The organism is Brevibacillus laterosporus LMG 15441 (assembly GCF_000219535.2).
In the GTDB taxonomy this organism is placed as follows: Bacteria; Bacillota; Bacilli; order Brevibacillales; family Brevibacillaceae; genus Brevibacillus_B; species Brevibacillus_B halotolerans.
The window spans coordinates 3,829,362-3,937,500 of the sequence record NZ_CP007806.1 but is presented as its reverse complement, the minus strand read 5'-3'; the positions used below and the strand labels follow the sequence as shown (position 1 = coordinate 3,937,500).

The 108,139-nt window shown below is 41.6% G+C and carries 114 protein-coding genes, 1 rRNA gene, 1 riboswitch and 1 other annotated feature (2 of these 117 only partly in view); of the genes, 91 read left to right on the top strand and 24 right to left on the bottom strand.

Going from position 1 to position 108,139, the window contains the following annotated elements:
* Together BRLA_RS17325 and BRLA_RS25045 are read left to right on the top strand one after the other, a co-directional pair.
* Positions 1-1,831, top strand: a 23S ribosomal RNA gene (locus BRLA_RS17325) (it extends 1,099 nt beyond the left edge of the window).
* 291 nt (positions 1,832-2,122) lie between these two features.
* Positions 2,123-2,245: a hypothetical protein gene (locus BRLA_RS25045; RefSeq protein WP_003336587.1), complete on the top strand. Its 123-nt coding sequence runs from the start codon at positions 2,123-2,125 to the stop codon at positions 2,243-2,245.
* A gap of 79 nt (positions 2,246-2,324) precedes the next feature.
* Here BRLA_RS25045 and BRLA_RS17320 read toward each other — a convergent pair whose 3' ends face one another.
* Positions 2,325-2,888 (bottom strand): class I SAM-dependent methyltransferase, encoded by a 564-nt coding sequence (locus tag BRLA_RS17320; RefSeq protein WP_003336588.1) that lies wholly within the window; start codon positions 2,886-2,888, stop codon positions 2,325-2,327.
* A 167-nt stretch (positions 2,889-3,055) separates the two neighbouring features.
* Between BRLA_RS17320 and BRLA_RS17315 the strand changes: the two genes are divergently transcribed.
* On the top strand, positions 3,056-3,754 hold the full coding sequence (locus BRLA_RS17315; RefSeq protein ID WP_003336589.1) for a class I SAM-dependent methyltransferase: 699 nt from the start codon (positions 3,056-3,058) through the stop codon (positions 3,752-3,754).
* Between the two features lie 141 nt (positions 3,755-3,895).
* On the opposite strand, the gene BRLA_RS17310 is transcribed toward BRLA_RS17315, so the two are convergent.
* Complete coding sequence (locus BRLA_RS17310) at positions 3,896-4,591, bottom strand: glycosyltransferase family protein (protein WP_003336591.1); 696 nt, start codon at positions 4,589-4,591, stop codon at positions 3,896-3,898.
* A gap of 262 nt (positions 4,592-4,853) precedes the next feature.
* On the opposite strand from BRLA_RS17310, the gene BRLA_RS17305 reads away from it, so the two are divergent.
* The 7 genes from BRLA_RS17305 (at position 4,854) to BRLA_RS17275 (ending at position 11,077) form a co-directional block, all read left to right on the top strand.
* The gene (locus tag BRLA_RS17305; protein WP_003336592.1) at positions 4,854-5,810 is read left to right on the top strand and encodes a glycosyltransferase family 2 protein; all 957 of its coding nucleotides are present in this window, start codon (positions 4,854-4,856) and stop codon (positions 5,808-5,810) included.
* A gap of 160 nt (positions 5,811-5,970) precedes the next feature.
* Positions 5,971-6,705 carry a sugar phosphate nucleotidyltransferase gene (locus tag BRLA_RS17300; protein WP_003336593.1) on the top strand — a complete coding sequence of 245 codons (735 nt, stop codon included), beginning with the start codon at positions 5,971-5,973 and terminating at the stop codon, positions 6,703-6,705.
* Between the two features lie 23 nt (positions 6,706-6,728).
* Complete coding sequence (locus BRLA_RS17295) at positions 6,729-7,184, top strand: dTDP-4-dehydrorhamnose 3,5-epimerase family protein (protein ID WP_003336594.1); 456 nt, start codon at positions 6,729-6,731, stop codon at positions 7,182-7,184.
* Positions 7,185-7,198: 14 nt separating this feature from the next.
* Positions 7,199-8,254 carry a dTDP-glucose 4,6-dehydratase gene (gene rfbB, locus BRLA_RS17290; RefSeq protein WP_003336595.1) on the top strand — a complete coding sequence of 352 codons (1,056 nt, stop codon included), beginning with the start codon at positions 7,199-7,201 and terminating at the stop codon, positions 8,252-8,254.
* Between the two features lie 27 nt (positions 8,255-8,281).
* The gene (gene rfbD / locus BRLA_RS17285; RefSeq protein WP_003336596.1) at positions 8,282-9,148 is read left to right on the top strand and encodes a dTDP-4-dehydrorhamnose reductase; all 867 of its coding nucleotides are present in this window, start codon (positions 8,282-8,284) and stop codon (positions 9,146-9,148) included.
* On the top strand, positions 9,138-9,959 hold the full coding sequence (locus tag BRLA_RS17280; protein WP_003336597.1) for a glycosyltransferase family 2 protein: 822 nt from the start codon (positions 9,138-9,140) through the stop codon (positions 9,957-9,959). The genes rfbD and BRLA_RS17280 overlap by 11 nt, the downstream gene beginning before the upstream one ends.
* 20 nt (positions 9,960-9,979) lie before the next feature.
* The gene (locus BRLA_RS17275; RefSeq protein WP_003336598.1) at positions 9,980-11,077 is read left to right on the top strand and encodes a glycosyltransferase; all 1,098 of its coding nucleotides are present in this window, start codon (positions 9,980-9,982) and stop codon (positions 11,075-11,077) included.
* A 71-nt stretch (positions 11,078-11,148) separates the two neighbouring features.
* On the opposite strand, the gene BRLA_RS17270 is transcribed toward BRLA_RS17275, so the two are convergent.
* A complete protein-coding gene (locus BRLA_RS17270) occupies positions 11,149-11,385 on the bottom strand; it encodes a hypothetical protein (protein ID WP_003336599.1) in 237 nt (78 codons plus the stop codon).
* 207 nt (positions 11,386-11,592) lie between these two features.
* Here BRLA_RS17270 and BRLA_RS17265 point away from each other — a divergent pair, with 207 nt between their 5' ends.
* The 17 genes from BRLA_RS17265 (at position 11,593) to BRLA_RS17190 (ending at position 24,866) form a co-directional block, all read left to right on the top strand.
* Complete coding sequence (locus tag BRLA_RS17265; RefSeq protein ID WP_035319185.1) at positions 11,593-11,808, top strand: hypothetical protein; 216 nt, start codon at positions 11,593-11,595, stop codon at positions 11,806-11,808.
* 149 nt (positions 11,809-11,957) lie between these two features.
* Positions 11,958-12,734 (top strand): HipA family kinase, encoded by a 777-nt coding sequence (locus tag BRLA_RS17260; protein WP_003336601.1) that lies wholly within the window; start codon positions 11,958-11,960, stop codon positions 12,732-12,734.
* A gap of 64 nt (positions 12,735-12,798) precedes the next feature.
* Positions 12,799-13,209 (top strand): phage holin family protein, encoded by a 411-nt coding sequence (locus tag BRLA_RS17255; protein ID WP_003336602.1) that lies wholly within the window; start codon positions 12,799-12,801, stop codon positions 13,207-13,209.
* 179 nt (positions 13,210-13,388) lie between these two features.
* Complete coding sequence (locus BRLA_RS24345; protein WP_003336603.1) at positions 13,389-13,538, top strand: hypothetical protein; 150 nt, start codon at positions 13,389-13,391, stop codon at positions 13,536-13,538.
* Positions 13,539-13,617: 79 nt separating this feature from the next.
* Positions 13,618-13,932 (top strand): YbjQ family protein, encoded by a 315-nt coding sequence (locus tag BRLA_RS17250; RefSeq protein ID WP_003336605.1) that lies wholly within the window; start codon positions 13,618-13,620, stop codon positions 13,930-13,932.
* A 139-nt stretch (positions 13,933-14,071) separates the two neighbouring features.
* Positions 14,072-15,310 carry an MFS transporter gene (locus BRLA_RS17245; protein ID WP_003336606.1) on the top strand — a complete coding sequence of 413 codons (1,239 nt, stop codon included), beginning with the start codon at positions 14,072-14,074 and terminating at the stop codon, positions 15,308-15,310.
* Between the two features lie 113 nt (positions 15,311-15,423).
* A complete protein-coding gene (locus BRLA_RS17240) occupies positions 15,424-16,251 on the top strand; it encodes an amino acid ABC transporter substrate-binding protein (protein ID WP_003336607.1) in 828 nt (275 codons plus the stop codon).
* Positions 16,252-16,266: 15 nt separating this feature from the next.
* A complete protein-coding gene (locus BRLA_RS17235; RefSeq protein WP_003336608.1) occupies positions 16,267-16,947 on the top strand; it encodes an amino acid ABC transporter permease in 681 nt (226 codons plus the stop codon).
* A gap of 15 nt (positions 16,948-16,962) precedes the next feature.
* Positions 16,963-17,706, top strand: a complete 744-nt coding sequence (locus BRLA_RS17230) for an amino acid ABC transporter ATP-binding protein (RefSeq protein ID WP_003336609.1) — start codon at positions 16,963-16,965, stop codon at positions 17,704-17,706.
* Positions 17,707-18,022: 316 nt separating this feature from the next.
* Positions 18,023-19,195, top strand: coding sequence for a WG repeat-containing protein (locus BRLA_RS17225; protein WP_003336610.1), 1,173 nt, complete (start codon positions 18,023-18,025; stop codon positions 19,193-19,195).
* A gap of 137 nt (positions 19,196-19,332) precedes the next feature.
* A complete protein-coding gene (locus BRLA_RS17220) occupies positions 19,333-19,533 on the top strand; it encodes a hypothetical protein (protein WP_003336611.1) in 201 nt (66 codons plus the stop codon).
* Between the two features lie 132 nt (positions 19,534-19,665).
* Positions 19,666-19,932 (top strand): hypothetical protein, encoded by a 267-nt coding sequence (locus tag BRLA_RS17215; RefSeq protein WP_003336612.1) that lies wholly within the window; start codon positions 19,666-19,668, stop codon positions 19,930-19,932.
* 74 nt (positions 19,933-20,006) lie between these two features.
* A riboswitch (Lysine riboswitch) is annotated at positions 20,007-20,191 on the top strand.
* A 135-nt stretch (positions 20,192-20,326) separates the two neighbouring features.
* Positions 20,327-21,037 carry a 2,3,4,5-tetrahydropyridine-2,6-dicarboxylate N-acetyltransferase gene (gene dapD / locus BRLA_RS17210; protein ID WP_003336613.1) on the top strand — a complete coding sequence of 237 codons (711 nt, stop codon included), beginning with the start codon at positions 20,327-20,329 and terminating at the stop codon, positions 21,035-21,037.
* Between the two features lie 74 nt (positions 21,038-21,111).
* Positions 21,112-22,332 carry an aspartate aminotransferase family protein gene (locus tag BRLA_RS17205; protein WP_003336614.1) on the top strand — a complete coding sequence of 407 codons (1,221 nt, stop codon included), beginning with the start codon at positions 21,112-21,114 and terminating at the stop codon, positions 22,330-22,332.
* Entirely contained in the window at positions 22,333-23,475 is a 1,143-nt protein-coding gene (locus tag BRLA_RS17200; protein ID WP_003336615.1) for an N-acetyldiaminopimelate deacetylase, read from the top strand. It abuts the gene before it with no gap.
* Between the two features lie 335 nt (positions 23,476-23,810).
* On the top strand, positions 23,811-24,404 hold the full coding sequence (locus BRLA_RS17195) for a hypothetical protein (RefSeq protein WP_003336617.1): 594 nt from the start codon (positions 23,811-23,813) through the stop codon (positions 24,402-24,404).
* Positions 24,405-24,500: 96 nt separating this feature from the next.
* Entirely contained in the window at positions 24,501-24,866 is a 366-nt protein-coding gene (locus BRLA_RS17190; protein WP_003345537.1) for a DUF4912 domain-containing protein, read from the top strand.
* 48 nt (positions 24,867-24,914) lie between these two features.
* Here the strand turns inward: BRLA_RS17190 and BRLA_RS17185 are convergent, their stop codons facing one another.
* Both BRLA_RS17185 and BRLA_RS17180 read right to left on the bottom strand, forming a co-directional pair.
* Positions 24,915-25,562, bottom strand: a complete 648-nt coding sequence (locus BRLA_RS17185) for a glycoside hydrolase family 73 protein (RefSeq protein ID WP_041752314.1) — start codon at positions 25,560-25,562, stop codon at positions 24,915-24,917.
* Positions 25,563-25,690: 128 nt separating this feature from the next.
* On the bottom strand, positions 25,691-26,119 hold the full coding sequence (locus BRLA_RS17180) for a DUF1885 family protein (protein WP_003336620.1): 429 nt from the start codon (positions 26,117-26,119) through the stop codon (positions 25,691-25,693).
* Between the two features lie 182 nt (positions 26,120-26,301).
* Between BRLA_RS17180 and BRLA_RS17175 the strand changes: the two genes are divergently transcribed.
* The 4 genes from BRLA_RS17175 (at position 26,302) to BRLA_RS17165 (ending at position 29,878) form a co-directional block, all read left to right on the top strand.
* Positions 26,302-26,826: a MarR family winged helix-turn-helix transcriptional regulator gene (locus tag BRLA_RS17175; protein ID WP_003336621.1), complete on the top strand. Its 525-nt coding sequence runs from the start codon at positions 26,302-26,304 to the stop codon at positions 26,824-26,826.
* A 215-nt stretch (positions 26,827-27,041) separates the two neighbouring features.
* The gene (locus BRLA_RS17170) at positions 27,042-27,338 is read left to right on the top strand and encodes a DUF3055 domain-containing protein (RefSeq protein WP_003336622.1); all 297 of its coding nucleotides are present in this window, start codon (positions 27,042-27,044) and stop codon (positions 27,336-27,338) included.
* 294 nt (positions 27,339-27,632) lie between these two features.
* The gene (locus BRLA_RS23410; protein WP_081476759.1) at positions 27,633-27,755 is read left to right on the top strand and encodes a GapA-binding peptide SR1P; all 123 of its coding nucleotides are present in this window, start codon (positions 27,633-27,635) and stop codon (positions 27,753-27,755) included.
* 179 nt (positions 27,756-27,934) lie between these two features.
* Complete coding sequence (locus BRLA_RS17165) at positions 27,935-29,878, top strand: TolB family protein (RefSeq protein ID WP_003336623.1); 1,944 nt, start codon at positions 27,935-27,937, stop codon at positions 29,876-29,878.
* A gap of 82 nt (positions 29,879-29,960) precedes the next feature.
* On the opposite strand, the gene BRLA_RS17160 is transcribed toward BRLA_RS17165, so the two are convergent.
* Both BRLA_RS17160 and BRLA_RS17155 read right to left on the bottom strand, forming a co-directional pair.
* On the bottom strand, positions 29,961-30,488 hold the full coding sequence (locus tag BRLA_RS17160; RefSeq protein ID WP_003336624.1) for a hypothetical protein: 528 nt from the start codon (positions 30,486-30,488) through the stop codon (positions 29,961-29,963).
* A gap of 157 nt (positions 30,489-30,645) precedes the next feature.
* Positions 30,646-32,118, bottom strand: coding sequence for an aminotransferase class I/II-fold pyridoxal phosphate-dependent enzyme (locus BRLA_RS17155; RefSeq protein WP_003336625.1), 1,473 nt, complete (start codon positions 32,116-32,118; stop codon positions 30,646-30,648).
* A gap of 165 nt (positions 32,119-32,283) precedes the next feature.
* Here BRLA_RS17155 and BRLA_RS17150 point away from each other — a divergent pair, with 165 nt between their 5' ends.
* A complete protein-coding gene (locus tag BRLA_RS17150) occupies positions 32,284-33,267 on the top strand; it encodes an NAD(P)H-dependent flavin oxidoreductase (RefSeq protein WP_003336627.1) in 984 nt (327 codons plus the stop codon).
* A gap of 104 nt (positions 33,268-33,371) precedes the next feature.
* Here BRLA_RS17150 and BRLA_RS17145 read toward each other — a convergent pair whose 3' ends face one another.
* Positions 33,372-34,004 carry a YktB family protein gene (locus tag BRLA_RS17145; protein ID WP_003336628.1) on the bottom strand — a complete coding sequence of 211 codons (633 nt, stop codon included), beginning with the start codon at positions 34,002-34,004 and terminating at the stop codon, positions 33,372-33,374.
* 405 nt (positions 34,005-34,409) lie between these two features.
* Between BRLA_RS17145 and BRLA_RS17140 the strand changes: the two genes are divergently transcribed.
* From BRLA_RS17140 to speD, 4 genes are all read left to right on the top strand, one after another.
* Positions 34,410-35,012 carry a hypothetical protein gene (locus BRLA_RS17140; RefSeq protein ID WP_003336629.1) on the top strand — a complete coding sequence of 201 codons (603 nt, stop codon included), beginning with the start codon at positions 34,410-34,412 and terminating at the stop codon, positions 35,010-35,012.
* Between the two features lie 218 nt (positions 35,013-35,230).
* Entirely contained in the window at positions 35,231-35,737 is a 507-nt protein-coding gene (locus tag BRLA_RS17135; protein WP_022584266.1) for a DUF4446 family protein, read from the top strand.
* A gap of 342 nt (positions 35,738-36,079) precedes the next feature.
* The gene (locus BRLA_RS17130; protein WP_003336631.1) at positions 36,080-36,676 is read left to right on the top strand and encodes a hypothetical protein; all 597 of its coding nucleotides are present in this window, start codon (positions 36,080-36,082) and stop codon (positions 36,674-36,676) included.
* A 324-nt stretch (positions 36,677-37,000) separates the two neighbouring features.
* Positions 37,001-37,405, top strand: coding sequence for an adenosylmethionine decarboxylase (speD, locus tag BRLA_RS17125; protein WP_003336632.1), 405 nt, complete (start codon positions 37,001-37,003; stop codon positions 37,403-37,405).
* A gap of 115 nt (positions 37,406-37,520) precedes the next feature.
* Here the strand turns inward: speD and BRLA_RS17120 are convergent, their stop codons facing one another.
* From BRLA_RS17120 to BRLA_RS17110, 3 genes are read right to left on the bottom strand one after another with little or no spacing between them, the layout of a single operon-like run.
* Positions 37,521-38,294 (bottom strand): YhcN/YlaJ family sporulation lipoprotein, encoded by a 774-nt coding sequence (locus BRLA_RS17120; RefSeq protein ID WP_003336633.1) that lies wholly within the window; start codon positions 38,292-38,294, stop codon positions 37,521-37,523.
* A gap of 51 nt (positions 38,295-38,345) precedes the next feature.
* Positions 38,346-38,795 carry a hypothetical protein gene (locus tag BRLA_RS17115; protein ID WP_003336634.1) on the bottom strand — a complete coding sequence of 150 codons (450 nt, stop codon included), beginning with the start codon at positions 38,793-38,795 and terminating at the stop codon, positions 38,346-38,348.
* Between the two features lie 55 nt (positions 38,796-38,850).
* Positions 38,851-40,212 (bottom strand): hypothetical protein, encoded by a 1,362-nt coding sequence (locus BRLA_RS17110; RefSeq protein ID WP_003336635.1) that lies wholly within the window; start codon positions 40,210-40,212, stop codon positions 38,851-38,853.
* A gap of 194 nt (positions 40,213-40,406) precedes the next feature.
* Here BRLA_RS17110 and typA point away from each other — a divergent pair, with 194 nt between their 5' ends.
* From typA to BRLA_RS17090, 4 genes are all read left to right on the top strand, one after another.
* Positions 40,407-42,233, top strand: a complete 1,827-nt coding sequence (gene typA / locus BRLA_RS17105) for a translational GTPase TypA (RefSeq protein ID WP_003336636.1) — start codon at positions 40,407-40,409, stop codon at positions 42,231-42,233.
* A 156-nt stretch (positions 42,234-42,389) separates the two neighbouring features.
* On the top strand, positions 42,390-43,220 hold the full coding sequence (locus BRLA_RS17100; RefSeq protein ID WP_003336637.1) for a deoxyribonuclease IV: 831 nt from the start codon (positions 42,390-42,392) through the stop codon (positions 43,218-43,220).
* A 21-nt stretch (positions 43,221-43,241) separates the two neighbouring features.
* The gene (locus BRLA_RS17095; RefSeq protein ID WP_003336638.1) at positions 43,242-43,580 is read left to right on the top strand and encodes a YlaH-like family protein; all 339 of its coding nucleotides are present in this window, start codon (positions 43,242-43,244) and stop codon (positions 43,578-43,580) included.
* Positions 43,577-43,849 (top strand): hypothetical protein, encoded by a 273-nt coding sequence (locus BRLA_RS17090; protein WP_003336639.1) that lies wholly within the window; start codon positions 43,577-43,579, stop codon positions 43,847-43,849. Before BRLA_RS17095 ends, BRLA_RS17090 begins: the two co-directional genes overlap by 4 nt.
* A gap of 132 nt (positions 43,850-43,981) precedes the next feature.
* Here the strand turns inward: BRLA_RS17090 and BRLA_RS24340 are convergent, their stop codons facing one another.
* Complete coding sequence (locus BRLA_RS24340) at positions 43,982-44,155, bottom strand: hypothetical protein (protein ID WP_003336640.1); 174 nt, start codon at positions 44,153-44,155, stop codon at positions 43,982-43,984.
* 130 nt (positions 44,156-44,285) lie between these two features.
* On the opposite strand from BRLA_RS24340, the gene BRLA_RS17080 reads away from it, so the two are divergent.
* A complete protein-coding gene (locus BRLA_RS17080; RefSeq protein ID WP_003336641.1) occupies positions 44,286-45,746 on the top strand; it encodes a hypothetical protein in 1,461 nt (486 codons plus the stop codon).
* A 69-nt stretch (positions 45,747-45,815) separates the two neighbouring features.
* On the opposite strand, the gene BRLA_RS17075 is transcribed toward BRLA_RS17080, so the two are convergent.
* Positions 45,816-46,154, bottom strand: coding sequence for a DUF5665 domain-containing protein (locus BRLA_RS17075; protein ID WP_003336642.1), 339 nt, complete (start codon positions 46,152-46,154; stop codon positions 45,816-45,818).
* A 118-nt stretch (positions 46,155-46,272) separates the two neighbouring features.
* On the opposite strand from BRLA_RS17075, the gene BRLA_RS17070 reads away from it, so the two are divergent.
* Positions 46,273-46,737, top strand: a complete 465-nt coding sequence (locus tag BRLA_RS17070) for a pyridoxamine 5'-phosphate oxidase family protein (RefSeq protein WP_003336643.1) — start codon at positions 46,273-46,275, stop codon at positions 46,735-46,737.
* A 214-nt stretch (positions 46,738-46,951) separates the two neighbouring features.
* Here BRLA_RS17070 and BRLA_RS17065 read toward each other — a convergent pair whose 3' ends face one another.
* From BRLA_RS17065 to BRLA_RS17050, 4 genes are all read right to left on the bottom strand, one after another.
* Entirely contained in the window at positions 46,952-48,220 is a 1,269-nt protein-coding gene (locus tag BRLA_RS17065) for a helix-turn-helix domain-containing protein (RefSeq protein WP_003336644.1), read from the bottom strand.
* Positions 48,221-48,475: 255 nt separating this feature from the next.
* Positions 48,476-49,732: a tetratricopeptide repeat protein gene (locus BRLA_RS17060; protein WP_022584274.1), complete on the bottom strand. Its 1,257-nt coding sequence runs from the start codon at positions 49,730-49,732 to the stop codon at positions 48,476-48,478.
* Positions 49,733-50,034: 302 nt separating this feature from the next.
* Complete coding sequence (locus BRLA_RS17055) at positions 50,035-51,078, bottom strand: aldo/keto reductase (RefSeq protein ID WP_003336646.1); 1,044 nt, start codon at positions 51,076-51,078, stop codon at positions 50,035-50,037.
* Positions 51,079-51,281: 203 nt separating this feature from the next.
* Entirely contained in the window at positions 51,282-51,950 is a 669-nt protein-coding gene (locus tag BRLA_RS17050) for a YhcN/YlaJ family sporulation lipoprotein (RefSeq protein ID WP_003336647.1), read from the bottom strand.
* Positions 51,951-52,216: 266 nt separating this feature from the next.
* Between BRLA_RS17050 and BRLA_RS17045 the strand changes: the two genes are divergently transcribed.
* The 3 genes from BRLA_RS17045 (at position 52,217) to BRLA_RS17035 (ending at position 55,115) form a co-directional block, all read left to right on the top strand.
* Positions 52,217-53,551 (top strand): PhoH family protein, encoded by a 1,335-nt coding sequence (locus tag BRLA_RS17045; protein ID WP_003336649.1) that lies wholly within the window; start codon positions 52,217-52,219, stop codon positions 53,549-53,551.
* 434 nt (positions 53,552-53,985) lie between these two features.
* Entirely contained in the window at positions 53,986-54,423 is a 438-nt protein-coding gene (locus BRLA_RS17040) for a hypothetical protein (RefSeq protein ID WP_003336651.1), read from the top strand.
* Between the two features lie 116 nt (positions 54,424-54,539).
* Entirely contained in the window at positions 54,540-55,115 is a 576-nt protein-coding gene (locus BRLA_RS17035; RefSeq protein ID WP_003336653.1) for a hypothetical protein, read from the top strand.
* Between the two features lie 73 nt (positions 55,116-55,188).
* On the opposite strand, the gene BRLA_RS17030 is transcribed toward BRLA_RS17035, so the two are convergent.
* A complete protein-coding gene (locus BRLA_RS17030) occupies positions 55,189-55,692 on the bottom strand; it encodes a hypothetical protein (RefSeq protein WP_003336654.1) in 504 nt (167 codons plus the stop codon).
* Between the two features lie 94 nt (positions 55,693-55,786).
* Between BRLA_RS17030 and BRLA_RS17025 the strand changes: the two genes are divergently transcribed.
* Complete coding sequence (locus tag BRLA_RS17025) at positions 55,787-56,422, top strand: MBL fold metallo-hydrolase (protein ID WP_003336655.1); 636 nt, start codon at positions 55,787-55,789, stop codon at positions 56,420-56,422.
* Between the two features lie 84 nt (positions 56,423-56,506).
* On the opposite strand, the gene BRLA_RS17020 is transcribed toward BRLA_RS17025, so the two are convergent.
* Positions 56,507-57,484, bottom strand: a complete 978-nt coding sequence (locus BRLA_RS17020) for a coiled-coil domain-containing protein (protein ID WP_022584277.1) — start codon at positions 57,482-57,484, stop codon at positions 56,507-56,509.
* 97 nt (positions 57,485-57,581) lie between these two features.
* A complete protein-coding gene (locus BRLA_RS17015) occupies positions 57,582-58,685 on the bottom strand; it encodes a hypothetical protein (protein ID WP_003336658.1) in 1,104 nt (367 codons plus the stop codon).
* A gap of 126 nt (positions 58,686-58,811) precedes the next feature.
* Here BRLA_RS17015 and BRLA_RS17010 point away from each other — a divergent pair, with 126 nt between their 5' ends.
* Positions 58,812-60,011, top strand: a complete 1,200-nt coding sequence (locus tag BRLA_RS17010; protein ID WP_003336659.1) for a class I SAM-dependent methyltransferase — start codon at positions 58,812-58,814, stop codon at positions 60,009-60,011.
* Positions 60,012-60,091: 80 nt separating this feature from the next.
* Here the strand turns inward: BRLA_RS17010 and BRLA_RS17005 are convergent, their stop codons facing one another.
* Both BRLA_RS17005 and BRLA_RS17000 read right to left on the bottom strand, forming a co-directional pair.
* Entirely contained in the window at positions 60,092-60,364 is a 273-nt protein-coding gene (locus BRLA_RS17005) for a DUF2626 family protein (protein ID WP_022584280.1), read from the bottom strand.
* A 94-nt stretch (positions 60,365-60,458) separates the two neighbouring features.
* Complete coding sequence (locus BRLA_RS17000; protein ID WP_003336661.1) at positions 60,459-61,166, bottom strand: helix-turn-helix transcriptional regulator; 708 nt, start codon at positions 61,164-61,166, stop codon at positions 60,459-60,461.
* 230 nt (positions 61,167-61,396) lie between these two features.
* On the opposite strand from BRLA_RS17000, the gene BRLA_RS16995 reads away from it, so the two are divergent.
* The 3 genes from BRLA_RS16995 (at position 61,397) to BRLA_RS16985 (ending at position 63,744) form a co-directional block, all read left to right on the top strand.
* The gene (locus BRLA_RS16995; RefSeq protein WP_003336663.1) at positions 61,397-61,777 is read left to right on the top strand and encodes a Spx/MgsR family RNA polymerase-binding regulatory protein; all 381 of its coding nucleotides are present in this window, start codon (positions 61,397-61,399) and stop codon (positions 61,775-61,777) included.
* Between the two features lie 191 nt (positions 61,778-61,968).
* The gene (locus BRLA_RS16990) at positions 61,969-62,841 is read left to right on the top strand and encodes an enoyl-CoA hydratase/isomerase family protein (RefSeq protein ID WP_003336665.1); all 873 of its coding nucleotides are present in this window, start codon (positions 61,969-61,971) and stop codon (positions 62,839-62,841) included.
* 141 nt (positions 62,842-62,982) lie between these two features.
* Positions 62,983-63,744 (top strand): RsfA family transcriptional regulator, encoded by a 762-nt coding sequence (locus BRLA_RS16985; RefSeq protein ID WP_003336666.1) that lies wholly within the window; start codon positions 62,983-62,985, stop codon positions 63,742-63,744.
* Positions 63,745-63,859: 115 nt separating this feature from the next.
* Here BRLA_RS16985 and BRLA_RS16980 read toward each other — a convergent pair whose 3' ends face one another.
* Complete coding sequence (locus BRLA_RS16980; protein WP_003336667.1) at positions 63,860-64,327, bottom strand: N-acetyltransferase; 468 nt, start codon at positions 64,325-64,327, stop codon at positions 63,860-63,862.
* Positions 64,328-64,531: 204 nt separating this feature from the next.
* Between BRLA_RS16980 and BRLA_RS16975 the strand changes: the two genes are divergently transcribed.
* Genes BRLA_RS16975 through BRLA_RS16955 form a run of 5 tightly spaced genes read left to right on the top strand, consistent with a single transcriptional unit; the run spans position 64,532 to position 69,375 of the window.
* Complete coding sequence (locus BRLA_RS16975) at positions 64,532-65,878, top strand: acetyl-CoA carboxylase biotin carboxylase subunit (protein WP_003336668.1); 1,347 nt, start codon at positions 64,532-64,534, stop codon at positions 65,876-65,878.
* A gap of 5 nt (positions 65,879-65,883) precedes the next feature.
* Complete coding sequence (locus tag BRLA_RS16970; RefSeq protein ID WP_003336669.1) at positions 65,884-66,096, top strand: acetyl-CoA carboxylase biotin carboxyl carrier protein subunit; 213 nt, start codon at positions 65,884-65,886, stop codon at positions 66,094-66,096.
* A 50-nt stretch (positions 66,097-66,146) separates the two neighbouring features.
* Complete coding sequence (locus BRLA_RS16965) at positions 66,147-67,031, top strand: hydroxymethylglutaryl-CoA lyase (RefSeq protein WP_003336670.1); 885 nt, start codon at positions 66,147-66,149, stop codon at positions 67,029-67,031.
* Between the two features lie 13 nt (positions 67,032-67,044).
* Complete coding sequence (locus tag BRLA_RS16960) at positions 67,045-67,818, top strand: enoyl-CoA hydratase-related protein (protein ID WP_003336671.1); 774 nt, start codon at positions 67,045-67,047, stop codon at positions 67,816-67,818.
* Positions 67,819-67,833: 15 nt separating this feature from the next.
* Positions 67,834-69,375: an acyl-CoA carboxylase subunit beta gene (locus BRLA_RS16955; protein ID WP_003336672.1), complete on the top strand. Its 1,542-nt coding sequence runs from the start codon at positions 67,834-67,836 to the stop codon at positions 69,373-69,375.
* Between the two features lie 58 nt (positions 69,376-69,433).
* On the opposite strand, the gene BRLA_RS16950 is transcribed toward BRLA_RS16955, so the two are convergent.
* Positions 69,434-70,156 carry a TIGR00266 family protein gene (locus BRLA_RS16950; RefSeq protein WP_003336673.1) on the bottom strand — a complete coding sequence of 241 codons (723 nt, stop codon included), beginning with the start codon at positions 70,154-70,156 and terminating at the stop codon, positions 69,434-69,436.
* A gap of 147 nt (positions 70,157-70,303) precedes the next feature.
* Between BRLA_RS16950 and BRLA_RS16945 the strand changes: the two genes are divergently transcribed.
* The 36 genes from BRLA_RS16945 to ileS form a co-directional block, all read left to right on the top strand.
* Positions 70,304-71,245, top strand: a complete 942-nt coding sequence (locus BRLA_RS16945) for a ketopantoate reductase family protein (RefSeq protein ID WP_003336674.1) — start codon at positions 70,304-70,306, stop codon at positions 71,243-71,245.
* Between the two features lie 5 nt (positions 71,246-71,250).
* Entirely contained in the window at positions 71,251-71,661 is a 411-nt protein-coding gene (locus BRLA_RS16940; protein WP_003336675.1) for a DUF3397 family protein, read from the top strand.
* Positions 71,662-71,679: 18 nt separating this feature from the next.
* On the top strand, positions 71,680-72,237 hold the full coding sequence (locus tag BRLA_RS16935) for a helix-turn-helix domain-containing protein (RefSeq protein WP_003336677.1): 558 nt from the start codon (positions 71,680-71,682) through the stop codon (positions 72,235-72,237).
* A 118-nt stretch (positions 72,238-72,355) separates the two neighbouring features.
* The gene (gene bshC / locus BRLA_RS16930; protein ID WP_003336678.1) at positions 72,356-73,981 is read left to right on the top strand and encodes a bacillithiol biosynthesis cysteine-adding enzyme BshC; all 1,626 of its coding nucleotides are present in this window, start codon (positions 72,356-72,358) and stop codon (positions 73,979-73,981) included.
* Between the two features lie 150 nt (positions 73,982-74,131).
* Positions 74,132-74,383 carry a hypothetical protein gene (locus BRLA_RS16925; protein ID WP_003336679.1) on the top strand — a complete coding sequence of 84 codons (252 nt, stop codon included), beginning with the start codon at positions 74,132-74,134 and terminating at the stop codon, positions 74,381-74,383.
* A gap of 89 nt (positions 74,384-74,472) precedes the next feature.
* Positions 74,473-75,558 carry a YheC/YheD family endospore coat-associated protein gene (locus BRLA_RS16920; RefSeq protein WP_003336680.1) on the top strand — a complete coding sequence of 362 codons (1,086 nt, stop codon included), beginning with the start codon at positions 74,473-74,475 and terminating at the stop codon, positions 75,556-75,558.
* Positions 75,559-75,691: 133 nt separating this feature from the next.
* Complete coding sequence (locus BRLA_RS16915) at positions 75,692-76,951, top strand: adenosylhomocysteinase (protein WP_003336681.1); 1,260 nt, start codon at positions 75,692-75,694, stop codon at positions 76,949-76,951.
* 149 nt (positions 76,952-77,100) lie between these two features.
* Entirely contained in the window at positions 77,101-77,532 is a 432-nt protein-coding gene (mraZ, locus tag BRLA_RS16910; RefSeq protein ID WP_003336683.1) for a division/cell wall cluster transcriptional repressor MraZ, read from the top strand.
* Positions 77,533-77,551: 19 nt separating this feature from the next.
* A complete protein-coding gene (gene rsmH / locus BRLA_RS16905; protein ID WP_003336684.1) occupies positions 77,552-78,484 on the top strand; it encodes a 16S rRNA (cytosine(1402)-N(4))-methyltransferase RsmH in 933 nt (310 codons plus the stop codon).
* A 62-nt stretch (positions 78,485-78,546) separates the two neighbouring features.
* Positions 78,547-78,975, top strand: coding sequence for a cell division protein FtsL (gene ftsL / locus BRLA_RS16900; RefSeq protein ID WP_003336685.1), 429 nt, complete (start codon positions 78,547-78,549; stop codon positions 78,973-78,975).
* Between the two features lie 62 nt (positions 78,976-79,037).
* Positions 79,038-81,281, top strand: coding sequence for a PASTA domain-containing penicillin-binding protein (locus BRLA_RS16895; protein WP_003336686.1), 2,244 nt, complete (start codon positions 79,038-79,040; stop codon positions 81,279-81,281).
* Positions 81,282-81,352: 71 nt separating this feature from the next.
* Positions 81,353-83,275 (top strand): stage V sporulation protein D, encoded by a 1,923-nt coding sequence (locus tag BRLA_RS16890; protein WP_003336687.1) that lies wholly within the window; start codon positions 81,353-81,355, stop codon positions 83,273-83,275.
* A gap of 117 nt (positions 83,276-83,392) precedes the next feature.
* Complete coding sequence (locus tag BRLA_RS16885; RefSeq protein WP_003336689.1) at positions 83,393-84,871, top strand: UDP-N-acetylmuramoyl-L-alanyl-D-glutamate--2,6-diaminopimelate ligase; 1,479 nt, start codon at positions 83,393-83,395, stop codon at positions 84,869-84,871.
* A 47-nt stretch (positions 84,872-84,918) separates the two neighbouring features.
* Positions 84,919-85,884, top strand: a complete 966-nt coding sequence (mraY, locus tag BRLA_RS16880; RefSeq protein ID WP_003336690.1) for a phospho-N-acetylmuramoyl-pentapeptide-transferase — start codon at positions 84,919-84,921, stop codon at positions 85,882-85,884.
* 1 nt (position 85,885) lies between these two features.
* The gene (gene murD, locus BRLA_RS16875) at positions 85,886-87,259 is read left to right on the top strand and encodes a UDP-N-acetylmuramoyl-L-alanine--D-glutamate ligase (RefSeq protein WP_003336691.1); all 1,374 of its coding nucleotides are present in this window, start codon (positions 85,886-85,888) and stop codon (positions 87,257-87,259) included.
* 67 nt (positions 87,260-87,326) lie between these two features.
* A complete protein-coding gene (gene spoVE / locus BRLA_RS16870) occupies positions 87,327-88,418 on the top strand; it encodes a stage V sporulation protein E (protein WP_003336692.1) in 1,092 nt (363 codons plus the stop codon).
* 30 nt (positions 88,419-88,448) lie between these two features.
* Complete coding sequence (gene murG, locus BRLA_RS16865) at positions 88,449-89,549, top strand: undecaprenyldiphospho-muramoylpentapeptide beta-N-acetylglucosaminyltransferase (RefSeq protein WP_003336693.1); 1,101 nt, start codon at positions 88,449-88,451, stop codon at positions 89,547-89,549.
* A gap of 99 nt (positions 89,550-89,648) precedes the next feature.
* A complete protein-coding gene (gene murB / locus BRLA_RS16860) occupies positions 89,649-90,554 on the top strand; it encodes a UDP-N-acetylmuramate dehydrogenase (protein ID WP_003336694.1) in 906 nt (301 codons plus the stop codon).
* A gap of 15 nt (positions 90,555-90,569) precedes the next feature.
* Complete coding sequence (gene murA, locus BRLA_RS16855; protein WP_003336695.1) at positions 90,570-91,826, top strand: UDP-N-acetylglucosamine 1-carboxyvinyltransferase; 1,257 nt, start codon at positions 90,570-90,572, stop codon at positions 91,824-91,826.
* 90 nt (positions 91,827-91,916) lie between these two features.
* Positions 91,917-93,074 carry a cell division protein FtsQ/DivIB gene (locus tag BRLA_RS16850; protein WP_003336696.1) on the top strand — a complete coding sequence of 386 codons (1,158 nt, stop codon included), beginning with the start codon at positions 91,917-91,919 and terminating at the stop codon, positions 93,072-93,074.
* A gap of 82 nt (positions 93,075-93,156) precedes the next feature.
* On the top strand, positions 93,157-93,870 hold the full coding sequence (locus BRLA_RS16845; RefSeq protein ID WP_003336697.1) for a DUF881 domain-containing protein: 714 nt from the start codon (positions 93,157-93,159) through the stop codon (positions 93,868-93,870).
* An 11-nt stretch (positions 93,871-93,881) separates the two neighbouring features.
* Positions 93,882-94,622: a DUF881 domain-containing protein gene (locus BRLA_RS16840; RefSeq protein WP_003336698.1), complete on the top strand. Its 741-nt coding sequence runs from the start codon at positions 93,882-93,884 to the stop codon at positions 94,620-94,622.
* 2 nt (positions 94,623-94,624) lie between these two features.
* The gene (locus tag BRLA_RS16835) at positions 94,625-94,975 is read left to right on the top strand and encodes a small basic family protein (protein ID WP_003336699.1); all 351 of its coding nucleotides are present in this window, start codon (positions 94,625-94,627) and stop codon (positions 94,973-94,975) included.
* Positions 94,976-95,144: 169 nt separating this feature from the next.
* Entirely contained in the window at positions 95,145-96,404 is a 1,260-nt protein-coding gene (gene ftsA, locus BRLA_RS16830) for a cell division protein FtsA (protein ID WP_003336700.1), read from the top strand.
* 117 nt (positions 96,405-96,521) lie between these two features.
* Entirely contained in the window at positions 96,522-97,670 is a 1,149-nt protein-coding gene (gene ftsZ, locus BRLA_RS16825) for a cell division protein FtsZ (protein WP_003336701.1), read from the top strand.
* Between the two features lie 469 nt (positions 97,671-98,139).
* Positions 98,140-99,156: a sigma-E processing peptidase SpoIIGA gene (spoIIGA, locus tag BRLA_RS16820; RefSeq protein ID WP_003336702.1), complete on the top strand. Its 1,017-nt coding sequence runs from the start codon at positions 98,140-98,142 to the stop codon at positions 99,154-99,156.
* Position 99,157: 1 nt separating this feature from the next.
* On the top strand, positions 99,158-99,880 hold the full coding sequence (sigE, locus tag BRLA_RS16815) for an RNA polymerase sporulation sigma factor SigE (RefSeq protein WP_003336703.1): 723 nt from the start codon (positions 99,158-99,160) through the stop codon (positions 99,878-99,880).
* Between the two features lie 192 nt (positions 99,881-100,072).
* On the top strand, positions 100,073-100,852 hold the full coding sequence (gene sigG / locus BRLA_RS16810) for an RNA polymerase sporulation sigma factor SigG (RefSeq protein WP_003336705.1): 780 nt from the start codon (positions 100,073-100,075) through the stop codon (positions 100,850-100,852).
* A gap of 206 nt (positions 100,853-101,058) precedes the next feature.
* Complete coding sequence (locus BRLA_RS16805; protein WP_003336706.1) at positions 101,059-101,337, top strand: YlmC/YmxH family sporulation protein; 279 nt, start codon at positions 101,059-101,061, stop codon at positions 101,335-101,337.
* Between the two features lie 113 nt (positions 101,338-101,450).
* Positions 101,451-102,281 (top strand): peptidoglycan editing factor PgeF, encoded by an 831-nt coding sequence (gene pgeF, locus BRLA_RS16800; protein ID WP_003336707.1) that lies wholly within the window; start codon positions 101,451-101,453, stop codon positions 102,279-102,281.
* Positions 102,278-102,982 carry a YggS family pyridoxal phosphate-dependent enzyme gene (locus tag BRLA_RS16795; RefSeq protein ID WP_003336708.1) on the top strand — a complete coding sequence of 235 codons (705 nt, stop codon included), beginning with the start codon at positions 102,278-102,280 and terminating at the stop codon, positions 102,980-102,982. The genes pgeF and BRLA_RS16795 overlap by 4 nt, the downstream gene beginning before the upstream one ends.
* Before the next feature lie 39 nt (positions 102,983-103,021).
* The gene (locus BRLA_RS16790) at positions 103,022-103,450 is read left to right on the top strand and encodes a cell division protein SepF (RefSeq protein ID WP_003336709.1); all 429 of its coding nucleotides are present in this window, start codon (positions 103,022-103,024) and stop codon (positions 103,448-103,450) included.
* Positions 103,451-103,475: 25 nt separating this feature from the next.
* Positions 103,476-103,739, top strand: a complete 264-nt coding sequence (locus BRLA_RS16785) for a YggT family protein (RefSeq protein WP_003342671.1) — start codon at positions 103,476-103,478, stop codon at positions 103,737-103,739.
* A 16-nt stretch (positions 103,740-103,755) separates the two neighbouring features.
* Positions 103,756-104,529: a YlmH family RNA-binding protein gene (locus BRLA_RS16780; protein WP_003336711.1), complete on the top strand. Its 774-nt coding sequence runs from the start codon at positions 103,756-103,758 to the stop codon at positions 104,527-104,529.
* A gap of 104 nt (positions 104,530-104,633) precedes the next feature.
* Positions 104,634-105,116 carry a DivIVA domain-containing protein gene (locus BRLA_RS16775; RefSeq protein ID WP_003336713.1) on the top strand — a complete coding sequence of 161 codons (483 nt, stop codon included), beginning with the start codon at positions 104,634-104,636 and terminating at the stop codon, positions 105,114-105,116.
* Positions 105,117-105,198: 82 nt separating this feature from the next.
* Positions 105,199-105,449, top strand: a binding site (T-box leader).
* Between the two features lie 117 nt (positions 105,450-105,566).
* Positions 105,567-108,139, top strand: partial view of an isoleucine--tRNA ligase gene (gene ileS / locus BRLA_RS16770; RefSeq protein WP_187349327.1) — the 5' portion only. Its footprint extends 208 nt past the window's final position; only the first 2,573 of its 2,781 coding nucleotides appear in the window; its start codon is at positions 105,567-105,569; its stop codon lies beyond the right edge, outside the window.

The window sequence follows — 108,139 nt, the reverse complement described above, 5'->3', positions numbered from 1 at the left end:
AGGATGTTGGCTTAGAAGCAGCCACCATTTAAAGAGTGCGTAATAGCTCACTGGTCGAGTGACTCTGCGCGGAAAATGTAACGGGGCTAAACATACCGCCGAAGCTATGGCAGTCCTTATGGACTGGGTAGGGGAGCGTTCCAAGCAGCAGTGAAGCCGTATCGTGAGGAGCGGTGGAGCGCTTGGAAGTGAGAATGCCGGTGTAAGTAGCGAAAAGACAAGTGAGAATCTTGTCCACCGAAAGCCTAAGGTTTCCTGGGGAAGGCTCGTCCTCCCAGGGTTAGTCGGGACCTAAGCTGAGGCCGAAAGGCGTAGGCGATGGACAACTGGTTGATATTCCAGTACCACCTCTGTTCCGCTTGAGCAATGGCGTGACGCAGGAGGATAGGGTGAGCGGCCTATTGGATGGCCGTCTAAGCAGTAAGTGTGGTGTGTAGGCAAATCCGCACACCAATAAGCACAAGCTGTGATGGCGAGGGAAATATAAGTACCGAAGTCCCTGATTTCACACTGCCAAGAAAAGCGTCTAGCGAGGAACAAGGTGCCCGTACCGCAAACCGACACAGGTAGGCGAGGAGAGAATCCTAAGGTGCGCGGGATAACTCTTGCTAAGGAACTCGGCAAAATGGCCCCGTAACTTCGGGAGAAGGGGCGCCTCGGTAGGGTTTATAGCCCGAGGAGGCCGCAGTGAAAAGGCCCAAGCGACTGTTTAGCAAAAACACAGGTCTCTGCGAAGCCGCAAGGCGAAGTATAGGGGCTGACGCCTGCCCGGTGCTGGAAGGTTAAGGGGATGAGTTAGCGCAAGCGAAGCTTTGAACCGAAGCCCCAGTAAACGGCGGCCGTAACTATAACGGTCCTAAGGTAGCGAAATTCCTTGTCGGGTAAGTTCCGACCCGCACGAAAGGCGTAACGACTTGGGCGCTGTCTCGGCAAGAGACCCGGTGAAATCATAATACCTGTGAAGATGCAGGTTACCCGCGACAAGACGGAAAGACCCCATGGAGCTTTACTGTAGCCTGGTATTGAAACTTTGTGCATCATGTACAGAATAGGTGGGAAGCTGTGAAGCGAGGGCGCCAGCCTTCGTGGAGCTGTCGTTGGGATACCACCCTTGATGTACGGAGTTTCTAACTTGCCGCCCTTATCGGGTGGAAGGACCATGCCAGGTGGGCAGTTTGACTGGGGCGGTCGCCTCCTAAAGAGTAACGGAGGCGCCCAAAGGTTCCCTCAGAATGGTCGGAAATCATTCGTAGAGTGTAAAGGCACAAGGGAGCTTGACTGCGAGACCTACAAGTCGAGCAGGGACGAAAGTCGGGCTTAGTGATCCGGTGGTTCCGCATGGAAGGGCCATCGCTCAACGGATAAAAGCTACCCTGGGGATAACAGGCTTATCTCCCCCAAGAGTCCACATCGACGGGGAGGTTTGGCACCTCGATGTCGGCTCATCGCATCCTGGGGCTGAAGTAGGTCCCAAGGGTTGGGCTGTTCGCCCATTAAAGCGGTACGCGAGCTGGGTTCAGAACGTCGTGAGACAGTTCGGTCCCTATCTGTCGCGGGCGTAGGAAGTTTGAGGAGAGCTGTCCTTAGTACGAGAGGACCGGGATGGACGCACCTCTGGTGCACCAGTTGTCACGCCAGTGGCACAGCTGGGTAGCTATGTGCGGACGGGATAAGCGCTGAAAGCATCTAAGCGTGAAGCCCCCTTCAAGATGAGACTTCCCATAGCGCAAGCTAGTAAGACCCCTTATAGACGATGAGGTTGATAGGTTCGGTGTGGAAGTGCAGTAATGCATGGAGCTGACGAATACTAATCGGTCGAGGACTTATCCACATTGCCTTTATGCTGACTTTCATTATCTAGTTTTCAAAGAATAAAGCTAAACGTTCTTTCTTGATTAGGAAAGGACGTTTTTTATTTGTATGAGATTCATATTTCCTTAGATAAAAAGACACCAAATGATAATAAAGGTATTTAGAAAATCTAACAAGATACAAAAGTAGCAATGAAACAAATAAATCAAATACTTATTACATTCATGTGAAAATTAGAACAACCGAGTTGTTATTCTCAGAAAATTGGGTAAAGTGAATAGGAGAAAGCAATAAAAAAGGAGGGAACTTTATGACGAGAAAAATAGTGGTAATGGAACGTCCGAAAAAGAAAGAAGAGCAAATTGCCTGGCAAAAGCAAGTAATTCGTGAGGAATTGCTCAAGGAACTAACTTTACGAAAGAAAAATAATTAAATCAATATATTAAAATGCGCCTGTTCAATTAGGAACAAGCGCATTTTTGCATATTTAATCAAAAGGCATATACATACAGTTACGTTATATCAGAGGTTCGTTTCCAATGACTAAGTTTTTCTAGTAAACGCTCCTTTATATCACCAGCTAGGGGTCCTTTTACACCTATTCCTACTATAGTATGAGGAAATTCGGGGTTCCCCAACGATTCCACTATGACGGTCTCAAAAGCTTGTAGTAAGCTCTTGAATCCTTCTGGTGTAAATCTCCAATAGTCGGAAGGATAATCATGAATTGGAAAATCAAGAACAGAACTGATAACGCAGACACCATTAGGTTTTAAAATACGATAACATTCTTCTATGGCCTTACGCGGATACTCCACATGCTCAAATGTATCTAAGCTAAGTACTGATCCTGCTGTTTCATCAGGTAAATCTATGTTATGCAAATTCAAAATTTGATCTACACCAGGGCCTTCTCTCATATCGCATCCAATATAGGTGCGACCGGGGAAAAAGGGACGAAGATCTGCAAAAATTTCTTGAGAAGGGACTTGAAAGGAACCAAACTCATAGATGGGATCTAGGAGAGGGAGCTCCTCTGAGCATAGCCGGACAAAATGCTTTATGCAAAAACGCATGTATAAACCTCCTTGAAAAGCTTATTTACTCTTTATCTATATGAAGAAAAGATAGGAGAGTGTCAGTTCTATAAAAAATTCGAAGGTGTAAAAATGCTTACTTCATATTAATTATTTTTCATCAAATGGCATCTGAAGAATATTCTGTTGAGAGGAGGGATGGAATAATGAATCGTTTTTGGGAAAAAATTATTAGACCTATACTACTAAAGGAACAGCCAAAAAATATTGTAGAAATTGGTGCAGATTACGGATTCAATACCATACGAATATTGGAATATTGCAAATGGCTTAATGCAAAAGTGTATGTTGTAGATCCACTACCTAAGTTTGATGTAAATGCTTTTCAAAATGCGTTTGGTAAACATTTAGAAGTGATTCGTTTACTTAGTCACGATGCATTACCCCAGATTTCCGAATATGACGTGGTACTCATTGACGGTGATCATAATTGGTATACAGTCTATTTTGAATTAAAAGCAATTGAGGAACGTTCCAAAAAAACAGGTAAATTTCCACTCGTTTTCTTCCATGATGTAGATTGGCCATACGGTCGTCGTGATATGTATTATAATCCACAGCAGATCCCTGCCGAATATTTGAAGCCATATGCATTAAAAGGGATGATTCCGGGACAGTCCGAATTAGCGGAAGAAGGAGGAATAAATCACAATTTATACAATGCAGCATATGAAAATGGCCCGAAAAATGGGGTACTTACAGCAATTGAGGATTTTTTACGGGATAGTAGTCTGAACTTATCCTTCCAAAAGGTAACGAGTGAAAACGGACTTGGTGTAATGTATGAAAATGATCCTGAAAGAGATACGTATATCCGTTATGTGATTGCTTCTTCCGGTATGTAAGACTTATGTATATAAACATCAAAAAAAGAACCCTGAGATGGGTTCTTTTTTGTAGATTACATGATTAAAAATGTTTTTTATTCCATAAGTAAAGGGTGATCTGACCGAAAAAGAGGGGTATAATCATGCTTTATGTTTTTCTTAATTTGTAGAGGAAGGGGAATTAAAGTCCTTCCAATCCTCAAAGGAATAATGGTCGAGAAAAATAGATTTTGTTTTATTGTATTCCTCAAAATTAATGTCGTCGAAACAGTAATGGAGGATCCAACTTTCTTCTTGATGAGGGATGACGACCTTATATCCTGCTTTACGAAAAGCTATTGATTGAGACACATCGTAAAAATGGAAGTTGTTTATCTTCTCATCCCAATCTATATCATATTGAGTTACCATCATAACTCCATCAATACTAGTGACTTCTTGAAAAGGATAGGGAACATTTCCAAAGTTGTGGTGACCAAAGGAGTTAATATAAGCCATTATCTTTCCAAAAGGCCTACTGCCTTCCCACCAGACCCCTGAGGGAGGGAGATCGTTAGTACCTGCTACTCCAAACATTCCAACTTCTTTATCCATGAAAACCTTGAGGCAATCAACTAAAAACCTAGTGTTCATAATGTAAGTATCCTGATGTAAATAAATTTTATATTTAGCTTTACTTTGTCGCATTGCCCTGTTATAGCCTTCCGTCATGCTAACTGCATCATAAATCGAAATAATTTCCACTGAGAATCCAGGGGGAACCCATAGTTGACTAATGTGATTTAAACATTCTTTATAGAGGACTTCGTCGTTCACGCAACTAATAAACGCGAAAGAAAGCTGTCTATTCTCCATTGCGTATTTCTCCTTTTTTAACGGAAAAGCGTGTTTTTCCGATTAATAGCTAACTACTTCCCGAATGATACGAAGCTGATAGGTATTGCGTTTTTAAGCAAGGGTATACCTTCTCTTACCATATTCCACTTAAAGAAAAATCGACACTAGAGAATTTTCTTCCCTTCTCCTATTCTTTTTCTTCCACCTGACAAAGAACCGTCTCTGCCCAATTTCATACATTAGTAAAGGTGGTAAACGTTTAGAAAAGGAGGGAAAGCTTGTGACAAAAGATGATTCTAAGGAGCTCCCAAAGGTAAGTATTCTGATTCCTACTTATAATAGACCACATTATTTCGAACTAGCATTGCAAAGTGCCTTAGCTCAGAATTATTCTAATTTGGAAATTATCGTAGGGGATGACAGCACGAACGATGAAACCGAGCAACTAATAAAACCTTATTTGGAGAAGCATCCACAGCTTATCTATTCCAAAAATCCGCAAAATTTGGGGCAATTTGAAAATGACCTAAAGCTACTGGACCTGGCAAGTGGGGAATATATCAATTTTTTGATGGATGATGATCTATTTCACCCAGAGAAAATTAGTAGGATGATGGTTTATTTTCAAATGGATCATCAAGAAGAGATCGCTTTGGTCACTTCTAAACGGGCAATTATCAATGAGACTGGTGCCATTCAACCTGATATCGCAGAAACCCAAACAGATTTCTTACAGGATACAATTTTAGATGGTGATCAATTAATTAATATGTTACTTGGTTTACAGTGGGGGAATTTCATTGGAGAGCCGACAACGGTATTATTTCGAAAAAAATATTTAACAGAACCGTTTGGAACCTTATTAGATAGAAAATATACGTGCACAGTGGATATGGCCTCTTGGATCGTATTGCTACGAAATGGAAAAGGAGTTTATATGACGGATACATTAAGCTATTTCCGCATGCATCCTGCTCAACAAGTCAAGCAACATGATATCATCATTGGCGGCTCTATTGATTTGGTACATCTGGTCTTACAGGTAGCACCATTGCTTGGATATTTACAGGAAAAAGATACACTGATCAAGGCCTATGTTAATACACTTCGATTTATTCATGGCGCACTCTATGTTACTGATCCGGATCGGGAGTCAGATGATACGTTAGAATTACGTGCTTACCAAGAAAAAATCACTGCTCATTTATTTGAAGCTACGAAGAGTGGGCCCCAATGAAATCTTTGATGGTGTAGCTTTCGTGATAGGGCTAAAGTGGGAATTCTTTATTTCGAGAGCGGTTATTATCTGTAAGCATACAATAACATATCGTGCAGTTATGTTGAGCGGTGCTATACATGATTGACCTGAACGTCAAACGATGTAGGGAGGCCGATACATGAAAGGAATTATTTTAGCCGGCGGAACAGGTTCTAGATTGTATCCCTTAACAAAGGTTACCAATAAACACTTGTTACCGATTGGAAAATATCCAATGATTTATCACCCCATTCATAAGCTAAAACAGGCGGACATTCATGAGGTATTAATTGTCACGAGCCGTGAGCATATGGGAGATGTAGTAAATTTGTTGGGAAGCGGAGTAGATTTTAATATGCAATTCACGTATAAGGTACAGGATGAACCCAAGGGAATTGCACAAGCATTAGGAATGGCGGAGGATTTTGCACATAGAGAGCTGATTACGGTTATCTTAGGTGATAATGTATTTTCTGATAATATTTCCAACTATGTGAAGAGGTTTAAAGAACGTGGGTACGGAGCCAATATTCTGATAAAGCAGGTAGTTGATCCTGAGCGCTATGGTGTACCAAAGTTGGATGATGGAAAAATTGTTTCCATCACAGAAAAACCGTCCCACCCAGACAGCCAATTTGCTGTAACAGGTATATATATGTACGATTGGAGGGTATTTGACATTATTAAAACCCTACAGCCTTCTGCCCGTGGAGAATTAGAAATTACTGATGTAAATAATGCGTATATTGAGCGAAATGAGATGACATATGATGTACTTCAGGGATGGTGGACAGATGCAGGAACCCACCATTCGATTTTACACGCAAACCAATTAGCCGCCACCTTAGAGCTGGATAAGTTAGAAGGTGAATAGATAGGCTGAGGAGGAGATAAAGCGTGATTGAAGGCGTGAAAGTCAAAAAGCTAATTAAGTTTGCGGATGATCGTGGGTATTTTATGGAGGTATGGCGTGATGACGACTTGATGTTGGAAAAATTCGGTCAATTATCAGCCTCCTTGACATATCCAGGTGTGATTAAAGCGTTCCATTATCATAAAAAGCAGGATGATATCTGGTTCTTCCCCGCCGGCAATGCTCAGGTCGTTTTGCATGACCTAAGAGACGAATCGCCGACTAAAGGAAAAACCGACGTGTATTATATGGGTGAGAATCATTTAATCTCTTTGTTCATCCCGCGAGGAGTAGCACATGGATATCGGGTATTAGGGCAACAGCCAGCCGTCATTACTTATTTAACCAACAATTCTTATGATCCCAAAGATCCAGATGAATATCGAATTGCCTATGATGATAAAACCATTAATTTTAATTGGGACACGGTATTTAAATAAGGAGGAAGTCATTTATGAAAGTATTGGTGACAGGTGGAGCGGGATTTATTGGGAGTAATTTCATTCATTATCTCCTGCATCAATACCCCCATTATAAAATCATTAACTTGGATTATCTCACATATGCCGGTAATTTAGAGAATTTACAGGATATTGAGGAACATCCTCATTATCGGTTCGTGAGAGGCTCTATTTATGACAAGAAATTAGTCGAAAAGCTTCTGTCAGGAGAAAAAGCTTTATATTCTGATGATGAGACTCCAATTGATATTATTATTAATTTCGCAGCAGAATCGCATGTTGATCGAAGTATTTCAGACCCAAGCTACTTTGTAAAAACAAATATTACCGGTACGCAGGTGCTTCTAGAATTTGCTAAACGATATAAAATCAAACAGTTTCTTCAAGTATCTACCGACGAAGTGTATGGTTCATTAGACGAGACTGGATTGTTTACTGAAGATTCTCCGCTTGCCCCCAATAGCCCATACTCCGCCTCCAAAGCAGCAGCTGATTTATTAGTCCGTTCCTATCATCAAACCTATGATATGTATACAAATATCACACGGTGTTCTAACAATTATGGACCGTATCAATTTCCAGAAAAATTAATACCACTCGCTATTACCAATGCAATTGCATATGAAAACATTCCTGTTTATGGCGATGGACTACATGTTCGCGATTGGTTACATGTAGAGGACCATTGCCGAGCTATTGATCTTGTTATGCATAGTGGCAAGCCCGGCGAAGTATATAATATTGGCGGCAATAATGAATGGACGAATCTGAGTTTGCTTCAAACATTGCTCCGTGAGTTACATCGTGAAGAGAATTTGCTTCAGTTTAGCAAGGATCGTCCGAAGCACGATCGCCGCTATGCTATTGATTCCACCAAAATTCGAACAGAATTAGGCTGGGAGCCGATTCATACTTTTGAAGAAGGTCTTGCTAATACGATTCGCTGGTATCAGCAAAATGAACAATGGTGGAAGCGAGCTAAATCAGGAGCTTTTCGCGAATATTATAAGCAACAATATGGTCATATCATTCAAGACCATACCCATTAGCGTAGGAGAAAAAAGGGAGGGAGCAGTGTGAAAGTGCTGGTCACTGGGGCACAGGGGCAACTAGGTCAAGATTTGGTTGCATGCTCACAGGACATGGATCATGTAAAGGGATACAGTCGACAGGAATTAGATATTACACAATTGGATCAGGTAAGAGCGCAGGTGCAGGCTTATCAGCCTGATGTTATTATTCATGCTGCAGCCTATACCAATGTGGATCAGGCTGAGAGCGAACCTGACCAGGCCTATGCAGTGAATGCGTGGGGCACTCGTAATGTAGCCCTTGCTGCGCAAGAGATAGGTGCCAAAATGGTGTACATTAGCTCAGACTATGTATTTTCTGGCAAGGGAAGTGAGCCTTATGTTGAATTTGACCGTCCTGATCCGCAAAGTGTCTATGGAAAAAGTAAGCTAGCCGGGGAAGAATTGACCAGATGCTTATGCCACAAGCATTTTATTGTTCGAACTTCCTGGGTATTTGGTAAAAGCGGTCATAACTTTGTGAAGACAATGATACAGCTTGGACAAAAACAGACAGAAGTCTCAGTTGTCACTGATCAAATTGGCTCCCCTACCTATACTGTTGATCTGGCACTATTTTTAATGCAGCTAGCTAAAAGCGAGTGTTACGGTATCTACCATGCTTCCAATCAAGGGAGTTGCTCGTGGTATGAATTTGCAGAGGCGATATTTGCCGAATTTCAGCAAAAAGTAAAGGTTGTCCCCATAACAACGCAGGATTTTCCGCGTCCTGCCCCCCGACCCGTCTATTCAGTGATGGATCATATGGCTATTCGTTTACAGGATTTTCAACTTCTTCGGCATTGGCGTGATGCATTGCATGCGTACCGCCTAGATTGTATGGCTATAAAGGAGGAGAGCTATGACTCCTAACCTCTCGATTGTAATGTTGACACGTAATGGCTTACCTATTACGAAAATGTGTGTGGAAAGTATTCAAAAGCATACAAAAGATTATGAGCTAATCTGTATTGATAATGGCTCGACTGATGGGACGGTTGCCTACCTGAATTCTCTTCCTCATGCAGTCGTTATCTCTAATGGTGAAAATCGTGGTTTTGCAGCAGGCAATAATCAAGGATTTCGAGAAGCACGGGGCGAGTATATTGTCATGCTAAATAATGATACATTGGTCACTCCACAGTGGAGCGAATTACTTATAAATTGGTTAAATAAAAATTCGTCAGTAGGTATGGTTGGACCCCGTTCCAATAATGTATCTCCTGGACAGCAAATTAGCACAGAAGAAACCGTAGAGCTTGCTACAGTTGATTCGTTTGCAATTGATTGGACCAAACGTTATGCCAATCAAGGCTTCTATAGTCGAAAGCTGGTAGGCCATTGCATATTATTTAGACGGAGTCTGCTTGAGCACATTGGCGGATTGGATGAACGCTTTCATCCAGCCAACTATGAGGATGATGATTTTTGTCTACGCGCTCGTCTGTTTGGGAAAAATCTATGGGTTGCCAATGATGTATTTATTTATCACTTTGGCCATGCTTCCTTTTTAGTAAATAAAGTGAAGTACCGAGACTATTCCTGGGAGAACGCAAGGCGGTTTATAGAAAAATGGCAACTTCCTATGAGCATACATCAGCTAGAGACACAGGGATATAATCCAAACCTTATCGTGGGACGGGTGGGTACATTTGATCCGCAAAAGCATGTCGAGCCCTTGTAATTGAGAGTGGGGGGTGAAGTATGGCTACGATCAGCCTATGTATGATTGTAAAAAATGAAGAAAAATCAATCGCCCGTTGTCTTCGTTCTGTCAAGGGAGCAGTTGATGAAATTATTATTGTGGATACCGGTTCCACTGACAAAACGATTAAGGAAGCGAAGGCGTTTACCAAAAAGATTTTTCACTTCAAATGGGTGAATGACTTTTCTAAAGCACGTAATTTTTCATTTCAGCAAGCTACCATGGATTACATTATGTGGATGGACGCAGATGATGTACTGGAGGAAATTGATCGGAAAAAACTACAGCTCTATAAGCATAAAATTGACCCGAGTATTGATGTAATCATCATGCCTTATCATACTAGTAAAGATGAATTTGGCAATATCATTCTTCCTTATTCTCGTGAAAGAATGATAAAGCGAACCCATAAGCATTCCTGGATAGGCATGGTTCATGAGTATATTCAGTATTCCTATGCTAAGTGTTTTGAAGTTGATATTGCCGTTACCCATCGTCCACGTGAGCAAAAATTTCATAACAGAAATTTGCAATTATACGAAAGTGCGATAGCAGATGGGATTTTATTATCCCCGAGGGACAAATATTATTATGCCAATGAATTAAAGGATCATGAAAGATATGAAGAGGCTATCGAGATTTATAAGAAGTTTGTGAATAAAGAATTACCACCTGTAGAGGAACCGGGGATGCTACTCGAGCAGCTATGCTTCTGTTATGAGAGACTACAGCTTCCAGAAGAAGAAATCAAGTATGCATTAAAAAGTTTGGAATATGGCTTGCCACGAGCTGAGGCATGCTGTCGGCTGGGATATTATTTCTTACAAAAAAATGAACCGAAGAGGGCGCTTTTTTGGTATGATCTCGCTACTACAATATCCAAACCTAAATCGTGGGGATTCCGGAAAGAAGCATGCTGGACCTGGCTCCCACATTTGCAACTATGTGTTTGCTATGATCGCTTAGAACAGTTTGAGAAGGCATACAAACATAATGAATTGGCACGAGCATACCGACCAACAGATCCAATTATTCTGAGCAATCGTAACTACCTAACCAATCGTCTGGAAGAATTGGGGATTCCCATTCCTTCATAAACAGAAAGAGTGGAAAAACAGCGCTTCTCGTAATAAAGAGAAAAGCGCTGTTTTTTTGCAGGAAAAAATCATTATTCCTCGCTATCATCCTCGTGTTGATGCTTCCCTTGATGGGGATTAACATCCATATGTCTTAAAGTTGACTTCACCTTATCCGTTTGTGACTGGTAGTCGGTGATAACTTCTGTTAGAACGGCTACGGATTCCTTTAAGGTAGGCTCATTGCTAATATGGTCAATGGCTCTATGAATATGAATCATTTTATTTTCTGTTTCTCGCAAGAATTCCACTAATTCCATGCCATTCATTTTTTTCACCTCATCATTCTGATTCGGTTAAGACCGTTTCTTTATCATAAGTGTGTGTTACTGAGCTTTTTTGTATGCATCATGAGGTAAAGAGAAAATCAGGTGCTTTAGGAGAGGTTATAAATTGGTCATATCTACTGTTTCTATCGTCCAAGCAATGCTTATCTTTTACTCATATTCTAAAGTATCACAGTAGGAGGTGTTTTTATGAGTAAAAAACATTGTAAGTGTAGACAGCGTCATCATCGTCATCCTCATCATCATGAAAGTCATTCTGATCTTCCTTGGGAAAACTCTACTAGTTCAGTATGGACGAATCATGAGAAGCCCCGTAAAAAATGTCGTCATCGCCATGTAACAGTGATTTTAAATCCAGGCGAAACCCTAGTGGTTCATGCCAGACATAAAGGTTTTAAGAAGTAAATTTTGTGTACGTAACAAGGGGCCATTGGCTGTAGCCGATGGCTTTTTGTTTCCACAATCGGATGATCAATCAATTATGCTTTCGTAAAAGAATAAGCCGTGCCAAACCTTACAGCAGGAAAATAATAATAAATAGAGGAGTCATGGCTATGAGAAAGCCAGGGATAAGCTGGGTACCTGTTCAAAAATATAACCGCCCTTTAGGCCCTGTTTGGCAGGTTAGAAAAGGAAGGGAAGGAAACCGACAAATTGGTTTTTTTAAATATATGAATAGAAGTACGGCAAAAAGGCTTGGTCCTGTTTTAGCTATGGAGTTACTTTCCTATCGACTTGCTCGCAAGCTAGGCATCTCAGTAGCAAAAATCGAAGTGGTCACAATTCAAGGGAAAAGGGGCATAGTGTCTCATAAAAAAAGAAAAGGCCGTCTTTATAGCTGGGAGGAGTTCTATCGGCGAAAAGGGCCAAGGGCTATCAACGAATTGCAATCCCCAGAAAGACTGATAGAGCTATTCGTCTTTGATATTTGGATTGTCAATGTAGATCGCCATAATGAGAACATCATAATATTCCCTACTCAGAAAGCATATGACTTTTATGCTATTGATCATAGTATGTCTCTGTTGGGAACCTTTACTTTTCGCAAAATTCCATGGTATTCCAAGCAGTGGGAACATGTTGCCCTCTATAATCATCACTACTTGCGGGGTCTTACCCACTATATCCAAGAATACAGTCAAGTAAAGCCGTTTATTCAAAAGATTCAACGACTATCACCTGTGCTTATAAAACAAACAGTAAGACGGATTCCAGGTTCTTTATTAAGTCTGACGCAAAAACAGCAGGCTGAACGTGTTCTATTGAATCGACAAAAAAACCTACATTACTTGGTGGAACGCTGGTTATTGGAATATAAGGGAAAAATATAGCATAAGAAAAGAAAGGTACCTCGGTTTATACCTAGCCAACAGGCAGGAGGAGGTAGCTAAAAATATGATGTACTCGGGGGAAGACAGCTCTCATCTCGTTTGGACTGGGGCCGTAATTGCCATTTTCACCTATTTAGTGGGTGGCATAGATAAGCTGTTTACGGCATTTTGCATTTTTATCGTTGTCGATTATATAACGGGTGTACTCGCTGCGTGGTATACCAGGTCGCTTAGTAGCCAGGAAGGGTTTCGAGGAATAGCTAAAAAGGTTGGTATGTTTGCTTTTATCATTATAGCCAACCAATTGGATTTAATTAGTGGAAGTAATCAAGGTTTTTTACGAGATACAATCATTTTATTTATGATTGGGAATGAAGGGATTTCTATTATCGAAAACTGTCATCGGCTGGGTCTGCCTGTGCCCGATTTTTTATTGCGAGCGTTGGAAAGCGTAAAAAAGCTCAAAAAGAAATGATTATCTTTTGGTTTCAGCGATCAAAGGTACTTTGTCCATGCACAAAGTACCTTGCCTCGTTCATACATAAGAGAAAGAGCTTTACGATAAAATATTTTATTACGTGTGTTTTACAAAAAGAGACAGTTTTTTTAAGGAAGAGAGCGTATAATACAGCGTACTGGGAGGAGGAGTGACAGATGAAATTTACTTGCATTCATTGCTGCAGTATTTTTTATGATCAACAAAGGTGCCCGATATGTGGTAGCTCAGATGTAAAACCCATTATTGTAGAGGTTCAAAATGCTACAGAAACCATTGTGATTCCAGCTAAAAGAGATTGTTTATAAAAACAAATTTGAAACCTCCAGCCACTACGAAACGTAATACTTGTTAAGACAAGATATCTAACAGCTTAAGGAGGACAACATGCTAATAACCACAACACATACTGTTCAGGGTAGAGATGTCGAGGAGTATCTTGATATTGTAACGGGCGAAGCAATTATGGCTGCTAACATTGTTCGAGATTTCATGGCAGGGGTCCGAGACATTATAGGCGGACGAAGCGGTGCCTATGAAAATAAGCTAGCAGAAGGAAGAGCGATTGCCATTAACGAGATGAAGGATAAGGCTGCTCAAATAGGTGCGAATGCAGTTATCGGTATTCATTTAGATTTTGAAACGATCGGTAACGGTATGCTGATGGTTGTTGCTTCTGGAACGGCTGTTCGGATTCGGTAATTTTTATTGTTAAATCGTATTGGAAGAAAGGCCACTCTTTGCGACCGTGAAGAGGGCTTTTTTATTTATGAAATAAAATTGAAGAAAATCAGCCATTGCAAAACAAGCTCAGATCACTACAATTAAGTTAATATACAACATGTACATAACGGAGCTGGTTACCATTCAACCTATTCACAAGAACAAGTCATTTCTGTTATTAATGTCAGGAGAAATTGTTGCTGGAATTACCATGTGGGTCTGTCTGTTGCTAAATCTACAGTTTATGTCACAGATCATGAAAACCAATTTGGGAACAGGCCTGTTACTCATGACAGGGATGCTTGCTAGCATTCTATTTTTACCAACTGTAGGGAAAATGATTGATCTGTATGATAAGCAAAAGATTTTGATTGCTTCCTCCTGTTTGAGGTGTTTGGCCCCTATTTTTATGTATTTGGCCATTAGTTACACCTCCATTGGCTGGCTAGTTGCTTCGTTAATTGTGAATCAAGTAGCTGGTTCCATGTATTTGCCAACCGTACGGGCAGGCTTGCCGGCATTGGTTGGGGAGGCTAATCTCCTCTCTGCAAATACACTGTATATGAACATTGCTACCATGGCTAGAATTGCGGGCACAGCCGTCGGGGGGCTACTGTTAACAGTGTTTACGATGCAGGCGGTTACTATGGGAGCGGTTATCGGCTTTCTCATACTAGTAATTATTGTGCTATTTGTGCGAATTCCGAAGTCACACCATAAACGTAAGCAAACAGAAAAATTGAAATTTATAGAAGTTTTCGAAATAATGAAAAAAGAGCCATCGGTAACCGTTGGGCTGATTAGCACTGGGGTAGTGACACTCTTCTTAGGCGGATTTAATTTATTGGTTTTAGCCTTTGGAAAACTTCAAGATTCTTCGACGATTATGGGATATATCTATGCGATAGAAGGAGCAAGTGTACTTCTTGCAGGGGTTTTTGTACAAAAATTGGTAAGTCAAGTAAACTTAGTAAGAGTATCCTCCTTACTTGTAGTTGTTATCGGAATTGCAGAATGGGGCATGTCATTTAGTACAAGTCCGGTGATGGTGCTACTTTCATTTGGATTGCTCGGTTTTACTCTAGGCTTTATTTTTCCGATGGTAACTACCGTGTTTCAAAAAAGGCTGCCCGAAATGGTCCAGGGACGATTTTTTAGTTTTAAAGAAATCGTGGACCGGATTATTATTCAGGTCGCTATGCTTCTTACATCAGCAAGCCTGGATTTTATTGGGGTTTCCCCCTTTCTTATCCTAATGAGTATTTTCACGGTATGTACGGGGCTACTTACATACCTATACGGAAAAAGACAAAACCTAGTGGTAACACATCTTGGATCACAGAATGAATCAAAATAATGATAAATACATTTCATGCAAAAATTTGCTTTACTCATTATTGACAAGTCGTTAAAATGTTACTATGATTTTCAAAGGGGTAAAATCCGATAAGATAACTGGGGGTTTAACAAATGAAGAAAGCTTGGTACTCTACTGCACTTGTTTCTATTTTAGCGCTCTCTCTATTTGTAGCTGGTTGTGGGTCATCTAATCAGGGGGCCACAGGCGGGCAAGGAGGAAACACAACAGCGAAAAACTCCTTGGAAGCGATCAAAACGGCTGGGAAGATTCGCATTGGTACAGAAGGCACTTACGCACCCTTCACCTACCATGATTCTACAGGACAGCTAACAGGCTTTGATGTGGAAATCGCTCGTGAGGTTGCAAAACGTCTCGGGGTAGAACCTGAATTCATTGAAAGCAAATGGGATGGCATGATTGCAGGACTGGAAGCAAATCGCTTTGAAATGGTTGTAAATGAGGTGGGCATACGACCAGATCGGAAAGAAAAATTTGATTTCTCCGACCCATACATCGTGTCAAAAGCGGTGTTAATTGTTAATGAGGATAATAATGAAATCAAGACTTTTGCAGATTTAAAAGGAAAAAAATCAGCGCAAACTCTCACAAGTAATTTAACAGACCTAGCACGAGAGAATGGGGCTGAAATTGTACAATCGGAAGGGTTTAATCAGGCTATTGAGCTTTTATTGTCCAAGCGAGTAGATGCAACTGTTAACGATGGTCTATCTTTCCTCGACTTTAAGAAACAAAAGCCTGATGTGAAAATAAAAATTGCAGCCGAGCATCCTAACGCTACTGAAAATGGAATGATGTTTGCAAAAGGCAAACATCCTGAACTGATTGAAGCAGTAAATAAAGCGTTAAAAGAGATGAAGGCTGATGGTACTTATTTGAAAATATCCGAGAAATATTTTGGTGCAGACGTCTCCAAATAATACAGATAGGACTGAATGGAAGTGGAACAATCTGATCGTATTATCGGTATTATCGTGGATTCATTTTTCCCGCTGTTAAAGGCGGGAATTTTGTTCACGATACCTCTTACACTAGTTTCTTTTATCATTGGATTAATACTTGCCTTTTTTACTGCGATTGCTCGTTTATCAACGAATAAATTGTTGTATGGAATTTCCAGCTTTTATGTATGGGTTATCAGAGGTACTCCATTATTAGTGCAATTATTCATTATTTTCTATGGCCTACCAAAGCTAGGTGTTACGATTGATCCATTTCCGGCTGCCATTATTGGTTTTTCTTTGAGTGTAGGAGCGTATAACTCCGAAGTGATTCGTGCAGCTATTCAATCAGTGCCTAAGGGGCAGTGGGAAGCGGCTTATACAATTGGGATGACCAAAAATCAGGCAAGACGCCGAATTATTCTTCCTCAAGCTCTACGTGTGGCGATACCTCCGCTTGGTAATTCGTTTATTAGTCTAGTGAAGGATACCTCTCTAGCCGCTACTATTACAGTGACAGAGATGTTTCAGATATCGCAACAGATTACTGCGATGACATACGAACCCTTGGTGCTCTATTGTGAGGTCGCGGTTATCTATCTGTTTTTCAGTACGATATTATCAGCATTGCAAAGCCGTGTGGAACATCGTCTGGAACGCCGTATGGCTAGGTAGGAGGAGAGAAGCATCATGATTGAGATAAAAGGACTTCATAAAAGCTTTCAACAAATTGATGTTTTAAAGGATATATCTGTAACGATTAAAAAAGGGGAGGCAGTCGTTATCATAGGCCCCTCAGGCTCTGGAAAGACTACATTGCTTAGATGCATGAATCTTTTGGAAATACCTACGTTGGGAAGCATGAAAATAGGAGATCAACGTCTTGACTTTACACCTGCTACCAAAATGAAGGAAAAGGATTTGCTTCCTATTCGTAAGCAATCAGGTATGGTTTTTCAAAGCTATAATCTTTTCCCGCATATGACAGCCCTAGAGAATGTCATGGAAGGACAAGTTATTGTAAAAAAACGTTCGAAGGAAGAAGCCAAGGCGAGAGCGGAGGAAATGCTTACAAAAGTGGGTCTTGCTGATCGAATGAACATGTATCCCCATCAGCTATCTGGAGGACAACAGCAGCGAGTAGGTATTGCCCGTGCGATGGCACTAGATCCAGCAGTGCTACTGTTTGATGAACCAACCTCTGCACTAGACCCGGAATTAGTTGGTGAGGTATTGAAGGTGATGAAACAGCTAGCAGAAGAAGGAATGACAATGGTGATTGTTACCCATGAAATGAATTTCGCGCGAGATGTAGCCGATCGTATCCTCTTTATGGATGGCGGTGTCATTTTGGAACAGGGGACTCCTGAGGAAGTCTTTGAGCATTCAAAAAACGAACGAACGCAACAATTTTTACGGCGCATACAAGCATAACGATTGAGCACTGGAGCTATTCCAGTGTTTTTTTTTACCAAGATCGAGCTTTAATTTAAATAGTAGGGGTAGGGTTACTGTATATAAGGCAAGATGTAAGAGAAATTGGTAAAAAAAAGATGAAAACGTTTTGGCATCTAAGTACGTCTAATAAATAAGTAAACAGGAAAGCCTAAAAGACGAGCACAAAAGTCCGAGACAGCTTTTTATAGGTAGCACTTATTTTTATGGAAAGAATACATAGCAAGTAGCTTAGTAAATTGACATGTCTCTTCTTCAATAACGATATGAAATTCGAGGAAGCAGGTGGAGAGTAATGAACATCTCAAAATGGACAAAAACAGGTATTGTAGCAGTTCTTTGTCTACCATTCATACATGCAGCAGGTTCACATCATTTTTTGCAGGCGGCAGAGAAACCGGTATATGTAGCTCAGGTGTCCGAGGAGACTAAAGGCGCTGGTCAACAAGGCACACAAACAACCAAATCCGCCGGTACGGAAGAATCTGTTTCAGTCGAGGATAAACAAGAAGTTCGCCTATATTCTATACAGGATCAAGATAAGCATGGCTTTATTGATGCAACGGGAAAGGTAGTCATTGCTCCCCAATTTGAAGTGGTTGGTGAGTTTCATGAAGGGCTTGCCGTTGCTAAGAAGGATGGGAAATACGGGTTTATCAACCAGCATGGCTCTTTTGTAATCCCACCTCAGTATGAGGAAGCCGATTCGTTCTCAGAAGGAGTAGCTGCTGTTAAAGCAGGGGATCGCTTTGGTTTTATCAATAAAGAAAATAAGATGGTGATCCCAGCCAAGTTCCAATTTGCTCGTAGCTTTCAAAATGGTCTAGCTGCTATAGGTGAAAATCATAAATATGGTTTTATCAATAAGAGTGGACAAATCGTGATTCAACCAGAATATGAGATTGTCTGGGGCTTTCAAGAAGGTACCACTGTAGCCTATAAGGATGGAAAAGCAGGTTATCTTGATCAAACAGGAAAGGTCATCATTCCTTTTACTTATCAAATTGCGAATCCATTTCAAGAAGGGCTGGCCCTAGTCTACGCGGGTGAGGAGAAGGGATATAGTCTCATCAACAAGCAGGGTCAGGAGGTAGTGAAACCAGAGGGTTTTGAGCCTGGGAGCTTTTCAGAAGGAGTAGCCGATGTGATGGTTGCTGTGGATGGGGATTTTAAAGCCAGCTATATTAACAAAAAAGGTGAGTTTTTACTTCCACCTACTTATGAACGTACATTGCCTTTTTCCGAGGGACTTGCTTCTGTTAAGGTGAATGGCAAATATGGATTTATCAACAAGCAAGGAAAAATGGTAATTAAGCCTCAGTTTGAATCGGGCGGTGTATTTCATAACGGTTTGGCTTATGTGGTAACACATGACGAACAAGGATATAGCTTTTGTTATGTCAATAAACAAGGTGAAATCATTTGGAAAAGCTCTGTGATGAAGGAGTTTCCAGGGGATTTGGATTAATTGTGCCGAAGCTCTCGCGTGGTAGCGAGAGCTTTTTTTGTGAAATAAAATATGTCTAAAATGTGTCTAAAGTCATTTGAATGTTCTGTTAAATAAAGTATAATATTGGTAATGATTTGGAAAGGGGATATAAAACCATGGAAATCGGCATTGCTATGTATCCGATCATAGGGGTCTTAGTCTTCTCTTTCATCTTGTTCTACTACTTGTATAAAGGAATTATGAAGGATACAACAAAGCACGATGAGGAGCATGTATGGGTTGATTACGATACGAGCTTTATGAGGGAGACTCCTCACTCACAGCAGAAAAAGGCAAAAAGTAAGCAGAATATGTAAACACAAAATGGTTGGAGCACTCCTCTTAAGGGGTGCTTTTTTACTTATGTAATTTTTAAATTTCCTGAATTGTATGTTATAACTAAATGGAAAGGCTTTGAAGCTGTCAATTTTTTTAAAAGGAGAGCGTCCATGCGTAAACCATATCTTATTGGCCTTGTGTTATTAGCTGTTTGGTTTGTCTGGCTCCTCTATGGATTAAACTTTTACCGAGGAGAACAATTTAGCACTTTATTTTTATTAGTTGCTTTTGGTACAGGCGTTTTTCCCATCTATTTTAGCTTCGTTCATTTATTAATTGGTGAACGATCTAAGCAATGGATCAGTTGGGTTGGGATTGTAGCTACGGCTTTTGTGATCGTACCCGTTTCGATTTTTCTTTTATACCGATTTGCTTAAAAAATCCATTTGTACAAAGCGGTTGTCAGGTAAGGGTTTATCTGATAAAGTGAAGTGAAAATTATATAGGAATAATCCAAAATAGAGGTGCGCAGCGGATGAGTCATCCTGTTTGCTTTACATCGCCGGGACGATGAGGACAGGATAAAAGGTCAATGCGCCGAAGTCGTTGCTGACCGGCAATCTACGGCTGGGGTGTACGTGAATAACGTACGTCTTGTCATGAAAGGTGCGCCTTTCGTGGAGCGCTATTTATGAGTTGCCAAGGTAGAACCAGCAATGAGTAGGCGAATCCACTCGTTGCTTTTTTGCTTATCAAGGGGTTATTCTTTTTTCAAAACAGTAATTTTGCAATAGCGATTACATAAACCAAATTGGTAGGAGGAAACACTCGATGAACATGATGAATGCCCACGAAATTATCAGCTTTATTCAAAAGAGCGAGAAGAAGACGCCTGTGAAGGTTCATGTAAAGGGAAATTTAGAAGGAATTGATTTTGGTCAAAATACAAAAACCTTTATTACAGGCAATGTAGGTGTATTGTTTGGCGAATGGAAGGACGTACAGCCTGTGCTTGAAGCCAATAAGGACAGCATTGAGGACTATGTGGTAGAGAGCGATCGTCGCAATTCTGCGATCCCGATGCTAGATACAAAAGAAATTCAAGCGCGTATTGAGCCAGGTGCTATCATTCGTGATCAAGTACACATTGGAAATAATGCAGTAATTATGATGGGTGCAGTAATTAATATCGGTGCTTCTATCGGAGAAGGTACTATGATCGATATGGGCGTTATTATTGGCGGACGCGGTACGGTTGGTAATAATTGCCACATTGGAGCAGGAGCTGTCATAGCGGGTGTTATCGAGCCGCCTTCTGCCACACCTGTAATTATTGAGGATGATGTATTGGTTGGAGCAAATGCTGTTATTTTAGAGGGTGTGCGGATTGGTAAAGGCTCAGTGGTTGCTGCGGGAGCTGTTGTAACACAGGATGTTCCTGCAAACGTAGTAGTGGCTGGGACACCGGCAAGAATCCTAAAAGAAATTGATGCAAAAACCAAATCCAAAACAGAGATTATGCAAGAACTGCGTCAGCTATAAGTGTGTAAAAAACTGTAAGATATATATCATATCAGCTAGTCATTGATTGTGCTGAATAAAAGGGGCGTCTTCCCATGACGGATTGGCTACAAAAAGATGAAACCTATTTGATGTCCACCTACAAACGATTGACGATTGCAATTGAAAAGGGAGAGGGCAATTATTTACTTGATACAGAGGGAAAAGCTTATCTTGATTTGTTTACTGGTCTGGCTGTCTCTGTTCTGGGCCACTCTCATCCCAAAATTGTAGAAGCTCTTGTAGAACAGGGAGAGAAATTCTTGCACATCTCCAACATTTTTTTGAACAAGCCAGCCATCACATTGGCAGAGCAGTTAGTTACGCATACGATTCCGGGAAAAGTTTTTTTTAGTAACTCAGGAGCTGAAGCAACAGAAGCCGCGATCAAGCTTGTGCATAAATGGGCCAAAATGACCGGAAGAGAGAATGCTGGGATTGTTGTGCTAAAAAATAGCTTCCACGGTAGGACGCTTGGAGCTGTCAAGCTTACAAGACAAGCTCATGTTTATCAGGATTACCCGTTGCCGGCATTTCCTGTTTATGAGGTAGCTCCTGGTGATATAGAAGGATTGCAAGAGATTATTACGACGTACTCACCTGTTTGCTTATTAATGGAGCCAGTTCTCGGATCGGGTGGAGTTATTCCGCTTTCGGAGAGCTTTTTGCAAACAGCTTTTGCTCTGTGTAAAGAACATGACGTGCTATTTGCTATGGATGAAATTCAAACAGGTATGGGGCGAACTGGTAAACTGTTTGCTTACCAGCATACGACTGTGGAACCTGATCTTATCTTATTTGCCAAAGGTGTCGGCGGTGGATTACCGCTAGGTGGGGTGATCGCTGGAGAAAAACTGGCGAATCTTTTCAAACCGGGGGACCATGGGACAACATTTGCCCCCTCCCCTTTAAGTGCAGCGTTGGGCAATGCGGTTATGGAAGCTCTGCTGGTAGATGGATTGCTTGAAGAGGGGAAAAAGCAAGCAGAGTATTTATGGGCTCGTATAGCTCATTTAGTTGATGAATATCCACAGCTTCTATCTGATATTCGAGGCAAAGGCATGATGCTCGGCATTCAGACGAAGCTAGCTCCAGAAGAGGTTAGCCATATCCAACAAGGGATGCTAGAGGCCGGCTTTTTAATTGATGTTACGCAGAAAACGATTATTCGACTATTGCCTCCGCTCACCCTAACCAGTGAGGAGATCGACCGCTTTATGGTGTGTTTCCGCGACGTGTTAGAGCAGGCGGCCCGCGTGAAGGGAGAGGTTATGTAAATGACATCCCCTTTTGTAGCTATTCGCCGTGAGTTGCACAAGATCCCGGAGCCTGGTTTTGCGGAGTTTAAAACGCAGCAGTTTTTGCTTTCATTTATTGCCCAGTTACCTCAGGAGCATCTTGAGGTAACAACTTGGAAAACAGGTGTGCTAGTTAAAGTGAACGGGACATCTCCGAAGCGAATGCTAGCTTGGCGTGCTGACATGGATGGACTGCCGATTGAAGAGGAGACCAGCTATGATTTTCATTCCCAGCATCAGGGCTATATGCATGCATGCGGACATGATCTACACATGGCTATAGGGCTTGGCATCCTAAGTGAGTTTGCCAAAAGTCCTGCTGAAGACGATTTATTGTTTGTTTTTCAACCAGCAGAAGAGGGGCCAGGCGGTGCGGAACCAATGCTAGCCAGCCCTGAATTTCGTTGCTATCAGCCCGATGCTATCTTTGCTCTGCATATCGCACCAGAATATCCAGTCGGAACCATTGCAATGAAAGAAGGAGTTTTCTTTGCCAACACTTCAGAATTATTTATTGAGGTGAAGGGAAAGGGTGGGCATGCAGCTTATCCGCATCTCGCCAATGATATGGTAGTTGTAGCGGCACAGCTTGTGACCCAATTACAGACGATTGTTGCTCGAAATGTAAATCCGTTAGATGCTGGAGTAATTACGGTAGGTAAAATCGAAGGCGGTACAAAGCAAAATATTATCGCCGAGGTAGCTCGACTAGAAGGAACGATTCGCACGCTGTCTCAGGATTCGATGCGTAAGATTAAACAGCGGATTGAAGCGATCGTCCAAGGGATAGAAACAGGCTTCGATTGTGAAGCAACAATTGATTATGGTGCCATGTACTGTCAGGTGTATAATGATCCAGAGCTGTCCAAACGATTTATGAGCTGGTTGGATCGACAGGATGATGTTACATTGGTTCGGTGCACCGAAGCGATGACCGGTGAAGATTTCGGATACTTTTTGGCTGAAATCCCTGGCTTTTTATTTTGGCTCGGTGTAGACACTCCTTATGGCTTGCACCATGCTAAGCTAGAACCAAACGAACAAGCTATCGAACATGCAATCGAAATTATCACCCGTTTCTTTCGCCAATATGAAAATGCAATGTCAAATGAAAACAACTAAAAAGCAACCAAAGACGGCCTGTGGGTCGTCTTTTTGCTATATGTACAAATATCCGATTGGTTATCCACAATCTAATCTAAGTCATCAATGAGAAAAGGAAGCTTTGCTATCAGAATTAGCTTCAAATCACTATTATCCACTTGTGCATAAAATTTGAGAACATACTGTGGATACTGTGGATGAAGGTAAAAAAGTTCTTTTTTAACCACAACTATTTAAGAAATAATGCGTCTAAGATATAAAGAAAACAAAAAGGAACATATATCCTTTTGATCTGAAAGCATACAAGTATAAGCTTCGGCTTTCTATATATTATGATTGATGGAGGAATTGTGATGAAAAAGAAATGGATAGCAGGACTTGCAACTGTCATTGTTGCAGCTACAGCTACAACTGCATGGGGAGATACCAGCATACGTACATATTTCAATGGAGAGCGCAATACTAAAATAGAGGTTACGGCTTCAACACTTGATATGACGCAAGAATTGATTACTAGCCTTGGTGGCTTTGCTACTTATGATAGAGAGACAGGTAAACTGTTCATCGATAAGCCGAATGTCAATATTATGGTACTTGAAGGAGTTCAGCAAAACAAAAATAATGATATTGTGCTGACTAATCCCGTAACAGGATTTCTGGAAAAAAACATTCCGCGTAACTTTGGCGTATATGTAGAGGTAGATAATATCATTGATGCTAAGGATATGAGCGTCAAAGTCAACATTATCGGTCCGGATGGCAATGTGGTGGATAGCAGCAAGGAGAAATCCTACTCTGTACGCGATGGAGGATTCTTCTTCTCCCAACCCTTTGTTTCCACAAAGTTAAAAAAGAACGGTACGTATAAAGTACAGCTAACAATGAAAAAAGAAAAGGATGCAAACATGATCGTTGTGGGAGAGAATTCCTTTACAGTAGGGAGATAAAATGCTCTTCCACCGTTTTCAAAATTAGCTACCTGATGATATAATGATTAGAAGTAATTACTATTATGTAATGTAAGAAAGGAAAGATGAAAGCGAATGAAGACAAAAGCCACGCGGTCATCAACAGATACAGACGGCCCGAGTATACGTATTGCCTGGAAAGACCCCCAATCGATTTTAGCCTCTTGGCTTGTGACGGAGGAATACCAGCAAGAGATTGAGCAAGAATTTTCCATTCCATTCCATGAGCTGCCGCTAGTTCTGCGTCTGTATGATGTAACGTACCGGACTGAAATTAAAAATGACGGGCTAGACAGCTATACAGATTATGACATCAACTATCGAGCAAGCAATTGGATTCTCTACGGAGTAATGGAAGGGTGTAAATATTGTGTCGATCTCGGCATACGTATGGTAGACGGAAGATTCTATTCGCTAACCAGATCTGAAATACTTTCGTAGCACCTATAGGAAAGACAGGACCCGATCAGGGAACCTGTCTTTTGTTTTTCATTGCGTTTCTTTACCTTCACGACATTTGTCATACACACGCAGCGCCACTGCTAGTACAGCCCAGACAGGCATAGGCTTATCTAAGTCATGCAACCATTCGGGAGACGTGATGATTCCTTCTTCTAGGGCACGCTTACCTATTTCTAGCTTCCAAGCAGCTACAAAATTCTCAGAGGGGGACTTTTTTTGATCATACTGGATTAAATTATAGGTTTTGATTATATTTTGTAGCTTTTCCGCATAGTCTGGGTCGGTAGCATATCCGGCTTGTTCTAACTGTTGGGCTGCTTGATAAGGAGTAGTTGCTTGAATAACGGATTGATAGCGAGGACGTAATAAGAGCTGTGAGTGGTCTTCAATGGATTCAAGAAAGCTATGATAGGCTTTGAATTCTTGTGTTTTTGTAACCCAGGAGCCTTGAAGATATTCTTTGGTTTCTACATGAACAGAGCCTGAGGGACCTACTCCTTTTATTCCAAAAAGATTATAGGATGTCCGACCTGTAGCAGTGTCCTTTGGAATAAAGTTACCAAATCCAGATTCCAAAATGGCTTGAGCAATGGTTATAGAGGCGTAAATATTATACTTTTCAAAGGCGATCTGAGCCGGTGTACGTACAAGCGAAATGAAATCAGAGCGTTCTATAAAAAAGCACCTCCTTATAACCGGATGGTGGAGTCAAAGAAGGTACTTATAGTGAGATAAGCACCTTCACTCTGTATCATATTGGAAGGGTGCCATTTTGCTTGGACATTTGTTTGAAAAATCCGAATTTAAGGCTTGCGTGGCTGAAAATATTGAATTCTGCCGTTGAATAGGTGAAGCTCTCCTTTTACCTCGCGGGCTAAATAACGACAGTATTCGTTGCCTTTACTTTTATCATTCTGAGTAGCTGTGTCGGGAATACTAACCTGAATGAATGCCCGCTCCTGATTGTCTTTTAGACGTGTGCCTACGCCAATGATCACATATTTATAAAGATTCTGATCTTTGCCCTTTAAAATGAAAAATGTGTCTTTTCCTTCCGCAGGTTCTTCGATATGATAGGGAAAGGAGGCATCTGTATAGTTCCAATCCAATTGTTGTCCTGTTTTACTGGTTTTCTTTCGGTATTTTTGTAAAAATGTTTTGACATCTTCAAGAGTAACCGTGGAGGCGATGGAACCATCTACTAGGTATACATAGGCGGATTGCATATTCACGAATCAGTTCACTCCCATATCAAAAATACGAATTTTCTTCCACATTTAGTGTAGCATTACAGTTTAGGCTTCTGCAAGCGGACACAAAATACGGAAAGCAATTGATTATATTTTCTGAAAATAGTACAATGATGAAAATTTATACTTGTAGAGAGACAAAAATCAGTTGGGGGAATGGGAAAATGAAGGATACAGCGGTACGACAGGTGCATGAAGCGTTAAATACATTACGAGCAATCAATGTTGTAAACAAAGACGATTGGGAAAGAGCTGCCAAGGCAGCGAATTTGGATTCATCCGTACAATTAAATATTTTGTGGATCATTTGCTGCTACGAAGGAGTACGTGTTACGCAGATTGCTGATTGGACGTTTTGGCATCCCTCATCTATTGTCATTCATATAAAAAAGCTGATGGAAAAACAATTAGTAAGCATTGAAAAATCCGATATTGATGGAAGGGTTGTTCATGTTTATCCTACAAGCGCAGGTCGTGAGGTTATTGAAAAAAGTAGGAAAAATACGCCCAGTCTATTCCGTTTGACTGAGGCTTTAGAAAAATTAAAGGAACGATACTCCGTTGTAGTAGTAGAACTGTTTTTTGAGTGCATGTTATTCCTTGCTCAAACCTTGCACGGTGCAGATAAGGTGAGATGGATTCAGGAAGGTGAAGAGCGCTTTCCTGAGAATCAAAGCTCTGCCGGATGAATATCTTCTGTAATAAGTACGGGATATAAAGATAAAAGTTTCAAATTATGTAAAAAAGGTTACATTTGAAAGTGCAGTTTTTTTACATGTAAGAAATGGGCTTGATCGAAAGGAATTTTTTTATCTTTTTCTCATATTCTAATTAAGCCATCATAGGGCTTATGACTAGTCTGGATGAAGAGATAAAAAATCATACAAGATGGGAGGGTATCGCGATGGAAGCCATGGAATTGTTGTATGACGTGAACGAAGATGCCAAGGTTCGCTTTCTGGGCTATACAACCGACACGACACGTTATGATTTTGGAATCGTGTATACACATCGTTTTTTCGGGAAACCATTGGTGGTATGTATGCAGACAGGGCAATCAACGTTACTAAGTTCAGAAGACACAATAAATCCTAAGCATTTGCAACAAATCTTTAAATTGACTTGTCTTACCCAAGCAAAAGAGCTCTCTCAATTCTTTCGTGATAACTTACCGTCCATGCCTTTTCAGGATCAATACTAGCCTAGATACAGTTAATAACTGGCAATATGACAGCCCCCTTCATTCTGTGAAGGGGGCTGTTTCTTTAGATGAATAAGATAGCTTTATCATGATTGTGATATACTAATTCGAGGTTCAAAAGTTATTTGGATTGAGTTTATAAAGAAATCGGCTGATAAAAGTTGTGTTCATTAGCCTATTGACAGTTAAAGTATGTCGTATTAAGATTAATGTAACACATTTATAGAACTAATGTGACATATTAATTTGATTCACTTTATTTTGTGAGTACACTTATTTCATAGGGGGCTTATCATGACGACAATCGTTTGTCAGAAATGCGGAGACATCATTGAACATTTAGAATCACCTCAGGTGAAAACGCTTTATGGTTTATGTGACTGCCCGTGCCATCAGCATGATAACGAACATGAATAGATTTTGAAGATGTATTTTCGAATATATCAATTTCTTTGATTATTTAGCACACTCTTTATGAGTGTGTTTTTTGCTTTTTCATTCCCTCTTTCAAAGATTTTTATTTACTTCTCCATTTAATTGATAAATAATAAGAAGGATAGAGATAATGGAAATATTTTGTCGAGAGGAGTTACAGTATGAGGAAGAAGAGCTTTCAGCGATGGATAGCTGTTTTTGCCATGGCGACGACATTAATTAGTAGTGTGAACCCCGTTTTCGCAGCTAATTATGATGAAGAAAAAATTTCAGTAAATGGCGATACGACAGCCACTGCCTATGGCATGGACTTTGATGGGGATTATGCAGTTTGGGTAGAGGAATCTGGTAAGAATTATTCCGTTGTGCTTTATGATGTAGATGACGAAAGTATAGCGAAGAAAATTTCTAGCAATAGTTCTAAGAAAGTAGCTCCACGTATTGAAGGAAACACGGTAGTGTGGGCTCAAGAAGAGAAAAATGGCTATGAATTATATGCGTACGATCTGAAAAAGAATAAAGAACGCGTTCTTACAAACCAGCATGCAAGAGTAACTGATCCTGAAGAGATTGCCTTTAAGGACGGTGTTGTAGCCTGGAAAGACAAGCGCGATGGTGGAACGAATATTTATGCACTTGAAGTAAGAAATGACAAGGAATATCGCATATCTACAGGCGGAAAAGCAAGCCATCCTTCCATTTATGACGACCAAATTGTTTGGCAGGATGAGCGTAATGGAAGAGCCGAATTGTATCAAAATAAAGTAGGTTCTTCTAAAGAATTTAAAACGTACTGGGGAAAAGCTAAAACTGCAAAACCGATCATTTCTGATGATGACATTGTTTACTTGAACGAAGCAAGCGGTAATATCGAAAAAACACAAGTAGAGAGTAGTAAAAGCAAGGTGCTCACTCATGAAAAAGGAGACGAAGAGCTGTTTGATTTTAACGGACGTTATCTGGTATATGGATCAGGTAGCACATTGTATTATTTAGATACAAACAAAGATGATTTGGTTAAAATCAACAATGATTTCAATCGTAAATTGCCTCCTGTGATGAGTGGACGTTACGTGCTTTATGCTACTGGTAAAACGAATAATTTGACATTGAAATTGTTTGATACGAAAAAAGAGAAGAGCCAAACGCTGGGTAAGGACGAAAACATAAAAAATATGGCTTCGCCGGCAGCTAGCAAAAACTATGTGGCTTTCGTGAAGGAAGGCAAAAGAGAGTCTCGCGTAATGCTGTATAATGTAAAAGATCGCAAAACGATTACGATCTCTCCAGAAAAACACGAAGCTGAGCATCCAGTGGTAAGTGATTCTTATGTCGTTTACTACGATAATGATGATCGGGCGTTGGTGTCTTACGATATCGAAACGGGAGAATCAACCAAAATTACGACGAAGAAAACTGACGTAGTAGAAGGATTGTATGCTATTTATAAAGACCATCTTGTTTGGGTGAGCGGTGGAAAGCGTTCGAATACTGTTAACCTAACGAATTTGAAAAAGAATAAAACTTCTGAGCTTCATGACTCCAAACTTGGCGTTCGCAGTGTAGCTATCAATAATCAGGCTGTGGCGTTGATTGATGGAGAGGACGATCGTTACCAAGACATTGTCATTTACGATTATGTAGATGGCGGCCGCATTATGAAAGAAGAAGCGGAAAGTGCTAAAGGAATCGGGCTTGGCGACAAATTTGCAGCTTGGTCTGCTTACAATAGCGATACAAAGAGCAAGGACATTTTCGTATATTCCTTTAAACTGAATCGTACGGATCTTCTTTATGAAGAAGAAGGCGATCAAGAGAATCCAATCGTTTCAAATAATATCATTTTCTATGAGACTGAAGTAGAAAAAGGCGGAGACGCAGTAGATAAATATGTCATGTATGACAGGGATAAACACCGTTTTAGAGCTCCATTTGGCAGTGACGCTGATCCATCTGAGATCGCAATTGGCGGTAATCGTTTAGTATGGTTGGATGACCGTGATGATGAGGAAGGTCTCTATACATCTGTACTTGGTTCCAGTGATGACGACGATGACGATGATGATTACGATGATGATTATGATTATTTTTACGGCAAAGATTAAGATGAAACTCAAAAAGGCTGGTAGGATATGATATCCTATCAGCCTTTTTATCTATCTAGTAAGCAAATTGCTATCCTTGAAACTAAAACATTTTACCGAAAAAGTATAGAAAGAAAATGCCGAATCCATCTAACAGGGTTAGCCACAGCAAAAGAGATAGCGGCGGAGAAAAATGCTGCGTTTTCATTTCGCCAATATAATGATCGGCCATTAAGATGTTGGAGAAGAGGACGAGTAAGATATTGGGAGTCACCATCAGTAAACTTGGAAAATGCAATCCTTTTGCAATTAGGTTAACTAACGAGGCAGCAATCAGTACAGTAACCCCATATACGACAGTCTCTAAACTAATCTGGATTAGCCAACGCAGACTGATTTTTTTATAGCCTATCAGGTAGGTGGTTCCAAATAAAAGAATCCAACTACAACTAGCGGATATGATGACCCAGTACGCACCGAGATCAAATGACCAATGTTCAAAGTGTAAACTGAGACTAGCTCCATATAAGGCAGAGCCGCCTATAGCAAGGATAAGATATCCAATCCATAACAGGTAGGAATAGGGATTCGTGGTGGTGGATGTGGATGTGGTAGTAGTGTTCAATGTCATTTCTCCTTTTCTCAGGCGACGTAGGGCGTATCTTATGTATGATCTATCTATTTACTATACGTCATAGAGTCTAGAAAAGTTTCGAAGTTTATTAGATGATTGTCAAAAAAGCCCTCTCCTTGTCAATAGTAGCAAGGAGAGGACTTCATTTTATTTGTTATTCATGTATGGCCGCTTGGCGTTTTACAACCTTGATGGTTTGAATGGTTTCATCCTCAGGACCTTGAACAGGTAAACCTACACGGAGGTTTTCTTTGATGTAATGAATGTTATCTGCTGTAATAACCTCGCCTGGGAATAAAATTGGAATTCCAGGAGGATACACCATGATAAATTCCGTAATAATACGGCCTTCCGCGTGTTCCAGAGGTACAATTTCCGTTTCTGCATAAAAAGCATCACGAGGAGATAGAGAGATAACTGGAATTTCAGGAAGTGAAATTTCAATTAAATCACTTGGCTGTGCATGAGCAAATTCAACAGCTAAATGCTGTAGGGCAGCCACTAGTGTACCGATCGTTTCTTCTGTATCCCCAGCGGTTACAAAGCAAAGAATGTTATAGAGGTCACTCATCTCAACCTCAATATTATATTTTTCGCGCAACCAATTCTCGACTTCCCAACCAGTAATACCGAGACTGCGCACATGAATGAGCAATTTAGTCGGGTCCATTGCGTATTCGGCTGGCATACCGAGTATTTCCTTTCCTACACAACGTAGTCGAGGAATTTTGTTAATCGCATCTCTAGCAGTGTTAGCTAGACGAATGGAGTTTTCGATCATTTGCTTTCCATGTATAGCCAAGTGCTGTCTAGCCATATCTAGAGAAGCCAGTAGAATGTAAGAAGTAGAAGTGGTTGTTAGCATGCTCAGAATGGTTTTCACTCTGTCAACGTCTACAAGCCCTTCTCTTACGTTTAAAATTGAGCTTTGGGTAAGAGAGCCACCCAGCTTGTGAACGCTGGTAGCAGCCATATCTGCGCCTGCCTGCATGGCAGATAATGGCATATCATCATGAAAATGTATATGGACGCCATGAGCTTCGTCTACCAAAACAGGGATGTTATACTCATGGGCTATTTCTACGATTTGTTGTAAATCTCCTGCGATGCCAAAGTAAGTTGGATTGATGACTAATAGAGCAGCCGCATCAGGGTGTACAGTTAGTGCTTTTCGCACCGCTTTTGGCGTAATACCATGAGCAATTCCTAGCTGTTCATCCATGATTGGATGGATAAAGACTGGAATGGCACCAGCAAAAATAATGGCAGCCGTTACAGATTTATGCACATTTCGGGGCAAAATAATTTTGTCCCCAGGATTGCAAGTCGCCATGATCATGGCCATGATCGCACCGCTTGTCCCTTGTACAGAGAAAAAGGTATGATCCGCACCAAAGGCTTCTGCAGCCAAATCCTGTGCCTCTTTGATCATTGCTTTAGGATGGTGCAAGTCATCTAGTGGGGCGATATTGATTAAATCAATCGATAACGCGTTCTCTCCAATGAATTCTCGGAACGTAGGATTCATTCCCGTTCCTTTTTTGTGGCCTGGGATATGAAATTGAATGGGATTCCTCTCTTTATGTGCCACCAATCCGCTAAATAAGGGGGTTTCATCCTGTTTCATTATCGTATCGCCTCACTTTATTTTATAATTGTTTGAAAAACAACAAAATTGAGTATAGCAAATTAAGGGGGGAAAGCAAGTATTTTTTTTGCTTAATCCCTGTAGTGGCAGGATTTATCCCTTTATAAGCAGAAAGTTTAAGAATAAAGAAAGGAGGGATTTGGAATGAACACCAGAATTACCTCATTACTTAATATAGTATCTCCCATTGTACAAGGAGGATTAGCACATCTGGCGTATGCCGAATTAGCAGCCGCAGTTTCTGAGGCAGGAGGATTAGGGCAGATAACAGCTATGTCACTTCCTTCGCCAGACGCTTTGCGGACTGAGATTCAAAAGGTGCGCTCGTTAACAGCAAAGCCTGTTGGCGTTAACTTTGCTATTGGTCAACATGATCGGCCATTTGAAGAAATGTTGGATGTGGCTATAGAAGAAGGGATTGCCGTTATCAGTATTACGGGAGGAAACCCTGAGCCGTTAATTCGCCGAACGGATGGACATGATATGAAACGCTTGGTGCTTGTGTCAACGGTCAGACAGGCACAAAAAGCGGAAGCCGCTGGGGCTGACGCGGTGATGGCAGTTGGTCAGGAGGGAGGAGGACATTTAGGACGGGATGATATTGGAACGCTAGTACTTGTTCCGCGTGTTGTTGATTCGGTCAGTATTCCTGTACTTGCAAGTGGTGGGATTGGTGATGGGCGTGGATTTTTGGCAGCGCTTGCATTAGGAGCGGAGGGTGTGGAGATGGGGACTAGGTTTATAGCTACAAAGGAGTGTCTCCACGCACATGCTGCCTACAAGCAGGCACTTATTCAGGCGACAGAGCATGATACCACTGTTATTAAACGTTCTTTAGGTACTCCAGCGCGTGTGATAAATACAAAAGGCTCTGCGTATATTTCTGAACTAGAAAAACAAGGCGTAGGATATGAGGGCTTGCAAGAATATATTAGTGGTCGAAACAATCTTCGTTTTATTTACGAGGGGGATGCAGAGCACGGGTTTGGTTGGGCAGGGCAAGTGGTCGGCTTAATCCAGGATGTTCCTAGTGTTCAGGAATTGTTCGATCGAATAATGGGGGATGTCAATGCATTTCAAGCAAATATGCAAAAAATATTTCAAGGGAAGCAACAGCGATGTTGTTAATTTTTTATTAAAAAGAAGAACAGGTTCTTTACAATAACATGAAAAAGGACCTGTTCTTTTGCATATAGATAGTAGAAAGCATCTTGAATTCCTAGCAAACGCTTCTATTCATGGCGATTTAACATGTACAAACGAGTAAGGACTTGGAATGTTTCCTCTAGGCGAGCTATTAGCAAGTCACCATCTCTTAGAATAGGGTCATCCTTATTAATTGTGATCCCACAAAGAATTTCAGCTTTTTTTACCGTCTGTAGGCGCTGAATAAGCTGTAATAGTCCTTCCTCACCTAACTCATTTTGTGAAGTGCTATGTGGTTGCATATGATCCGGTGACCAATGAAAGTGTCCTGGCACAAGGGACATGATTTTTTTCAAATGCTTTTCCATGTTATGCCCGATTTCCTGTTTAAACGGAGACTCATAAATAAGGGCATACCAAACAAACAGATGAGTGCCCCACAATCCAATTTGGAAATGAGGATGTTTTTTGTATCCGCGCTTGTCATTTGCCCAAGCTACCCATGTATCCTTAGGTGGATTAACTGTACGCCGCGCATGCTTAGCGACATGATAAAACATTTCATCTCCTAGTGCTAGTCCAAGATGAGGAGCAAAATGTTCTCCCAGAAAGGTTAATTTAGGCCGAATTCGATCTTTGATTCCTTCCATTCTTTCGTCTAATCCTTCAATGGAAAATACCTCAAAATCCTCAGAATGAAAGCCAGAAAAAGTAGTCATATGTAAAACTCCTTTCAATTGAGTGCACGATGTGTTCTACGTATTTTCAAATGCCTCTTTCCTTTCTCACAAAACAAAAAGGGCGTAAGAGCCGTGAAGAAAGCGAATTTCTCTCCATATGATATCATACCACACCGATAAGCAGACTATAGGGGACCTTCCCGAAATGTAACTAGTTTGGTTTCTTGAACGAAAAACGGGGTAAGTAAGAAATAAAACAGCATTCCCATTCGTATCCAATAGAAAGGAAATAAATTCCACCTCTCACTGGTTTTTCTTGAAAAAGACAAAAATACGTGAATGGGAGTGTAACAAAAATAGCTAAACAGTAATAGAATATACAACCCATTCCCAAGGGCTTATTTATAATCTGATTATTCAGTATATTTTTGGGGGATGAAGTGTATGAAAAAAACCTATAACGAGTTAGAGTACAGCAATATCATTGTCTGGTTTGACCGAACTACCTTCCTTTCATTATTGGATACGCTTCATCAGAATGGATTATCTGTCAGAGTTAAAGAAGCAACTCATTCAATTCGAATGGATATTACAGCAGCCAGTGGTGGACATCAGCTCGTTTTAGTTAAAAGCGGAGAACGTTACAAGCTGGAGGAATATCATTATGCTGTTCGGGACATCAGGTTAGCGATGATCTTGTATCAATTTATTGAACAGGCAAAAGGGCATGCAGTGGTCAAAATCATTAACGAGCACCAAATCCTAGTGAAGAACATCAGATACGGTGAAGCTGTACGAATTGTTAAGATTAAAGGAGCTGAGAAAAAAGTGATCTATGAAAAAGCATGTAATGTGACCATGGACCAAGTGATTGCTGCCCTGAAAAGAAGAGATGCCGAAGAAAGAATTCCTGTATTACGTCTAGAGCTTGACTATGAATTAGCAACCCTATACGATGCCATGCAAAACAGAAATAAGGAACAGATGCGACGCTCAAAGGCACAATTACGATTGCTGCGTAAGGAAATGTTATTACTGGAAGTATAGCTGAAATCATGATGGAATGGGCAGGGTGAGAATGAACCTTCAAGACACGGCGTTTAGATGAAAAACGGCTTCTTCGTTAGGAAGAGAGGCCGTTTTTCTTGTTATGGAGCATAAAATGTGTAACTTTTTTACTGGAAACCGTTTCAAGCAATTGATCTCTTAATGGCTTGGCGGTAAAATGGGGTAATATGAAGTTGGTCGAGAAAGGAAGTATTTCTATGCAGCAAGTTTTACTGGCGATTCAGTCACCGTATGTTCTTCTGGGATTATGCGGATTTACAGTGCTGAGCCTCGTGTATATTATCGTGTTACATACTAAAATCAATCGTTTACGAAAAAGAATGAATCGCTTCTTTGTTCGAGGCGAGGGGGACAACCTCGAAGAAATGGTAAATCGCTTGCTTGTAGATATGGATGCATGGGAAGGAAAGCTCAGTGATCAGCAATTTGTAGTGAATCGATTGTCCCAAAAAATGGCGACACAAGCGGGGAGTGTTGCGGTGCATCGGTACAATGCCTTTGGAGAAATGGGAAGTGATTTAAGTTTTTCCTTGGCATTTTTGGATGAACAACAAAACGGGGTAGTGATTACCAGTATTTATGGTCGAGAAGAATCACGGACGTATGCGAAGCCGATTGAAAAAGGAACTTCTGTTTACCATTTATCAGAAGAAGAGCTGATGGTAATTAAAAAAGCGATGACTTCTTCCGTGTCCGTTCTATAAAATTGTATAAATCTGCGAGATAGTGATAATATAGGAGGTTTTTCCATGAAAACGTCTGTAAACTCTCTAAATCGCTGTTTTCTTTAGAATCCTGTATTTATTAGGCAGGATTTTTATTTTTGTTTTGTGTATAATAAAGAATAGAGAAGTGTACAAAGATAAAAGTAGGTGATCCGCCTTCATTACCCATTTTGAGTTTAAACTCACGGGGCGGCAAGGTCAGGTTCTACAGCGATCTTTTGTGGATACTTAGCTCCCTTTTCCGCATTACCAGTCAACCAACCAGATACACATACGTAGCCGATTGGTATTTAGGAAAAACAATGAATTGGGGAGATTTGTATGGCACAGCGTTTAGCTACAAATTACGCAAACGCCTTTTTTACAATGACAGAGCAGGAATTAAATCAATTTGTTCAACTCTTTGCAAAGGAAAGAGTTCTCTTAATGGAACAGATATTTGAAAATGGGGATCGTGACATCGTCATTGTGGATGGTAGTTCCGAAATACATCTTGCCTTCCAGAGATTTGAAAACCACTTTATTTGCGACAGTTCCTATACAATCAAAGATATCAGTCTTGCCAACGTGATGCGAAAAGCGATGAAAGCCTTCAGGGGTCACGCTGTTGTGCACAGAATTTACGAAAACTTCACGATTATTTATCATTATGACGAAGGTTCAGTGACAAAGATTGAAGAAGTAAATGACACCGAAGAATCCATCATCTTTGAGCAGGACGGCGCAAACTACGCTAAGGAATTGCAACATCTATATGCACAAACGTCTAGTGAACAAGAAATTACCAAGTTGCGCGAAGAGACGGATCGTCTCCTTGATCTTCGTAATTGGGTAGGGATACACAAGCCAGACACGGTTTCCGTAATTGATCAAAAGTTATCTGCTGTTTCACATCGTTTGTTTGTACTAGAAGCATAAAAGTAAATCAAAAAAAGGGCACTGCTGGTGCCCATTTTTTGTATAAAAATGATCGCTGCTATTGCCTTATAGGCTTCGTTCGTTCAGGTTTTTTGATATTTGTTTGAGATTATTTGTGAAAAAATTTGGTATTTCCAGAAATTTATTTTTAAAAAAGTATTGTATTTTTCTCAAAACCATGATAATTTAAATCTCGTTGGAAAAACTAGATAGGAACCAGGATTCACTTCAAAGGGTGGACCAAAGACCCGCCCCCGTTAGTGAATGACGCAGGTCCTAGCGATGTTTCATTATCACACATGCTAGGAAGGGGGAACCGGAAGAATGGAATATTCTACTTTCGGAAGACACGTTGCCATTGACACATGGGGAGTACAATTTGATTTACTAAATGATGCAGATTTCTTGAAAAAACAAATGGTAGAAGCAGCAGAAGCATGCGGTGCGACTGTTCTAAGTGTACAGTCTAAACAATTTGCACCTCAAGGAGCAACTGTATTGGTTCTTTTGTCGGAAAGCCATCTTTCCATCCACACCTACCCAGAGCGCGGATTTGCCGCTTTGGATTGCTACACATGCGGGGAGACAGTGGATCCGCAGGTTGCCATTGATTACATGGTTTCTGTATTAAAACCGGAGAAAGTCTTTGCTAAAAAACTAATTCGTGGTTTAGGTGAATTAGAAGTTGTGGAACCAGAAATGAAGCTTTCCGCAACAACTAACGCATAAGACAACCCATTATCGAACACAAACAAGCAGAGGCGTCTAGCTAGGAGCAGACGTCTCATTTTTTATTTACACAAAAACAGGGTAGACGAACAACGTCACCCTGTTTTTGTCTTCATTACCGGAATGGAGCAGTTACAGTACGTCCAAGATCAGTTACAAGCGTTCCAAAATCTCTACCAACATTACTGAGACTGCCTGTTACTGTGTTTGGTCCACTCATCATATTAGAGTGGGACGAGTATGAGCGATAGCTGTTATCGATGCTTTTTACACGAGGTATCATCTTGGAGTCGGATGTAACATAAACCCGATGATAAGGAGCTGCTTTAACAACAGCATGATTTACCTCGCGTTCAATGGTCTTGCGGTTTTTATGATCCTTCAATTCAATACCAACAACAGCTTCATTTCCATGGACAACGGTGGTAGCCGATTGAACGCCCTTAACCTTCTTAGCAGATGCTGTAATACGATCAGCAAGCTCACGGTTATGAACATGATGGGAAGACGTTAGGGAATGGGACCCATTGTTTGCGTAGCCACGCATACGTGTGTCTGCAGATTGGTAAAAGCCCGTATACGGATAAGTTGCTCTACCGAATCCATTAAAGCCATAGTTATTGACACCATAATTATTAATACCATAACCACTCGTGCCATAACCATTCATGCCGTAACCACTCGTACCATAACCACCATAACCACTCATGCCGTAACCACTTGTACCATAACCATTCATGCCATAACCATTGTAGTTACCAGTACCTAACGTTCCATAGCCACTCGTTCTGTAAGATTGGGTTTGAGCCCCTTGTTTTGGAGCAGTTCCGCAAGCAGTAACCGCTGTTAACAGTAGAAGACATGAAGCTGTATACAGGATTTTTTTCATGTTTATTGGCCACCTCCATTAGGTAGTGTTAGCAGAAGGCGACCGAATTACTTAGGAAGTGCACTCCAAGGAAAGAGCAGGAAAGGCCAGTCCAGGTACATCCCAAAGGGCTTTATCAACAGAAGTTAGATTTTTGGATGAAATTAGTCTAGGACACGAAACTGGCAGTAGCAAGGCGGTTTGCAGAACTGGCTTACCATAACAAAACAGAGTAGCTTGTGGACAAAAAAGCTGGTCTTTCTGCAATGGATGGTAATCATCAGGATGCTCTAATGTAGGGATAAACAACACTTCTGGCTGGCTCAGTAACCAAGGTCGAAAGCTTACTCGGTTATTTGTTTGTGCTACTAAACCAAGTGCTGTCTCCTGTTTTTCTTCCAAATAAAAGCGAAAAGCAGCTAAGCCTTTGGAAGAATCGGCTAAAGTAGCCAGTAGCTTTTCTTGGAAAGCATTGATTACATCAGTAGCAATTTCTTCATGAAAAAGTAGAGAGCTATTCAAATAAAAGCCTCCTTTACAGAATTTTTAAACAAATGTAACGGAAAATCCACTTCATTTACGACCAAAAAACGATAAGATGAGTAGGTGAAACATGTACTTTTTTATTTAGCTCAATTAACAGATAGGCAGGAGCTGTTACACAAAATGTAGTGGAATGTGGCTCGGTTACTGTACGATTCGCTCCCCATCCGCAAATAATGGAAGAAAAAATCTTGCTGATTCGACCATGAATCCAGCCCGTATGCATCTGCTTAAAACTGGTAGGATGACAGCAGTCTCGGACTAATAAAAAATAACAGTCCATTTGTTCGCTGTGATATAGATGCTGATAACCGCTCAATATAAGGGGAGGGACTTTTTCATCCATGTGAAGAAGTGGCGGCGAAGGAATTTCGTCCTCTGATAACAGCGTTGGTAAGGAATAAAGGAAATGGGCCCCTGTTAAGTCCTCTGGCTCGTCCAGATCAACGGCAGATTCCTCTAATATGGAGATAGAGGGGTATAAGGTCCCGATGGAATGAAATGGTTGATAATCCTTATGGCCTTCCAATGAAGCAAGTTGTAATCGTGATGCCGTGTGTAATAATTGTCGTCTATGAGAAGGCTGCTGCAAGTAGAGTCGCAAAAGACCTGCAAAAATTTCGGTATCAACCCAGAAAAGCTGGGGGACATTTAATTGGGATGGGGCTACTCTTTTCTGTTGATCTCTATGATTGATCTGAGTAATGGAGAGCCGATTTGCCAGTTGGGTATACAAATTTGTTATAAGCGAGTTCATAGTAGGGTGCCATTGATCAAAAAAGGTGGCACCATCTTGATATTGCATGAATCTAGCTTGAGGTCTTACTTGAGATGTAGCTTGTAGTGTCACTCGCCAAAATTGCGACTCATAAAAGCAACCGTCACTGCGACAGAGCCAATGCTTCTCTTGTTGTATTTTTATTTTAGACTGCAACGTGTTCGGTATTTTTTCTTGGAAAAATCGTTTATGCTCTAAGCCCATTTTACTGATTAGGAAATGCCAATCATGAAATTCACCTAACGTCTCTAAAGTAGTTGGGGGCGGGAGATGTTTTTCATGTTCGCAAAACCTTTGGAAGATTTTCCATCTATTCTCATATAAGGCAAGGTTATTACGCGCTTGATGAAAGGCGGCAATTGCAGCGGATTCGGTTAGGTGAAAGATGGTGGCTTGTCCCATCTCTTTTTTTGTTGACCAGAGCGTTACGCGTAAAATACTATGCATGCAGGATTGTTGAAAGTCAGCAAGTCCATTGGTCCAGGAGAAGGTCTGAGACTGACATTCGGTGATGTGAATAGTCAGCAGTAAGCCAAATTGATCAGCAAGCCGTAATAATCTTGAACAAATGGATGATAAGGTAGGCGGTCGGACAAATGGATCGGTGGCATGGGGCATATCAATTCCTCCTTCCGTACTATAGAGCCATTTCGTTCAGTGTAACATGTGCGGCAGTCAAGATATGGCAAAGCATGACGGAGGAAATAGCGAAAGTTCTCGACAAGAATCGGGTATTTCTCCACATTTTATAGATTGTAAAATAAGCCTATTACCTGTTATTATGGAGTGTATGCAAACACGAGGAGGAACTTATGAAACGCCTTGATATTCGTAATATCGCAATTATTGCCCACGTTGACCACGGGAAAACGACACTGGTTGACAAACTTCTAATTCAGTCCGGTACATTCCGTAGCAACCAACATGTGGCTGAACGTATGATGGATTCCAACGATCTAGAACGTGAACGTGGAATTACAATCCTAGCGAAAACCACATCTGTAAAATATATGGATTACACCATTAACATCCTGGACACGCCTGGTCACGCCGATTTCGGTGGAGAAGTAGAGCGTATCATGAGCATGGTAGATGGTGTTTTGTTGATTGTTGATGCTTTTGAAGGTTGCATGCCGCAAACTCGTTTCGTTTTACGTAAAGCATTAGAAGCAAATGTGACGCCGATCGTTGTTGTGAACAAGATCGACCGTGATAACGCTCGTCCACAAGAAGTAATCAATGAAGTCTATGATCTATTTATTGATCTAGATGCTACAGAAGAGCAATTGGACTTCCCAATCGTATATGCTTCTGGTATTAAAGGAATTGCTGGTAAAGAGCCAGATAGCTTATCAGAAGACTTAAAACCATTATTTGATACAATTATTGAAGGCATTCCAGCTCCTGAAGCAAATGAAGAGGAGCCGCTACAATTCCAAGTAACGATGCTTGATTATAACGACTTCCTAGGTCGTATTGGTATTGGTCGCGTTTATCGTGGCGTTATCAATCTAAATGACCAAGTATCCGTAGTAAAACGTGACGGCAGCATTAAGAAAATGCGTGTACAGAAGCTATTTGGTTTCCAAGGTCTGAACCGTGTGGAACAAAAAACAGCTCGTGCAGGTGATATTATTGCTGTTGCTGGTTTAGAGGATATTAACGTAGGGGAAACGGTTTGCAACGCTGATAAGCCAGATCCATTGCCATTATTGAAAATTGATGAGCCTACGCTGCAAATGACTTTCTTGGTTAACAACAGTCCATTTGCCGGTAAAGAAGGAAAGCACGTTACCTCTCGTAAACTACGCGATCGCTTAATGGCTGAGCTTGAAACAGATGTATCCTTGCGTGTTGAAGAATCTGATTCAGCAGATGCATTCATTGTTTCTGGACGCGGTGAGTTGCACTTGTCTATCTTGGTTGAAAACATGCGTCGTGAAGGCTACGAGCTAGGAGTTTCCAAACCAGAAGTAATCATCCGTGAAATTGATGGTGTGAAAATGGAACCAACTGAGCGCCTTATCATTGATGTGCCAGAAGAGCACACGGGTCCTGTAATGGAAACATTGGGAGCTCGTAAAGCTGAAATGGTGAACATGATTAACAATGGTTTTGGACAAGTTCGTTTGGAATTCCTAATTCCTTCTCGTGGATTGATCGGTTATCGTACCGAGTTCATGACCATTACACGTGGTTACGGTATCCTGAATCACTCCTTTGATAGCTATCGCCCGGTTGTACCTGGTATCGTAGGTGGCCGCCGTGCAGGTGTATTGATTTCAAATGATACGGGTACTGCAAGCACATATGGCTTAATGTCAGTAGAAGATCGTGGCGTCATGTTTATCCACCCAGGTACTGATGTATATGAGGGTATGATTGTTGGAGAACATAGCCGTGATAATGACTTGACTGTTAATGTCATCAAGGAAAAGCACGCTACCAACGTTCGTTCTGCTAACAAGGATGAAACAGTTAAAATGAAAACTCCGCGTATCTTATCGTTGGAAGAAGCACTTGAGTACTTAAACGATGACGAACTGTGTGAAGTAACACCTCAATCCGTTCGTCTACGTAAAAAATACTTGAATAAGTCAGATCGTGAACGTTATAACAAAACAAGACGCTTTGATTAAAAAATTCGTCTTGCTAGCGTACAAATAAATGAGGGAAATCAGCCGTTTTGGAAGCACTCCAAGGCGGCTTTTCTTTTGACTAGGCAAGCAAAGATTGCTACAGTAGACATGTTAGACATAAAGCTCATAGACAAGAAAACCACGAGGTGAAATAGATTGAAAATTGGATGTCATATTAGTGTAGCAAAAGGATTAGAAAAGGCTGCTATGCAAGCCGTTCATCTGGGAGCAGAATCCTTTCAGGTGTTCACGAAGAACCCACGGGGACTTAAACCTAAAAAAATTGACCACAAAGATGCAAACAAAGGCGTAGAAATTATGACCAAGCATGGCATTACGCTGGTGTGCCATACGCCTTATATTACCAATCTCTCAACACCGAAAGAGGATTTACAGGAAGTAACCATTCGCTCCATCGCTGAGGATTTGCACATTGCCGAAGCGTATGGTGCGGTTGGCGCTGTAGTTCATTGCGGTAAGCATGTGGGAGAAGGCGAGGAATACGGTACCAAGCGCATGGTTGAAACCCTTGATTTAATTCTTGAGCAATACAATGGCCCCGTGAAGCTTTTACTGGAAAATACGGCTGGACAAGGTACTGAGCTTGGTTTAACCATTCGGGCATTAGTTGCCATTCGCGAAGCAACTAAATATCCAGAGAAAATTGGATATTGCTTTGATACATGTCATGCTTTTGCTGCAGGACAATGGGATGAAGAATCCTTTGATAAATTATTGGAGGACATGGAGCAGACCGGGTATTTGGATCATCTAGTTTGCATCCATTTTAATGATAGTAAAGTTCCGTATGGTAGTCGAAAAGACAGACACGAAAAGATTGGGAAAGGTGAAATTGGTAGCGATGCATTAGCAAAATTCTTGCGCTCTGAAAAATTGCAGCATTTGCCTGTTGTTCTTGAAACACCAGTCGATGATGAACAGGAATACGCAGAGGAAATGGTTTACATTCGTGACCTAAAAGGATAAGAATAAAAGGAGAGGTAGAGAATGGAGTTATTAGAGCTAGCGTCCATTTATGACCCTGCAAATCCCGAGGTATTAACATGGTATGATCATTTTTTTATGTGGGCTGATTTACAACGTTATTGGATCATTTTTGTGTATTTATTACTTGTTTATTATCTGGGGTTTGCGGAAAGGATACGCATGCCTATACTAAAAACGGCTCTATTGATTATCCTACTCTTGCTCGGTTCTGTTATTTTTGCCATCCTAGATACACAACTACCGGTGCGTGGTGGATTATTTGTAGCTATTATTATTCTGACCATTGTCAAATTACGTACGAGTACCAAGCGTACTCGTGATACAGAGGCGAAATCATGAGACTAGCCGATGCTTTGTTTAACTGGCTGCAAATTCGAGTCGTCGTGGATTTTCGAAATAACGATCGTTCTGCAAGCGATACAGAGGCTTTTTTTCAGCAGATTTTGCGTGAGGATCATAAGGTAGATCAACTTCAGGTCCAAATGGAAGAAGCTAGATATCTTGTGACGTATACAATTGATAACGAGCTGCATGAAATGTCTTTTGATCGTGAAGCTGTAGACGCTTTGTTGACTGCAATTGAGAATGAACCTACATATGCAGAGTAAGGGAAGTCATTCCTTGCAAGTCTTTTAAAAAATGCAAAACGATCATGGTAAAGGAATAAGGTTAAAAGCTCTGCCAGCTTAACAGCGGCAGAGCTTTTGTTTGTTGAATGCCTCTCGTCTTGAGTAATACAATCAATCGCGTAATGCATTAATCGTACCTAATACGATATGGGCTAGTCCAAAACCTGCTACACCCCAGGCATAAGGGTTCGTATAACCATTATCGTTATATTTTGTTTTTACGAAGCTAAGTCCAGCAGCAGTTACAATTGTACCAAGCAGGATTGGAACGATTCCCTTTGGCATCGAAATCACCTCCGAGCTTAGTATGACACACTAATTATTCTCCACTCCTGTAAGTTTTGGCTTACTTTGCGCAACCTTTTCTGACCAAGAACCGTCTAGGGAACAGATCATTTGCAAAGGGGCAGGTTTCATGAATAAAAAAGTAATGACTTTATCGGTAGGAGTTGTGTCCGCTGGCGTACTTTTTGCTGTCGTTCCGATGATGGCTAACGCTGACAACGAAATGAAGTTATCTAACACAGCTACCTCAGCTACAAAAACAACGGCTTCCACAGATAAAGAGACGCCTTTATTATCCAGCCATGCAAAAAATATGACGCCAGCAGGCCAAGTAAGGGAAAATTATTTATATAACATAGAGAATCTAGAAAAGGAAAATAAGCTGTTTTTGCAGATGCTCCTACAAGATTATAAGGATCGTCTATATGTTGTCGTAAAAGACCCAAATATGAACTTTGAGAAAAAGCTCAAGGATGTTATTGAAGAGTATGGAGATGAGTGGCAAAGTATTTTCAAAGAAGATTTTGACCATATTTATCTGTCTGTACGGGCGTTAGAGAAAGGGTTTGATTCCTACTCGGAAGAAACAACAAACGGTATAACGACAGTCGCTGGCAAGGTGGAATCAGGTATAACGAGGGTGGTTATCACTTCTGAAAAAGGAAATAAAGTAGAAGTGCTTCAATTCTCTTCAAAGCAGACGTTTCGTGTAAGCATGCCGCAAGCATCTGCAGGGGAATTGCTAACACTACAGGCTTATCAGCAGAATAAATTAGTAGAAAGTGCTAAATTACGAATTAAAGAAGCACCTGTACGTACCGAAAATGCATTGATTTATTCTCTGGCAAAATATAATTCACAAAAGAACGAGATCTCCTTCCAAGGGAAAGTAAAGAGCTCCGCTGATCAAGTCAAAATTACGTATAACGGAATAACTAAAGAAATCCCGATCAAACAATTCTGGAGCTATGTAGGTTCCTTCTCATGGCAATTGCCAGTAACAGGTGATACAATCCCATCTTCTGCTAGTGTGGAGGTCTTTTCTAAGGGGAGGCTCATTGATCGTCAAACCATTCAGGTCATAAATATCTGGAAGGGTGTTGATGGAGTCTGGGATATGTTTAAACAATGGCAGGGGGATGCCTTTTTCGATAAAAAAGATAAGATGCTTCGTTTAAAGGGGAAATGGGATGAGCTAAGGGAAAAATTAGAGAAATTACCGAAACAGGCCTTAGATTCAATGAAAGTAGTAGTAACCTTCCCGGATGGCAAGAAGCATGAACAAAAAATAGAAGCTATCATTGAACAGGGGAATCGTGATGAGTATGTGTTAAAATTCCCGTTCAAGGGTTCTAATCATCAGATTACAGCAGTTCATGTTGCTTTTTATCATGGGGATAACTTGTTGTATGAGCAAGACGTAGAGGTTAAAAACTATGCGAAGGTAAAGTCAACTGATACCCCTCAATATGATAAAGAACAGCAAAAAGAACAAAAAAAGCAAGAGAAAGAGCAAAAAAAGAAAGAAAAGGAGCAGGAAAAACGAAAGGGCTTGAAAGAAAAGTGGGAAAGTCATTGGCGAGACAAATAAAGTAGAGCAAAATGGATAGAAAAAGTCAGGACACGGCTATGTCCTGGCTTTTTGACGTAGTTGAAACCTTTATGGACGATAAGATTGTACATACGCAATAATTTCCCTTATGAAATCTCCAATAATAGGAATGGACAAAAACTTTGATAAAAGAGAACCTAAAAACGCTAGAACAATGGCCGTACCAATGGTTAGTCCTAATCCTCTAGCTAAGCCTGCGACAAAATTCGTCCAGATTAAACGTCGCGGGGTCGTATAATTAATAATGATATCAATCAATCGAATTTCTTCCAAAAACAGACCTACTTTGTGCAGAGTAACATTCAATTGGCGAACCTGTTGCAATTCCTCTATTGCCTTTTCTAATTCTTGCACGAGACGATCGGGGGAAGCGGGTGGAGTGCTCATAAATCTCTCCTCCTTATGTTTGTGATAAGAATGGTATCTTTTTAATATGTCATCATTGCTAGAGCACGTAAGCCCATGTACAATAAACAATATGTAATGAAAAGAGGAGGATGATGATATGGCAGAAACAGTAGCACAATCATTATCTGAAGAATTGTTTGAATATCTACAACATGAACGTTATGTAACAGTAGGAAGCATTGATTACGAGACAAAGGCCCCAGTTTTAAGTGCGATATCTTGGGTAGTGGCATTAGATAATCATACGATTCGAATTGCTCTGGATAGTCGTTCTCGGATTCTTACAAATGTAAGTCAGGACCCAAAAGTAGTACTTAATTTAATTGGCTGTGGTTCTACTTATGCGATTAATGGAATCGCTAAGATTATAGCAGACAAAATGGAAGGCGTTCCGCTTAAATTAGGCATGCTAGAAGTCAAAATTGAAAGCGTACGAGATATTATGTTTTATGGTTCTCGTATCAGTGTAGAGCCACAATATGAAAAGACCTATGATCAAAATGCAGCGGCCAAGCTAGATCAACAGGTAATGACAGCTCTTCGAACATTAGCTATTACTTAGCATAAGCGAAAAGATTCGGGCTCATGCAAGCTTTTAAAAAAACAATAATAATTGTTTACAAAAAAGAAAGATGGCTATCCCATCTTTCTTTTTGTTTTATATACATAAAAAATATCACGTAGGCAATAAAAAAGGCTAACTAGTCATATAAGCTGGATAGTTATCCCTCTGTCCATTACTTCATACGCAGAAAAAAGACTTTTATCAGGAAACATTAAGCTTCTGCTGTAAAAGTAATAGAACGCTCATACATTTTAGCTGCTTGCTCAAAGCGCTGATTCTTTAAATGGATGTGACCCAATAATTGGTAGGTTTTAATTAAAAACGCTTGCATATTCTTGATTGTAAAATAACCTCTTGCATTTTCTAGATGGACGAGAGCTTCATCATCTTCTCCCTGCATCAACATTACTTCAGCTAAGATAAATTGTGCTTCAGCCAGCATTTTTTCATTATCAGAAGAAATCACGGATTGACAAAGGGCTTTTGCTTCGTCTAAACATTTTTGTAAACGATATACATCAGCTAGAGCGATACGTGTAAAATTCAGAAGCTCGTCTTCAAGTTGATTCGATAAGAATTTCTGAGCTTGTTTCAGACAGGTTTCTGCTTTATCGTACACCATTGTTTCTTTGTACATAAGCCCTAGGTTCAATTGTACTTCCGCTAAACGAACCGGATTGTTGGCGATTTCAAAAATAGATAGGGCTTGTCTATAGAAGGATTCTGCTTCTTGATATTGTTGAATTTGATGATAACAATTTCCTAGCGATAAATAAAGATCGCCGCTCTTATATAAGATCCCATAATTTTTGTTTAATTCCTTTGCTTGCTGTAAGTGCTCAATTGCTGAATAAAATTCACCTAGTTTACTATGCATACTTCCTACATGCAACAAAACAGAAATACGCAATAGACCACTAATTTCATATCGATTTAATAATTGAAGAGCTTCGTTCAACAGATGAACGGCTTTTTCCGGTTGATCGTGCTCACAATAGAAGTGACCGAGGGAGTCTAGAGCGCGAATCAGGACAGTAGGGTTATCTGAGTCTTGGGTGAGAACAATACTATTGCTATAGTGATCTTCTGCTTGTTCCAAGCGACCGTCCACTTCAGCTATCTTTCCTTTTGCCCAGAGATACACACCCTCTTCAGATTGTGGAATAACAGCACCTTGAAGCTTTAACAACCACTTACGGGCAATTTCCCACTCCTGTTCATCAATACGATTAATAATGTGGCGTAAGGAATTTTGAATTTCGACAAGCGTGAAAGAAGGGTTTTCGGTTTCAGTCCATAGTTCTTTAATTTCGGTATGTAGTCGTTTTGCCAATTGTTCCAAAATTTCAGGCGAAGGAATAACCTGACCTTTTTCGATTTGACTGACATAGCTGCGATTACAAATGCCTTCTGCCAAATCTCCTTGTGTCATCTTTAGCCTTTTGCGGAATTCGCGCAGTCTTTTTCCTACTTGCGTCATATAGCAAACACCCTTGTTATTAATTTTGATTGTTTCGTGAATATTATCATTATACAACTTATTATACAAAATGTAACAATTAAATTTAGGTTGTGAAAGAAAAAGACAGTATCAAAATTAAAGTTTTAGTCTAAGTAAGCAGTCTTTTTTTATTAGCAAATATAAACAAACACGAAAAAGAGGCGATATAAAGCCTCTTTTTCGTGTTTGTTAAAAGTATATTGATATAATAAATTCATTATAGTGCTCATCCGTTTAATTGTGCAGCAAAGATAAACGAGCAATTTTTTCGGGTTGTTGGGAATGTGTACTAATTCTAAGAAGCACCTCATAGGAACGTACCACATACTGAGTAGATCGTTCAGCCGTAAAATATTGCATAGCTTGTTCTAAATGATAGAGTGCTTGCTCATAATGCTCACAATCGGTCAAAATATTAGCATAATTCAGGTTGATCTCTGCTAATAAATGTGAGTTATTGCAATTGTGAATGATGCTTTCGCAGAGCCCTTTTGCGCGTTGGTAGTAACCCATATCCCGATATAGATGAGCTAGCTCGTTTGTAGCGTTGTTAAACCAATGCTTTTGGTCTAATTTTTGTAAAATATCAATAGCTTTTAACAAGTACTCTTCGGATTTTTCATAGCATTTCGTTACCCGATACAAGATGCCTAAGTTATTGTAGGTATTAGCAATTAACTTTTCATCTGGTATGAGCTTTAGTACATCCAGGGCGAGAAGGTTATATTTTTCAGCCTGCTCATGCTGGTGTAGATGCAGATGACAAATAGCTAAGCCCATGTAAATAGAGGTACTCTTGTACATGGTTCCATACGCATCATTCAATTGGACTGCTTGGTTTAGTAGCTCGATGGCTGAATAGTACTCTTCTAAACTTCCATGCATTTTAGCAGACGTATATAGAAGGGAAATGCGTAATAAACCACCAATCTCAAAACGATTCACCAATTGTAATGCTTCGCTTAAGAATGGTATCGCTTTTTTCGCCTGACGAGTCATTCCATAGTAATCTCCTAGGGATTGAAGACTACGCACTAAGGAAACAGGATCATCTACGTCGCGAGCAAGAGAGATGCTTTCGAGCAATAGCTCCTCTACTTCCTCAAACCGCTGATCATGTAAGGCTAATTCTGCTTTGGCCCATAAATAAATGCATTGATCCTCCGTTCGTAGCTGCTGACCTTTTAATTTAAAGATCCACTTGCGCGAAATCTCAATATCATTTGCTTCTAAGCGGTTCACAACATGCCGCAATGCATTTTGAATTTCTACCTCAGAAAATCCAATAGGCGATTCCGATTCAGTCCACAGTTCTTTTAAATCGGTTTGTAAACGCTTAGCCAATTGATCAAGAATTTCAGGTGATGGTATAACATTTCCCTTTTCGATTTGACTAACATAACTACGGTTGCAAATACCAACAGACAATTCTTCTTGAGTCATACGTAGGTTTTTACGGAAGTAACGTAAACGCTTACCAACATGTGTCACAAATATATCCACCTTTTCCCGTTTTTATTTTTTATTATACATAGAAATTACTAAATTGACATATTTTTCTTACTATTATAAGATATATTTGTAAGCAAAATTGCAAAAGGTCAATGGGGGTGCATTTTTATGAAGAAGCTCGGATCCGACGCTTGGGGCTAATTGCTTATTTTTTATTGTTAATTTTACCGCCATTTTATTGATCCTCTCGATCTAATAAAAAGTTCCTCACTACTAGTGAGGAACTTTTTTTCAGTCTGTGTAAAGCATACGGTTTTCAAGTCAATTACCCAAGGAGCCAATTATGCTTCATGCAAAATAGGTGTTGGTTTCGTTTGAGTATTAGACATATGCTGTTTCAGACGTTCGTTGTACCCATTTATCCAGAGTGCATCAATCATTTCAAATTGTTCTTTTGTAAGTGGCGCTACTTCAGAAGCTAGTGCAAATTCTTTCAACGTTGCATCGCTAGTAATGTTAGGAAGAACGCTTACTACACTTGGTCTAAATAAAGAGAACTGGATTGCTAATTGCCCAATGGTTCTATCTTTGCCATCAAATAGGCCTTTTTGTTTCATTTCCTGTACAACCTCAACACCAGCTTGCATCCAAGCTGTAGGGCGATGACTACGATGATCGCTCTTATCAAAGTGTTTATCAGGGTCATAGCTACCATCCAATAAACCGGAAGCGTGAGGTACGCGAACGATCAGCGCACGCTTTTCTTGTTCAGCAATTGGGAATAGATTGCGTGCAGGGTCTTGCTCTACAATGTTGTTGATAATTTGAATGGCAGCATAGCCTGGACGCTTCAAGGCAGCGATGGATTCATCCTCCCAACCGATATCAGGGCCCATTGCTGCTCCGTAATGGCGGATTTTTCCTTCTTCTTTCAAACGCTCCAATGTTTCATGAATCTCGTCACTTAGTACGGATTCCATACGTGGATTGTGTAGTTGATAGAAGTCGATATAATCAGTACCTAGTCGTTTTAAGCTTTGCTCACAAGCATAGCGAATATTTTCTTTAGACCAGTTTTGCGGCAATTCAGAATGCCCTTTTCGTTCACCAGGAATATTATAAATGTCATAGCCAAATTTCGTAGCAATGACAACCTTGTCGCGAATATCACCAAGTGCATCTTTTAGGATGGTTTCTCCTAAACCATTTCCATATACGTCGCCTGTATCAAAAAAAGTTACCCCATATTCATCATAAGAAGAGCGAAGCAAGCGTTTTCCCATTTCTACATCAGAAACGCCCCACCATTTAGTTGCTACAGACCATACGCCGAAACCTACTTCAGAGACAGAAAGATCTGTGCCGGGAAGAGTTCTGTATTTCATAGATAATCTCTCCTTCTTAATAATAAGAATAATAATCAACTATGCCTTATCTTACCATGATTGTTTTACGCTTTGAAAGTTCTTATATACTTACATGTGACTGAATGGTGTCAAGTACTGTCAATCTGACAAAAAGCAGGAAGCAACAAAACAACCTATCCAAAGCCAGTGTTCTAGGGCAGGGATAGGTTGTAGGGTATGCTTTATTGATTCATATAGGGCTGGCCTGGCTTTTGCTTAGTTTCTTTTCCAGGTCGCTTCATATTATTAGCTCCGGGCTTCAGTGATCTGGTACCTGGCTGTTGTCCATTTTGATATGGTTCTTTCTTCCTTTTAACATTACTTGGGAATTGAGGAATAATACGTCCCGTGATATCTGCCATTTCTTCGAGAATGCCTGCTACAGGTCGGCCACTCTTCATATCAGCTTGTACTTCTACTAACCGTTGACGCAAATCCGCATCAGCAGTTACTAAGGCAGTAGCACCCTGCGGATCTTCCTTGAGGGCCTCGGCTACAGAATATTTAATAACCCCTACTTCGGGCCGATCTAGCTTTTCGTCTACATCGATAGCTACAATGGCATATTTACCTAATACAACGGCTGTAGAATTTTTAACGTTTTTTACTCTGTTTGCCAGTTTAACCAAGCGATCGGCTGTAGCTTGCGGAGATTGATCATAGTGAGGGGTAGGCTGTGTTTGTTCTACCCGCTGTGTTTTTGGTTTAGCTGGATGACTGCCTTGCTGGGAACCTGCTGCATTTTGAACGCCTTTAGGGGTTCCTGCTCCTTGTGTCTGCGGTTTTTGATTATGGGTTTGGCAAGCTGTAAGTACTAAGCAACAAGCTAGGGTATAGATAAGTCGTCTCATGTTTTGTCCAATCCTTTCCACGGGAACTTACTTTCGAGTAGGTATGCCACTAGTGTTTGCTCCCTATTGCTTTTTATACGAACGGACAAGGAGTTCGTCTATCTTTTATTCTTGCTACATAGATATGGACTATCAGATAACTTTTACAGCTCTTCCTGTAGGTCAGGTTACCCTAAAAAAAGCGAAGAAAGAAAGGAAATCCAGCAAACAAGATGACAAATTGTGCATAAAATATGGAAGATGGGTAAGGGGAGGCGAATCATGATTTGAAAAAAATCTATGTAATTGATACCAACGTACTCCTGCAAGATCCAATGGCGATCTACTCCTTTCACAACAACGATATCGTCATTCCGGCAGTCGTATTAGAAGAGGTGGATTCAAAAAAACGGTATATGGATGAAATTGGTCGCAACTCTCGGCATGTATCCCGGCTCTTAGACCGATTGCGACTCAGTGGTCATTTGCATCAGGGGATACAATTGGATACGGGGGCTACTCTACGGGTGGAATTAAATCATTCTACGATGGGAAACATGCAGAAACAATTCCATGAGATGACGAATGACAATCGCATCCTAGCAGTTGCACTTAATCTACAAGAGGAAGAACGGACCACTGGCCAAGGACGTCCTGTCATTTTGGTTAGCAAGGATGCTTTAATGAGAGTTAAAGCAGATGCATTAGGGTTAACCGCGGAGGACTTTTTATCGGATCGAGTGGTTCGGGAGTATTCAAGCATTTATCTTGGCTATCTAAACCGAACGGTCCCCTCAGATGTAATTAAGTTGTTTTACAACACGCGCCGTCTTAGTCTGGAGACAGTCTTCCCTTATGAAGACTTCTATCCCCATCAATTCCTGATTTTAAAGGACGAATGTAATCCATCTATTTCTGCTATTGGTAAAATTGATGGAGAAGCGAGATATTATGAGCCTCTTGTCTCCAATGATGATTCCATTTGGGGTGTGAAGGCCCGTAATGCTCAACAAAAAATGGCTATTGAATTATTATTGCGAGATGATGTTCCTTTAGTAACCATGACAGGGAAAGCGGGAACGGGCAAAACCCTGATTGCACTTGCCGCGGGTTTGTTGCAAATTGAGGATTTACAAAAGTATAAAAAATTGCTGATTGCAAGACCGATTGTGCCGATGGGAAAAGATATTGGGTACCTTCCCGGTGAAAAAGAAGAGAAGCTTCGTCCTTGGATGCAGCCAATCTACGATAATCTGGAGTATCTATTTAACACAAAGAAATCTGGTGACCTAGAAAAAATTTTAGATGGGATGGGAAGCATTCAGGTGGAGGCTCTGACTTATATCAGGGGGAGGTCTATTCCGGGGCAATATATTATTATTGATGAAGCGCAGAATTTGACAAAGCATGAGGTCAAAACCATCTTAACCCGAGTAGGAGAGGGCTCTAAAATTATCTTAATGGGCGATCCAGAGCAAATTGACCACCCTTATTTGGATGAAAGTAATAACGGGCTTACCTATGTGGTTGAAATGTTTAAGGATCAAAAGCTAGCGGGTCATATTAAGCTAGAAAAAGGGGAGCGCAGCGTGTTAGCTCAATTAGCTGCTGATATTCTCTAAGGTGTATTGTCAATGTAAAAGAATGTATAAGATCAGGGTGTCTTAGGTAAAATATATTTGTTGAGGTTGTTGGTAACGAATGTGTGGGATCACTCCAGAGAAATCAGGCGACATTTCATTAGCCTTTGCTAGTGAAGTGCCTATTTTAATTAGGAGGCGAAGGGTCGTACGCAAAAATCGTTATTACCCCAAATGAAATGGCTGATCATTTTTCTTTAGTAATCGCTTTCTTAAAAGGTGGATGAACGAAAGAAGAGTGACGATTGCCTAAGCATGTAAAAACAACCCGACCAAAGGCCGTCTCTTTAAAGAGGCGGCTTTTGTAATTCCTGTTAGGTTATGTAATAGCGGGAAAAATGGGCTAATATAACAAAATATTGTGGACATGCCCATCTTTCTTTGCACATACATATGTATCAAGGAGGGACTTTACCATGGTGACATTAGATTCAACCATTTCCTTTTTGATCTATATAACGGCCGTTTCCAGTGCTGCCGCTGGGGTAACAGAGATAGCCAAAAGCGCTATTCCTTTTCTTACGTATGATTATGTACCAGAAAATGATAGCTGTGAGGCACATTGTAAGGCTTGTAAAAAACAACAGCTAAAAAAGCTATTTAATCTCGTATTCTCTGTTGTAGCGGCAGGCTGTATCTTTGCTGAATTAGGTTTAGATCCCGCACAAATCCTTATGGGAGCAGATACAGCCTATGTAGCTGATGCTTGGGGAGCCCGTATTTGGACATGGGGAATTGTGGCTGTGTTTGGTTCGCCATTCTTTCATGCCATCTTAAAAATCCTGCAAGGATACCAGCAGACTGTTAGCAACCATTTACCTCCTAAGCCAAAGCAGAAAATTAGTGGGAAGTAACGAAATCAAATTATGTAAAAACTTGCGAACTTGATTCGCCCTAGGGTAAGATATCGATATTGCTTTGATTATACGTAACAACATACGATGAATGCCAAGGTAGGGGAACATAAAAGATGAGAAATTGGAAAATGATTGTGGGAAGTGCTGTACTTGCATCTGTTGTAGCGTTGACAGGCTGTCAGCCTACGGGGACCACATCTTTAGCTCCTACAGAAAACACAACCCTCGCTCCTGCATTCGATCCCGAAAATGCCAAGGAGTTTGGGATTCGCGGAGCACATGTTGGAGAAGGAATTAAAGAAGTCATGGATGCCTTGAAGCCGGAAAAATATGAATTTATGGATATGATTAGCCGAGAATCGCTAACGGTTGAACAGTTAGCAAAAGGTGAAGGAAATATTACTACGGGCATTTTATTTGCAGATCAGGCCCAGATATTGGTAACAGTCCAAAAAGGAGTAGTAACCAGTATCATGGTCGGTGGCATACCACAGGAGCAAAGTGATAAATTTAAAACCAACAGAGGATTGTCAATGTATGACAGTATAGACAAGGTTAAGCAGAGCTATGGAGAAGTAGCTGGGGACAAGGAGCTTACGTATAAAGGGAGTAAATATCAGGTGACATTTAGTCTAAATAACGGTAAGGTCATTGGCTATCGCTTCGATATGATGGCTCAGAATAGCTGATTTTACCCAAAAGAAGCATCTCCTATTGGCGGAGATGCTTTTTATTTTTCTTTTGTGTCTGGTTCATTCGAATTTATGCAGAAGGAATGCCTGGATGCCAATCCAGTATAACCTTATAACGGCTAGCTAGTTGATCTAGTAGCTCCTTGTGATTAGTGTCAACAATATAGATGGTTTGATCCTTCGCGGTAAAGGAAACCAGAATATACTGCTCCATTTGTTCATATGCTTCCTGATGATCAAGAGTAAGAGGATTGTCTGAAAACCGAAAAAAGCTCACGAGATTAGCATAGACATATTGACGGTCATGTAAACTGATAAAACCATAATCGCTCAGCCTCGGGCATGTCACACCCTCTGGAAGCAACCACATGGAGAAACATTCGGTTTCCGCCTGATATTTGGCAGCGATCTGCAATAATTGCTGCTGGTCGTCTTCGGTGGACACGATCATTAATTTTTTATCCCGATCGATTACTTTTACCTGTTCGCCAATCTTATGTACGAATTGTGCATAAAATCCAGGGAGCTTTCCTTTGGGCATTTCTATTTCCACAACATATACAAGAGGTACCATTGTTTTGCCTCCTATCTCTCTGATACTATAATACTGTAGCAATTATTGCCATTGTATGTAAAGACAACGGCTAAGGCAAGGGAAGGAGTTTTTTATGAACATAGAAGTGCGTTCTGTTGAATTGGGACCGTTTGAGACAAATGCTTATATGATTAAAAATGTGGAGACTGGGGAGACGATTGTGGTTGACCCAGGTATGAATCCTGGACCCTTATTGCAAGCAATGAAGTCGGAGAAGGTAGTGGCTATTCTACTAACTCATGCTCATTTAGATCATATTGGTGGACTGACAGAGCTTCGAGAGCAAACGAAAGCGCCTGTCTACATTCATTCAATCGAGCAGAGCTGGCTGACTGATCCTGAATTAAATGGTTCACAACGCTTTGGATTTACACCAATTATCTGTGAACCTGCTGAATACATGGTAGAAGAAGGGCAAGAGCTTCAACTAGCAGGTCTGTCAATTCAAGTGTTACACACACCTGGACATTCTCCGGGAAGTGCCACTTATGTAATCGGTCAGCATTGTTTTAGTGGAGATGTTTTATTTGCTAACTCAATCGGACGCTCCGATTTAAGAGGTGGAGATTACAATACATTGATTCGAAGCATCCAAGATAAGCTCTTTGAATTGCCTGACGAGACAATTGTCTATCCGGGGCATGGGCCACTGACTACAATTGATCGGGAAAAAACATTTAATCCGTATGTTTCTGGTTCGCTTGGATAAACTGTTCTATTTCAAAAAGCAAAAAGCTAGCAAGGATATTGGTTCCTGTGCTAGCTTTTTTACTTGTATGAAAATTGAATTCTTCTACAAGATATTGAATTTCACTTTAATTTGAAGCTTGTGTTCATCCAAAGTGGCTTCTTGAACGTGAATGTTTGGGTTGATTAACGCAGGATAAAAGCTGAGGTTGTATTCCTTTGCCATTTCCTCTGCTGTGCTATCTGGAAGCTCATAACCATCAAACATTAGTTTGTTAATATGAAACCTTAATTCTGTGGGCGAGACCACTTCGTAAGAACCTATAATTTTCAAATTCACCTGATTGTAGTTACCTACTACTTCCAGCTGGTTATGGTCAAACGAAAAGTACGCATGCTGGAAGATCGGATCTTTTGAAAGCAAGAACTTATTAAATTCCTCTTCTGTAATCGTTAGCTTGTGAGTGAACAAGCCTTCGGACTGAATATGATCCGGAGTAATCAATTGAGGAAGATCCTGCATCACTCTAGCCAGAACGCCAAAAAAGTCTTGGAACACAGGTAAACCGCGCGAACGCCAATCCTTAATTAGATTTTCCATTAATGCTTCTACAGAAGAGGAATCAGGCAATTTTTGCAGATTCTCTTCCTTCAACAGTTTAATGGCAATCATATCAGCGAGACGTTTTTCGTACATCTGCCGTAATTCTCTAATCTTTTTTAGTTGACTTTGCTTTTGTAAAGACAAGTCATTGGCGCGAGCTAGCTCTAGTTGAAAACTCTCCAGTTTTTTCATGTCACTGGTAAAAATGATTTCCAAAAGCCGTGCGCTTGTCAGCACCTGATTAAAATCGTCTGCACTAAACAGCAGGGTTAACAAATCATTCCGTTTCCCCATGTAATAGGCTCTAGCCACTTTTCCAGCATGTTTGCGTTTGGATGAGATCGTAAGTTCTTGCTTCTTTGCTTCTAGTTCAAGCTCTGCCAAATCCCGATTGAGTTTGCTCTCATCCAGCTTTAAAAGCTGAAGATTACGTTCTAACTCCAGTTGGGTTAGATGCTGCTGCAAAATCGTTTTCTCCAAAGGGAGGGCTTCCTCCGCTGTAGCTAAAGACGGAGGAAGAGCCAATAAGAAACAAAGGAAAAATAGGATTCTTTTAGACATAGGCTTTTGTCAATAATTAAAAGGAGCCTTGTTGTAATTGAGATAGTGTAATAACTTCATCAGACTTAGGAAGTGTAAGTTCCCATTTAGGAGCTACATTGTAGTTAGAAGTCTTTTGTTCAAAGCTAAGCGAAATACCAATTGTGCCAGATTCAGGTTTTTCTTTATCAGAAACCTTTACATCCCAATCTACTAATTGATATGGAATATTATTGTCTTTATCAACTACTACATAAGTATTTGCTTTTTGGATGTTAAAGTTTGATTTGATCAAATCTTTGTTTTTGTCGATTTCGGCAGAAACTTCTTTCAAGCCTTTTTTCATTTCCTCAAGTTGAGTGGAATCTTGTGCTAAGATATCTTTATAAGCAGGTGTTTCAGACATCACTTTAACCACTTCAGGAATCACATTATCTACTGTTGTTTTTAAGAAAGGAATCAAATTATCATTAGTCAATTTCATGTTGATAATACGATCAGCTTTTACATCAGCAGGTAGATTCGCAATTTCTTCTTTTTTAGCCTCTACAAAATAATCAGGACCATAGTGTTTAAACATAGAATCAACGATTTTAACAGTTGCTTCTTTTTGTTTTTTCATTGCTTCAGGTGAGAAATCAGGTACGCTTGCTGGTTGGCCTTGAGCTTCAGCCATTTGTTTCATTTCTTTATAATCAAGTTCAATGTATTTGCCTTCTAATTTTTCCATACCAGGAATAAATCCAAGAGCAGGAACCTTAATCCACATTTTATCTTGATTCATAATCATTGGTACTGAGAAAGTGGTGTTAACACCTTGCATATTTACTTTTGCATCAAGGATAAGTTCTGTTTGGAAAGGCTCTACAGATTGGTTTCCACGATAGGAAAGCTCAGAATTTTTTAATACATCTAGAACCATTTTCGCCTGTGGATCTTTTTGTAGCTGCTCTTCTGTTGCATCTACTTTGAATTTCAAGGAGCCACTAAAGCTGTAAGAGTTCAAAGAAAGTTGTTTCTTGTAAGCTTCTTGTGCTACATCTTTTCCAGACTGCTGTTTAGCCCCACAGCCAGCGAGAAGAAGGGCAAACATAGCAAAGATGGCAAGGAAGATTGGTAGCTTGGACTTAAACGTTTTCATGATAAACCTCCTAAATTTTTGCATAATACCTATACCATTATAGACGTTCTTTCTTCATTTGTATGTAAAAAAAAACGTTGTCATATTTTTAACAAATTTATTTGTCGTTGAAGGAGATGTAAAAGCATGACATCAGAACTAAGAAGATATCTATGCAAAGAAATGAAAAATCAGAAGAATAAAATGATTCGATTTGTTGAATTCATGGCTATTTGTTTATATCATCAAGATTTTGGCTATTACATGAAACAGGGAAATAAGGTGGGGAAAAAAGGGGACTTTTATACTAGTTCTCAAGTGAGTAACATTTTTGGCGAGACATTATCTGATTCTATTCTCCTGTTTTTTAAGGATAATGAAATGATGAACCCTGTGTTAATGGAAGTAGGGGGAGGAACAGGAGGCCTGATGGAACAGATTTTGACCAGAATCAGAGAGGTAGATGCCAAATTATATGCGAGACTACGAGTAATTATGGTGGAAATAAGTCCGTATCATGCTGACTTACAAAAAGAAAGGTTACAGGATTTTTCACTTCCAAAAATCTGGTACAAAACAGTAGAGGAAGCGGCCAGAAACGAGCGATTTCAGGGTGTCATTTTCTCTAACGAATATTTTGATGCCTTTCCTGTCCACTTATTGGAAAGGGTATGTGGGAAATGGCGTGAGATCGGCATTGGCTTCGATCAAAAACGGGAAACAATCACCCAGCAAGCTAGCTTTTCCACAGCATCAGAAAGGAAGCAACTAGCAGATTCAGATGAAGCTCAAGCTGTTATTTTTCATGAAGGATATATGTCTGAAATATCTCCGGAAATAACGGCTATCATCAATAAGCTTCCAACAGGATTACCAGATGGGATGCGCATAGAGGTACAGGCAGGAGTAAAAGAGGTGATGATCGCCTTGAGTAGCATGCTAGAACGCGGACGAGTAATCAGTATTGACTATGGGGATTTAACAGAGGATTTGTATCATCCTAGTCGAAAAAATGGAACTCTTGCTTGCTATTATCAGCATCAGATGAATGAAGATTATTTAGAGCGGCTAGGAGAACAGGATATAACCGCACATGTTAATTTTAGCAGATTAATCGAGTGTGGGGCTGAGGTAGGGCTTTTGACTAAATCGTTTACACGCCAAGATCAGTTTTTACTTGCAAATGGTATTTTAGACAAGGCTCAGGCACATCAGGACACTGATCCGTTTACCAGTGTAGCAATGAAGCGTAATCGAGCCATCCAGCAGTTGATTTTACCCAGTGGATTGGGTGGATTATTCCGAGTGCTGGTACAAGAGAAGCTGATGGATGGAGAAAGAGAATAAATGCAGGTAAGACTGGAAACAAACAAAAGAGCGAATACCTAAATGGAGTTCGCTCTTTGTCGTGTTTACCATAACTACTTTTACATTAATAAGTGCAGGAATGAATGTTCTCCTCCTGCTGTTGCTGGTGGCATTCCGTAGAACGTGTAATACGTAAAGCCTACAAATGAAACAAACATAAAACAGAAGAAAAGATTCAAATAGGTTCTTTCTGTGAGACGCATATAACCAAGGGCCAGGAAAATGGCAGTCAATCCGAAGAACAACAATGACATTGGGAATAAATTAGCCCAGAAGGCCATAATAGCAATCATTAGTGTCCAGAAGCTAAGTACGCGAAACATACGATCCATATGTATCCCTCCTTTGGCAGAACTTTTTGAAAAGATTGTCGTTTTCATTATATAGGACATGTCAAGCAGTGTAAACGGTTTAGGTTTGACAGAATTATGTCAGGTGCTCTTGTAGATTAGCGATGACATAATTGCATGACTCGCATCCGCCAATCATTGATGTTTCAGGTATTAGCTCAATATTGCCAAAGTAAGCTTGGAAAATACCCTCTAGCATAGCGTGATGCATTTTGCAGATGTTTGCCGGATGTTTTTTTGCAATTTCTGAAAAGGTACAGTTGAATACGCGGAAACGTACTTGATGATCATCAGTTACCTCAAACTGAGGACGCAAACCCTGTGCCAAAGCAATTCGGTAAATACAATCCAATTTGTCTTCTAGCGTACGTGAAGGAGTCAGTTTGTTTTTGTCCTGCGCGCGTTTAGCCGCTTCTAGACCCAAGCGTTTTCCCATCGTAACTAAAGCTTCCTGTCCTGCTACTCCCAAGGAAAGGAGCGATTCAATAGCAATGTCTGCCAAAAGCTGATAGTCTCTTGGAGGAAATTGCAGGCTAACAACCTCATCTGAAATAGAGTAAAGTCGACTAGGTCTCCCGCCCTTTCCGCTTTTGTCCAGTTGAGATTGGAGTAATTGAACGTCTTCCAATTTAGTCAAATGCAGACGGGCTACGTTAGGGTGAATGGAAAACTGTTCCGCCACTTCATGAACTGTTACAGGTTTGCTTGCATCGGTTACATATTGATAGATAGAAAAACGTGTGGGGTCTGCGAGGGCGCTGGTTAATTTTTGCGCCTTTTCCATTAAAAATCCCCCCTTTCAAAAACATTCGTCTTATAGTGTAGCCCATTTCTAGTGAATTGTTAAGCTTCTGTTATATATCTTTGATTTGTAAATAATTTTTATTAAGATTTTATATTAAATACTATTGACATAGTGTTTAATGAAGGACTAGAATCTACTATAGAAAGTAAAGTGACTTTATCAATACATGTAGATTACCATTAGACCTTTATTATATGGAGGAATGCAATATGGCAACAGCTATGAAAGATGCAAATCTCGGTACGTTGACTTTTTTTACATATCCGAGCTGCACATCCTGTCGTAAAGCGAAAGCGTGGTTGGCTGAAAACGGAGTGAATTACGAAGAACGTCACCTGTTCAAAAACCCACCAAGCGTGCGCGAGCTTTTGGAAATAGCTAAGATGACGTCAAGCGGTCTGGATGAATTGTTATCAACTCGCAGTCAGAAATTCAAAGATTTAGACATGGATATTAACGATATGACCGTATCTGAACTATTAGAAATGTTGAGTGAAGATCCTGCCTTATTGAAGCGTCCTATTTTAACAGATGGTGAACATCTAATTGTTGGCTACAATCAATCAGCTATGAAAGAATTTTTTCTATAAAAGGAATTGAGTAACGAATTGGATTTACCGCTATTTTATCATTTATCAAAAGAATGTCCACATTGTAACAGGCCTTGAACTGCTTTCCAGCACATTTGCAAGCAAGCCTTTACGAGTGGACATTTTTTTGTTGTATATGAAAATAAATTGCTTAGACGTTGCTTCTTATCCTTGCTAGCGGGTAACAACATATGAATTTGTTAAAAAAATCATTGATTCTACCTAAATATGAAGGGGAAACGGGTTTTCGCAACAAGCTTGTCCATACTACAATGGAAGCAGTTGCGAAGGGAGTGTTTGTCATGTACCAAAACATCTTAGTACATAAACAGAATGGTATCGCTGAGATTATCTGCAATCGCCCACATGTACGTAATGCTTTAAGCCTAGAGATGATGGAGGAATTGCAGGATGCTCTTACGAGTTGTGAAACAGATGATTCTATAAAAGTGATTCTGTTTACTGGAGAAGGCAGTGCATTTGTATCTGGCGGTGATTTACGTCAGTTTGGAGCTGTTAAGGGAGAAGATTCCCTGCCTTTATTACAGAAAGCGGAACAATTATTGACCAGAATAGATTTATTTCGAAAGCCAACCATTGCGATGGTAAATGGTCCAGCTATCGGTGGCGGAGCTGAATTTGCCTGCGCTTGCCATTTTCGTTTCATGAGTGAGCTGGCTGTTTTTCGCTTTGTGCAAATTACGATGCATATTTCTACGGGCTTTGGGGGTGGTAGTCGTCTTTTTGCGAAAATGCCAGAATCTATTGCGTTGCGTTTGCTGCTAACAGGAGAGAAGCTGGGGCCTGAGGAAGCTTTGCAAATAGGATTAGTGGAAGGCGTATATCAGGCGGACGAACTAAGAGAGAAGACATTGGAATTCGCCGCGGCGATTGCTAAGCAGCCCTTGAAGAGTATTTCAGCTTATATGAACATGCTAACTTGGAAGAAGAAAGGCGCGTCATTACAAGAATCGATTCAAATGGAGCTTGAACAATGTGCGACGTTATGGGGCAACGAAAAACATCTTCAGTATATAAGTTCATTCTTTCGTAAAGGCGAATAGCTAGGTTAAGTAGATTTACTCCCGTTTAAAGAACGGTCAGCTTGGGGATACTTTTTTCTAGTAATTGTTATTCTACAAGAGTAGGGAAAAGCATAGAATGAACTACATCGTTCTTATCAGTTAACGGGAGGGACTTTATATATGGTAGCTTCAAGACAAGATGCTTGGACGGAAGATGATGATCTGGTACTCGCAGAGGTAACGCTTCGCCATATACGCGAGGGTGGTACCCAGTTGGCAGCTTTTGAAGAGGTAGGTCAGCGGCTAGGGCGGACCTCCGCCGCCTGCGGGTTTCGTTGGAATAGCACTGTACGCAAGCAGTATGATGCTGCGATCTCTATTGCGAAGGCGCAGCGTCAGCAAATGAAAAAGCTGGGACGAATCCAGCCTGAAATTCGTTTGGATAACAAGATTTCAAGTGAACCCATAGAAAGTAGTGTACCTGAGTCTCGTGAAAAGCAAAAAAGTGAGCCGGTGATGGATTCAATTATTTCTCAACAGTTGCATCATCATGAAAGCATTGCACAAGCTCAGGAAAGCAAGCCATCTGTGGCAATGCCTATACCTACATTCACCCATGCTATAGAAACGTCCAGAGTAATAGGCGAGGAACAGCAGGTGGAATCAGCTATTAGGCTGTTGCAGGGGTATAAAGATGTTGTACGCAGATGTAAGCAATTCGAACGAGAATTAGAACAGCGTGAGCGAGAAATAAAAGATTTAAAAGAGCAAAATGTGCAGCTAAGAAAAAATTTAGAGGATCATATTGGGGTAAACAACGATTATAAAGCGTTGCTGCAAATTATGGATCGTGCAAGACGATTGGCCTTTTTAAAAGAAGAGGAAAGCTCTAAGCCAGTCTTTAAAATGGATTCAAATGGCAATCTAGAACGGATTGAATAATCGCGAAAAGGTAGTAGATGAGCGGTCCTTACGTGGATCGCTCTTTTCGTACAATACAAAAAAGCTGACACCAAAATGCGTCAGCTTGCTTCCAGGTAGTTTATCAATAAAAAAGTTAGTCTTGCAAACCTACCGTAGTTGGTAACCAAACGTAGGGATTCTCTCCTCTATCTCGAACCGGATTATATTTCACAGGGAAGAACCCCATTTTTGTCCAGAATTGATCTGCTCTACAGCGGGAATTTGTTTTTATCGGCAAACAAAAGCTCTTGGCATGGTTAACTAATGCAGTCCCATAATTTTTGTTGCGATATTCAGGTAATACCTCTAGCTTCCATAGTTCATAATAATCTTGTTTTGGTTGAAAATAACGATCATACTTGGCATCAATTTTGTATAGACTCATCCGGGCAACTAAACGATCTTCATGATAAATCCCGTAGAAGGGAGATTCAGAGTCGTTTTCGATAATATTGGCTTGCAAATCTTCTTTCATGGATAGCTCTTCAAGTCCAAACTCACGGAATTTTTGGAACTCTTCCAATGTTTTGTAATTAATGTGCAAGCGTACTACTTCATACATTGATATGGCCCCCTTTCAAAAATTACGTCTGCTTTTTTATTATACACTTGATTTCCCAGAAATGCTCAATTTGAATACTGATAAGTGTGCTTTGGTGAAATATTTGGTTTTATGAAAAAATTTTAGCTGACATCTAGAACAATTGACAAATTAGTGGCAATATAAAGAAGAGGCTAACTTTTTAGTGAAAAGGAGGGGGAGGTCGTGAACAAAATTTGTATTGCCAATCGGGGGGAAATTGCAAGGCGAATCATTCGTACCCTCAAACAGATGGGAATAGCAACCGTAGCTGTATATTCAGATGCTGATCAAGATGCTTTATTCGTCAAAGAAGCGGATGAAGCCATTCGGATTGGACCACCGCCAGTACCACAGAGCTATTTGAATATGGAGGCTGTAATCAAGGCCGCTAAGGAAGCAGGTGCGGATGCTATCCATCCTGGCTATGGATTACTCTCTGAAAATAGTGAGTTTGCAAAGCGATGTGAACAGGAGGGCTTGCTCTTTATTGGGCCATCTCCGTCTGTTATCGAGCAAATGGGAGATAAGGTAAACGCCAGGCAGCTCATGCGTAGAGCGGGGGTGCCTGTTGTTCCCGGGATTGAAGATCATCTGGAAACCGCAGAGGATGCTGTGCGATTAGCGGCATCCATTGGATATCCGCTTATGCTCAAAGCAAGCGCTGGAGGCGGAGGTATAGGCATGCAGGTGTGCCACAGCGATGATGAAATGCGTCAGGCATTCCTTTCCGCTAAAGGAAGAGCAAAAGCTTACTTTGGAAATGATACGATGTTTTTGGAACGTTATATCGAGCAACCGCATCACATTGAAGTACAAATCCTAGCAGATCAGCAGGGAACAACATTACATTTGCTGGAGCGTGAATGCTCTATTCAACGACGGCATCAGAAGGTTGTGGAAGAAAGTCCGTCCCCATTTTTAGATGAAAAAACGCGAGCTAGCGTGTGTGCTATGGCCATAACAGCAGCCGAGGCGGTTGGATATACTGGTGCGGGGACTGTTGAGTTTATTATGGATGGGGAGCGCAATTTTTACTTTCTAGAAATGAACACTCGTTTGCAAGTGGAGCATCCCGTAACAGAAGAAATGATCGGGATTGACTTAGTTGAATGGCAAATCCGCATTGCACGGGGTGAAGCGTTATCCTTTACTCAGGATGAGGTCAAGGCAAAACGACATGCCATAGAATTGCGAGTTTATGCTGAAGATCCTGCTACCTTTTTTCCATCACCAGGTACGATAACGGCTTATGAAATACCGCAGATGGAAAGCGTTCGCATTGATGATGCAGTGCAGGCTGGTACGATCGTGACGCCGTTTTATGATCCGATGATCGCTAAGCTGATTGTATCAGGGGAGACACGAGAACAAGCAGTTTTACTAGCGCAGAAGGCGGTTGAGAGCTATAAAATTGAAGGGGTAAAGAGCAACCTGCCTTTTTTACAGGATGTTTTAGCACAACCAGCTTTCCAAAAGGGGTGCTACGACACCCAATTTATCCAACAAATGAGAGAACCTAAAGGAGTGTAACTACGATGAAACAAGTAACTGCAAGTATGGCGGGGACTGTTATTCAATTATTGGCCCAAGCAGGAGCAGAGGTAAGTGCGGGAGCAGATGTTGTTATGCTCGAATCCATGAAAATGGAAGTGCCTATCCAAACGGAGTCTGCCGGGAAAGTAGCGTCGGTTAAGGTCAATGTAGGAGACTTTGTTAATGAGGGAGACGTCCTTTTGGAGCTAGAATAATTTTTTTGCAAACAAACTGAGCGATCGTTCGGTTGAGGAGTTGAGTTCATATGCAGATTACGGTGTATGAAGTAGGACCGAGAGACGGATTACAAAATGAAGAAGCGCTCATCAGTACTGCACATAAAATCGAGCTGATTACAAAGCTGACTCAAGCGGGAATTCGCCATATCGAAGCTACCTCGCTTGTGCATCCAAAATGGATTCCGCAATTGTCTGATGCTACCGAGGTGATTGCTGGTGTCCCCCGATTCGATGATGTTCACTATAGTGTGCTGACTCCCAATCTCAAGGGGCTACAGCGAATCGCTGCGAATCAGGTGGATGAAGTAGCAATCTTCATGTCCGCAAGTGAAGCCCACAATCTCAAGAATATTAATAAAACACGAGCGGATACCTATCCTGTCTTAGCGGAGGTGGCGCAAGAGGCACAGCGGATGGGACTACGCGTCCGCGGCTATATTTCAACAGTGTTTGGATGTCCTTATGACGGGGAGGTTTCTTTGACAGAAAGTATGCGAGTCGTGGAAAGGCTTCTTGCTATGGGAGTGTATCAGCTATCCATCGGAGATACGATTGGTGTTGCAACACCGCGTCAGGTGCAGGAGGTATTTGCAGCTTTTGAAAAAGAGTGGGGAGCTACTTGGTTTGCTGGTCACTTTCACGATACACGGGGAACGGGTCTGGCTAATGTAGTAGCGGCCCTGCACCATGGAATTAGTACATTTGATAGCTCAATAGGTGGCTTAGGGGGATGTCCCTATGCTCCCGGAGCCGCAGGCAATATTTCCACAGAAGATGTTGTGTACTTATTGCATGGAATGGGTTATGAGACGGGGATTCAATTAGATAAGCTGGTAGAAGCCGGTCAATTTATTCAAAGAATAGTAGGTAGAGAATTACCATCCAAAGTCTTAAAGACGGCAGCAGGATGATGAGGAGGGGCGTATGACTATTCAGCTTGAAAAACAAGGTCAGGTGGGGATCCTTACCATTCAACGTCCAGAGGTGTACAATTGCTTAAATCTGGTGACGTTAGAACGATTGCAGCGTCTACTGCTGGAAGTATCGACGGATACGGATATACGCGTTGTAATCATCACGGGTGCTGGGGATAAAGCATTTTGCTCAGGAGCTGATCTGAAAGAGCGCAAAACGATGCAGCAATCCCAGGTTCAGCAGTATATTCGTACGATTCGTGACGTATTTACCCAAGTTGAACGTTTATCCGTACCTGTAATTGCGGCCATTAATGGAATTGCGTTTGGGGGCGGCTTAGAGCTTGCTCTTGCTTGCGATCTGCGGGTTATGAGCGAGACAGCGCAAACAGGCTTAACGGAAACATCTTTAGGCATTATTCCAGGAGCCGGGGGGACACAGAGACTACCAAGGCTGATTGGAAAAGGAAGGGCGAAGGAATTAATTTTGACAGCACGACGCATCGGGGCCAAGGAAGCACTAGAAATTGGCTTGGTTAATCAAATTGTTCCAGCAAATCAGGTGCTTGAGGCTTCCCTTTCTTTAGCTCAACAAATCGCGTTAAACGCGCCACTCGCCCTCGCTCAGGCTAAATGGGCGATTGATTATGGCATGGAGGTGGATATGGCCACAGGATTAGCTCTAGAGAGCAATGCTTACCAAATCCTTGTGCCAACGAAGGACCGCCTTGAAGGACTTGCAGCTTTTGCAGAAAAACGCAAACCCGTATATCGAGGGGAATAAGGAGGGGAATAAAGAATGAGCCAATCAATCGAAGAGCTATTGCGGCAACGGATGGAGCAAATAAAACAAGGCGGGGATCAAAAATATCATGACAAGCAAAAGGAACAGGGTAAGCTGTTTGTGCGTGATCGTCTGAATTTATTGTTTGATGAAGGGGAATATACGCTGGAGGATGGCTTGTTTGCGAACTATAAGGCAGGCAATCTACCTGCGGATGGAGTCGTTACCGCCATTGGTAAAGTAAACGGACAAACCGTATGCGTTATGGCTAACGATTCCACAGTGAAAGCAGGATCATGGGGCTTTAGAACAGTAGAAAAGATTATTCGTATTCAAGAGACAGCAGAAAAGCTGTGTGTGCCATTGCTATATTTGGTGGATTCCGCGGGAGCACGAATTACAGACCAGCTGGAAATGTTCCCAGGTCGTCGTGGAGCAGGGCGAATTTTTTATAATCAGGTAAAATTATCTGGAAAAATCCCGCAAGTATGCATTTTATTTGGTCCCTCTGCCGCAGGCGGGGCCTATATCCCAGCCTTTTGTGATATTGTGATTATGGTGGAAAACAATGCAAGTATGTACTTAGGGTCTCCGCGGATGGCAGAGATGGTTATTGGTCAAAAAGTTTCGCTAGAAGAATTAGGTGGGGCACGAATGCATTGTAGCGTAAGTGGCTGTGGTGATGTTCTGGCTGCTAACGAACAAGAAGCCATTGCATCAGCCCGCCGTTACCTGAGCTTTTTCCCGTCCCATTATCAAGAGCTACCACCGGCGGTACAAGCAAAATCTCCAGTGGAGACGGCAAAGGATATCAATGCACTCATACCGGAAAATCAGAATGCACCCTTTAACATGTATGATTTAATTGATACCTTAGTAGATGATGGATCGTTTTTTGAAATAAAGAAGTTATTTGCACAAGAGCTGATCACCGGTTTAGCCCATCTTAATGGCAAACCAGTAGGCATTATTGCCAATCAACCGCGTGTCAAAGGTGGCGTTTTATTTGTCGATTCAGCAGATAAAGCGGCTCGCTTTGTGACCCTGTGCGATGCATTCCATATACCTCTTCTGTTCCTTGCAGATGTGCCAGGCTTTATGATCGGAACAGCGGTTGAGCGGGCTGGCATTATTCGTCATGGAGCTAAAATGATTTCGGCAATGGCAGAAGCTACTGTACCTAAGATATCCGTAATTGTAAGAAAAGCATACGGGGCAGGTCTATATGCAATGGCTAGCTCTGCATTTGAACCGGATGCGACCCTCGCATTACCTCATGCTCAAATTGCGGTGATGGGGCCAGAGGCGGCTGTGAATGCCGTATATAGCAATAAGATTCAAGCAATGGATGATCCACAGGAGCGACAGGCGTTTATTATGGAAAAGCGTCAAGAATATCAAGAAGATATTGACATTTACTTGCTTGCTTCAGAATTGATTGTGGATGCCATTATTGAACCATCTCAGCTAAGAAATGAGTTAATCTGGCGGTTTGATGCTTACCAAAGTAAACAGCAAACCTTTACCAATCGTAAACATCCGGTTTATCCAGTGTAAAAAAAGGGACTCCGTGGTAAGGAGTCCCTTTCTAGCGTTGGTTATATAACGACGGGAGTTAATCCTTAAATAAATCTCCAATTCCGTTAATCATCCCGCCGTTACCGGACTTTCCCATGTTAGCTGCAATTTTACCTGCCAATCCGGCGATAGTCATAGTTTGTAGCCAAATTTTACCTGGGCCACGCAAGGTTGTTAAAAATAAACCTTCTCCGCCAAAAATGATATTTTTAATGCCTTTTACACGTTCGATACTCATATCTACAGAGGATTCGTAGGCTGCAACATGGGCTGTGTCCACCTTTATGACTTCCCCATGCTGTAGATTCATCTCAGCTACTTCACCGTCTATCTCTAAAAAGACCATTCCGCGACCGCTTAGACGCTGCATGATGAAGCCTTCGCCACCAAAAAAGCCTGTGCCTAATTTCTTTTGAAAATGAATGGAGACATCAATGTTTTCTGTTCCTACCAAAAAGGCATGCTTTTGGGCGATAATCTCGTTTCCAGGATGAATGGTTACGGGAATTATTTTGCCGGGAGCTGCAGGTGCAAAGGCAATCATTCCTGGCGTATGTAAGGCTTCAAAAAATGTGAATGTTAATGATTCTCCAGAGAAGGCGCGTCCAAGAGATTTGAGCATGCCACCCTTAAAGCTGGTGTCCATTTTTATATTTTCGCTCATCCAAATCATAGAACCCGATTCAGTAAACAATCGCTCACCGGGTTGCAGGTTGAATTGGAGAGCCTGCATGGTAGAACCCATAATATGATATTCCATACGTTACCCACCTTTAGTTGATTTCAACGGGATTATAAGGTAGTTTTCAGAAACATTCCACAAAAATTTTATGGAAGGCATTTTCCGTCCCGCGAATATTTGTTATGCTGATGATGTCTAACTTCTTTGATAAAGGTTGGGAGTATTATGAATATCGCAATCATTGGTGGCGGGTCTGTAGGATTATTGTTGGCTGCCAGATTGTGTCTAGCAGGTTCACAGGTGCAGGTAATCACACGTACGCGACAGCAAGCGGATGAACTAACAAAGCACGGTCTACTATTGCACTCTTTACAAGGCGAACAGAAACGAATTCACATACAAGCCGTCTCGATGGAGGGTGACCTTCCGAAAGCTGATCTCTATGTGTTAGCGGTCAAACAGACAAGTCTTACTGAAGTATTGCCTGTTTTACGTAAAATTGATCCAAGTGCACGCGTCCTTGCTGTGCAAAACGGTATGGGTCACGACGATCATCTGAAGGAGGTGCTAGCTCTTAACCAGATTTATTTTGGTGTTCATACGGAAGGGGCTCGACGACACTCTTACACGGAGGTAGAGCATACGGGTAAGGGGACGTGGCAGGTAGGTTCAATAATTGGACAAGAACAAAAGGCTCTTCCCTTAGATCCAGTAATCGAAGCATTCCTGTCTGTGGGAGAGATAGCTGGGCTTGCCATCAAGTATGTTTCTGACATTTATGGGGTGATGTGGCGAAAATTAATGGCGAATGCTGTTATTAATCCACTCACAACTCTATTTGAAATTCCGAACGGTGCGTTGCTCGAATCTACAGAGACGATGGTTCTTATGAAAAGGCTATTCGTAGAGGCAAAAGAAGTCGCATCCTTACACGGGCAAAAAATTGACGAATCAAGTTGGCAGGAAATTGTACAAATTTGCCGAAATACATCCAGAAATTATTCTTCGATGCTACAGGACCTGCTGAACTGTCGTCCATTGGAGATTGAAGCAATCAATGGCTATATTGTAAAGCAAGGAAGAGAGCTTCAAATAGCAACACCACACCAGGAGGCAGTATACAAAGCTACTCTCCTCAAAGCAGGCTTGATGGCCCAAAGGGGATAAGTCCATTGCTCTTTCTCTTTAAAAATTTTTGGGGCGTATTAACAATTTTTCCTTTCGTAGCTTTCATAATCACGTTCTTCACAGTATTTTTTTGGAAAAAACAGCAAAAAAAAGCTTTTGCTTGGTCTGTGAATATTACGAATATTTTTTTAGTTGTTTCGGTCGCTCAGATCTATAAAGGGTTATGGCCTGAAGCGGTTTCTGCTTGGATACTAATTCTATTGTTTCTTCTTGGCTTGGCAGGAATGCTGTTCTATCTACAAATGAAGGTGCGCGGAAGGGTGTCGTGGAAGAAAATAGGTTCTGCTACCTGGCGAATCTCCTTTATTTTGTTCATGTTTACCTATTTCTGTCTTTTTTCAACCGGCATCTATAAAACGATGCAGGCCGCGCATGTTGGTTTGTCTATCATGTAACGAAGGTTGGTGCATAGGATGACGTTACCCATAGAGCTAATTGGAAACAAAATTAGGGCTGTTCGTAAGGAAAAAGGATATACCTTGGAAGTTATGGCCTCAAAAACTGGTTTAAGCAAAGGCTTATTAAGTCAAGTAGAAAGAGGAATCTCTCAACCATCTTTGGAATCTTTATGGCGTATTACGAAAGCGCTTGAAGCGCCGCTCATTCACTTTTTTGAGGATGTGGAGCAAAGTCATATTCACGTGGTACGTAAGGATAAGCGCAGACTTATGGTGTTTCCTGATTCCACTGGTACGTATTCGTTGTTATCAGGAGGCGGTGCTTCTAAGCTCGCTGTCATGGAGGTGCGGCTACAGCCTGGAGAGCAGGCGAAGGATGTCTTTGTCTCTCATGAGGGAGAAGAGTGTCTAGTCGTAATCGAAGGTCAGTTGCAGGTCAAATTGACAGAGGATGAGTATCAATTAGAAACAGGTGACAGCATCTATTTTGACAAGGCACAATTGCATACGGTTGCAAACGTGAGTGATGCGCTTACCGTTGCTATTTGGTCTGTCTCTTCGCCTCGGTTTTAAAAATGGATGATAAAAAATAAACTTGCAGGACACTTCACGGGAGGGGTCCTGTTTTTCGTGCTTGCTCGCCGTGTTATAATTTATAATAACAATTTGAAAGGGCGAAAGTAGGAGACGAATGAAAACTACAAAATGTTATGTACCAACAACAAATTCATTTCAAAACGATTTTCTAAAGGAAAGCCCCAAAGCTCTCTCCTTTTTTACATATGCTCCCTATGATCCTCAATCGTATGTTACTCGTATGCAGTATGTGTCTAAAAAACGCTATCCGCATCGCAATCTCTTGGCAGATGCTCTTTATGCCTATAACAAGGAAATTGGAAATCATGAGGTAGCTTTGCAAATGATAGAGAAGCTTCGTGAACCCAATTCCTTAGTCGTGGTAGCAGGACAACAAGCGGGGCTGCTTACTGGGCCTCTTTATACCATTTATAAAGCAATTGATGTGATTCAATTAGCGAAGCAGACGTCAGCGCAATTAGGGGTATCAGTGATCCCGGTGTTCTGGATTGCTGGAGAAGACCATGATTGGGAAGAAATCAATCATTTTTACCAACTGACGCAGAAGAAGGAGCTTCGCAAAGTAAAAGTAAAGGCAAAACATATCAAGAAGCACTCCGCTACAGATATGAGAGTGGAACAAGCAGATATGCTGCGAGTCATTGAGGATTTCTTTGCAGAAGAGGCTGAGACAGACTATAGCGAGACAATCCGATGTTGGTTAGAAGAGACCGCGCAACGCTCGCATACCTTAGTGGACTGGTTTGTGCAATTGATGGCGAGGCTGTTTGGTGCACATGGATTGGTATTCATCGAATCCTCCTTACCTACTGTCCGTCAGCTTGAGCAGCCTGTTTTTGAACAAATCATTCGAGAGAATAAGGAATTGAATGAGACATTGCTACAAGCGCAGGCAGACCTGAAAGAGTACGGATATCCTGAACAGCTGGACATTTCACCACAGCAGGCGAATTTCTTTTTCTATGAACAAAAGGAGCGCTTGTTAATGGAGCGGGTCGAAGGAGGTTTTCAGAGCAAGGATGGAGGCAAGGTTTATACACAAGCAGAATTGCTGGCTATTTTACACGTCTCCCCAGAACGCTTTAGCGCCAATGTAGTGACACGTCCCTTGATGCAGGAGCATTTACTGCCGACCTTGGCTTTTGTCGGGGGACCTGGGGAAGTGGCCTACTGGGCATACTTTAAAAAATACTTTGCTGCTTTTGGCTATGAGCTACCGATTGTCTTGAGACGAACTTCGATCACGTTGATGGAGGGGGCTCTAGAGAAAATCAGAGAACAAAAGCAGATTAGCTATGAGACGCTACTGAGTGGATTTGCGGATTGGAAAGAGAAGTGGCTACAATCACTGGATGATCACGGGTTTGCTCAGCGCTTTGAGCAGAAGAAACAAGAACTTGAAATGCGCTATCGTGAGCTGCTACAAGATGTAATCGCATATGATAAGGGTTTAGCTCAATTGGCACAAAAAAATGTAGAACGACTGGTGCAGGATGTTACTTTTATGCAAAACCGCACGGAAGAAGCCGTTCTTCGAAAACATCAAGTGGAAGTGGAGCGGGTTGTGCGTCTGGAGCAATCTATCGTACCGCTGGATAGCTGGCAGGAGCGGGTATATCCTATTTTTACGTACCTGAATCGTTTTGGCCCAGATTTAGTGGATCGATTGCTGAATACGGACTTCGAGCGTGATGGCTCCCATCAAGTTGTCTATATATAAATATGATCTATGAAATAGAAAAAAACAGCGTTCTAGCAAATAGAGCGCTGTTTTTGTTATAAAAAAGGATATCCTAGATTCTGCGCTTGCAAACAAGGTAGGCTGTGTTGTAGAATCACCCCAAATCTATCGCTTGTCCGGGAGGTAAGTATGAAAATAGTATTGCATCAAATTTCAAATAAAGTAGGATTGCGTGAAACCCAATTAGCAGAGGCGATTCATAATGGAGATGTCACAGGTGAAGTCCCTGAACAAAACCCATATTCAAAACTAGCCTGGGTTGATCTGTTATCGTTACAGAATTATATGGAGTGGTTATACGAGCAAGATAAGATAACGGAGCAGAAATTTTTAAAAGGCGTTCGTCATATTGAACGAATGAAGCAGAAGCTATTAAAGTGACCTCCAAACGAAATGGATAGGCTGTGCGAACCTATCGTATATTACATCATACACTGCCAATATAACCTGCAAAAGAGGTGTAACTGACAGTGCAGAAGAAACGAATCGGAATTTTAACGTATAGAAATGGTAAACGCTTTGGCGAACCGTTATTTTTTCGTCATTTGCTAACAGAGGGAGAAAAGCTTGGGGCGACTGTGTTTTTGTTTTCCCCAAATGATGTATTTGAATCAAAACGCCAAATTAGAGGATTCATTCCTGGGCCTGATAAGACATGGAAAAGTAAAATGTTTGATTGGCCTGATATCGTAATCGATCGCTATCGATATTATCCGAAACCTCAGCATAAGGACTACCTTGCTTTCCGCAAGCGTCCGTTGTTTACCTATGCCAATAGTCGGTTTAGTTCCAAATGGAATGTATATCAGGTGTTAAATCAACAGCCATCTATGCAGCCATGGTTACCGGAGACGTTTGCCTATGATAGGGAAGTATTGAGCAATATGCTGCAAAAGTACCCGCTGCTTTATGTAAAGCCAGCTCAGGGAACGGCGGGTCGCAGTATCCTGCGTATCAAAAAGACCTCTTCGGGTTATGATCTATTGGGAAGAGGGCTACATTTAAATAAGGTGAGTCACAAGGTAAAGACTCGGGCTGAACTTCATCAGTATGTAAAGGAATGGGTAAAAACGGAGAGACTGGGCGAAGAGATTTTTCTTATTCAACAAGGCCTGCAGCTTGACTTGATACCAGATCGAACCGTTGACACACGCATTCTTATTCAAAAGACGGGATCGGGAGAGTGGGAAGTAACAGGTCTTGGTATGCGCATAGGCGGAGTCAAGAGCTCTACCTCAAATCTACATGGAGGAGGGCTAGCAAAAGATGCGCGAAAAGTGCTTACAGACTGTTTTGGTGAATCTGCGGCAACCAAAATTATACGTAATTGTTACTCGCTCGCTCATCAAACAGCAAAAGCGGTGGAATCCTACTATGGACGCATGATTGAATTGGGATTAGATGTAGGAATTGACGTATCAGGTCGACCTTATTTAATCGAAATTAATCCGAAGCCTGGACGCGACATTTTTCGAAAATTGAAACGTAACAAGGTCTATCAAAAGGCAGTCATGCGTCCTATTCAATATGCACTGTATTTACTAAAACAACAATAAATTTCCGAGCCTGGATCATACAGTATGGTGAACTGCACAAAAATTCAGCATAAAAGGGTGATGTAATTCCTACCTATGTGGTATGATATAAAAGAAGACGGGTTCACATTTACAGAAGGAGGGTTTTTAGCAAATGACAATGGTTCAAGAAAGCATCGTAAAAGACATCGCCCTAGCACCTAACGGCCATTTAAAGATTGATTGGGTAAAGGAACATATGCCGGTGTTAAACCGAATTAGAGAACGCTTCGAACAGGAAAAACCATTCGCTGGTAAAAAAGTAGCAATCTCCCTTCATTTGGAAGCAAAAACAGCTTATCTGGCAAAAGTGATTCAAGCAGGTGGTGCTGAAGTTACGATTACCGGATCTAATCCTTTGTCAACACAAGATGATGTATGTGCCGCTTTGGTGGAAGATGGTATTCGCGTATTTGCTAAATACAATCCATCCGAAGAAGAGTATAAAGAACTTCTCATTAAAACGCTGGAAACTCGTCCTGATTTTCTAATTGACGACGGTGGGGACCTTGTAACACTTTTACATGGAGAGCGCCGTGATCTATTAGAGAATGTAAAAGGTGGAGCGGAAGAAACCACTACTGGTATTCTACGCTTGCGTGCTCTTGAAAAAGAAGAGAAGCTTGAATTCCCGATGGTAGCTGTTAACGATGCCTATTGCAAGTATCTGTTTGACAATCGTTATGGTACAGGTCAATCCGTATTTGACGGAATCAACCGTACAACAAACCTAGTTGTTGCTGGTAAAACTGTAGTGGTTGCGGGCTATGGCTGGTGCGGTAAGGGCGTAGCTATGCGCGCAAAAGGTTTGGGTGCAAAGGTTATCGTGACAGAAATTGACGCAATTAAAGCTGTAGAAGCATACATGGACGGCTTTGAAGTAATGTCCATGGATGAGGCAGCTAAGCTTGGTGATTACTTCGTTACAGTAACGGGTAATCGCGACATTATCCGCAAAGCTCACTTTGAAAGCATGAAGGATGGAGCTATTTTATCTAATGCTGGCCACTTTGATGTCGAAGTAAATAAAGTAGAGCTGAACGATATATCGACAAGCAAACGTGTTGTTCGTAAAGATATCGAAGAATTTGTCCTGCAAGATGGTCGTAAAATCTATCTGTTAGCGGAAGGTCGTCTTGTGAACCTAGCTGCAGGTGATGGACATCCTGCTGAAATTATGGATATGACCTTTGCTTTGCAGGCAGTAGGACTTGAGTATGTTAGCAAGAACTATGAGGCAATCGGTAAAAAGGTATTAAACGTACCATATGAGCTAGATGAAACAGTGGCTCGCTATAAATTGGAAGCGCTTGGAAAGAATATCGACAAATTGACGCCAGAGCAAAAAGAATACTTAGAAAGCTGGGTCGAATAGGTAAGAAATTCGCTGGGATATGGCATCAAAAAATGAAGAAAAAAACCTGCTGACAAACGGCAGGTTTTTTTTCTATAATAAGGAGAGGCAAGAAGTGGGGAAAAGTGGGGGAGAGTGGTATCTCTCGGAAGGAAAGTGGGGAAGTTGGAATGTTCATGGGTGAGTATCAGCATAACATCGATGACAAGAACCGTCTGACAATCCCGGTTAAATTCCGTGATATGCTGGGCTCGTCCTTTGTTGTAACCCGCGGCCTTGATCGTTGTTTATTCGTCTACCCGATGGAAGAGTGGAAGGCGTTAACAGAAAAACTTAAATCTCTGCCATTTACCAAAGCTGACGCTCGGGCGTTTACCCGTTTTTTCTTTTCTGGTGCTACTGAATGTGAGTGGGACAAGCAGGGAAGGGTAAACATACCACCTCATTTGCGAGAACACGGCCGTTTACAGAAAGAATGTGTTATTATTGGCGTGCAGAATCGCATGGAAATTTGGGGCAAGACAGAATGGGATGCGTATTCTTTGGAACAAGAGCAATCTTTTGGCGAGATTGCTGAAAAGCTCGTTGATTTTAATTTGTAGACTCGGGAGTGACGTTATTTTGTTTCACCATGTAACCGTACTATTACAGGAAGCCGTAGAAGGATTACATATTCGTCCTGATGGAATATATGTGGATTGCACCTTAGGTGGAGCAGGACACAGTACTTTAATTGCTTCAAAGCTAGGTGATCAGGGTAGATTAATTGCCATTGATCAAGATGATGTAGCACTTGCAAACGCCAAGGAAAAACTACAGGCGTATCAAGATAAAGTGACTTTGGTGAAAAGTAACTTCCGCTATCTCAAGGATGTTGTGCAAGATTTAGGTCTTGATGGCGTAGATGGCGTTTTGTTTGATCTAGGTGTATCTTCTCCTCAGTTAGATGTAGAAGAACGTGGGTTTAGCTACAATGGTGACGCCCCGCTGGATATGCGCATGGATCAGCAAGCCGACCTATCTGCTTATGACATCGTAAATGAGTGGGAGGAAGCTGCGCTATCCAAAATCATTTTTGAGTATGGCGAAGAGAAGTTTGCCCGGAAGATTGCCCGGCAAATCATCCTGCATCGTGAAAAAGCGCCGATTGAAACAACAGGACAGCTGGTAGAGATTATTAAGGAAGCTATTCCAGCTCCAGCTCGGCGTACAGGACCTCATCCGGCGAAGAGAACCTTTCAAGCCATTCGCATTGCCGTAAACGATGAATTACATGTGTTTAAGACGGCGGTTTCAGATGCTATTGACATTTTGCGTCCGGGTGGCAGAGTGAGTGTTATTACTTTCCATTCCTTAGAGGATCGGATTTGTAAGCATGCTTATTTAGAAAAAGCGCAAGGCTGTACATGCCCGCCTGGGTTCCCGCAATGTGTATGCGGTAATGAACCGATTGTTAAGATTATCACCAGAAAGCCATTGCTACCGTCTGAAGAGGAGCTTGCGGATAACCCACGTGCCAGATCGGCTAAATTGCGTATTGCTGAGAAGAAATAACACATTAGTATAAATGAACACCGAAGAAGGAAGCCAGTTATACTTAGTAGGGGGGGACTAAGTTGAGTTATTATTCCCGTGGGAATTTGGCATATGAAGTAAATAGACGTTCTCCATCTCCGAAAAAGATGAAGCGTACTGTTAAAATCAGACCCGGGGTACCCACAAGTGAAAAGTTGATGTATTTGTTGCTCATCTTTGCTTTAGTCATTGCTACAAGCATTATAGGCTTCCGTTATAATCAGATTTCGCAAAATAACTATCAGATTCAGGTATTGACAAGAGAGATCGCCAAAATCAAGGGCGAGAATGAATCGATGCAGTTAAAAGTGGATGAAATGAGCAATCCCAAGCGTATTAGTATTGAGGCGGAAAAAATGGGAATGGTCCTTGATATGAAATCAGTCCGCAATATGGGTGGCATTTCTATGGAAGAAAGTAAGGATAACAAAAAAGACGAAAAAACCAAACAAACCGAAAAAGTCCAATAATGTTACTCGCGCAATAAGGAGTAGCATTTTCTTTTTTGTCAGAGAGGAAGAGGGAGAGGCTCGTGACAACAAAAAAGCGAATGAACAAGCGAATTTTACTTGTGGGAATGGGAGTTTTTCTTGGTTTTATGCTTTTGACACTACGCCTGTGGTGGGTACAGGTGGTAAACGCTAGCTGGATTATGGATCAAGGTAAGGGGCAGTGGAATCGTGACATGACCTTAAATCCGAAACGCGGGAGCATTCTAGATCGAAATGGGGAAGTTCTTGCTTTTGAAGGACGGGCCTATCTAGTGGAAGCCCAGGTGCGTCCTAAGAAATTGGCAAATGGTCAAAACGACACGGATGATTATGTAAAGGACCCCATGATGACGGCGATGAAATTAGCTACCGTGATAAATGAACCGCAGTCCAAAATTTTGGAACGTCTCACTAAGAATCCGAATGCAATATGGGTTAATTTAGGGCCTGAAGCCTCCAAAATAAGCTTGGAACAAAAGGACAAAATCTTAGCTATGCAATACCCTCTTGATGAAAAGGGGGTTAAATCCAAGCAAAATCAATTACCCGGGATCAAAATCTCAGAAACCACCAAGCGCTTCTACCCAAAGGGGAAATTCGCCGCTCATGTCTTAGGGTTTCTCAATGCTGAAGGAATACCTGTAATGGGGATTGAACGACAATTTAAGAATGAATTAAAGGGTGAAGAAGGCACTCTAAAGATGGTGAAGGATGCGCTAGGCTATCCACTGCCAGATGGGCAAACAGAATTTAAAGCTGCAAAAGATGGTCAAAATATCAAGCTTACCCTTGATGATCAGATACAAACATACGTAGAAGAGGCATTAGATAAAACAGATGCGGCATTTCACCCAAAAGGGATGTCAGTAATTGTATCTGATCCGAATACGGGCGAAATCCTTGCGATGGCCAATCGTCCGCAGCATGACCCTAACAATTACCGTTCTATCGTCAATTATATGAATTTCGGTGTGAGCTATACGTTTGAGCCAGGTTCAACCTTTAAGATTATTACGCTCGCAGCTTCTATTCAAGAGGGTGTGTTTAATTCTAATTGGTCCTTTACATCAGGACATTATAAGGCATGGAAGACTGGAGCGGCTATCTATGATCATAATCGAATTGGATGGGGCACGATTACCTATTTAAATGGTGTGCAACGTTCCAGTAACGTATTATTTGCTATGCTAGGTAACGAAAAGCTGGGACAAGCTAAGCTTGAGCATTATTTTAAAGCCTTTGGTTTTGGGAAAAAGACAAACATTCAGTTACCTGCGGAAGAAGTAGGGAACTTAACTAACGTTGAAAAGTTTAATAAATTTTCACCGCGTGACTTGGCTGTTACTCCGATTGGACAAGGGGTAACGGTAACACCGATCCAGCAGGTCATGTCTGTGGCCGCTATTGCAAATGGTGGTAAATTAATGCAGCCACTCATTGTAAAAGAGCGTATCGATCCACGGACGGGTCAGGTAATCGAGCGGTATCAGCCTAAAGAGGTTGGACGTCCGATCTCAGAGGCAACGGCACGTGAAACGCGTAAGATTTTGCAAACGGTCGTTGATGGCGATATAAAATCAGGAGCGACTGGGCGTAACTTTAAATTGCAGAATTTTAGCGTGGCTGGGAAAACCGGTACAGCACAGAAGTATAACGAACGAGGAAAAATCATTGATAATAAATATATCTTCTCCTTTATTGGATTCGCTCCCGTGGAGAATCCAAGACTGGTTGTTTATATTGTAGTCGATGATCCAGGGGGCGGGGCATCCTATTCAACGGCTAGTAGGGATGTAGTTGCGCCGATGTTCCAAGCGATTATGGAGAAAAGCTTGCAATACTTGCAGGAGAAGCCAGATCGAAGTGCCTTGGCTGCTCAAGCTACTGTGGTAGAGGAAAAACGGCTACAAGAATCCACTGTACCTCAACTTACAGGCATCCCGTTAAAAGAAGCGAAGGAACGGGCGAAGCAGGCTGGTTTTAAGGTAGAAGTGGTTGGCGAGGGAACCAATGTGATTAATCAAATTCCGGCTCCGTATGAAAAAGTAGGCAGTACCACGACCATACTGCTTGCCTCCGATGGCAAAGCCTCAATGAAAATGCCTGATTTTAAGGGGAAATCGTTGCGGGAAGTACTAGAGTATGGCAATTTGCTAAATATTGCAGTAAGCGCTACTGGTAGCGGATATGTAGTGGAACAAAACGTAGAAGCGGGTACAATCCTGACAGGAAAAGAGACGATTCAAGTGAAGCTGTCTCCTACATATGTGTCTGTAGACAAGTAGTTCTAACACTCCTCTTTGGCGAATAGGGTAGGAAAAGACAAACCTTATTGGCAGGGAGGAGTGTTTGCTGTATGCGGGTTTCCAATGTTACCGTGCGTCGGCGCATATTCATCGCACTCGTGGTGGGAATATTCTTGTTTATGGCGATGGTTTCTCGGCTTGGCTACATCCAATTAGTGCAGGGTCAATGGTTGCAGGATGAAGCTAATGACCTATGGAGCCGCAATGTCAAATTTGAAGCAAAACGCGGTAACATCAAAGACCGACATGGTGAGGATTTGGTGAAAAATACAACGGTTCCCTCCGTGATGGCCATACCGGCACAAATAAAAAATCCTGAAGAGACAGCTAAGAAGCTCGCGATTATTTTAGGGCAGTCAGAACAAAAGATACTTACGGAAATAAGCAAACGTTCCCAAATGATTGTACGAGTTCCAGGTGGACGAAAAATAACACAGGAAAAAGCGAAGGAAATACAAGCTCTTGCCCTGCCAGGAGTAAAAGTAGCAGACGATTCAAAGCGTTTCTACCCAAATGGCTCGTTCTTAGCGCAGGTGCTTGGTTTTACTGGAATTGATAATCAAGGTCTAACTGGATTGGAAAAGATGTATGATAAAATATTAACGGGTACGCCAGGGCATGTATCCTTTCCTGCAGATGCGGGTGGGCGGGCTATGCCGGGACACGCGGAGAAGTATGTGTCACCAGTTAATGGCATGGATATGTACCTAACCATTGATAAACAAATTCAGACCTTTATTGAGCGTGAACTAGATCAGGCGATGGTTGCTTATCAGCCAGATGATATTCTGTCGATAGCGATGAATCCAAAAACTGGAGAGATTCTCGGAATGGCTAGCAGACCTACCTATAATCCAGATCGTTATTTAGAGTTTGCACCAGATATTTATAATCGTAATTTACCGATCTGGAAAACATACGAACCAGGTTCTACATTTAAAATCGTTACATTAGCAGCATCCTTAAATGAAAAAGTTGTTGATTTGAAAGAAAGCTTTTTTGATCCAGGTCATATAAATGTAGCTGGGACATTCTTGCGTTGCTGGAAGAGGCAAGGGCATGGTTCAGAAACGATGCTAGAAGTAGTAGAGAACTCCTGTAACCCCGGGTTTGTGGCAATGGGGCAACGTCTTGGTAAAGAAAGGTTGTTTGAATATATCAAAAATTTTGGTTTCGGAAAGAAAACCGGCGTTGATTTAATTGGAGAGTCAAATGGAATCTTGTTTAAATTAAGCCGTGTTGGGCCGGTTGAATTAGGCACGACATCGTTTGGGCAGGGGGTATCAGTAACACCGATTCAGCAGATGGCAGCCGTCTCAGCGGCAATCAACGGCGGTAAGCTAATGAAGCCCTACATTGCCAAAGAGTGGAGGGACAGTGTAACGCACGATATTGTCGCTCGTACAGTACCCTCTCAGGTACGTCAGGTTATTTCCGAGGAAACATCTAAACAGGTGCGTAGCGCATTAGAAAGCGTTGTTTCTCGCGGAACCGGGCATAATGCCTATATTGAAGGCTATCGGGTTGGTGGAAAAACGGGTACTGCCCAAAAATCCGTCAATGGACGTTATGCAGCGAATGAATATATTGTATCATTTATTGGATTTGCTCCTGCAGATGACCCGCAGATTATCGTATACGTAGCTGTTGATAATCCAAAAGCACAAGCATTTGGAGGTACGATCGCAGCCCCTGTTGTCAAAAATGTGTTAGAATCCAGTCTGCCTTACCTTAATATAGAAAAACGCCCTAGCGATATTGAGCGAGAAATTGCTTACGGAGATAAAAAGTATGTAGAGGTGCCTAATTTAATCGGAATGGCCATCAATGAAATTGCAAATTCATACTATACAATGCCATTAGAAGTTTCTGGAAAGGGAACTCATGTGATTAAACAGTCTCCGAAACCAGGAATAAAGGTGGAGGAAGGCTCAAAAATTCGCGTCTACCTTGGTGACAAAACGGCCAATTAGCTATACAATAGATGTTCGTAGAGGGAGATAGCTTTTTATCTCCCCTTCTTATCGCATTTCTACTTTTGAAAAGAAACATCTTTTGTCTATACTAGTTGGAGATTGGGGTGCCATTGTATGTTGTTAAGGGAGTTACTTGCTCCTTTGCTAGTCAGTCACATTAAGGGTGATGACCAGGTTGTTATCACAGGCATAACGGCTGACTCGCGTAATGTTAAGCCCGGGGACTTATTCATCTGTCTGTCTGGTTTTACTGTAGACGGTCATGAATTTGCAGCCCAAGCGGTGGAAAAGGGAGCAATCGCCATTATAGCTGAGCATGAAATCGAGGTGGACAAAACAGTTGTCATCGTACCAGATTCAAGGCGGGCAATGGCATTCTTAGCGGATCGGTTTTTTGGCTCTCCGTCACAGAAGCTAAAACTGATCGGCGTTACAGGAACCAATGGAAAGACGACGACGACACATTTGATTGATAGAATTTTAACCGACCAACAGAAAAAGACGGGCTTGATTGGAACGATCCACATGCGTATTGGAGATCAAATTGAAAAGGTGAAAAATACGACACCAGATATGATTGATCTACAGTCTAGTTTCCGCCGAATGTTGGATATTCATACGGATTATGCCATTATGGAGGTTTCCTCACACGCTCTTGATATGGGACGTGTACATGGCTGTGATTATCATACAGCGATTTTTACGAACATGACGCAGGATCATTTAGATTATCATAAGACATTTGACAACTATCGTCAGGCAAAATCACTGTTATTTGCTCAATTAGGAAATAGCTATGATCAACAATCGCTCAAAACAGCGATTTTAAATGCAGATGATGAGGTATCGAAGTATTTTGCTCATGTAACACCAGCTCGTGTGCTTACATATGGAATCGATCAGCCAGCGGATGTGAGAGCTGTATCTATCCGTGTTACATCTGCTGGAACTAGCTTTACCGTGCAAAGTTTTGCTGGAGTGGCAACAGTAAATATGAAATTAATGGGCAAGTTTAATGTATATAATGCATTAGCAGCCATTGCAGCTACCCTTGTTGAAGGAGTTCCGCTGGCGGCTATTATTAAAAGCTTAGAGGGGATTCCAGGGGTAGACGGGCGTTTTGAACCTGTGTCGCTTGGACAGGATTATGCTGTAATCGTTGACTATTCCCATACGCCGGACAGCTTAGAAAATGCACTGGTAACAGCTAAGGAATTCGTAACAGGGCAACTCATCTGTGTGGCGGGCTGTGGTGGAAATCGAGATCGTACGAAACGTCCAATTATGGCTCAGATCGCAACGAAGTACGCTGATTATAGCGTCTTAACCTCAGATAACCCTCGTTTTGAGGAGCCAGAAGCCATCTTGGCTGATATGGTAGGTGGTATCCAGAACGTCGATCAGAAACGCTTCACGACAATTGTGAATCGACGTGAAGCCATTTTCCACGCTATTTCGCAGGCAAAACCGGGGGACTGTGTCCTCATAGCAGGAAAAGGGCATGAAACCTATCAAGAAAGTAAAGGTGAGATCTTTCCGTTTGATGATCGGGAAGTAGCAAAGGAAGCTATCCATGAACAGAAAAGAAAGTAACAACCATGACTACTCATTAGCTACTATGCAAGAAAGGAGGTAGGGGCATGCCATTTGATAATGTCTTATTTATAACAATCATTGCAGCCTTTCTCATTGCTGTTTTAATTGGTCCGCTGTTTATTCCTATGCTTCGCCGATTAAAGTTTGGTCAAAGCATTCGTGAAGAAGGCCCCCAATCTCACCAGAAAAAAGCGGGAACACCTACTATGGGGGGAACCATCATTGCTATGGCTCTCCTATTAACCGTGTTAAAATTTTCGAAGTGGAACACGGAGTTGTTGTTTTTGATTATTGTTACCTTTGGATACGGACTTATTGGTTTTCTTGATGACTTTATTAAAATTAAAAGAAAACATAATTTGGGTTTAACTGCGAAGCAAAAGTTCTTAGGCCAAATCCTGTTAGCGATTGGTGCTTACTATTTGCTATTGCAGATGAACCATCCAACAACGCTGACCATTCCAGGAACATCGTTAGGAATTGATCTAGGGCTGTTCTATTTCCCTTTCCTTGTTTTTTTACTGGTGGGAAGTACAAACGCCGTTAATCTTACAGATGGCTTGGATGGCTTGTTGGCAGGAACAAGTGCCATTGCTTTTGGAGCATATGCGATTATTGCTTGGAATGCATCGAATATGGATACGGCTATCTTCAGTGCAGCGGTTGTTGGCTCTGTTCTAGGCTTTCTCGTGTTTAATGCTCATCCGGCACGGGTATTTATGGGTGACACTGGCTCGCTTGCCCTAGGGGGGGCGCTGGCCGGGATAGCGATCATGACCAAAACAGAGTTGCTGCTGGCGATTATCGGAATTGTTTTTGTCATTGAAACACTATCCGTTATTATTCAAGTTATATCTTTTAAAACTCGCGGAAAACGCGTTTTCCGTATGAGTCCCTTACACCATCATTTTGAGCTAACTGGCTGGTCTGAATGGCGTGTGGTGGTAACATTTTGGCTTGTAGGCATTCTATTTGCCGGATTAGGTGTTTATTTAGAGGTGATACGTTAACATGGATATGTATAAAGGGAAGCTCGTTGTTGTATTAGGTCTGGCGAAAAGCGGTGTGGCGGTTGCAAAACTGTTACACCGTTTTGGTGCTATTGTCATCGTAAATGATCAAAAAACGCGTGAGGAAGCTACTGGATATGAAGAGCTAGAAGAGTTGGGGGTACAAGTGATTACGGGCGGACATCCGGATGATCTCATCTCCAAGGATGTAGCTTTAGTGGTGAAAAATCCTGGGATTCCTTATGAATCAAAACCAGTTCAGCAGGCATTAGCCATGTCGATACCAGTAATTACAGAAGTAGAGCTGGCCTATCGTTTGTCCAAAGCACCATTAATCGGTATTACTGGATCAAATGGGAAAACGACGACGACTACATTAGTAGGACTTATTTTGCATGCTGCTTCTGTGGATGCTATCGTTGGTGGAAATATTGGCACGGTGTTATGTAGTTTGGCGGAAGAGATGAAGCCGGATCAGTATTTAGTGGCTGAATTAAGTAGCTTTCAATTGATGGGAACCGATACATTCCGTCCTCATATTGCTACGATCTTAAATCTGTATCCAGCCCATCTGGATTATCATCATTCGTTTGAGGAGTATACCAAAGCAAAGTGTAAAATTTTTGCCAATCAGACGGAAGAGGATTATGCAGTTCTGCCATATGATCATGAACCCGTGATGAAGGTTTGCCAAAACATTCGAGCAAAAGTCTTCTATGTAAGTATTAAGCAAGAGGTTCCTTGTGGCGCATTTATCAAGGATGGCATTGTCTACTTTAAAAATGAGGATGGCAAGCTAGACGAGATTATGAAAGCTACAGAAATCTCATTGCCCGGGGAATTTAATCAGGAAAATGCTCTAGCGGCTATCGTGATGAGTAAATTAGCCGGAGCAGACTACGATGCAATGAAGCATGTATTACGCAGTTTTAGCGGTGTTGAACATCGTTTAGAATATGTCGATACGATTGCTGGTGTAAAATATTACAACAATTCAAAAGCTACTAACTCCGAAGCTGCAATTCGTGGGATTGAGGCATTTAAGGAGCCGGTTGTTCTTATTGCTGGTGGACTTGACCGGGGTGTAGATTTTGCTGAGTTAGTTCCACCACTAAAAAACAAAGTAAAAGCAATTATCACTTATGGGCAAACATCTCCCATTTTACAGAAAAGAGCCGAAGAAGCAGGAATTGAACTTCGTTTTGCCGTCGATACTGTTGATAGTGCTGTTAAACAAGCAGCGGCTATCGCGGAAGCGAACGACGTGGTCTTGTTAAGCCCGGCTTGTGCTAGTTGGGATATGTTTCCTTCCTATGAAGTAAGAGGGAGCATGTTTAAGGATAGCGTGCATAAACTTAAAAACAAGCCTATATAAACCTGTCCCTTTGTAAGCTCAGACAAAAATGATAGCAAAGGGACGACGTACGAAAGGATGGCTTGCGATGAGTAAAGTACGTTCTGCCCCTGATTTTGTTATTATTTTTGTCACCCTTTTCCTACTAGGAATCGGGATTGTGATGGTTTATAGTGCCAGTGCAGTATTTGCCCAGCACAAATTCCAAGACCCGTACTTTTTTACCAAGCGGCAGATCATCTTCGCAATATTGGGGATTGTTTCCATGTATGTGATGATGAACATTGACTATTGGGTATGGAAGAAATGGGCCAAGGTTGGATTTTTTATAAGTCTGGCGTTGCTCGTGGTGGTTTTGGTTATTGGTCGAGAGGTTAATGGTTCAAAAAGTTGGCTTGGCTTTGGGTCCTTTGGCATTCAGCCCGGGGAATTTGCTAAATTTGGGGTTGCGGCTTTTTTAGCTAGATGGCTATCGGATAACCAAAAGAATATTATTTACTTTAAAAAAGGATTATTTCCTGCGTTGATAATCCCAGTTGCATGTTTCGGGTTGATTATGTTACAACCTGATTTAGGGACCGGAAGTGTGTTGATGGGGATGGCAATTCTAATGATTTTTGCCTCTGGAGCAAGAATAAGCCATTTTGTCGGGTTAGGGATGATTGGCGTTGTTGGTTTTGTCGGACTAATTCTGTCAGCACCATATCGAATGGCCCGGATCACTTCCTTTCTTGATCCATGGTCGGACCCTTTAGGTTCGGGCTATCAAATCATTCAGTCATTATATGCAATTGGGCCAGGAGGTCTGTTAGGGCTTGGATTGGGAGAGAGCAGGCAAAAGTTTTCCTACTTACCGGAGCCGTATAATGACTTTATTTTCTCCATTATTTCTGAGGAATTAGGCTTTGTTGGTGGGACGCTGGTACTCCTATTATTTTTGTTGCTGTTATGGCGAGGCATGCGAATCGCGATTACTGCTCCTGATCTGTTTGGGAATTTGCTTGCTCTAGCTATTATCGGCATGATCGGCATCCAAGTAACGATTAATGTAGGCGTTGTAACGGGGATGTTTCCTGTAACGGGTATTACCTTGCCATTTTTAAGCTACGGTGGCTCCTCGTTGACGCTCATGCTAACACAAGTAGGCATCCTGCTAAACATCTCCCGCTTTTCCAGATGACAGATAACATAAAGAGAGATGGGTGATATTATGAGAGTCGTGTTAACAGGGGGAGGAACTGGAGGGCACATCTATCCGGCGCTTGCGGTTGCAAAAGAAATTTTGCGTCATGAACCGCAAGCTGCCTTTTTGTATATTGGTACCCATAAAGGGTTGGAATCTACAATTGTTCCTAAGTTTAACATTCCCTTTCAAGCAGTAGAGATAGCAGGCTTTAAGCGAAAACTCTCTTTTGATAATGTGCGCACAATCCTCAAGTTTATACGTGCGGTATCTGATTCAAAACGGATGCTCAAAGAATTTAAACCGGATGTGGTGATCGGTACAGGAGGTTATGTCTGTGGCCCTGTTGTGTATGCCGCAGCTAAGCTTGGTATTCCGACAATTATTCACGAACAAAATATTGTACCTGGGATTACAAATAAATTTTTATCGCGTTATGTGAAGCAGATAGCCGTCTCTTTTGAGGAGTCGCTGCCGTTTTTTCCACAGAAAAAAACAAGCTATATTGGTAATCCGCGAGCTACGGAAGTCATACATAGCGATCCTAGTAAAGGGAGAAGCATGCTAGGGCTACCAAGCGATAAAAAGATCGTGCTTGTTGTGGGAGGAAGTCGCGGTGCTAAAGCGATCAATGAGGTGACACTTGCATCACTAGCTCAGTTTCATACGTATTCTGACTGTCACTTTGTCTATGTAACAGGCGCTGTGCATTATGAATCGATAAAGGAACGGATTGATAAAATGACAAACCAACCAAGCAACTTTACGCTGGTTCCATACGTCGATCATATGCCAGATCTGCTTGCAGCAACACATGTCATCATCAATCGAGCTGGGGCTTCTTTTTTAGCAGAGATTACGGCGCTTGGTATTCCGTCCATTCTCATTCCATCTCCGTATGTAACAAATAACCATCAGGAGAAAAATGCACGAGGCCTAGAAAGAGCTGGTGCAACAGCTGTTATCGTCGAAAAAGAGCTAACCTCGGAGAAATTGATGTCCACGCTTCACAGCATGTTGACAGATGAACAAAAGTGGAGCAATATGCAAAAAGCATCACTCTCATTAGGGATGCCGGAAGCTGCAAGTAATCTTTATCAACAGATAGTAAAAGTAGTAAATCGCTAATAATAGGCGTTTGTCACGCTAGATCGGAAATGCGCATAGTATGAGAGCAAACGCGTGATTGAAAAAGTTCCGACCTAGCATTTGTGTCAGGAGGTTCTTATGAAGCATGTAGCAGAAGCATTAGAACAAGCAAATGTTGGAAAGGTATGGGTTGAAGAACCTCTCGCCAAGCATACGACATGGCGAATAGGGGGACCGGCAGACCTGATGATCCAGCCTACAGATAAAGAAGCGCTCATTCGAGCGGTTCAAATTATCCATCAACATGAAATTCCCTGGACTGTTATTGGACGCGGTTCCAACCTTCTAGTGAGGGATGGAGGGATACGTGGAGCCGTGTTTAAGGTGGCTCAGGGTTTAAGTCACTGCGAGTTTCAGGGAGAGACGGTGTGTGTTGGTGCAGGGTACTCTATGGTACGCTTAGCAGTAGAGGCGGGAAAGCAGGGCTTGACTGGATTAGAATTTGCAGGCGGGATTCCTGGATCTGTTGGAGGAGCTGTCTACATGAATGCCGGGGCGCATGGATCTGATCTTTCACGTATTCTAACAAGTGCCGAAATCCTTTTCAACGATGGAGAGACGAAGATAGTGAGCAAGGAAGAGATGCAGTTTAGCTATCGCACATCCCTATTGCAGAAACGCAAGGGTATAGTTATCGAAGCTACTCTTCAATTACAGACAGGTGACCGCAGAGAGATTGCTAAGTCGCTAGCAAAGTTTAAAGATCGTCGGCTCAGTACGCAACCTTTCAACTCGCCTTGTGCGGGGAGCGTGTTCCGTAATCCGCCTGGAGATCATGCAGGACGTCTGATTGAAGCGTCAGGGCTAAAAGGCTTTACCATTGGGGGGGCTCAGATATCAGAGATGCATGCTAACTTCATCGTAAATCGAGGAGGGGCCACGGCGACCGACGTCCTCACCTTAATTGAGTATGCTCGTGCTACGGTACAGAAAAACTTTAACGTAGATTTGCATACGGAGGTTTTGGTGATCGGCGAGGGGTAACACGGAGGTGAAAGTTTGGAAGCTTTTGCTATCGAAGGTGGAAAACCTCTGTCCGGAACGCTACGGATTCATGGAGCCAAAAATGCTGCTCTGCCAATTCTAGCTGCGACTGTACTCGCTGAAGGGCAGTTTCATATCTACGATGTACCGCATTTGAAGGACATAGAAGTAATGCTCAAAATTTTGAGCGAAATTGGAGCGAAGGTAAGCCACGAGGATCATATGGTCACGGTTGATACGACGGGTGTCAATCAGACTCAAGTGCCTGAAGATTTAATGGGACAAATGCGTTCTTCCATTTTTCTTATGGGGCCACTGTTAGCCCGGCTAGGGGAGGTAACCATTTCACGCCCAGGAGGCTGTGCCATCGGGGAGAGAAGAATTGACCTTCATCTCTCAGGGCTAGCTGCTTTAGGTGCCCAATACACTGATGCTGAGGGCTATATTACTTTCCGTTCACCAGCGCTCGAAGGTACTAAAATATTCTTAACGTTTCCAAGTGTAGGTGCAACGGAGAATATTATGATGGCTGCTGTTTTGGCAAAAGGTACGACCCGGATTTATAATGCCGCACGCGAGCCCGAAATCATTGATCTGCAAAATTTCCTAAATTCAATGGGAGCAAAAGTCCGCGGAGCAGGAACGGATACCATAGAGATTGACGGTGTTCCAAGGCTGAGAGCCATCAGTTATCGTGTTATTCCGGACCGGATCGTGACGGGCACGCATCTGTTAGCTTTAGGATTGTCAAAAGGGCATATAGAACTGAGTAATACAATTCCAGAGCATTTGACAGCTTTGGTTGAATTGGTACGTGGGAGCGGTGTTGAAATCAAAACATACCATGATATAATGGAGATAAAAAACACTTCTCGTCCACGGGCGATTAATCGCATTATGACGTCTCCCTATCCTGGTTTTCCAACTGATTTGCAAGCGCAGATGATGGTTTTTCTGTCTTTAGCAGATGGAACCAGTCTGATGAAGGAGACAGTGTTCGAAGGCAGATTTAAGCATGTGACTGAATTAGAGAGAATGGGTGCTTCCATCTTTGTTGACCTAGGAACAGCTTTTATCCGTGGTGTGGATAGATTTTATGGGGCTACAGTGGAAGCTACAGACCTGCGTGCAGGAGCTGCACTCGTATTGGCTGGTTTAGCTGCCCAAGGCACTACTATTGTTGAACAAACGCAGCATATAGATCGAGGGTACGAACGTATCGAAAAACAACTGCAACAGTTGGGTGCTTCTATCTCTCGTATAACCATATAAGCATACAAAAGTGGGGGAGCGGCATGGATGTTATGCCGCTTTTCACGCTGTAAATGGATAGGGAATGGCGAACTGTAGGGGGGAGAATATTTGAATAGGTATAAAGACGACAGAATACCGCTCGTTAAAAATGCTACACCACGTAAGAAAAAAGGAAACCGCCGTTTAATTATTATCCTGGCTATCTTTTTCGTACTAGTCTTAAGTATAGTATTCTTCCGCTCTCCTTACAGTAAGGTAACTGATATTCAAGTTTATGGTAACATCTTATACACGAAGGAGCAGATTATTCAGGCGTCTACTCTTACTAACGGCATGCAGTTTTTAAATGTGTGGGATAGTGATGTGGAAGCAGGTATTTCCACATTAAAGGGCATTAAAGATATCTCGATCTCCCGTGATTTCCCCGGTGTTATTCGGTTAAATATTCAAGAATACCGCCGAACAGCTTTGTATGTAAATGGACAAAAGCAGCCGGGCTATTTATTAGAGGATGGGACGATTTTAACTCCCCCAACCCAAACTCTTATGATGGACAGACCTATCATTCAATCTTGGTCTAGTAAAGATCCAAAAATGTTAAAGCAGTTAGCCGAAGCTCTTATTTCATTACAAGGCGGGGTTCTCCACCAAATCTCTGATCTATCGCTAATACCTACTAAATATGATAGTCAGCAAGTGGTGCTAAATATGCGCGATGGAAATGAAATTCGTAGCACTCTCTCGCAGCTAAAGAAAAAACTGCCCTGGTACCCCTCTATTGTGCAGGAGATTCCCAAGGGGCAAAAAGGAATTGTTAACCTTTTAGATGTGACGTGGTTTGAGGAATACAGTTATCATGTGACGAACCAACAACAATTACAGCAGCTAACAAATCCTGATGGTAGCTTAATAAATGAGTCAGGGACAGACACGTCTGCTAATGGAGATACACAAAATCGAACGCAGGATCAATCTTCGCAAACAACGGACAACAACGATCCAAATAATCGGAACCAGCAGAATGGACAAAATACAAACAATCGACAAAATGACATTCAGAATAATGGAAATGGTAACCAAAATGAAGGAAGCTCGAATAACGCGGGCCTAAATAATCAGGGCACAGGCAATAGCCAGAATGAGAATCAAAACCAGAACCAAAACCCAAACCCAAACCAGAACCAAAACAATAGCCAAAGTACCAACGCGGCTAATCGGAACCAAAATACCGATTCAACAGAACAACCGACCACATCTTTTGAATAAAAATCGAGGAGTTCAAGCAACTAATAAAGCCAGCTAAGTGTCTAGTAAGTGTCTAGAAGGAAAATGAAAGGTGACAAAAGGCATGCGAGTTAGGAAATTTCATGTTTATCTTACGCTGGTCATGTTTAGTACCGGATTTCTGATGGCTAACTCCATCGAGCTGACCCAGCTACATAAAAAAGTGGTGCAAACAGAAAAAGAATTTCAACAGGAAACCAAGTTGAATGAACGCATTATTGCAGAACGGGAAAAGAATCGGGCACTTGAGCAGCAATATGCAGATACGCAGCGTAAAATATCTCAGGTAGAGACAGCAATGGCCAATCATCAATCAGAAGCGGCAGCTCTTTTAACAGCACTAGACCGCGCGCGTATGCTAGCCGGAACGGTACCAGCGACAGGAGCTGGTGTAATGGTTACCCTTCGAGATAACCCTAGTCCAATTAGCACGAATGTTGTACAAAATATCGTACATGAACAAGACATTTGGAGAGTGGTTAATGAGCTATTTGTTGCTGGAGCAGAGGGGATCAGTGTGAATGACCAACGCCTGGTCACCAGCTCCTCGATTCGTTGCGTTGGACCTACTGTGATTGTAAACGGGGTAAAATCAGCAGCGCCCTTTGTGATTAAAGCAGTGGGAGACCCTGTTACTTTAGAAGGAGCGCTTCATTTACCAGGCGGGGTGATTGATTCTTTTGAAGGGTTTATAAAAATTGAAACAGCGAAGAAAGATTCCATTGAACTACCTGCTTTTGTAGGTGATGTGAAAATGGGAACAAGCTCTTCCTCCTAACAGGTGATACCATGCTGGAAAACCGTAAAATTACGTTTATATTAACCATTATTAGTGCTATCATAGGAATTATGCTAGCAACCCAAATTCAGAGCACAAAACATCCTAAACAAGCGGATGCGAGAAGTGTGATTGAACTTCGTAAAGCTCTACTGAAAGAACAAGAAAAAAGTAAGAACCTTTTAGCCGATATATCTAAACAGGGAGAACTTTTAGCCCAATATGAAGCATCCCTAAGTTCTGTAGAGACAATCGGTGTTATGAAAGAAGAATTAAACCGAACAAAAAAATTAGCAGGTCTTGATGTTGTAGAAGGAAAAGGTATTATCATTCGTATTGAAAACATGGAGCTGCCACCTGGCAATCAGTGGGAAGGAGACGCTCCACACGAATCAGCATCGAATTTGATGCTTGATGTTGACTTACGCTGGCTGACCAATGAGCTTTTAGCAAATGGAGCTACTGTGATTGCTATTAATAATAATCGACTTATTTCTAATAGTTCAATCCGAAATGTAAGCGAAGAAATCCAAGTGGATACAAAAACGATCCGCTTGCCTTATGAAATTAAGGCACTTGGAGACCCAGAAACCTTACTGAGCAGCATGAAGCTTGAAGGTGTTGAAAGCACGTTTCAATCGATGAATAAAATTGTAAAAATGGAAGCACAGGATCATCTAATTATCCCGCCGTTCACAGGGAACAAGCAGATGCGGTTCATGAAACCGGTGAAGTCAAAAGGAGATTCATAATAATGTGGTTGCCGATTGTAGGTTTGATTGCAGGAGTAATAGCGGGATTTTATCTAAACATCAATGTACCTCAAGAATATAGCAGCTATGTATCAATTGCATTGTTAGCTGGTTTGGATACGATTTTTGGTGGCATTCGGTCTTATTTGGAGCGAGTGTTTAATGTTCGGGTCTTTTTATCTGGGTTCTTTTTCAATACGCTGTTTGCCGCTGGACTAGCCTTTTTAGGAGCTTTTCTTGGTATTGATCTATACATGGCAGCGATTGTTGCATTTGGGGTACGTTTATTTAATAATCTGGCTATCATTCGTCGCATTCTGCTGGCGAAATGGTTAAATAAGCGTGATGTGTAAATAATTAAGCATCGGGTTCAACCAAATTATAACTTGGTTACAATTACCATTGTGATTTTTAAAAAAGATTGTAAGAAAAAAAAGGGAATGGGTATCCTGTGTGGAATAAAATATGCAGATGTCATCACTTATTTAAAGTACAAGTTGAACTAGGGGAGGTGTCACTGGTTTGGTAAACAGTCAAAATGATCTTATTGTCAGCATCGATATTGGTACCTCTAAAGTACGCGTTATGATTGGGGAAGTAAATAACGGTAATATCAATATTATTGGTGTAGGCCAATCCCATTCAGAAGGCATTAGCAGAGGAACTATTGTAGATATCGACCAAACCGTGCATGCAATCCGAGAAGCAGTCGATCATGCTGAACGTATGGTAGGGGTAACAATTGAAGACGTTTATGTCGGAATCTCTGGCACCCATATAGAGCTATTCGAAACGCAGGGCGTGGTAGCCGTTTCCAGTGAAGACCGCGAGATTCGTGAAGAGGATATTGATCGTGTCGTTCAAGCTGCAAAGGTTGTCGCACTTCCGCCAGATCGTGAAATTATCGATGTCGTACCGACGGAATTTGTTGTTGATGGGTTAGGAAAGATAAAAGATCCTCGGGGAATGATCGGCGTTCGTCTTGAGATGGAGGGGACTATTGTCACCGGATCCAAAACAGTGATCCACAATGTTGTACGATGTGCACAACGAGCTGATTTGCAAGTTGCGGGTATCTTTTTGCAACCATTGGCTGCAAGCTCGGTCGCATTGACTAAGGACGATAAGAATCTAGGTGTTGTTCTAGTTGATATTGGCGCGGGCTCGACCACCATCGCAATCTTTGAACAGGGTCAATTAGTAGCTACTTCCACCCTCGCAATCGGTGGAGACCATATCACCAATGATATTGCTCTCGGTTTACGCACACATACAGAAGTGGCAGAAAAAATGAAACGAAAACATGGATGTGCTCTGATTGATGAAGCATCCGATGAAGAAAAATTCAAGGTAACGCGTATCGGCAGCGAAGTGGAAAAACAATTCACTCAAGTCGATCTTGCCAATATTATCGAACCACGTGCCGCAGAGATTTTCAATTTGATTGAAGACGAAGTGTATCGTCTTGGGTTCCATGATGAAATCGCTGGTGGATATGTTTTAACCGGTGGAACGGTTTGCATGCCGGGGATGTTGGAGCTTGCCAATGAAGAGCTGGCAGCACCTGTCCGGATTGCTATACCGGATTATATTGGTGTGCGTGACCCGGGATATACCATCGGTGTGGGCCTCATTCAATATGCCTCGATGCTGACGAATTATACGGCCAAGAAGCCTGCCCCTGCAAAAGCGGCAAGCCGTCCGGCACCTTCAGCACCGAAACGGGATTCTCAAGGGAATTTCATTGAAAAGATGAAGAATTGGTTTAGCGAATTCATTTAAACAAACCAACCGAACAGATAAAGAAGTTCAATAAAATTCGCCCCGTCGTCCTACAACAACGGGTTTTTAACAAAATTGAGAAAAGCGTGTATGAATGAATGAGGAGGAACTTTCAAGATGCTCGAATTTGACTTGGATATGGAACAATTAGCGCAAATCAAGGTTATTGGTTGTGGCGGCGGTGGCAGCAATGCTGTAAACCGAATGATTGCAGGCGGAGTAAAAGGTGTTGAATTCATTACGGTGAATACTGATGCCCAGGCGCTACACCTGTCTAACGCTGATATCAAGCTACAAATCGGGGAGAAGCTGACACGTGGTCTTGGTGCAGGTGCGAACCCTGATGTAGGTAAGAAGGCAGCAGAGGAAAGCCGCGAATTGGTTGAGAATGCACTGCGCGGGTCTGATATGGTATTTGTTACTGCAGGAATGGGTGGAGGTACCGGTACTGGTGCAGCCCCTGTGATTGCTGAAATTGCTAAAGAATTAGGTGCTTTAACAGTTGGGGTAGTAACAAGACCGTTCTCCTTTGAAGGACGCAAACGCTCTTTGCAAGCTGAAGCGGGTATTGCTGCTTTAAAAGAAAAAGTAGATACACTCATTGTTATTCCAAATGATCGTCTACTTGAAATCGTTGATAAAAATACGCCTATGCTAGAAGCTTTCCGAACAGCTGATAATGTACTAAGTCAAGGTGTACAGGGTATCTCTGATTTGATTGCAACCCCTGGTTTGATTAACCTTGACTTTGCTGATGTCAAAACCATCATGACCGAGCGTGGATCGGCTCTTATGGGTATTGGTGTCGCTAGTGGAGAAAATCGTGCAGCAGAGGCCGCACGTAAAGCAATCTCCAGTCCATTACTAGAAACATCTATTGATGGAGCTCGTGGTGTACTTATGAACATTACGGGTGGTACTAGCTTGAGCTTGTATGAGGTAAATGAAGCAGCCGATATTGTTTCCTCTGCAGCGGACCCAGAAGTAAACATGATTTTCGGTGCGGTTATTAACGAAGATCTAAAAAATGAAATCCTAGTAACAGTAATCGCAACTGGTTTTGCTGATAACCAACGCCATGTTGCAGCGGCAACCCGCCGCCCGCAGGCTGAGCTACAACAACAAGCTACTCGTAGCGCAGCACCGCAACAACCATCTGTTCCTTCACGTTCTCGTGAAATGGAAGAAGACAAGTCTATTAATCTAAGCAACTTGGATAATCTAGACATCCCGGCATTCTTGCGTAATCGTCGTCGTAAGAAATAATCAATCAGATAAAATAGTGTAGAGGAAGAAGAAAGCTTCATCTACAACTAACAAACATAGAAAAACCTTGTTTTCTGTAAAGAGAGCAAGGTTTTTTTGTTATTTTATTTATAGCATATTAAATTAAAAAACTTTATTTTTGAAAAATGTTAATAAAGGCTGCTGCAGAAAAGGGAGCAGCCTTTATATGTAGTTGAATTGTCATTTCCTTTTCATCCTTTCCAACTCTACTTTAAGAAATGAGTTTACTAGAATCTGCTGAAGGCTTTCTTTTCTTTTTTATAAGCAAGGGCGATTGATTTTAGGTCAGAATTCTATTGATCAGTAACCCAGCCTATTGTCAAGGAAAACAGGATTACCTCGCCTTGTTTTTTCAACAAAAAAAGGGAAAAAATGCGGTCAAGTTTTGACAGACTTTACATATACATTGAGATATACTGTTTTTGCCAGACGGAGGTGAAGACAGTACATGGTCGTCTATCTGGATATCATTCTACTCCTGAATTTTGTAATTGATGCCTTATTATTATGGTTTACCGCTTTTTTTCGAAAAGAACGGATTATTTGGTGGAGATTGTTGCTTGCATCAGCAGTAGGAAGCTGTTATGTGGCCTTTTACTTTTTTCCAGCCTTTTCAGGAATATATGCGTGGTTTACAAAGCTACTTTTCTCTCTATTTATTTTATGGATTGCATTTGGTTTTAAGCGACTTACACACTTTCTACATCATCTGGCTATTTTTTATTTTGTTTCCTTTGTTTTTGGAGGAGGCGTATATGCCCTTACTCTATTGACTACGAGTCAACATGAAATCATCCAAGGCATCTTAGTGACTCATAACGATAGTTTTGGAGTAGGAACTAAGCCAACATTACTGATCGTGTGTCTAGGGATTGTACTGGTATTTCTGCTAAGCAGGAAAAGCTATCAGTCAATTCAGGAGCCACGAAAAATAGAAGCATTTTTAGTGGAGGTAGAGGTGAAAATCTCCAGTCAAGTAATTATATGCCGGGGATTGGTTGATACGGGCAACCAATTACATGAACCCATAACGCGTATCCCAGTCATGGTTATGGAGTCTCGATTATTTGAACAAGTTTTGCCATTACCTATTTTAGAAGTAGCAAGAGAGGAGGGGGATAAACTTCCGAGACTGGAGAAAACACTGGATGAACTTCCGCTACAGTGGCAAGGGAAACTACGCCTCGTACCGTTTCGGAGTGTGTCTAGGGGAATGGATTTCATGGTAGCCATTCGGCCGGAGCAGGTGACAGTAATACACAATGGGCTGCGCCTCGCTTCAGAACGTGTATTAATTGGATTAAACCCCATTGCATTATCAGCAGACGGCAGATATGAATCGATTGTGCATCCCGCATTAATTCAACGCCAAGAAATAAATGAAGTCACCCATGATATTGAACCAGTTCAACCAGCTAACAAGATAAAAGGAATTCATACATCATCATTAGAACAGGAGGGCTAGCATGTACGTAAAAATTCGTCTATATGTCCAATTAATGTGGTATCGCATTTTGCTCAAAATTGGAGTGAAAGCAGAAGAAATCTATTACATAGGTGGCAGTGAAGCGCTTCCCCCGCCCCTAACGCGCGAAGAAGAAGAAGTCTTGCTCGCTCGCCTTCCATCCGGTGATGGAGCCGTTCGAAGTATGTTGATTGAACGCAATCTACGCCTAGTTGTTTATATTGCCCGAAAATTTGAAAATACGGGTATTAACATTGAGGATTTGGTTAGTATTGGGACGATTGGTCTAATTAAAGCAGTGAATACTTTTGATCCTGAAAAAAACATCAAACTGGCTACCTATGCTTCTCGGTGTATTGAAAACGAGATTCTTATGTATTTGCGTCGTAATAATAAGATACGTTCAGAAGTATCATTTGATGAACCTTTAAATATTGATTGGGATGGAAATGAGCTATTGCTCTCGGACGTTCTGGGCACAGAAAATGATACGATCTACAAAAATATTGAGGATCAGGTGGACAGAAAATTATTGCATAAAGCGCTCGACAAGCTCTCTGACCGAGAGCGGGTGATTATGGAATTACGTTTTGGATTAGCTGGGGAAGAGGAGAAGACGCAAAAGGATGTAGCTGATCTCTTAGGTATCTCACAATCGTATATTTCGCGTTTAGAAAAGCGAATAATCAAACGACTACGAAAAGAATTTAACAAAATGGTGTGACGCATAATTTATGAACCTCTGGAAATACTGTTCCTATCCATACCAGAAAGTGGTTTTCACAAAACCATTTTCCCTGCCGCCCTGTTTTTTAATAAGGGATCATTTGCTCCTTTTTCTTGCATGCAAAAGTGAGAGGGCAATAAGGCGGAGTACATACGGATAGGGACTTTTTTTCTCTGAGGAGGGAATGGTGTGTCGCGCAACAAGGTTGAGATTTGTGGAGTAGACACTTCAAAGCTTCCGGTACTAAACAACAAAGAAATGCGGGAGCTCTTTGAACGATTACAGAGCGGTGAGCACTCTGCCAGAGAAAAGTTGGTGAATGGGAACCTACGTCTGGTGTTAAGTGTTATTCAACGGTTTAATAATCGGGGAGAATATGTAGACGATCTGTTTCAGGTGGGATGTATCGGTTTGATGAAGGCGATTGACAACTTTGATCTTGGGCAGAACGTTAAATTTTCGACATATGCTGTTCCAATGATTATAGGAGAAATCAGACGATACCTGCGCGATAACAATCCAATTCGCGTATCGCGTTCCCTGCGAGATATTGCTTATAAAGCGTTGCAAGTACGCGACAGTTTGACGAATAAGCACTCTCGCGAACCCACCATCGTGGAAATTTCTAATGCCTTAAATGTATCGAAAGAGGATGTCGTGTTTGCTCTCGATGCCATTCAGGACCCCGTTTCTTTATTTGAACCGATCTATCAGGACGGAGGAGATCCTATCTTTGTAATGGATCAGATCAGCGATGAAAAAAACAAGGATATCTTCTGGGTTGAAGAGATTGCTCTTCGGGAAGGTATGCAACGTTTAGGGGATCGAGAAAAAATGATTTTGTCCATGCGCTTCTATGAAGGAAAAACCCAGATGGAGGTAGCAGAGGAAATTGGGATATCGCAAGCACAGGTCTCAAGATTGGAAAAAGCGGCGATTTCCCATATGCAAAAGCATGTTCAATCCTAGCTGATATAGCACCAAAAGAATGAACGAAAGGCCAGTTCCCATTGGCAGAATTATAGCAGGCTTTATACCCATGCCTTGTTCAAGTGATAACATATTGCTTGAACAGGGCTATTTTTAATGGAACTACTTTTTAAAACGAAAGGCACATATACATAATAGCGAGGGCTTGAAGGCGAGTAGTTGAAAAGAAAGAGTGGTGAATTCCTATGGTGAAAATTTCAGAATTTCAAATCAAGGAAGTCGTTAACATTATAGATGGGAAGCGGTTAGGGCAAATTTCTGATTTAGAAATCGATTTAAAGGCAGGGCGCGTCGAGGCGATTGTCGTTCCGGGTGAAGGCCGTTTCTTCGGATTGTTTTCAGGCTCAAATGAGTATGTTATTCCTTGGCGAAATATTGTTAAGATTGGGAAGGATGTTGTACTGGTTCGAGTAGAGGAACCCCTTAAACTGGAGTCCAAGCATGCTGATGAGGAGCTTTCCTAAAAGATTGACGAAAAGCAAAACAGATATCACAAAAATCAGAGTGATTTACTTGCCCTGACCGATACAAAACCAGTAAGATATTAGATAGGGTAATATGAGAGGAGAGCAGATACATGGAGCCATTTCAGTTAAACAATACGACTCACACTCTGCATCTAAAGAAATGGGAGTCTGCTTATCCTGGACTAACAGCAGGATTTACGACAAGGTGGGGGATACAGAATACGGATAGTCCACAAGTGTGTAATATGGGATTACATGTGGGAGATGATCCTAACCATGTCATTAAAAATCGCCAACAACTAGCTGATCAGCAGGGATTTTCGTTTGAAACATGGACCTGCGCTGATCAGATTCACGGTAATAAAGTAACCAAAATTTCTGCCGGCCAGATGGGAGCCGGCAGAGATAGTTTAGAGAGTGTCATTACAAATACAGATGGCTTATATACCACTGAGCAAGGGGTTTTCTTAACCTCCTTTTATGCGGATTGTGTCCCTCTCTTTTTTCTTGACCCAATCCGCAATGCGATAGGACTGGCTCATGCAGGATGGAAGGGTACGGTTTCCTTAATTGGACGGGAAATGATAGAGGCTTTTCGTCGGGAGTATCAATCGAACCCAGAGGATATCTATGTAGCAATTGGACCTAGTATCGGGGCCTGCTGCTATGAAGTGGACGAGCGCGTGATGCAGCAGGCTCGTACAGCGGCTTCTAGCTGGGAGCAAGCTGTACAGCCTAGTCACAAAACCAGTCATTACATGCTAGATTTACGCCGGTTAAATCAAGTAATAGTGGAAGAGGCGGGAGTTCCTGCCGATCATATTAGTACGACACATTATTGCACAAGTTGTCGCAACGATTTGTTTTTTTCGCATCGAAAGGATCGAGGGAACACAGGTAGAATGGCTTCATTTATTGGATGGAGGGAGCAAACAACATGACTAGAATGGTAGCAAAAGCTACAGTTGAACAGCGTTTGGTCGATATCGAACAGAAAATATCGGCAGCTTGTAAACGGTCAAATCGTCAGCGTGAAGAGGTAAAAGTCGTAGCTGTGACGAAATATGTAGATACACCCGCAATCGGGGAAATTATCGCCGCTGGGCTAACCCACATCGGGGAAAATCGGATTCAAGATGCCCTTCCAAAGTACGAAGCGTATAAAGACAAGGCGGTTTGGCACTATATCGGTCATTTACAAACAAACAAGATCAAAGATGTAGTGGGGCGTTTTACTTACATACATTCCCTAGACAGATTATCGTTGGCTCAAGAAATAGAAAAACGTGCTAGTAAGCTAGGAATCGTTGTTTCTTGCTTTTTACAAATAAATATTTCCCAAGAGGAAACAAAATTTGGTTTACATCCAGATGATGTCTTGGCTTTTGTCAAAGAAATTAGTAATATGGAACACATAAGCGTTGATGGATTAATGACCATGGCACCGCAAACAGAAGACCCCGAAGAGATTCGGTACGTGTTTCGGGGCTTGCGCGAATGGCAACAACGACTCAAAGAATGCAATTTACCTCGAGTGACTGTCCAAGAATTATCCATGGGCATGTCAGGAGATTTTGAGATCGCAATTGAAGAAGGAGCCACGTTTGTGCGGCTGGGCTCCGTACTCGTGCAACCGGAATAGCAGAATAAGCGCGGCTTTGTCCGGAGAGGAGGAAGGAATTTGGGTGTCATGAATAAACTTATGAATTTTTTTGGTCTGGAAAATGAAGAGTACGTAGAAGAATATGTGGAAGAAGATCGTGAACAGGAAGCTCCTCCTAAGAAAAATGGCCAGAAATCATCAGCGGGAAGCAATGTGGTGAGCCTGCATGCAGCCAGAGACCGGGAAGGTATTAGGCTCATGCTATTTGAACCGCGTCATTATAGCGATGCCCAGGATATCGCAGATAGCTTGCGAAATAGAAGACCTGTTGTAGTTAATTTACAACGTGTGGAGAACGATCAGGCAAAACGCATTATTGATTTCCTCAGTGGCACGGTCTATGCCTTGAATGGGGATATCCAAAAGGTAGGAGAACAAATTTTTGTTTGCACGCCTGATCATGTAGATATCCAGGGAACCATTTCAAGCGTAATAGTAGAAGAGTAAGACATCAAGTTACTGAGGTGAACAGATGTATACATTGGTTGCAATTATTAATTTTGCGTTTCAAATCTACTTTTACATGGTAATTGCCTATGTCTTTATGTCATGGGTGCCACAAATGAGGGAAACGTCTATTGGTCAATTGCTGGAACGATTGGTAGAGCCTTATCTATCTATTTTCCGCCGTTTCATTCCGCCGCTTGGCTTTATTGACCTATCCCCAATGGTTGCCATGATTGCATTGTATTTTGCTAGAGAGGGCCTTTTTTCTTTATTGAGTAGGTTCTTGTAAAGAGAGCGATTTGTAGATGAGTATTTACCATCACTTTAAAAAAGAAGAATATCCATTCGTAGAACGGGCGCTGGAAATGCTAAGGCTAGTGGATGAGCGGCAAATCATACGCTTGACGGATTTCCTTGATCCACGCCAGCTTTTTATTCTACAAAGTCTTACTTCACAAGTACAGGACGTCAGAGTATCGGCATCCGGGGGATACGATGGTGCAGAGAGGGTACGTGCCCTGTTGCATCCTTCCTATATCGTACCTGAGGATGTCGATTTTGGCTTGCGCTTGTTCGAAATTAAGGGTAACCAACGTTTTATTGCATGGGAGCATCGGGATGTCATGGGAGCATTGCTGCATGTAGGCATAAAACGTGAAAAGTTCGGTGATATCTTGGTTAGCGAACATTCGTGTCAAACAGTGGTAGCCGAAGAAATAGCAGATTTTGTGCGAATGCAGGTTGCTTCTATCCATAGGATTCCCGTTAGCTTGCAAGAGATATCTTTTGCTGAACTTACCGTACCTGAGAAAAAAGGAACAAATAAAACCTTTACCGTAATGTCCGCTAGACTTGATGCTATCATTGGAGAGGTATGTAAGCTTTCGAGAGCGAAGGCGTTGCTCCCCATTCGTGCTGGAAAATGCAAAGTCAATCATAAAATCGTCGAAGACCCCTCGCATAGTATTGCTCAAGGTGATATGATTTCGCTTGGTGGCTTTGGTCGATTTGAAATTACAGAGGTAACCGGGCCAACTAAGAGTGGTCGTTTACGTCTGACAGCTTTTATTTTTTCATGATTACGTGCATTTTTCCCGAGCCAAGGCAGGAATTTTTATAGAAACTGTCGAAAACATGGGGTAACTTGCCAACATAAGAAAACGGGGAAAGTGAGGAACTGTCTATGCCATTAACGCCTCTTGATATACATAACAAGGAATTTAGTTCCGGTTTCCGCGGTTATAATGTGGATGAAGTCAATGAGTTCTTGGACCAAATCATAAAAGACTTCGAGCTTATGATCAAGGAAAAAAGGGAAATCGAAGAGCGTATGTCTCTATTAACAGAGCGTTTGGACCATTATAAGAACTTAGAAGAGAATTTGAGCAAATCAATCCTAGTTGCTCAAGAAACAGCAGAAGAAGTGAGAAACAATGCTCGCAAGGAAGCACAGCTTATCTTAAAAGAAGCTGAAAAAAATGCCGATCGAATTATCAATGAAGCCTTGGCTAAATCACGCAAGGTAGCAATTGAGATTGAGGAGCTGAAAAAACGCGCTTCTGTCTATCGCATGCGTTTTCGCACATTGCTCGAAGCACAATTGGAAATGCTGGAAAATGGCGATTGGGACGATTTGCAAAAAATGGATTCTTCCTATGAAGGATAACTAACGGAATAAAGCATTGACGTTCTGTCAAAGATGGAATTATAATGTATAGCAAGTTTTTATTCAGTTTTTACCCATATATCAAACAACGATGATCGGGATAGTAAAGGTGCCAACATCCGTAACAGAGAGCCAGGCGGTGGTGAAAGCTTGGACGGAGCTGCTCCTCGAAAATCACCCAGGAGTTCATACCTGAAAGCGTCCAGCATGATGTGAGTAGGTGAGCGTTACATTCACGTTACGAATGAAATGAGTGGACATGAAACAGCAGGGGCAACTTGCCATATCATGTTTATTAGGGTGGTACCACGGGAAGCTTTTCTCGTCCCTACGGGGATTAGAAAGGCTTTTTTTGTTGGAAAAAAATAGCTGTATATGCTAAATAGCCTGTAATCACCCGGCAATAAAACTGGTATCGTAACTATAATCAAGGAGTGAATACAGATGAGTATCGATTATGGAAAAACGCTTAACCTGCCAAAAACCGAATTTCCGATGCGTGGAAATTTGCCAGTTCGTGAGCCAGAAGTAGAAGCAAGATGGGAAGAAATGGACATCTATAAACAGGTTTTGGAGCGTACTAAGGATCGCCCAAGCTTTATCCTACATGATGGTCCTCCTTACGCGAACGGAGATATCCATATTGGTCATTCTTTAAATAAAACATTAAAGGATATTATCGTACGCTACAAATCCATGGCTGGTTTTTATGCTCCATATATTCCAGGTTGGGATACGCATGGCTTGCCAATTGAACAAGCGATTGTAAACGCACAAAAATTAGATCGCCGAAACATCGAAGTAAACGACTTCCGTAAACGTTGTGAAGAATACGCTTGGAGCTATGTAAATAAACAACGTGATCAATTTAAACGTTTGGGTATTCGTGGCGATTGGGAAAACCCTTATGTAACATTACTACCTGAATATGAAGCAGCCCAAATTCGAGTGTTTGGTGCCATGGCTACAAAAGGCTATATCTACAAAGGTCTGCGTTGCGTATACTGGTCTCCATCCTCTGAAACAGCATTAGCAGATGCAGAAATCGAATACCATGATAAGCGTTCTGCTTCAATCTACGTGCGTTTCATGGTGAAGGATGGAAAAGGTAAATTAGATCAGGATACGGGTGTCATCATCTGGACAACTACTCCTTGGACACTCCCAGCTAACAAGGCTATCTCACTAAATCCCGATTTGGAATATAGTGTAGTGATTGCAGATGGAAATAAATATGTAGTAGCTTCTGGTCTAGTAGAATCCGTAACAAAAGAAATTGGCTGGGAGCAAGTAGAGACTGTCCAAACCTTTAAAGGCTCTGATTTAGAAGGAATTGAGACACAGCATCCATTCTACGACCGTATTTCCCCAATCATTTTGGGTGATCACGTTACATTAGACGCTGGTACAGGTTGTGTTCATACCGCACCAGGACACGGGGAAGACGACTTTAACGTTTCTAAGAAATATAATATCGAAGTACTATGCCCAGTCGATCATGAAGGAAAGATGACACAGGAAGCACCAGGCTTCGAAGGCTTGTTCTATGAAGATGCTAATAAAGTGGTATCTGAAAAACTGAAAGAAAACGGAGCTTTGTTAAAATTAAGCTTCATCACTCACTCCTATCCACATGACTGGCGTACGAAAAAACCAATCATTTTCCGTGCGACAGAGCAGTGGTTTGCGTCGGTAGAAGGCTTCCGTAGCCAAATGCTTGAAGCTATTAAAGAGGTGAAATGGACTCCGCATTGGGGCGAGACACGTCTTGCTAATATGGTGGCAGATCGCAATGACTGGTGCATTTCACGTCAGCGTGTTTGGGGTGTACCAATTCCAATCTTCTATTGTAAAGCATGCAACGAACCAATTATCAATGAACAAACTATTGATCATATCGCTAACTTGTTTGCTAAAGAAGGCTCTGGCGTGTGGTTTGCCCGTGAAGCGGCTGATCTAATTCCAGCAGGATTGACTTGCGATTGCGGTTGCAAAGAATTCCGTAAAGAAACAGATATCATGGATGTTTGGTTCGATTCAGGTTCCTCCCATGAAGCAGTATTGCGTCAACGCGACAATTTAAGCTGGCCTGCTGATTTATATCTGGAGGGTTCTGACCAATATCGCGGCTGGTTTAACTCTTCTTTATCTACTTCAGTAGCTGTTCATGGCAAGGCACCATATAAAAGCATCCTAAGCCATGGTTTCACATTGGATGGTGAAGGACGCAAGATGTCCAAATCACTTGGTAATACGATTGTTCCAAAAGAAGTAACAGACAAGCTAGGTGCTGATATTTTACGCCTATGGGTATCCTCAGTGGACTATCAATCAGACCACCGTATCTCTGATGCGATTCTTGCTCAGAATGCAGAGGTTTATCGTAAAATCCGCAATACGTTCCGCTTCCTGCTTGGTAACCTGGCTGGCTTTGATCCAATGAAAGATCGAGTAGAGTATGATCGCCTGCCTGAGTTAGATCGCTTTATGCTGGCAAAAGCGGCAGAAATGGTAAAACGTACACGCAAAGCATACGATGAATATCAATTCCATACTGTATATCAAACTGTGCATAACTTCTGCACAATCGAGCTTTCTTCTTTCTATATGGATATCTCTAAGGATCGTTTGTATGTTGAAGCGCCAGATAGCGAAGAGCGTCGTGCAGCACAAACGGTTATGTATGATATCTTGCTTGACCTAGTGAAATTGTTATCACCGATCATCCCGCATACAGCAGATGAAGTGTGGCAGTTTATCCCAGGTGTAACAGAGGCGAGTGTACAGCTTACCGATATGCCGGAAGTAAATGAACAGCATTTATTCAGCGAAGAAGAGCAGGCAAGATGGACGTCCTTCTTAGAGGTGCGCGATGAAGTGCTAAAAGCAATGGAAGAAGCGCGCCGCAACAAAGTATTTGGTAATTCCGTCGATGCTAGATTAGTTCTTTATCCACACACGCAGGAAGTATATCAAGTGCTGATGGATATGGAATATTTAGCAGATCTGTTTATTGTAGCTGA

Coding starts and splice junctions, on each gene's coding strand:
- BRLA_RS25045 (WP_003336587.1), top strand. CDS start 2,123: ATGACGAGAAAAATAGTGGTAATGGAACGTCCGAAAAAGAAAGAAGAG.
- BRLA_RS17320 (WP_003336588.1), bottom strand. CDS start 2,888: ATGCGTTTTTGCATAAAGCATTTTGTCCGGCTATGCTCAGAGGAGCTC.
- BRLA_RS17315 (WP_003336589.1), top strand. CDS start 3,056: ATGAATCGTTTTTGGGAAAAAATTATTAGACCTATACTACTAAAGGAA.
- BRLA_RS17310 (WP_003336591.1), bottom strand. CDS start 4,591: ATGGAGAATAGACAGCTTTCTTTCGCGTTTATTAGTTGCGTGAACGAC.
- BRLA_RS17300 (WP_003336593.1), top strand. CDS start 5,971: ATGAAAGGAATTATTTTAGCCGGCGGAACAGGTTCTAGATTGTATCCC.
- rfbB (WP_003336595.1), top strand. CDS start 7,199: ATGAAAGTATTGGTGACAGGTGGAGCGGGATTTATTGGGAGTAATTTC.
- BRLA_RS17280 (WP_003336597.1), top strand. CDS start 9,138: ATGACTCCTAACCTCTCGATTGTAATGTTGACACGTAATGGCTTACCT.
- BRLA_RS17275 (WP_003336598.1), top strand. CDS start 9,980: ATGGCTACGATCAGCCTATGTATGATTGTAAAAAATGAAGAAAAATCA.
- BRLA_RS17270 (WP_003336599.1), bottom strand. CDS start 11,385: ATGAATGGCATGGAATTAGTGGAATTCTTGCGAGAAACAGAAAATAAA.
- BRLA_RS17265 (WP_035319185.1), top strand. CDS start 11,593: ATGAGTAAAAAACATTGTAAGTGTAGACAGCGTCATCATCGTCATCCT.
- BRLA_RS17260 (WP_003336601.1), top strand. CDS start 11,958: ATGAGAAAGCCAGGGATAAGCTGGGTACCTGTTCAAAAATATAACCGC.
- BRLA_RS17255 (WP_003336602.1), top strand. CDS start 12,799: ATGATGTACTCGGGGGAAGACAGCTCTCATCTCGTTTGGACTGGGGCC.
- BRLA_RS24345 (WP_003336603.1), top strand. CDS start 13,389: ATGAAATTTACTTGCATTCATTGCTGCAGTATTTTTTATGATCAACAA.
- BRLA_RS17250 (WP_003336605.1), top strand. CDS start 13,618: ATGCTAATAACCACAACACATACTGTTCAGGGTAGAGATGTCGAGGAG.
- BRLA_RS17245 (WP_003336606.1), top strand. CDS start 14,072: ATGTACATAACGGAGCTGGTTACCATTCAACCTATTCACAAGAACAAG.
- BRLA_RS17240 (WP_003336607.1), top strand. CDS start 15,424: ATGAAGAAAGCTTGGTACTCTACTGCACTTGTTTCTATTTTAGCGCTC.
- BRLA_RS17235 (WP_003336608.1), top strand. CDS start 16,267: ATGGAAGTGGAACAATCTGATCGTATTATCGGTATTATCGTGGATTCA.
- BRLA_RS17230 (WP_003336609.1), top strand. CDS start 16,963: ATGATTGAGATAAAAGGACTTCATAAAAGCTTTCAACAAATTGATGTT.
- BRLA_RS17225 (WP_003336610.1), top strand. CDS start 18,023: ATGAACATCTCAAAATGGACAAAAACAGGTATTGTAGCAGTTCTTTGT.
- BRLA_RS17220 (WP_003336611.1), top strand. CDS start 19,333: ATGGAAATCGGCATTGCTATGTATCCGATCATAGGGGTCTTAGTCTTC.
- BRLA_RS17215 (WP_003336612.1), top strand. CDS start 19,666: ATGCGTAAACCATATCTTATTGGCCTTGTGTTATTAGCTGTTTGGTTT.
- dapD (WP_003336613.1), top strand. CDS start 20,327: ATGAACATGATGAATGCCCACGAAATTATCAGCTTTATTCAAAAGAGC.
- BRLA_RS17205 (WP_003336614.1), top strand. CDS start 21,112: ATGACGGATTGGCTACAAAAAGATGAAACCTATTTGATGTCCACCTAC.
- BRLA_RS17200 (WP_003336615.1), top strand. CDS start 22,333: ATGACATCCCCTTTTGTAGCTATTCGCCGTGAGTTGCACAAGATCCCG.
- BRLA_RS17195 (WP_003336617.1), top strand. CDS start 23,811: ATGAAAAAGAAATGGATAGCAGGACTTGCAACTGTCATTGTTGCAGCT.
- BRLA_RS17190 (WP_003345537.1), top strand. CDS start 24,501: ATGAAGACAAAAGCCACGCGGTCATCAACAGATACAGACGGCCCGAGT.
- BRLA_RS17175 (WP_003336621.1), top strand. CDS start 26,302: ATGAAGGATACAGCGGTACGACAGGTGCATGAAGCGTTAAATACATTA.
- BRLA_RS17170 (WP_003336622.1), top strand. CDS start 27,042: ATGGAAGCCATGGAATTGTTGTATGACGTGAACGAAGATGCCAAGGTT.
- BRLA_RS23410 (WP_081476759.1), top strand. CDS start 27,633: ATGACGACAATCGTTTGTCAGAAATGCGGAGACATCATTGAACATTTA.
- BRLA_RS17165 (WP_003336623.1), top strand. CDS start 27,935: ATGAGGAAGAAGAGCTTTCAGCGATGGATAGCTGTTTTTGCCATGGCG.
- BRLA_RS17160 (WP_003336624.1), bottom strand. CDS start 30,488: ATGACATTGAACACTACTACCACATCCACATCCACCACCACGAATCCC.
- BRLA_RS17155 (WP_003336625.1), bottom strand. CDS start 32,118: ATGAAACAGGATGAAACCCCCTTATTTAGCGGATTGGTGGCACATAAA.
- BRLA_RS17150 (WP_003336627.1), top strand. CDS start 32,284: ATGAACACCAGAATTACCTCATTACTTAATATAGTATCTCCCATTGTA.
- BRLA_RS17145 (WP_003336628.1), bottom strand. CDS start 34,004: ATGACTACTTTTTCTGGCTTTCATTCTGAGGATTTTGAGGTATTTTCC.
- BRLA_RS17140 (WP_003336629.1), top strand. CDS start 34,410: ATGAAAAAAACCTATAACGAGTTAGAGTACAGCAATATCATTGTCTGG.
- BRLA_RS17135 (WP_022584266.1), top strand. CDS start 35,231: ATGCAGCAAGTTTTACTGGCGATTCAGTCACCGTATGTTCTTCTGGGA.
- BRLA_RS17130 (WP_003336631.1), top strand. CDS start 36,080: ATGGCACAGCGTTTAGCTACAAATTACGCAAACGCCTTTTTTACAATG.
- speD (WP_003336632.1), top strand. CDS start 37,001: ATGGAATATTCTACTTTCGGAAGACACGTTGCCATTGACACATGGGGA.
- BRLA_RS17120 (WP_003336633.1), bottom strand. CDS start 38,294: ATGAAAAAAATCCTGTATACAGCTTCATGTCTTCTACTGTTAACAGCG.
- BRLA_RS17110 (WP_003336635.1), bottom strand. CDS start 40,212: ATGCCCCATGCCACCGATCCATTTGTCCGACCGCCTACCTTATCATCC.
- typA (WP_003336636.1), top strand. CDS start 40,407: ATGAAACGCCTTGATATTCGTAATATCGCAATTATTGCCCACGTTGAC.
- BRLA_RS17095 (WP_003336638.1), top strand. CDS start 43,242: ATGGAGTTATTAGAGCTAGCGTCCATTTATGACCCTGCAAATCCCGAG.
- BRLA_RS17090 (WP_003336639.1), top strand. CDS start 43,577: ATGAGACTAGCCGATGCTTTGTTTAACTGGCTGCAAATTCGAGTCGTC.
- BRLA_RS24340 (WP_003336640.1), bottom strand. CDS start 44,155: ATGCCAAAGGGAATCGTTCCAATCCTGCTTGGTACAATTGTAACTGCT.
- BRLA_RS17080 (WP_003336641.1), top strand. CDS start 44,286: ATGAATAAAAAAGTAATGACTTTATCGGTAGGAGTTGTGTCCGCTGGC.
- BRLA_RS17075 (WP_003336642.1), bottom strand. CDS start 46,154: ATGAGCACTCCACCCGCTTCCCCCGATCGTCTCGTGCAAGAATTAGAA.
- BRLA_RS17070 (WP_003336643.1), top strand. CDS start 46,273: ATGGCAGAAACAGTAGCACAATCATTATCTGAAGAATTGTTTGAATAT.
- BRLA_RS17065 (WP_003336644.1), bottom strand. CDS start 48,220: ATGACGCAAGTAGGAAAAAGACTGCGCGAATTCCGCAAAAGGCTAAAG.
- BRLA_RS17055 (WP_003336646.1), bottom strand. CDS start 51,078: ATGAAATACAGAACTCTTCCCGGCACAGATCTTTCTGTCTCTGAAGTA.
- BRLA_RS17050 (WP_003336647.1), bottom strand. CDS start 51,950: ATGAGACGACTTATCTATACCCTAGCTTGTTGCTTAGTACTTACAGCT.
- BRLA_RS17040 (WP_003336651.1), top strand. CDS start 53,986: ATGGTGACATTAGATTCAACCATTTCCTTTTTGATCTATATAACGGCC.
- BRLA_RS17035 (WP_003336653.1), top strand. CDS start 54,540: ATGAGAAATTGGAAAATGATTGTGGGAAGTGCTGTACTTGCATCTGTT.
- BRLA_RS17030 (WP_003336654.1), bottom strand. CDS start 55,692: ATGGTACCTCTTGTATATGTTGTGGAAATAGAAATGCCCAAAGGAAAG.
- BRLA_RS17025 (WP_003336655.1), top strand. CDS start 55,787: ATGAACATAGAAGTGCGTTCTGTTGAATTGGGACCGTTTGAGACAAAT.
- BRLA_RS17015 (WP_003336658.1), bottom strand. CDS start 58,685: ATGAAAACGTTTAAGTCCAAGCTACCAATCTTCCTTGCCATCTTTGCT.
- BRLA_RS17010 (WP_003336659.1), top strand. CDS start 58,812: ATGACATCAGAACTAAGAAGATATCTATGCAAAGAAATGAAAAATCAG.
- BRLA_RS17005 (WP_022584280.1), bottom strand. CDS start 60,364: ATGGATCGTATGTTTCGCGTACTTAGCTTCTGGACACTAATGATTGCT.
- BRLA_RS17000 (WP_003336661.1), bottom strand. CDS start 61,166: ATGGAAAAGGCGCAAAAATTAACCAGCGCCCTCGCAGACCCCACACGT.
- BRLA_RS16995 (WP_003336663.1), top strand. CDS start 61,397: ATGGCAACAGCTATGAAAGATGCAAATCTCGGTACGTTGACTTTTTTT.
- BRLA_RS16990 (WP_003336665.1), top strand. CDS start 61,969: ATGAATTTGTTAAAAAAATCATTGATTCTACCTAAATATGAAGGGGAA.
- BRLA_RS16985 (WP_003336666.1), top strand. CDS start 62,983: ATGGTAGCTTCAAGACAAGATGCTTGGACGGAAGATGATGATCTGGTA.
- BRLA_RS16980 (WP_003336667.1), bottom strand. CDS start 64,327: ATGTATGAAGTAGTACGCTTGCACATTAATTACAAAACATTGGAAGAG.
- BRLA_RS16970 (WP_003336669.1), top strand. CDS start 65,884: ATGAAACAAGTAACTGCAAGTATGGCGGGGACTGTTATTCAATTATTG.
- BRLA_RS16965 (WP_003336670.1), top strand. CDS start 66,147: ATGCAGATTACGGTGTATGAAGTAGGACCGAGAGACGGATTACAAAAT.
- BRLA_RS16960 (WP_003336671.1), top strand. CDS start 67,045: ATGACTATTCAGCTTGAAAAACAAGGTCAGGTGGGGATCCTTACCATT.
- BRLA_RS16955 (WP_003336672.1), top strand. CDS start 67,834: ATGAGCCAATCAATCGAAGAGCTATTGCGGCAACGGATGGAGCAAATA.
- BRLA_RS16950 (WP_003336673.1), bottom strand. CDS start 70,156: ATGGAATATCATATTATGGGTTCTACCATGCAGGCTCTCCAATTCAAC.
- BRLA_RS16945 (WP_003336674.1), top strand. CDS start 70,304: ATGAATATCGCAATCATTGGTGGCGGGTCTGTAGGATTATTGTTGGCT.
- BRLA_RS16935 (WP_003336677.1), top strand. CDS start 71,680: ATGACGTTACCCATAGAGCTAATTGGAAACAAAATTAGGGCTGTTCGT.
- bshC (WP_003336678.1), top strand. CDS start 72,356: ATGAAAACTACAAAATGTTATGTACCAACAACAAATTCATTTCAAAAC.
- BRLA_RS16925 (WP_003336679.1), top strand. CDS start 74,132: ATGAAAATAGTATTGCATCAAATTTCAAATAAAGTAGGATTGCGTGAA.
- BRLA_RS16915 (WP_003336681.1), top strand. CDS start 75,692: ATGACAATGGTTCAAGAAAGCATCGTAAAAGACATCGCCCTAGCACCT.
- mraZ (WP_003336683.1), top strand. CDS start 77,101: ATGTTCATGGGTGAGTATCAGCATAACATCGATGACAAGAACCGTCTG.
- BRLA_RS16890 (WP_003336687.1), top strand. CDS start 81,353: ATGCGGGTTTCCAATGTTACCGTGCGTCGGCGCATATTCATCGCACTC.
- BRLA_RS16885 (WP_003336689.1), top strand. CDS start 83,393: ATGTTGTTAAGGGAGTTACTTGCTCCTTTGCTAGTCAGTCACATTAAG.
- mraY (WP_003336690.1), top strand. CDS start 84,919: ATGCCATTTGATAATGTCTTATTTATAACAATCATTGCAGCCTTTCTC.
- murD (WP_003336691.1), top strand. CDS start 85,886: ATGGATATGTATAAAGGGAAGCTCGTTGTTGTATTAGGTCTGGCGAAA.
- spoVE (WP_003336692.1), top strand. CDS start 87,327: ATGAGTAAAGTACGTTCTGCCCCTGATTTTGTTATTATTTTTGTCACC.
- murG (WP_003336693.1), top strand. CDS start 88,449: ATGAGAGTCGTGTTAACAGGGGGAGGAACTGGAGGGCACATCTATCCG.
- murB (WP_003336694.1), top strand. CDS start 89,649: ATGAAGCATGTAGCAGAAGCATTAGAACAAGCAAATGTTGGAAAGGTA.
- BRLA_RS16845 (WP_003336697.1), top strand. CDS start 93,157: ATGCGAGTTAGGAAATTTCATGTTTATCTTACGCTGGTCATGTTTAGT.
- BRLA_RS16840 (WP_003336698.1), top strand. CDS start 93,882: ATGCTGGAAAACCGTAAAATTACGTTTATATTAACCATTATTAGTGCT.
- BRLA_RS16835 (WP_003336699.1), top strand. CDS start 94,625: ATGTGGTTGCCGATTGTAGGTTTGATTGCAGGAGTAATAGCGGGATTT.
- ftsZ (WP_003336701.1), top strand. CDS start 96,522: ATGCTCGAATTTGACTTGGATATGGAACAATTAGCGCAAATCAAGGTT.
- spoIIGA (WP_003336702.1), top strand. CDS start 98,140: ATGGTCGTCTATCTGGATATCATTCTACTCCTGAATTTTGTAATTGAT.
- sigE (WP_003336703.1), top strand. CDS start 99,158: ATGTACGTAAAAATTCGTCTATATGTCCAATTAATGTGGTATCGCATT.
- BRLA_RS16805 (WP_003336706.1), top strand. CDS start 101,059: ATGGTGAAAATTTCAGAATTTCAAATCAAGGAAGTCGTTAACATTATA.
- pgeF (WP_003336707.1), top strand. CDS start 101,451: ATGGAGCCATTTCAGTTAAACAATACGACTCACACTCTGCATCTAAAG.
- BRLA_RS16795 (WP_003336708.1), top strand. CDS start 102,278: ATGACTAGAATGGTAGCAAAAGCTACAGTTGAACAGCGTTTGGTCGAT.
- BRLA_RS16785 (WP_003342671.1), top strand. CDS start 103,476: ATGTATACATTGGTTGCAATTATTAATTTTGCGTTTCAAATCTACTTT.
- BRLA_RS16780 (WP_003336711.1), top strand. CDS start 103,756: ATGAGTATTTACCATCACTTTAAAAAAGAAGAATATCCATTCGTAGAA.
- BRLA_RS16775 (WP_003336713.1), top strand. CDS start 104,634: ATGCCATTAACGCCTCTTGATATACATAACAAGGAATTTAGTTCCGGT.